Consider the following 115,343-nt stretch of genomic DNA (forward strand, 5'->3'; position numbering starts at 1 on the left):
GGATGAATAAGGCAGATCAGAAACAAGTCCAAAAGCTACAGGAAGAATATCTGCCCCGCCTTGCCAAATATGAATCGCAATTAGAGAAATTAGAGGATCGTAATTCTTTCAGTAAGACGGATGAGGATGCAACCTTCATGCGCATGAAAGAGGATCATATGAAAAACGGGCAATTGAAACCCGCCTATAACGTACAGATTGCTACAGAAAATCAGTTTATTACAAACCTGGGGATTTATAGGCATGCCGGAGATACGGGAACTCTAATTCCTTTTTTGAATGATTTTCGAGAGACTTATCATAGGCAATCTTCTATCGTAGTGGCCGATGCCGGTTATGGAAGCGAACAAAACTACGAATTTATGGAGAATGCGGGTATAGAGGCTTTTGTCAAGTACAATTATTTCCACAAAGAGCAGAAGCGTGCCTGGAAGAAGGATGCTTTTGCCATACAGAACCTTTACTATAATCAGGAACAGGATTACTACGTATGCCCGATGGGACAACATATGGAATATACAGGCCAAAGGAAAAATAAATCCGATTTGGGATATGTATCCGTACTGAAGCGTTATCAGGCACAGAACTGTGAGGGTTGCCCGCTGAAATCTCAGTGCCATAAATCAAAGACTAACCGGATCATAGAAATTAACTATAACCTTAACAGGCATAAACAAAAAGCACGGGAAAAACTCATGAGTGAGGAAGGTATTTATCATCGGGGCAGACGATGTATAGAACCGGAAGCAGTCTTTGCACAGATAAAGCATAACTCGGCATGGAACCGGTTTAGATTAAGAGGATTGGAGAAGGTAAAAACAGAGTTTACCCTAGTTGCTATTGCACATAATCTAAGGAAACTGGCTAAAAAAGTCAGTTCTCTTTTGTTTTTTACTTATTTCTGTAGGATAACTTCTCGAAAAGAGATAATTGAGAAAAACAAAGATGGTTTTAATATAAAAATGGATAATAAAAGAGCGGCATAACAAAAAAAGAAGGCATTCTTTTCAGACACCTTCTTATTTATGAGTTTATGACATTGTGATGTCTTCTGTTTTGGCGGTCCGGACGGGACTCGAACCCGCGACCCCATGCGTGACAGGCATGTATTCTAACCAGCTGAACTACCGAACCAAAACAAATAAGGAAATAATAATTAAAAGAAGCGGTCCGGACGGGACTCGAACCCGCGACCCCATGCGTGACAGGCATGTATTCTAACCAGCTGAACTACCGAACCTCTTTTTATTATCAATCTCTCTCGATTGCGGTGCAAAGGTAAGTATTATTTTTAATCTTGCAATACTTCATGGGAAGAAAATGTGAGTTTTTTTTAATCATACCTGATATGCAGGAGATTAAGAATTGAATTTTTTTTGGCTGTTTTCAGAATGACCGGAGTTCTTCATAAGGCGATTTAAAACAGGTTTGTCACATTTACACTCTGTTTGGCAACTTTTCATTAATCAAAGGGGAATATGTTATGATAATTTGTTACTTTTGCAACTCAATATAAAAACGGAATAAAAAATGGACGTCGCCATTATTAAGTATAATGCCGGAAATATTTACTCAGTGAGCTATGCACTGAAACGATTGGGCGTAAGTCCTGTGATTACAGCCGATCCGGAATTATTGCATAAAGCGGATAAAGTGATCTTCCCGGGCGTAGGAGAAGCATTCACTACAATGGATTATCTGAAAGAGCATAAACTGGATGCTATTATCAAGGATCTGAAACAACCCGTACTGGGTATTTGTCTGGGTATGCAATTAATGTGTCGTCATTCTGAGGAAGGGGATGCAGACTGCCTGGGGATTTTCGATACGGAAGTGAAACGATTCATACCTCACCGTCATGAAGACAAGGTTCCTCACATGGGATGGAACACGATCACGGAGGTTAAAGGAGGTTTATTTACCGCACAATTGGAGAACAAATTTGTTTACTTCGTACATAGTTATTATGTACCGGTTAATGAGTATACGACTGCAACCACTAATTATATTCTTCCGTTCAGCGCTTCGTTGCATAAGGATAACTTCTATGCGACGCAGTTTCATCCGGAAAAGAGTGGTTCTGTCGGTGAAGTGATTCTGAAGAATTTTCTAAAATTATAAAGATATATGATCGAGCTTATTCCAGCTATAGATTTGATTGACGGCAAATGTGTACGTCTTACGCAAGGCGATTACGACACGAAGAAAGTGTATAACGAAGATCCGCTTGAAGTAGCGAAGATGTTCGAAGCACATGGTATCCGCCGCCTGCATGTGGTTGACCTGGATGGAGCACGTCAGGGACGGATCATAAACTATCGTGTGCTGGAGAAACTGGCTACGCGTACTTCGCTGATAATTGATTTCGGAGGCGGACTGAAACAGGAAGATGACCTGGAGATTGCTTTCGAAAGCGGGGCACAGATGGTGACAGGTGGCAGTATTGCCGTAAAGAATCCGGAGGTATTCACATCGTGGATAACCAAGTTCGGAAGTGAAAAGATTATATTGGGTGCTGATGCGAAGGATAAAAAAATAGCGATCAGCGGATGGGAAGAAACAACTAAAGAGGAACTGATACCTTTTATCGGAGGGTATTGCGACAAAGGCATCACCAAAGTGATCTGTACGGATATCAGCCGGGATGGAATGTTGCAGGGACCGGCTATCGATTTGTATAAGGAAATACGGGATGCACTACCTTTTATATATATCATAGCCAGTGGCGGAGTCAGTTCTATTGAAGATATAGAAAAATTGGCTGAGGCGGGAATACCGGCGGTAATTTTCGGCAAGGCTATATACGAAGGAAAGATCGATTTGAAGGATCTGCTTCGTTTTACCTGATAATTAAGGGAGATCAAAGTATGTTGGCGAAGAGAATAGTACCCTGTCTGGATATTAAGGATGGAAAAACAGTAAAAGGAATTAATTTTGTGAACTTTCGTGATGCGGGAGATCCTGTTGAACTGGGGGCACAATACAGCCGGGAGGGAGCCGATGAGCTTGTCTACCTGGATATAACCGCTTCACACGAAGGACGTAAGACATTTACCGAATTGGTGAAGAAAGTGGCCGCAAATATCAGTATTCCGTTTACGGTAGGTGGCGGTATTAATGAATTGAAAGATGTGGACCGCCTGTTGAGTGCCGGAGCCGATAAGGTTTCGATCAACTCGGCAGCATTACGCAATCCCTCGTTGATCGAAGAGATTGCGAAGAATTTCGGAAGCCAGGTCTGTGTGGTGGCTATCGATGCCAATCAAGAGAACGGCGACTGGATTTGTTACCTGAACGGGGGGCGTATCCCGACGGAGAAGCACCTGTACGAATGGGCTACAGAAGCGGAAAATAGGGGAGCCGGAGAAATCCTGTTCACCAGTATGACACACGACGGCGTGAAAGACGGATATGCCAACGACGCATTATCGGTATTGGCCGATAAGCTGCATATTCCGGTCATAGCCTCCGGGGGAGCCGGAAAGATGAAAGACTTTCGTGATACATTTGCAGAAGGGAAAGCGGATGCCGCCTTGGCTGCCAGCGTATTTCATTTCGGTGAGATAGCTATATCCGATTTAAAACAATACCTTCATGCGGAAGGTATCAATGTAAGAATATAATCATTAGAATAAGATGAAATTAGATTTTGAAAAAATGGGCGGACTTATCCCGGCAATCGTTCAGGATAACAATACCAACAAAGTATTGATGCTGGGCTTTATGAATGAAGAAGCCTATGAGGAAACAAAGGAAACCGGTAAGGTTACTTTTTTCAGCCGTACAAAGAACCGTTTGTGGATGAAAGGTGAAACCAGCGGCAACACCCTGCAGGTGGTCAGTATGATGGTAGATTGCGATAACGATACCATCCTTATCAAAGCGAATCCGGCCGGTCCGGTTTGTCATACGGGTGCCGATACCTGTTTTGGCGAAAAGAATATAGAGGATATCATGTTCCTGAAATATCTGCAGGACTTTATCGAACAGCGCCGTCAGGAAATGCCGGAAGGCTCTTACACTACTTCCCTGTTTTTGAAAGGGGTGAACCGTATGGCTCAGAAAGTAGGCGAAGAAGCTGTAGAAACAGTGATCGAAGCAACAAACGGAACAGAAGATGGCTTTATCTATGAAGCATCCGACCTGGTCTACCACCTGATCGTATTACTTACAAGCAAAGGCCTCCGTCTGGAAGACCTGGCACGTGAATTAAAGAAAAGACATAAAGCATAAATTACTATGGAAGATACAATTCTGCTCAGACTGGAAGATGTAGAGATCTGCCGCGATGAAAATGTCATACTGCATAATGCCTCTTTTACGCTTCGTAACGGAGAGTTTGTCTATGTCATCGGAAAAGTGGGTTCCGGGAAGAGCAGTCTGTTGAAATCTTTGTATTGCGAGATCCCGATCGGCCAGGGAGAAGCCTGGCTGATGGATTACAACCTCTGTAAGATGAAGCGGAAAGATATACCTTATCTTCGGCGGAAACTGGGGATTGTTTTTCAGGATTTCCAACTGCTTACCGACCGCTCGGTGATCAAAAACCTGGAGTTCGTCCTGCGGGCTACCGGATGGAAGAAGAAGAGCGAGATAAAAGAGCGTATCGACGATGTGCTCCATCAGGTCGGCATGCATAATAAAGGATACAAAATGCCGCACGAATTGTCGGGTGGCGAACAACAGCGTATCGTCATAGCAAGAGCACTCCTGAATGATCCGAAACTGATACTGGCGGACGAACCGACCGGTAATCTCGACCCGGAAACAAGCGGCCAGATCGTACAGCTTCTGCATGACATTTGCCAGAAAGGTACGGCGGTGGTAATGACCACACATAACTATACACTGGTACATAATTATCCGGCCCGTATAGTTAAATGTGAGAATGCCCGTCTGAGTGATGTGGGAGAATGATTTTTTATGTAACTTTGCAAACTGAAGTTACGAAAAGAGTGTAATTTATTGGAAATGAGCGTAGGTTAATTGCTCTTGATAGTAATAGGTTACGATTTAGTTAGTTATCTACTGCATTATCCTTCTGCGCGTTGCGTAACCTTCAAAGAACTCTTCGTATGCAAAAGTAGCTATTTAATTCGAGATTTTGATATAAACTCCCGTTTTTTATCCCCTCATTCATAAGAATTTTCCGTAAAAGCGGTATTGTCCGTCGGCACACCATTGCCCAAAACGAGTTTGGAACAAACGTGTGCCGACTACCGCATAGCTGGAGAAAAGGGCATTGCCTCACGCCTAAACGATGTTTAGACAGATGAAGCAATGCCCCTTTCTTTTGCGCCTATGCCAAGAGGTGCTTTTACGGGTTTTCAAATGATTTTTCTTTTTTCGCTGTCTCTTTTGCCGGAAGCGGAAAGTGAATGCAGAGTGTGTCAGCCTGCCCCATGAATGAAACAGGCGCCCACACACAGCCGGACAAACCGGGAAGAATGATTGTTGCCACCCGGCTGAACAAGTTCCGTCGGATCGGAAACAATCATACTTCCTTTGTTGTGGTTTGCCCTTTTCACGCTTCCGGTGATGTCTTTTTCCTTTTGGTGATTCTTTTTTTTACGGATTTTCCCCTGAAGTTTTTTTCTACACAATCTGCCTCTGTTTTCGTTTACCTCCATTTTGCGCCTTTCAGTAAGCCGCATCAGTCAGTCATTTTCGTTCTGGGCGCAAAGGTAATTCCGGGATTGGACGGGAAAGCAAGGTCAAGCCTCCTGTTTTCGGTAAAAATCTCCAGCCCTGCGGGTAGTATTTTGACCGAAAAACCTTGCATTCCCTAATCCCTACCTTTTCAAGCACCCGAAACGAAAACGACCGATGCGACAGAAAGACGCATAAAAAAAATGTCGGATAAACGAGAGGCAGATAAGATAGTTTGAAACTCAACTCCCTCAGCTCTTGAATCCGCATTAAAAACAAAAAAATCAAAAACAGCGAAGATATGACGGCAACGGCAAATTTCAGACAAATGGCGCAACACATCGGGTTGGCGATATGCGGCTTGATGATGCGCACCGCCTTCGGGGTGTTCGGCATCCTTTGGGGCATCATCAGAGAGATTGTAAACGGAGTGTTCCGAGTGGCGATAGGTGTAATCGTGGCTATCCTTTCCACCATTGCCTTCTTTGGCTTCATCCTTTGGTTATTCACCCTTTAACCCTTACCGACATGGCAAAAAGAAACAGCAAGACGGCAGCGCAGCAGTGCAGATATTACGAGGTGGACAACATCTTCGTGTATATGGTGGAAACGTACATCAACGGCAATTTTGAAACTTTCCGAAGATTGTACCACGAACTGAACAAGGACGCACGGAGGGATTTCATGGACTTCCTTCTCAGCGAGGTAGAGCCGACCTATTGGAGAGAGATACTGAAACAGATAATCTAAAAATGACAGCGATATGAAAGGAACAGACCATTTCAAGAGAACGATATATATGTACTTGGAACAGCGTGCGGAGGAAGATGCGCTATTTGCAAAGAAGTACCGCAACCCTGCCAAGAACATGGACGAGTGCGTGACCCACATTCTGAACTATGTGCAGAAAAGCGGTTGCAACGGTTTCACGGACGGAGAGATATTCGGGCAAGCCATCCACTACTATGAGGAAAACGAGATAGAGGTGGGCAAACCGATGGACTGCCAAGTGGTTGTGAACCACGTTGTGAAACTCACGGCAGAGGAAAAGGCGGAGGCACGTCAGAACGCTGTCCGCAAATACCAAGAGGAGGAACTCCGCAAGTTGCAGAACCGCCACAGACCGTCAGCGAGAAAAGAAAACCAACCCCAACCCTCATTATTTGATTTAGGCTTATGAAACCGAAGACCAAGATACAGAAAGAGGTGGCAAGACTTTCCGCCAACCTTCGCCCCATATCAGCGACACAAATAGATTGGGCATACCGCCACTGCGTTGAGCATATCGGCTACCGCACCAAGAAAGGGAACATCACCTGTTCCGACTGCGGTCACGAGTGGCACAGCGACAGCGGACTATGCGACACCCTTGAAGGCTGCACCTGCCCCAAATGCCATGCCGAACTCAAAGTGCAGGACACACGCAGACGCATCTACAAGGAAACGCAGAATTTCAGCGTGATAACCACCTGCAAAGGGTATCAGGTAATCCGCGTGGCGCAGGTCAGATGCGAGAGCAGGAAAGGCGAACCGATGCGTTTCTACTGCCACGAGGTCGTGCAGCGTTGGATTTCACCCGACGGCAAGGTTACGGACATGGCGTTGCTCCGTGGCTTCCTTTTCTGCTATTGCGATGTGTGGGCATTAGGCAGCGATATGGAGGTAAGACCGCACAACAGCCTATACGATGATGTGGTGGCAAGAAGCTGTGCATATCCAAAGATGAGGATATTGCCCCAACTCAGACGTAACGGCTTCAAGGGCGATTTCCACGGCATCTCCCCCGTGCGTCTTTTCAAAGCCTTGCTTTCAGACCCAAGAATTGAAACCCTTATGAAAGGCGGTGAGATTGAGGTCATGAAACACTTTCTTTTCAATACCCGTACTGCCGATGAATGTTGGGCATCATATCTGATTGCCAAGCGTCACAAGTATCAGATAGACAACCTCTCAATGTGGTGCGACTATCTGCGTATGCTCAAAAAACTCGGTCAAGACCTCCGTAACCCGAAGAACATCTGTCCCGAAGATTTCATGGCGGCACACGACAACGCAACCCGAAAAATTGAAGCCATACACGAGAAGGAAAGAGCCGCAGAGCAACGCCGTTGGGAGATTGAAAGGCGTGAGCGTGAGCAACAGCGACAACTCCAACGAAAGAAAGATGCGGAGGATTTCATCGCCAACAAATCCAAATTCTTCGGCTTGGTAATCACGGACGAGGAAATAATCGTCAAGGTGCTTGAAAGCATAGACGAGTATTACAACGAGGGCAAGACGCAGGGCATCTGCGTGTTTGGCAGTGGATACTACAAGAAAGCCGACACCCTCATACTATCGGCAAGGATTGGCGATGAGATTATTGAAACCGTAGAGGTGGACTTGCGAACCCTCGAAGTGGTGCAGTGCCACGGCAAGCACAACCAGGACACCGAATATCACGAGCGCATCATAGACCTTGTGAACAAGAACGCCAACCTTATCCGTGAGCGGATGAAAGCGGCATAGCATAACCCCTAAAACAACATTGATATGGAAGTAAGAATTGAAAGTATGATTTGTGTGTGGGATGATGCAATCCCCACGATGTTCCTTGAATTTGTGAACCTCCTCACTCTCACAACGAGTGAGGGGGAATTGAGAAAGAGCGTAAAGGAGTTTGCCGAGAAGCACGAACTTGACAAGTTTTTCCTTTACGGCTTCGGCTCACACCATTTCTACCTGCACCAACGCTACACAAGCAACCCCGAAATGGTGATGAAGAACAGAGTTCTGTCAGTACATTTTTAACCATCTAAAAAGCAACATTATGACAACACGAATGACCATCAACGGAGTAAGCACCTGCGCGGAAGCAGGTACGGAGAAATACGAGCGTTTCCAATCGGGTATCGGAAGACGCAGGCGGACACTTGTGCAGTACGACTACCGCCACCCCATAGACAGAGAATTGTTCTCTTGTGTCAAACCCACGTTGGACGAGTGCCGAGCCGCACGGGACAAGTGGCTGAACGCAAAGAAGGGAAAGGAGGACAGACTATGAACACGACCTATCAAACGCTGATAGTCAAGTTCAGCGAACCTATCACGGCATTGGACGGTATCTTTGACGATACCGGAGCGTGGGGAACGGACACCCTCAAGGGGTGGATAGATGATTACGAAAGCACACGTTTCACCGCCACCGACAGCCATACGGCAGTCATCACGAGCGAGTACAATATGGAATGTGTGAAAGAGTGGCTACAACGGCAGACCCCCATTTCCGAAATGCGAGAATTTTGAACGGGATGGCGGTGTCCGCACCGCCAATACTTAAAACCCTAAAAACAAAAGATATGATAGCCAAGACGATATTACAGCAGATAGGCGGAAAACGCTTCACCGCCATGACAGGTAGCCGTGATTTCATAGATATGGGCAACGGCTTACGGATGAGCCTTGCAAGGAACAAAACAAGTGCCAACCGCCTTGACATCATCTATGACGAAGGGGCAGACCTCTACAATATGCGCTTCTACCGCAGGACGTTCAGCAAAAAGACCTTTGAGTGCAAGACAAAGGACATTGCCGTACACGAGGGTATCTATTTTGATATGCTGGAGGAAATGTTCACGATGGTGACGGGACTTTACACACGCTTTTGAGTGGCGGGGCGGCGAGAGCCGCCCTACTTTCTTTCAGTGAGCATGATGGCGGACAAAGAAAGTAGCAAAGAAACCTTTGTCCAATCTGCGATAACTAAAAAATCCGCAAGTAAAACTTGCGGAGGCTATATATTGGGTCGTTATTTTTTGGTGGAGGGGAATGATAATCTCGAACCGTTGAACTACACATTTCTGCTTCGTCTCCATTTCCCCCAACGATTTGATACGTTCAATCATTTTTGTTGTTCCTTTCTGAATTTTCCTAAATACTTTCTTCATAATTTCGCTATACTTTTTATGGTTAATAACTATGTTTTGTATTGCTCTCACAACACTTACAACTTGAAGTGTTATTTGGAAACCGATAGGCAAAAATGGCTCAACGATGTCAATTAACGAGAAAATCCTACGATAATCTATCAAGTGATAGAGCAAAAGACGTGCCAAGTTAAATATGGCACGTCTTTTGCCAGTTTTGTCAGTCCTTTTATGGGATATACAACAGCGCAAACTCCGCCTTTCTCCGTTTGAGCAGCATGGCGTGGCGTTTTCCTTTGTAGTTGCAGAAGGCTATATACTCACGGTAGATGTTCCTGTCACCAGCTTCCAGCTTCTTGATTAAGGTGCTTTTGGGGATTGTTTTGCTGCCTAACAGCTTCGCCGGTCCCACATTGTAAGCTAACGTGCCAAGCAAAATCGAATCAACCCCGAATTTACGGAACATGGCGACAAATTTGCGCAGGTCTTTCCGCAAAAGTTCATCCGCATCCCGTTTTGTCATGGTTCGTGCCGAATACTTCTCGTTTGGCAAAAGTTTGTGACCCCAACCGACGTATGGGTAGTGTTTTTCTGAGTGCCAGCCTTCAAAGTAGCGGCAGCATAAAAAAGCACGTTCCATAAGCGGCAGTCGGTAGATTGCCGCCTGCCCGTCCGTTCCCTCTTGGCGGCTGATCTGCGCGGACACAGAACAGACCGTCAGAAGTGAACAGAGCATTGTCATGAATACACGCATCATTTCAACAAGGGGCTGAAGTTGCCGATGGGAACGATGGTAAGATCGTCGTCCTTTACATTCCTGTTGTTGAAGTCAAATTCCAGTTCGTAGGAGTTGCTAAAGTTATCCTCCACCACCACGATGAAATTATGCGCCTCATCACCCGCCGCCGTGTAGTACAGGCGGAATTTTTCGTTCTCCAGCAGGTAGCGGTCGTTAGGCAGGAAGGTGATGCCGTTATCCATTTTGAGCGAGCCTTCCCCCTCGAACTGGAAATAGCGGATGGTATAGAGCGTACCCGAAAAGTCGCCCTCCTTTTTCAGTTCACAGCGGATTTCCACTGTCTGCCCCTTTACTACCTTGTTCGGCACGGGCATGACCTCCACCGTGAAGGGATAGGACTGCTGGATGTCCATGTCATCGTCACATGACACGAGGGTGAATGACATGGCGGCTATCAGGCATAACGCCACTGCCTTGAATATTGATGTTCTCTTGTTTCTGTTGTTCAGTATGTTCATTGTTCTTCGATTTTTAGATGGTTGTTTTTCTGTTTTTTCGTTGTCAGTTGCAGGTACTCGTTCAAGTCCTTGCAACCGTCATAGAGGGAGGAACGGTCGGTGACACGTTCCCCGTATCGCATGGTAAGTGCGGCAAGCGTCCGCCGTCCGGCTTCGTCACGGTCGAGGAAGCAGCCGATGCGCCCGTATCCGTCCAGCAATCCCGCCGCCTTCTCCACGTTGGCGACTGAGTTCAGCACAAGACAGTCAGCGTTACCGGTTACACCAAGCGTCACGGCAGAGAGAAAGTCCATGAAGCCCTCGAACACGAGGCACTCGTCAGCCGGGATGTCATTCGCCTTTACCAGTGATACAGACTTCGGAGGTATGCAACCCTTGAAATATCGGCTTCTGACTTCATAGCCACCTGCCATGTTCGGAAAGCCAACGGCAAAATACCGTTTCCCACGCACACCGTAGTTCAAGCGGCAGCAGTGACGGGATGCGATGGCGTAAGGGATGCCCCGTTCCTCTAAATACTCCGTCAGCAGTGAGCGGAGCAGCGGAGCGACCTCCACATCCTCAAAAACGGATTCGGTCGGCTTCGAGAGATAGACGGGCTTTTCCCATCCGGCAACCGTCATATTGGCGGCTTCCGCTATGAACTTCGCTTGCTTCATGAAGTCATCGCTTTGCAGAAACTCCCCGGCAAGCGTGAAGATGTCGCCGCCCTTGCCCAAACCGAAGTCGTACCAGAGCTGTTTCGCCACGTTCACACGGAAAGAGGATGTGCGCTCGCCCCTGTACGGGGCAAGATACCACAGCTCGTTACCGCTCCTTCTGACAGGCTCATGCCCCAGCCGTGCGAGAAAATCCGCAAGCGGCATCCTTCTGACAGCATCTATTTCCGTCCTTTCCATGCCCGTGTCAGTTGATGATGAACTTGATACCGACCCCGAACTGCGTGTGGAACTTCCGTGTGTCGCCACCCCAAAGGCAACGCTCCCGCAGGTTGGCAAGCAGGGCGATACGGTCTGCCACGTAACACTCCACATCGAGCGTCAGCGCACCGCCGTAGATGAAGGCGTCCCGGTCGTGCAGCGTGGAGCCGTCATGCAGCACCTTCTTCCCCCAATTTACCGCCTCATATCCGGCGAGAGCCGAAGCCCCGGCATAGACGAAAACAATCTTTCGGGCGTCCGACAGTATCTTGAAGTAATAGCCGCCCTCCGCCGTGAACTGCGCCACGGGTATCTTGGTGTCCTTGTAGGGATTGTTCTTCAACAGGTATTCGCCACCGAACACCCACTTGTTCCCCTTCTTCGTGTAGGTGGAGAGAGCCGCCCCGAAGCTGTACCCGCCGTCCTTGCCGCCGAGATTGAAGCCGTCCGCCATGTCCGCCCTCACCTCGATGCCCTGCATCTTCGGCAGACACCGCTGGGCGTGCGCCTGCCCTGTAAAAAGGGCAAGCGACGCGATGATTATTGCGATGTACTTTCTCATGGTCAGCGTACTTGAAGTTCGTTGATGGTACCCGCGCGTACCAAATCCTCGTTCTCAATCACGAAGGACTGGTGACGGCCGCCGTTCTTCTCGTTCAATTCCACCACGAGGCACTTGTCATCGGGGATGGTGAACTTCGCCATCGTGAAGACCGTGCGCTCGCTCTTTTTGCCCGGCACGAGGGTGGCGTAGTTCTGCGCGCGGAGCGGCAGAATAATCTGCTCCTGCACGGCAGTACGCTTCGCAACCTTCTTGTCCACGATTTTCCAAGTGATGTAGTCCACATCGAAAGGCACGTTGCTCTGGTTCTTTATCTCCGTGTGGAAATAAAGCAAGCCGTTGTGCGTGTAGATGCCTTTCAACAGGTATTGGATGCCGAAACGCTTGCAGCCGATATGCTTCACCTCGCGCTTGTTCTGTTTGTGGATGGACTTCATGATAAGGCGCACCAGCATCGGGCTTTCGCTGCCCAGCTCTTTCAGATAGATTTCCTGCGCGTTGTTCGGGCGGTTCACCGTGCTGCCGTCATGGATGAAGTCGCACATCTCCACGTTGAGCAACAGCGGTTCGGCGGCGTACTTCACGTTGAAGGTGTAGAAACTGCCGTCCTCCGTGATGACGGACATATTCGTTTCGTTGGGAAAATTCCTTACGGTAGCCTTCACACGGATGATGTTCTCCGCTCCGTCGGCTTTCCCGGCAATCAGGTCGGGCGAGCCTAAATCGACATAGCGCACCTCCGCCGGAAAAATGACGTGGACGGTCTTGTCGTAGGTCACTTCCAGACCGTGCGGCGGTATCATGCGGTCGAAGGTCAGCTTGCGTGACAGCCCGTGATATAGGTCGCCGTCCGCCTCCTTCTGCGGATAGACCTCCTTCGTCAAGGTCGGTTGTTCACTTCCGTTGGTCGTTTCAACGGTTACATTCTCCTGCGCGTTGGCAGTTATGATGCCCATAGCGAGGGCAAACATGATGATTACTTTTCTCATTACTTTTGGATTTTAGTGGTAATTTTTATTGTTTTCAATATTTTTCTTGGTAAAGCATGACCCTGTACCCGGCTTTCAGATGCACCTTGACGGTTCGCATCTTTTTGGCGATGTACTGGCTCGTGCCTTGTATCAGCCCCTTGCCCAAGTCGGAGGCGAGCTGCGCCCCGGCATTGGTGGAGATGTTGATGCTGCTTCCCAGCGAGCCGCCCATGTTGGCGGCGACCTCCCGGACGGCGTTCATCTCCATCGAGTTCGGGATGAAGATGCCGGGCTGTCCGTCCGTGTCATAGACCGCAAGCTCCACGGGGATAATCGTGCCGTCGTATTCCAGCGAGGTAATCTCGATGTCGAGCCGCTCACCCTGTATCTTGCCCGTGCCGACCACCACCGCACCCCGGGGTATTGTCCTGCCTGCCACCGCCATAGGCTCCAGCAGGCGCAGCCTTACCGTCTGCCCGTCCGTCACGCTCTGCGCCCCATGCACGCACGCCGGTATGGTGTTCCTGTCCAATACCTCCGCCGTGCCGACAGCCGTGTTGAAACCCCGGTTGCGTTCCTGCGATAAGGCGGCGACAAACTCCGCGTTACTCATAGGCTGTGAGAGTGAAGAAACTACTTGATGCTCCACCTGTCTGATAGGCATTGCCTTGTTCTTCTTCCCTTTCTGCACGGTAGTTGGCTCTGCCCTCTGTTCCGCCGATGGCTGTCCTCCGTTCTGACCGCCCATGTACTTTGCCGCCAGCTCGTAGGACTTCTCCATAAGAGCCACCTGCTCGTCCATAGAGGAAGCCTTGCCCCTCTCGCTTTCCAGTTCCGACTCCAGCGATGCGATGCGCTCCAACAATTCGTCCATCTCCGCATTGTCGTTTTTCGGCTGGTCGTAGAAGTTTCCGAGCGTGGCGTTCAGGTCACGGTAGGCGGCTGCGGAGGACTGGATGGTCTGCGGCGTGGCTGGCTTTGCCCTTTCTTCCTTGCCGCCCGGATTGGCGAGGTCGAAGTCCACTCCGTTCTCCGTTCCCGCTATCTCGCGGTCGAACATGTCGCCCAGCTGCCCGATGGCACGGTTGCGGCTCTCCTGACGCTCTTCCATCTCCCCATGCTCGTAGGCTTTCAGCTTGTCGCCGATAATCTGCCGGTTCGCCTTGTCAGCGTCGGGCATCTCGGTGTTGTATCCGTCCGTTCCCGGCGGTTGCTCCTTGCCGGAGGACGGGGCGAATATCAGCCACATCGCCCCGATGAACACCAACACCATAGCGGGCAGCACGATCATCTTCTGCCGTTTCAGCCGTTGCGCCTCTGTCAGCGGTTCGCGCTCCTTTTTCGGTTTCCCCGTTTCGGGAGCAGCTTTGTTCTCTTTCGTCGGTTCATTCTTTGTCTGTTCCATATAAATAAGGTGTTAAGTGATTGCCTGTTTCCGCCGGGGTCGGCAGTTCCACCCGTCCGGCGTGTCCCGTTTCCATATGTGAGCCGTCGTTCCTGCCGATGTCATAGACGGCTCTGCCGAAGGTGTAAAGGGCAAGCACCGCGAAGGCGGCGAACATCCCCAGCACGATGCGGCGGCGTGTTTCCGGCGGCAAGCCGTCCAGATACCCTTTGAGACTTGCCGCCAAGCGTTTCCGTTTGTCGTGGAGTTTCCAATACATGCCCCACATTGATTTTCTGATACTTTTCATGTCCTGTTACCGTTTGATAGTCTGTAAATCCTTGTTCTCAATGATGGTGAAACCCTCGATGGTAAAACCGTTCGGGTTGTCATCCGACCGCGATGCGTTCAGCAGGCGGCAGGTGGTCACGAGGCTGCGCTCGGTGACGTTGCTCTGCCGGATGATTTTCTGTGTGGCGTAGGTCACGGCACGGTAGGGATAGGCGTTGAAGTCGCACACCACGCTGTCCACCTTCAGCACTTGGTTGATGTTCCCGGCGATGATGCGGTTGTAGTACCCCTTCTCCGCGAAGTCCGAATAATAGTGGTACACGCTCTTGTCCGCCAGCAGCAAGGCACGTTTCACGTTGTGTTCAATCGCGCTTTTTTCAGGTGATAGCGTGAAGAACATCTCGTGGAAACGGCGCACATGTTCCCGTGCCTCCGCCGGGCGGTTCTGCGACAAATCCTGAGACAAGGCGAGCATCAGGCTCTTGCCGTTGTCCAGCACATAGATTTTCTCCCGTTGCTTCTCTGCGAAACGGTAGGAGTTCCACACGCTCCACACCGTCACCACGGCGCACAGCGAGAGGAAGACGATACCGAACAGGCGTATCTGCCTGAACGACGATTCGATGTTTCTAAGTGATTTGAATTCCATTTATATTTTCCAATTTATGATTGCACATTGATTATTTCAGCAATTTGCCGACACGTCCGACTGCGTTTCCTGCGGCTGCACCCGCCACGCTGCCCGCCATGCTTCCGGCTCGTCCCGCCATCTGGTTCACGTTGCGACCGTAACCGCCCATGCCTCCGGCTTGGATAATCCAGCCCGCAACGGTGGGAATGGTAAAGTAGCCGATGATGCCGATGCAGAGGAATACGATATACACCCCGTCGCTCGAATCCAGCGAGAAGTTCGGGTCTGCCTGCATCCGCTCGATGTCGTTTTGCAGCATCAGAACCTGTATCTTCGCCAGTATGGTGCTGAACATGTCCGATACCGGTAGCCACAGATAGACCTGTATATAGCGGCATATCCACTGCGTGAGCGTGTTTTGGAAACCGTCCCATACCGACAGGGCGAAGGCTATCGGACCGAGAATCGCCAGCACCACGAGAAAGAAGGTGCGGACGGTGTCTATCACGAGGGCGGCGGCTTGGAACAGCAGTTCGAGTATCTCGCGGAAGAAGTCGCGGATGCTCTTCTTCATGTTGTACATTCCCCGGTCGATATACATTCCCGCCATCGTCACCATGTCGGAGGGCGACCAGCCGAGTTCCTCCAGTTGCTTGTCAAATTCCTCGTTGGACACGAGGTAGGCGGTTTCGGGGTTGCGTACCATCGCCTCGTATTCCAGTTTGTCCTTCTGCTCCCGGTATCGGTTCATGTCCAGCGTTTCCGCCTCCAGCATCTTTGCCGTGCCCTGTACGACGGGTGAGAGGATGCTGTTTATCGTGCCCAGCACCACAGTCGGGAAGAACATGATGCACAGACCGATGGCAAAAGGACGGAGCATCGGGAATACGTCTATCGGTTCAGCTCTCGCCAGCGACTGCCATACCCGGTAGGCGACGTAGAACAGCGCACCCAGCCCGGCGATGCCTTTCGCCACACCAGCCATGTCCCCACACAGCGGCATCATCTGCTCATAAAGTGAACGTAAAATCTGATGAAGGTTGTCGAACTTCATAGGCTACCAGTATCTTTCGTTCATGTTCCCGTACAGCCCCATGATGCGGTCGAGGTCGTTCTTCTTTTTCGCACGCAGGTAACTCACGGAGATGTTCTTGTTCGTGTAGTAGCTCACGAGGTTGCGGTAACGCTTCATCTTCGAGTGGCAGCGTTCCACCACGTCCATGCGCTCCTTGTCGGTCATGGAGAGCGTGGTGATGTTCACCACGTTCCTGAGTTCCGTCAACACTTCGTTGCTTTCCTCCAGCAGTTTCGTGTAGCCGAAAGCGATTGCGGAAAGCTCTTCGGGTCTGAAATTCCCGTCACGGAGCATCCGTTGGAAACTGTTCACATAGATGTCTGTGATGTCGCCCACCATCAGGATGGTCTGCTGCACCTTGCGGGCGTCCTTGACCAGATTGTTCACCGATTTGAGGGGTAGGCTAAGCATCCAACGCCCTGCCGTATTACTACGGTGGGTTTTCGGAAGCTCGCCCCCAAACCGGACGTACACGTCTCCGCGTATCCGGCTTTCTACTAATAATATCAATCTATTCATTGTTACTGAGTTTTTTGTAACACTTACCACATATGGCAATAGTCTTTCGTTTGCGAGCCATCATTTGTTTTTCGCAGGTAGTTTTCCCTTGAAGATTTTTTAATTTTCTCACATGGTGCATCACTAACTTATCGACTGCTCCACATAATTCACATTTTTCCGCTTTCAGCCTATCTATAAGACTTGTGTTTGTAGGATGATATGTGAATTTGGGCAAGTTGTCTAAATCCTTAATGTTCATTGGATTTTTCTTTTTGAACCCACCATGATAAAAGGTCAAGTCTTTGGCAGTACCGTTCTTTAAATAGTATCTAACTGAAAAAAGTCCATTCTTGGTGTACTTTTTTCGGATTTGCGACATCGTTGTCCGATATTTCTGCGCAAATGTTTTGTACATACTATATTTCATGATATACCCAAGTTTTGACAGACTACTACAATTATTAGCCAAACAATAGTAATTGTAAATGCCCTTTATTTCCTTGTTGTACCTGTCAAGTATCTCAAAGTCATTGTTGTTTGAAAGTTTGGGACGGGATTTTGCTTTCCAATACTCCTTGCCGTTGTGTATCTTTATTTCTAAAACACGATATTCGAGCAACTTTTTCTTAAACGTATCCTTTCCAAGTGCCAATTGTATCCTCTTATTGAAGACACGTCTTAGTACTCCGTATTTGCTTCTTTTGGTGTCATTGGATTTCCTTACAAAAATCTCATATCCGAGAAATTTTGCAGCGTTTTCAGCATGGGTGATAAGTGTTTTCTCATCAGACAGTGTAAGAGCTAACTTTTCATAGAGGAAGTTCTTTATGTCCTCTTTGATGATGATAGCATCTTGTTTACTGCCAATAATTCCAATTAGAAAATCATCCGCATATCTCACATATTTGAGTTTTCTGTAGTTCATATCCATTTCGTCACCATCAGAATACTGCAAACCTTCTTTTTGATAAGCCTTATATTGTCTTATCAATTCTGACCTTTCACTTTTGTCTTTTACCACTTTCAACTTTTTCAGAATACGGTGTCGTTTGCCTTCAAGTGATACTACCTGTTTAGTTCTTTTCCGTTCTTTCCCCTTATCAAATTTTCCAGTGTATTCCTTCATGAATTTATCCAACTTATCAAGGTATATGTTTGCCAAGATAGGGCTGACAATTCCGCCTTGCGGTGTTCCGCTGTAGGAGTTATGAAAGTTCCAGTCTTCGATATATCCTGCATTCAGAAGTTTTCTAATCAAGCGAATAAATCTTTCGTCAGCGATACGTTCTTTCAGAATACCTATCAGTATCTCATGATTGATATTGTCGAAAAATCCCTTAATATCACCTTCTACGAACCATTTCACGCCCGAAAATGTCTTCTGAATATCAGACAAGGCAGTGTGGCAGCTTCTTAGAGGTCGGAAGCCATGTGACGTTTTTTCAAACTGTCTTTCATAGATGGCTTCCAATATCATTCTGACCACTTCCTGCAATAATTTATCATTAAAAGCTGGTACACCTAATGGACGCATTTTCCCATTTTTCTTTGGGATATACATCCGTTTTGAGGGTTGGGGCTGATAACTCTCATCTTTCAACGATGTTATCAGTTGTTCAATTCGGTTCAGGCTCATTTGGTCAATGGTTTTCCCATCTGCACCTGCTGTCATATTGCCCGGTTTCGCATATATGCGTTGGTAGGCAACGTAATACATTTCCTCATTGAAAAAGATACGGTACAAGCGTTCAAACTTGTAATTCAAATTTTCACTGTGTTCCGTTAGACTGTTTAATACATACTCTGGACTTCTCATAATGTCTCTCACATTTTCCGTTATTTGCATTAAAATTATTAGCTGCTTCCCTTCGCCATGTACAGGGCTTTCCCCTGCTCAGACTACTACGGAAGCTCCGTTGCCTTGTCGGATTTTCATAGGTCTGTACCTAATAGCCTTGCGGCGTTCCGATTTAGGCAATCCCCGTTTACGATATAATAACATGGCTATGATAGATTGTCGGATATGACTTCCGCCCGTTACCGCTTACTGCGGTTGTGCCGTAATTTGTTCCTGCCTCTACTACACGACGCTCGCAACAGAGGTATTACGGTATAGCGAGTTAAGTTATCTTTCACTATAAAACATACTGGGTTCACTTGGACTATCATTCAATCAGTTTGGATTTTATCCTCGTATCTATCTGTTTCATCTCACCATTCAGTTGCAATTTGATAACTAATTGACTTATGGCTTTCCAGCGTGCTATACTCCCTGCCGTCCTTTCGTGGGCAGATAAGCTGGTGATGATAGGTAAATATTGGAACACTTACCTAATAGCTTGCCAATGCTACATTTATTATATCGCCTATACGGGCGCACCATCGTAATACTTCTTGCCCTGCTGATAGATTTTCACCGTCTCCTGAAAGTTGCTCACCATGTTCGTGGCGGTCTTGGAGGTATGGATGATGTTTTTGGAGGCATTGATGATGCCCTGCGCTAGATTGCCCGGATCGCTTACGACCCACTGTGCGCTTGCCCTGCCCGCGAAAAGCAGGCACAGGCAGATAATCATTGTTATTCTTGTTCTCATGTTACTTTGGATTTTAGTGGTTGTTATTCTTCGGTCGGATGTCCCGGCTGCGGCTTCACCCGCACATAGTCCCCGTTTGGCGAGAAAGTCAGCACATCCGTGGCCTCGTTGTAGGACACGTCGATGCGGAAGCCGGTGTTCATGAACAGGTTGCCGTTCTCCTCCTGCAAGAGATAGGTTTCCGGCTTGAGCTTGCGGCGCAGACCGCTACGACGGAACACCGTCACTTTGTAGGCTTCGCCCTCCTTGTAGATAAGCACGTCAGGTTTTCCCTCCACGCTCTCCCAGTTCCCGCACAGCATGTCGCGGCGGTTGTCGGCCACGTCGCAGGATTGCAGCATCATGACCGCCAATCCGATAAGGCACTTGCTGACTTGCAGCATTTTCACTTTTGGTAAATTCATACGCGTTTTTCTTTTTTGGTTGATACATTCTGTTTTTTAGTTATTCCTTGTTTCTCCGCCTTTCGGCAAGCTGCCGGATGGCGGCTTCGATGTCGTCGCCCAGCTTCTCCGCCAGACGGTAAACCTCCACTTTTTCCGTTTCCTCGGTGGTGTACGCCAGATACTCTTCCGCGCTGACCTCCGTGGCATAGACCGCCGACTGCGTGCCGCCCAAGCCTATCCACACCTCCTTGTAGAGCCGTGAAGGGTTGTTCGCCATGTTGATGGAGAGTATCTGCGACTTCTCCTTTTCCGTCAGTCCGAGCAACGCCTGTATCTGGTCGAACTTGTTCATATATTTCCTTTGGTCAAGCAGGATTTTACAATCCGAGTTGTTGATAATGCTCTCTTTGACCACCGGAGAACTGATAATGTCGTCCACCTCCTGCGTCACCACGATTGCCTCGCCGTAATATTTTCTGACCGTCTTATACATATAGCGCAGATATTCAGCCATGTTCGCCGATGAGAGGGCCTTCCAAGCCTCTTCCACGATAAGCTGTTTCCGCACGCCTTTCAGCCGCCGCATCTTGTTGATGAAGGCTTCCATGATGATGATGGTCACGACGGGGAACAGTTCGCGGTTTTCTTTAATCGAATCTATCTCGAAGACGATGAACCGCTTGCCGAGCAGGTCGATGTTCTCCGTGGAGTTGAGCAGGAAATCGTAACGCCCGCCCCGGTAATACTGCCGCATGGTGGTGAGCATGTTGTCGATGTTGAAGTCGGACTTCTCCACCTTGATGTCACGCTGTGCCAGTTCCTTGCGGTAGTCGTCACGCATATACTCGTAGAAGGTGTTGAACGACGGCACGATGCTACGGTCGGATTGGATGCGCTCAATATAGGCACTCACGGCACTGCCCAGCTCGCCGCTCTCCGTCTTTGTCACCTTGTCGTCCTCCGACTTCCAGAGCGTCAGCAACAGGGTCTTGATGCTGTCCTTCTTCTCCACGTCGAAGATGTAATCGTCGGTGTAGAACGGGTTGAAGCTGATGGGCTTATCTTCCGTGTAGGTGAAATACACACCGTCCGCTCCGCCTGTCTTGCGTCGGATCATGCCGCACAAGCCCTGATAGGAGTTTCCCGTGTCCACCAATACCACATGTGCGCCTTGCTCATAATATTGGCGCACGAGGTGGTTCATGAAGAAAGACTTGCCGCTGCCCGAAGGACCCAGCACGAACTTGTTGCGGTTGGTCGTGATACCTCGCTTCATGGGCAGGTCGGAGATGTCAAGGTGCAGCGGTTTTCCCGTGAGCCTGTCCACCATCTTGATGCCGAAGGGCGAGAGCGAGCTGCGGTAGTTGGTTTCCTCTGTGAACAGGCACACCGCCTGTTCGATGAAGGTGTGGAAACTCTCTTCCGCCGGGAAGTCCGCCGCATTGCCGGGTATCGCCGCCCAGTAGAGTGTCGGGCAGTCGATGGTGTTGTGGCGCGGCACGCATTCCATGCTTGCCAACTGGCTGCCCACGTCGTTCTTGATATGCTTCAGTTCCTCCGCATCGTCGCTCCACGCCATGACGTTGAAGTGTGCCCGTACCGAGGTCAGTCCGTAGGAATGGGCTTCGTTCAGGTATTGGTCTATCCACTCGCGGTTGATGCTGTTGCTCCTTGAATAGCGAGATAGCGACTGCATGTTACGGGCGGACTTCTCGAACTTCTGCAAGGTTTCCTCACTGTTGTCTATCAGCACATACTGGTTGTAGATATGGTTGCAGGAGAGCAGAAGCCCCACCGGGGAGGCGAATGACAGTCGGCAGTCACTCCGGTCGGTGGAGAGCTTCTCGTAACGGGTGTCGGTAGCCACCTTGCCCGGCAGGTCTTCCGCGTCGGAGAGGGTGTGCAGACACAGGCGGTTGTCGCCGATGCGCATCTCCCTTGCCGAAAGCTCGATGTCCTGCAAGGTGGTGTCACCTTCCGGCATGAGCGAGAAGTAGCGTTCAATAAGTCCCGTCTTTCCCTCAGTACCCACAATCTCATCGGTGGAGAGGCGGCGCAGCCTGACAAGCCCGCTGTCGTTCATGATGCGCTCGAACTGTTCGCAGGCTTCCAAGAACTTGGTCGTGGTTTCCCTGTCCAGCTCCTTCGGGATGATATGTCCCCGGCACAGCGTGCTGAAATTGCTCTGCATCCGGTTACGCTCCTTTGTTGTCTTGGTCAGGTAGAGGTAGCAGGTGTGTTTCAGGTACGGACGCTCGTTGAAGTGACGCTCGAAAGAGCGGCTTAAAAAGCTCATGTCGTCCTTCTGAAGCTCCGGTTTGTAGCGTTCCTTGATGAACCAGTCCTGTTTGTGGACGACGGAGTAGTCCGGCAGCACCTTGATAGCCTTGCACCAGCAACTGTGTATCGCCTCGTACTCCGCACCCGTCACGGTGTAAAGTTCCGGTAGTTCCACCTCGAAAGCCACCGTGATGTCGGCGTCCTTTGAGATGATGCAGCCATGCTCCACCGCTAAAAGTGGGAACCTGTTTTCCAGTGTTGTCATTTTCGATGTATTCCTCATTGTCTTTCTTCCTTTCGTTGTCGTTTGAACAGACGGGTTATCCGCCGCCGGTTGATAAGGTATCGGGGATGGCTCCGTGCCGCTCCTAATTTCATCAGCCCGTGTTCACCGTACCGGGCGTTCAGCGCGAAGGTCTGCCATACAAGGAGGGAGGACGATGCCGCGCCGAAGCCGATACATATCCACTGGTCGATACCGACCATGTAGAGGATGACGAACAGGACGAAGAGAGCCAGCAGACCTCCGCAGAAGATGAAGAGGTACTGTGCCTTCAAGCCCTTGAACTCTACCGGACGGCCGATACCCTTGTTGATTGGGTATTCAGCCATACATTATTTATTAAAGGAAGAATGAGCGCAGGATGGTGGCGGCAACAATCAGGAAGATGCACGCGCCGAACCACGAGGCGGCTGTCTTGCTGGTGTCGGGGTCGCCCGATGAAAACTTGCCGTACACTTTTACGCCCCCGATAAGCCCGACGACTGCACCGATGGCGTATATCAGTTTAGTTCCGGGGTCGAAATAAGAACTCACCATAGAGGTGGCTTCGTTGATGCCCGCGATGCCGTTTCCCTGCGCGAAAGCGGAGGCGGTTGCGGCGATGACAAGTGCCGCGGAGAGGATTGCTTTTCTGTTTTTCAAGATGTTCTTGTTCATAAACTGTTCTTGTTTTTTGCCGTCAAAAGGGTGGATGGTCCTTTGTCGGGCGGTTGATACTTTGTTTCTTTACTTTGGTTTTAGTGGATGCCCGTTTGTTTCCACGGACGTGGGCGTGTCCGTTGCGGATGGGGATGCGCCTTGCGTTTCCTCGCCGCGTGGGTTGATGTCATTCTTTCATGTTCATTTCTTTTATTGTTGTCATACATAGTTGCGAATGTCGAACTCCTCGATGTTGTCCGGCACGACGAACTCCTTTTCAGATTTCTTCAGCCGAATCTCGATAAGCCCCTTGATGCGGATGCCTATCTCCGAAGAGCCTTCCATCATTTTCTCGTACAACTCCGTGCCCTCCATGTCGGTGAACACCTTAGCCGCCTTTTCACGTTCCGCCTGTGTCGCGTCCGGGTTTTTGGCGGTCTTGCAGGCGTCGTCAATCTCGTCAAAGCTGCTGCCCGAAGCCCGTGGCGTGTCCGAGGCGTCCTCTTCCGGTTCGTCGTCCCCGTATCCCAGTTCCTCCGGCGGTATGCTCGTGAAGGTCTCATCGAGTTTTTCCTCCGGGACTTGTGCCGGGCGGGATGCGTTTCCCGTTTTTCCGTCGTCAAAAGTAGCCTCTTCCTCCGACAGCTCAATGCCTTTTTCAATAGTGGCGGCTTCTTGCGTCGGTATGGCAGCGGTTGTCCGGGTGGATGCCATCCTGAAACGGCTCTTGCCGATGATGTCCGCCTTTTCCGCAGGGACTTCCTCGTGTGCCGCTATGCGTTTAGCCTCATTCCCGTCCAGTGACCGCCATAATCCGACAATGCCCTTGAAGAAGCGGACAATCCGCGTGTCCATGATGCGCTCGTAAAGGAGCAGGAACAGGAACCAGAGGTTGCAGCCGACCGATACCGCCAGCAGAATGTCTGTCATGCTGATTGTGTAATTCATATCCTTCCGTTTTTGGTTAGAATACTGAATTGTAATTTCGGGCATAAAGGCTCTTTATCGCATCTTCGCACTGGTTGAAGTGGTGCGTCAGCACATGGTCGATGTAAGCGGACAGCGTAAGCCGGTCATGCCCGATTACACGGGTGATACGCATGATACGCTCGTGGTACTCCGGGCGCACATACGCCATCTTCCCCTCACGTGCCTTTACTTCCGGGTCGCGGATGAACAGGCGTTCATAGTCCTTCTCACTGCATTTGCCGCTTACCGGGACAGGCGACAGTATTTCCACACTCGCCTGCACTTGGGTAAACATACCTCCGCAGTCTTGCTGTGGTCTTTTTTCATTCGGTGTCATTTCTTTTTCCATTTTCAAATCAGATCTTCACGTTGTTTCTTGTACAGTTCGTTGATTCTCTCCTTGTGCTGTTCCAGATGCTGGCGCAGCACGGTATCCACATATCCGCCTACTGAGATTTCCCCTCCGGCGATGTCGTTCACGATTCTGAGGATCTTGCCGTGGACGTCACGGCTGATATAGACACATTGGCGGGTCTTTATCTCGTTGCGGCGCAGGAATAGCTCGTTGTAGTCCTCGTCCTGCCTTTTCCGGCGTCCACTTTCCCTCTGCGCTTTTTCCCGTGTTACGGGTTGCACAGGAGATGGTTCCGGTGCGGCGGTGTCCTCTTCGGTCGGTGCAGCTGCGGGTACTTCCTGTGCGGGGCGCAGTGTCCCGTCCTGTGTGCGCCGCCCGATGGAGGCTAACAGCAGTTCCTCGTCGATGCCTTCCGTGTTCACTTTCCTGCTGCCCATGCTCACTGCGGTCTGATGATGTCGCTTATCTCTTCGGAAAACTCCCGGATGCCACTCCCTTTCAGCAGTGCCGTGTCCATCGGGAAGATGGTGGAGCGGAAAACGCTCTTGCGCTCTTCCGAAAGGTCACGGCGGAACTTCTTGCTGTCGGGCAAGCGGGTGGAAAGTACCGGAAAGCCCATTTCGGCTATCACTTCCTCGTAGATGCCGTACAAGTCGTTCCTCTCCCTGCCGTCCACCATCGTCCAGAACAGATGCAGCCCCTTTGTTTTCGCCTGTCCGGTAGTCATCAGCCTGTCGCGGAACATCGTGACGAATTTCAGGGTACTCTCCACGACAAAGCGGTCGGCACTCAGCGGAGTGAAAATGTAGTCCATCTGCGAGAGCGTCTTTATCACGCCGTTGCTTCGGAGTGTGCCGGGCATGTCGAAGAACACCACGTCGGGTTTCACGTCCTCAGTGGCAATCATCCTCTCGGCATCGTCGAGGGCGTTCACCGCATTGCTTTTGACGATGGTGTAGGCGTTCTTTTTGATCCGGCGGAAATGGTCGCAAGCGAGAGCCTTGAAGTAGGTGCTGCTGTCGATAAGCCCCATTTCGTGTTCGCGCAGCCCGTGGATGCTGTGCTGCGGGTCGTCGCAGTCCACGACGGCGACATTGTAGCCTTTCACGTTGTGCAGGTAGCTGGCGGCAAGTGCCGTGACAGTGGATTTGCCGATGCCACCTTTCTGTGTTGCGAATGCAACGAAGATTTCCTTACTCATAGTTCCATTTATTTTAATTGTTGATGATTTGTTTTTCTGTTTCCATACGGATTTGGCTGTCGCACCATCCGCTTCCGTGACTACACACGCAGGCGGGTCGTCGCGTATCCGGTTCTGTGGTGAAGCGGTGCGTCGGACAAATGGTGATTGACGACATTGCGTCATGAAGTCATTGAATCCATACGTCACCGAATTGTCGGAGAACCGGGTTTCCGACGGTTCGGGTATCCGTTTCGGCAAGTATCCGAAGAAGCGGATTTCCGGGTATTTGAATGTTCCGTTTATCATATCTTCAAATCGTTCGTTTCTTGAATCATGCTGCAAATAAACAAGTATATTTTGGAACCTGTATCACTTCTCCGGCAAGTGGCGGCACGTTGCGCCGGTTGGCAGTCATTGACCGGGTCAAGCATCTGTCCGATACCGCTTTAAGGGCGTAACTTTGCACCCGGACAGCAGGGTTCGCCGATGACGCGCGGCCCGGAGTCCTGAAAGGTATTTTCCCAATCCGTCCCCTGACGGATTTTTATGTTCACCTGAACATAGCAAGATGTCTTTTCAGCCGCTCAAAATATTTTGAGCAGCCACGAAAAGCACTTGCCCTTGCAGGGGGCGGGCTTTCCCTCCGAAGTCGGGAAGCCTTTCAGAACTGCGGTGCTGTAATCCGAAGCGGCGGCTTATGCCGTCAATCCGCTAAATCCAAAGTAATATGAAAGAGAAAAGGAAAAGCAAATCAGGGAGAAATCCCAAACTTGATCCGGCGGTGTACCGGTACACCGTCCGTTTCAACGAGGAGGAACACAACCGTTTCCTCGCCATGTTCGGAAAATCGGGTGTCTATGCACGGTCTGTTTTCCTCAAAGCGCACTTCTTCGGGCAACCGTTCAAGGTGCTGAAGGTGGACAAGACGTTGGTGGACTATTACACCAAACTGTCGGATTTTCATGCACAATTCCGTGCCGTGGGTACGAATTACAACCAAGTCGTGAAGGAACTGAGGCTGCATTTTTCAGAGAAAAAGGCGATGGCGTTGCTCTACAAATTAGAGCAACACACCGTCGAACTCGTGAAACTGAGCCGCCGGATTGTGGAACTTTCAAGGGAAATGGAGGCAAAATGGTCGCAAAAATCAGTGTAGGAAGTTCGTTGTACGGCGCGATTGCCTACAACGGGGAGAAGATTAACGAGGCGCAGGGGCGGCTTCTCACCACCAACCGCATCTACAATGACGGTTCGGGAACGGTGGACATAGGCAAGGCGATGGAGGGTTTTCTCACCTTCCTGCCACCGCAGATGAAGATCGAGAAGCCGGTGGTGCATATCTCTCTCAACCCGCACCCGGAGGATGTGCTGACCGATATTGAGTTGCAGAATATCGCCCGCGAGTATCTGGAAAAACTCGGTTTCGGAAACCAGCCTTATCTTGTATTCAAGCACGAGGACATCGACCGCCACCACCTGCACATCGTGACGGTCAACGTGGACGAGAACGGGAAAAGGCTCAACCGGGATTTTCTCTACCGCCGCAGCGACCGTATCCGCAGGGAACTGGAACAGAAGTACGGATTGCATCCGGCAGAACGTAAAAATCAGAGATTGGATAATCCGTTGCGCAAGGTGGCCGCATCGGCAGGTGATGTGAAGAAGCAGGTAGGCAACACCGTGAAGGCTCTGAATGGGCAGTACCGTTTCCAGACGATGGGCGAATACCGTGCGCTCCTTTCCTTATATAATATGACGGTGGAGGAAGCGAGGGGCAACGTGCGCGGACGGGAGTATCACGGGCTGGTCTATTCCGTCACGGACGACAAGGGTAACAAGGTGGGCAACCCGTTCAAATCCTCGCTTTTCGGGAAGTCCGCAGGCTATGAAGCCGTACAGAAGAAGTTTGTCCGTTCCAAATCGGAAATCAAGGATAGGAAACTGGCAGACATGACGAAACGCACCGTCCTTTCCGTGCTGCAAGGCACTTATGACAAGGACAAATTTGTATCCCAACTCAAAGAGAAGGGCATCGACACCGTACTGCGCTACACAGAGGAAGGGCGCATCTATGGGGCTACCTTCATCGACCACCGCACGGGATGCGTGCTGAACGGTTCGCGCATGGGTAAGGAGCTTTCGGCGAATGCCTTGCAGGAACACTTCACCCTGCCATACGCCGGACAACCGCCGATACCGCTATCCATCCCTGTGGATGCTGCGGACAAGGCACACGGGCAGACCGCCTACGACAGTGAAGATATATCGGGCGGTATGGGCTTGCTCACTCCCGAAGGTCCGGCGGTAGATGCCGAGGAAGAGGCTTTCATCCGGGCGATGAAGCGCAAAAAGAAGAAAAAACGCAAGGGCTTGGGTATGTAATCAGAGTATCAACAATTAAAAAATCAATGTATGTCACAACAAGAAGACGATTTGAGGGCATTGGCGAAAATCATGGATTTTCTGCGTGCCGTGAGTATCATTTTAGTGGTCATGAACGTGTACTGGTTCTGCTACGAAGCCATCCGGCTGTGGGGCGTGAACATCGGCGTGGTGGACAAAATCCTTCTGAACTTCGACCGCACGGCGGGGCTGTTCCATTCCATTCTCTACACGAAGCTGTTTTCCGTCCTTTTGCTTGCCTTGTCCTGTCTGGGTACGAAGGGTGTCAAGGGTGAGAAAATCACTTGGGGGAGAATCTGGACAGCATTTGCCGTCGGGTTCGTGCTGTTTTTCCTGAACTGGTGGTTGCTGCCCCTGCCGCTGCCGCTTGAAGCGGTGACGGGACTGTATGTCCTTACCATTGGAACGGGCTATGTCTGCCTGTTGATGGGTGGTCTGTGGATGAGCCGCCTGTTGAAACACAATTTGATGGAGGATGTTTTCAACAACGAGAACGAGAGTTTCATGCAGGAAACGAGGCTTATCGAAAGCGAGTATTCGGTCAATCTGCCGACACGTTTCTATTACAGGAAACGCTGGAACAACGGTTGGATCAATGTAGTTAATCCCTTCCGTGCGTCCATCGTGTTGGGTACGCCGGGCAGCGGCAAGTCCTATGCCGTGGTAAACAATTTTATCAAGCAACAGATTGAAAAGGGCTTTAGTCAATACATCTACGATTTCAAGTATCCCGACCTATCTACTATTGCCTACAACCATTTGCTGAACCACCCGGACGGCTACAAGGTAAAGCCGAAGTTCTATGTGATCAACTTCGACGACCCGCGACGCTCTCATCGGTGCAATCCCATTCACCCGGATTTTATGGAAGATATTACGGATGCCTATGAGAGTGCCTACACAATAATGCTCAACCTCAATAAAACGTGGGTGCAAAAGCAGGGCGACTTCTTCGTGGAGTCACCTATCATTCTGTTTGCCAGTATTATCTGGTATCTCAAAATCTATCAGAACGGGAAGTTTTGCACGTTTCCCCATGCTATCGAGTTTCTGAACCGCCGTTACGAGGATATATTTCCGATACTGACCTCTTATCCGGAGCTGGAGAACTACCTTTCGCCGTTCATGGATGCGTGGCTTGGAGGGGCTGCGGAGCAGCTCATGGGTCAGATAGCGTCGGCAAAAATCCCGCTTTCGAGGATGATTTCACCGCAGCTCTACTGGGTGATGTCAGACAGCGAGTTTACGCTGGACATCAACAATCCCGAAGAGCCGAAAATCCTCTGCGTGGGTAACAATCCCGACCGTCAGAATATCTACGGTGCGGCACTCGGTCTGTATAATTCCCGTATCGTGAAGCTCATCAACAAGAAGGGGATGCTGAAGTCATCGGTCATCATCGACGAGTTGCCCACAATATACTTCAAAGGGTTGGACAATCTTATAGCTACCGCCCGAAGCAACAAGGTTGCCGTGTGTCTGGGCTTTCAGGATTTCAGCCAGTTAGTGCGTGACTACGGGGACAAAGAGGCGAAAGTGGTGATGAACACTGTCGGCAATATTTTCTCCGGTCAGGTGGTGGGGGAAACAGCCAAGACGCTCTCCGAGCGGTTCGGTAAGGTGTTGCAGAAACGGCAGTCCATCTCCATCAACCGGCAGGATGTTTCCACCTCCATCAACACGCAGATGGACGCGCTCATTCCACCGAGTAAGATTTCCGGGCTTACGCAGGGAATGTTTGTCGGTTCTGTATCCGACAACTTCAACGAGCGTATCGAGCAGAAGATTTTTCATTGCGAGATTGTGGTGGATGCCGAAAAGGTGAAACGGGAAGAAAGTGCCTACAAGAAAATTCCCGTCATTACAAACTTCACGGACGAGGACGGCAACGACCGCATGAAGGAAACGGTGCAGGCGAACTACCGGCGCATCAAGGAAGAGGTGAAGCAGATTGTGCAGGAGGAACTGGAGCGTATCAAAAACGATCCGGTGCTGTGTAAACTGCTACCAGATAATGAGACTGTCTAACAAGTCCCCAAAATTGAAAATTATCCCTATCGAAGTTTGAAGTGACCCCCAAAAGTTGGATACAATTTTTTTGGGGGGCACTTCAGTTCTGACGGGTAAAATCGTAAAATTCGGACTTGTTAGACAAATACTTACGCGGTTTCAACCTCAGGTACTGAATCTATCGAATTGACAAATTTAACCAATTGCGGATCTGAATCTTTTTGTATGAGGTTTCGGAGACTCTTTTTCAATTCATAAGCATCATCCCCTGCTGTATTTATTAAATCCATATAAAAATCTTTGTTTTGCAGAATCAATGAACGGCATGCCCCATCGGAAATTACAGGTTTCACTATTTTATCAATAACGTCTCCAGCTTGACTTTTCAAATTACCATGCGATCTAAGCCATGTTTCGAAAAATTGAAACTTTATTGCATTGATAGTCTTTTTACCGATGCAGAAATCATTTCTTATATCGGTAACTGTCGATTTAATTTTTCGTTTATCCAATCTTTCAACTATATTCTTGAAACAATTAGGGAAAGGATTCAAACTTTGAGTTCCAGAAGCAATATCCATCAGAATCTTTTTGCCAAATTCAGTCAAGTTATCTGGCAAGGATTTGATTTTAGCCAGTAAATGTTTTATTGCGACAAACCAATAATATGATGTATGTGCTGTTCTTTGGGCGTATAATGTATCAACACTTATTTCAGACAACGCTTCGAACGCTATTTTATTGATATGATCGGTCAGGACATTGCTTATTTTAGTGGTCAAATCGTAAAAAGATGCGTCAGGAATTACATCTTTAATATTGTTCTTAGTGATATACTTATCCAAATCGGTATTCCACTCTGCTAAATGCTCGATAAATACCTCATCCGTTACACCTATTCTGTTCTTAATATCTTCAAATTGGGGCAATATGTCTGAGAACAATAATTTATAGCCAAGTTTATGATTTACCATGTATTGTAGTGTTTCATTTAATAGCGGTATATTCCATCCCACACTATTTACTAATAAGTCTCCATGATCCACATAATAGTCCATGAGTTCTGCAACATATTTTATATCTCCACCCTCTATTAAGGAAACGGAATGACCATGTGCCAATTGCATGGCGACTAAATCGTAATATCCAGACTCTTTAATGTTTCGGCCATCAGTTTCTAATTCAGAATGCAACTGATTTATGTAGGTTGAATCTAACGTTACAGGTAAAGGTCTTTCTTCGTCAGATGCCAATAAACGATAGGTTGTAAATATAGCCCCTATATTATCTTTATTTACATTCTGTTCATCAATGCAATTCGTGATCGCTTGCAAAAGCGTTGGAAACGTATAGGTAGAATTATCTTTTAACGTTTTTACAATATCTGCATGGTCGAAATTATCGGGTAGTAAGTTTGCCAAATAATTATCGAGCGCCTCCGAATTTGTTGCTACTTGATAATATTTATATGCTTTAGTTGTCGCGTTATCCCGATAGGCAGCATCTGTTGCATTTGCAGCTTGAATATAATCGATAAATGTATTTGGCTTGACTGTTTTTGCTTCAATCAATGACGTAAAATCGCACGCCAACTTATTTTGCGCAATAAACCTGTCTATTGCATCTAACGTTTTGAAATAGTCGCCGCCATTGAAGTCATTGAACCGAACTATCTTCTTATATAATTGAGCAATCACATGGTTTTGGCTTTCCGTGTCTAAATGCAACAGCAGTTCTTGGTATTCGACAGGGAACACCTGCTTCTCTATGGATTCTTTTAATTTCAATTGTGCTATTCTTTGCCATACACGCAGAATAACATCGCTCTTTCGAGTTAATTTATGCAAACAATGTATAATCTTATCGATAAGCGCATTGTCCATACATTGTATAACTTCTTCTAATACAGTGTCAAATTGTTTATTAGTCTCTGCATATTGATTTATGTCGTGGTCTTCTTCTCCGTTGATGCAGCCTTCAATATATTTTTTCAATGGAATTTGTCGAGCATCTTCAACATCGACACCATATACCAAAGCTGCAATTTCGCGTTGTGTTTGCAGATCATTGTTAATTATTGTTTGAATGCCATTCAGATAGTCGCCGGACAATATTTGTTCTACTGGATTTGCCAGAATATCCGTCTTCTTCAAACAGAACAATGCTATGTTTATCATCAAAATTTCGTTACACCACTCTTGTTTAAGAGCGACCATCTCATTGATATATGATATAATTTCCCTAACATTGGCATTAGGATTTACCAATCTGAATATCCGATTTATAGTTTCTTTCGCTTCATTTTCTGTTTCTCCAAATGCTTCAACAAACAGTTTGTTGAATATACTTCGATAGTCGGTAATAACAGGAGGAGCAACACGATAAACAATAGGGAAAGTTTTATTGATAAAATACTTGGTCAGTTGTTTCGTTTGTTCGTCGGTCTCATCTCCGAATGCACAAGCTAAATGTGTTTCATCGAAAGGAATAACAGCCCAAACATTTTCAAAACCGCTATCGGCGAAGAACGTATGGATAGAAGACCATAATTCTTTTACTTTTTCAGCGGGGAGACGATCCATGTTGTCAAAAACAAGGACTAATTTACGTTGTCCTTTTTCCTTGATAAAATCAGAAATGTCTTGCATCCATGTTTTGAACTCGTAAACCGTTGGTTCGTCTTCGCTCAAAGTCTCATAGCAAACGTCCTTTTCGACTTTATCTTGATAAATAGCTAACATATAACTCCATCCATATTTATGATCTTTGCTATATGCCCATTTCCAAACGCACAATGCAATAAGAACTGGCAGTGCAGCTATGATAATAGACAATAAAGAAAACCACCATGTTGTGGGTGTAGGTTTTACTGCATACGCAATAAATGTAAATATCGGAGTTAAAACTGCAACCAAAAATGCCGCAACCATACCATTACTGATAAGGGGATATTTTTCGGTTACGGTCTCCGTTTTACGGGCTAATAAATATTTCAGCTTTTCAGACCATGATACGGTTTTCGTACCTCCACCTTTGACTTTTATTGTTGCATTTCCAGATAGGATACCATCATCAATAAGTTTGCTTGTAAGCAATTCCAATATAGAGCGGCGTTGCAAGTCCTCTTGATGTCCCCATGCGTCATACTCAAAAAAGTAATAGTCGTCTGATAATTCACGTTCCAACATTTTAACCACGTTGGATTTTCCAGATCCCCAAATACCTTCGATGCCGATAATTCGAGGTAAAGTACATTCCTCATCCAATGAATCATTCTGACAAAAATGGCGAGCAATAGTTTTTGCCAACCTTTCTTGCGAACCTCCATCGAATTTGTCAATACCACACGGTTTATTTTGGATAAACCGCGGATATTGCTGTTTGGATTGTAGTTTTGTTTCCATATACGTAATTTATTGATTATACGAACTCCAAATAATTCTCCCGATTTACCACATGAAACTCGGCATAGGGATAGGCTTCTTGGAAGGCTTTCGGTGCGGCCGGCATTTTATTTCCCCACTTGAACTCCAAGGCGGTAAGACTGTCGGCACTCTCCTCAATCAGGTCGATTTCCTGTTTGTCGTAGGTGCGCCAGAAATAGAACTCCCTGTGCAGTCCCTCATTGAAGTTCGCTTTGCGCCGCTCTCCGATGATGTAGTTCTCCCACAGCGCACCGACATCCTGCCGAATGGCCAGCGGTGAGAAAGCCCCGATAATGGCATTGCGAATGCCGTTGTCGTAGAAGTACCACTTGCCAGCTTTTGTAACCTCCTTGCGTAGGTTACGCGAATAAGCCCCCAGACGATAGATAACGAAGACCTTTTCCAATAGGTCGAGGTATTTTTCAACGGTCGTCTTGCTCATGCCGAGTTGTTTACCTAACTCTTCGTAAGAAACTTCGCTGCCCAACTGAAAAGCTATCAATCGCAGTAGATCGCGCATCTTGCTCGAATTTTTTAAGCCGTCAATTGCTAAGATATCTTTAAGCAGGTATGCACCGACAATATCACGTAGGTAGTCTGTTTTACGTTCATAGTTCTCCATCATTACTACTTCGGGATAGGAACCGTAAATCAAGCGCGCTTCGAGGTTCTGGCGGGTTTCAAGTGCCGTTTCCGTCTGTGCGATTTCCCGTTGCGAGAATGGTGTAAGGAGAAATTGCGTACTGCGGCCGACCAACGGTTCACCAGTCTTATTCAGCAAATCGAATGACGAAGAACCACTTGCCAAGACACTTATTCCCGGTATTTCATCAACTATCAACTTCAGAATACTACCGATTTGTGGTATGTTCTGTGCCTCATCAATAGCCAGCAAATCAATACCATCCAATAAATGCCGATAATTGGCTATTGAGCGATTCTCCAATAGTGCTAATGTGTCGTAGTCTTCGCCGTTGAGCATCATCGTCCTACCTGAATAGTTGTCCACAATTTTACGCATCATTACCGTTTTACCAACACGGCGAGCACCAAAAATCAGTACTGCTTTATTGGGCGCGATTCGTGCTGTAATCTTCTCTTGAAGTATTCTATTTACTGTTTCCATACCTTATAAAATATAATGCAAAGATAATCATATTTTTTTAATTGGCGAATTTTACAAAAAAAACGGGCTATTAAATGGCGATTTTTACAACCACAATCTTATGGAAGTTGTTTCATTGTTTTTAGTAATGATATATGTTCATACTATGATGACTCAATAATTTACCAGACATACGTTTCTGAAATTTGTCCTTATAGGAATGAAAAACTCACATATATTGTGCTAATTAATATATAATTAAATGAAAATAAAAAGACAGGATACGAGTATTCCTGTCTTCTCATATGTAATGGATATTTTTTTATTTTCTCATCCGCTCCAACTCCTCATCACGCAACATTCTCTCGTTCAGTTTTTCCTGCATCCTGTCAATGAAATAGGTGCGGCTTTCGTTCTTCCGGCGTTTGATATCAGTGTAGAAGCGGTAGCAGTCTTTAGAATCAACCCCGAATATCTTATAGAGAAGTGGGGCGAGCTGTTTGAGCGGCATATTGCCGTTGTTGATGCAGCCCATCACGTCTATGCCGTAGATAAGTTCCACGAGGTCGATGGCATTGCCCGTCCATTGAAGAAGGCTGGCGGTGGTTTCTGTTGCGTTGTTGGCGGATATTAGTGGTGGCACTTGGGGCGTGGCAAGGAATTTCTGCATCTTTCTTACGAAAGACAGAGCCTTGCTGACGTAGGCGGCAATCTCTCTTTTTTCTTCTGACAGATTACGTACGGGATGGTGCTGCAACTCGATTTCGATGTAGGCAAGCGCGATGACGGTAAGGTTCATGTCCATGCCGCCGTTGCACAGTTCGATCACTTGGGTGGCGAAAGCCGTGTATGCCGTTTCCATATTGCAGTCGCCGGCTTCGTTTATCAGGCGGAAAAAGTCGGTTTCCGCCAGCAAGAAATAATTCATGGTTCTGTCAATTTTGAAAATTACACTTTGTTTTCTGCGTGCGCACATGAATATAATTGGCAAAAAACGCGGCAGAAAATAAAAAATCCAACACTCAATTTTACAAAGTGCTGGATTTCAGAGGTATAAAATTCAGTATTTTTTCACAAGGACAAATTATCTCCGACTTAAATTGTTTGTAATCGGAACATTTATTCTATTCCTGAAAATAGAAATGTATGCTTGCCGCACATTTTGGCTATCTTGCTTTTTTATCAAGGATATAGATAATGCGACATACACCGTTGGGATAGCTTTTCAAAGAGGAAAGCGTCCAGTGTTGCTCTGGCAGAGCCGACTTAAAAAAATGTCGTCCGCTTCCGGATATGAAAGGAACGGTGTATAGTATGATTTCATCCACAGCGTGCATCCGCAGCAGTCCGTTTATATAGTCTGCCGTGTCCGGTGTGGCTTCCGCGAGGTAACGGATGTTTGTGCAGTCTTTTCTCCATTCGTGCAGCATTGAAATGGAATAGTCCGGTGTCACACGGTAAAAGGCTTTCTTCCTGATTTCATCAAGACCGCAACGGTCAAGGCACAAATCCTGATGTGCTTTATCATATAACTCTGAAGAAAGACATCCGTCCATCGTCAGTACGGCGAGAATCTGAACTTTACCCATAATCGTTTCCTTTCGTTAGGCAAGGGTAAAAAAGTAGCGTGCAATTCACACTACCTTCAAGCGATGGCTCTGGTAAAGCCTTTACGGAGAGTACGTGAATGCACGCTATGCGTAAGCATAGCATAAGCATCACGCAATCGTCTCCGTAGTTCCAATTTACCAGATTTTCGCTTGAAACGCCTTGCGGTCTTATCCTATATGTTGGCGGCGAAAAGCTCCTGCCAATCGCCGTTTTTCTCAAATGTTATGCAAAGATAGCCAAATTCAGTGAATTACGGGCTATGATTGCTTGAATTTATATTTAAGTCCATACTCTTCAAGTTTGCTGTATAGTGTTGTCCTGCCTATGCCGAGCAGTTCTGCGGCGACACTCCGGTTGCCGTTTGCCTGTTTCAACGCACGCAATATCCGCTCCTTATCCTCCGCGTCATTGCGCAAGGCGAAGCTGACAGTAGAGGTCGGTTTCGTCACGGCAAGTTCCAGATGCTCTTTCATGACAACACCTTCCTGCGCCTGCAATACAGCACCCATAACTTTCTGCCGAAGTTCCCGCACGTTGCCCGGCCATGCGTGTGTCAGCAACGCTTTACGTGCTTCGGAACTGAACCCGCTCACGCTACACTCCAGCTCTCTGTTTGCCATATCACGGAAGAACTCTGCCAGCGGCATAATGTCTTCTTGACAGTCACGCAACGGAGGAACGGTTATCCCGAAGTCGTGCAGGCGGTACAGAAGATCCTGCCGAAAACGCTTTTCATTCACCGATACCTCCAAATCTTCATTGGTAGCAGCGATGATGCGGACATTGAAATTCCGGTCTGCCTTGTCTCCGACCGGGCGATACCGCCTCTCCTGTATGGCACGGAGCAACATCTGTTGGGTTTCCAACGCGAGGTTTCCTACCTCGTCCAGAAACAACGTGCCGCCTTCCGCCTCATGGAAATATCCTTTCTTGGCATTGTCCGCACCTGTAAATGCACCTTTGACGTGTCCGAAGAAAGCCGACGGTGCAAGCTCTTTGGAGAGTGAACCGCAGTCCACCGCCACAAATGGCTTGCCTGCACGTTTGCTCTTGTCATGCAACAGGTGGGCAATATGCTCCTTGCCCGTGCCGTTCTCACCAAATATCATCACGCTCATATCGGTGGCGGCTACCAGCCTTATGCGGTGCATGATTTTCTGAAAGGCGGAACCTTCACGGGCGAATATAGGCATACGGCGTTGTCCTGCCTGACGTTCTTTCAGTATGGAACGGATCAGGGGGACAAGTTTATCCTCCACAAGCTGTTTGGGAATATAGTCTATCGAGCCGAGTTTCATGCTTTCCACGGCGGTATTAACTTCGGCGTAGTCGGTCATAATGATGAAGGGCTGCATCTTTCCCTCCTTTCGCATCCAGCACAAAAGGTCTATGCCACTGCCGTCAGGCAGACGCAGGTCGGCAACCACGATATCATTATCTGTTGCCTGTTGCAGATGTTTCTTCGCGGTTGAGAGGTGGTAAGCCTTCATATTGCGGTAGCCCTCCCGTGACAGCATATTGCAGACATATTCGCAATACACGATGTTGTCTTCCACCACAATTATTTTTGTCTTATTCATCTTCGTATTTTCTCCTTTCCTCTTCTGCCAACCGTATTATTTCCACTCCCTTATCCAGCACGGCAGTCACGGCATGGCTTAACGCTTCACCATCCGGGAGAGCATCGCCACGAAGCAATCCGTAAAGTACATTCAGCGGTTGGTCGGCACGGAGCACCTCCCACGAACTGCGCAGGTGGTGGATCAGGGAATCCAGCTTTTGCAGGTCTTTTTCTTTTGCTGCATCCCGTACCGCCTGCATTTCCTTTTCTGTTTCAGTTATCAACTTTTCCAGCATGACGGCTTCATTGCCATAGGACAATAAGGCGGAAAAGTCCGGTTTCCCGTCCGGTGTCGCTTTTATGGCACACCTGTCGGAAACCTCCATCAGTTCCGATATGGAGAACGGTTTGAACAGGCATCCGGCAAAGCCTTTTGCCAATAGTTCCCCTTTGTTACAACTGCCCGAAGCGGTTGCCACAACCACCGGGATTGTTGGTGAATTGCCCACGTTGGACGAACGCAACAGTTCCAGCAATTCGAAACCGTTTATATCGGGCATATTCAAGTCTGTCAGCAACAGGCTGTATTCTTTCTGGCGTATCATTTCCATCAGTGCCGCAGCATCGGTGCAAGTGTCGCAGTGTATTCCTTCTTGGGAATACATCTCTTTCAGCATCAGAAGTAATACCTCATCATTGTCAATGGCGACAACATCATGGAATTTATTGTTATGATAAACAGGTGTATTGCTTGTATATCCAAGCTGTTCTTCAGCTTCCTGCATAGAAATTTCAACTGTGAAACGACTGCCTTTCCCTTTCTTGCTGTCTAAACGGATTGTTCCGCCAAGCATCGACACAATATTACGCATTATGGCAAGCCCAAGCCCGAAACCCTCCTTTGCGGCGGCATTTGATAGACGTTCAAACGCACCGAACGCTTGTTTCTGTTCCTCTTCTGTCATGCCTGTACCTGTATCTTCAACGACCAGTGTCAGAACTCCATTATCATATTCAGTAATCAAAGAAACACCGCCTTCTTCTGTGAACTTGACAGCGTTTGACAGCAGGTTATTCCCGATTTGTATTATTCGCTCTTTGTCGGTCAATACAATGGCATCGTGTCCAGTCTTCACGGACAAGGACAGCCCTTTGTTCACGGCAACAGGCATGAACTCCGTTTCAAGTGTGTGCGTGATTGCTGAAATCCGGCAGGGTGACAGACGGGGCTGTTCCTTGCCGTTGTCCAGGCGGAAGAAGTCAAGCAAAGTGTTAAGCATATCCCGCATACGGTCGGAGGATTGCAGTATGTTTTGGATATACTGCCCGGACTTATCCTCACACTGTTCTTTCCGTATCAGTCCGGCATAGCCTGTTATTGCTGTCAGCGGTGTGCGCAGTTCATGGGTGATAGTATGTACCGCCTTCTTCCTTGACGTTATCAGTGCCTCGTTCCGTTGTACGGATTGTTCCAGTTGCCTTATCAAATCAGTTGTCTTGTGCTTGTATTGTTTAATGCTTTTTGCATCACGATGTATGATGATGTAGGAAATTAACAACAATAGAAGAACGAATCCCATTAAACCGCCTACTTGCATAAATGACTTTTCACGCATGGCAACTATTTCGTTTTCCCGGCTTTGCAGTTCGGTTTGTACCTTTTCTTCTATTTGGCAAATCAATTCTTGCAGTTGTCTGTTAAGTTCTGCATTACGAGCTGCAAGGCTGTCGGCTTGTTCCGACAATTGGCGATCCTGCACTTTCTGTTCGCTGATTACGTTTCTATTGACCGAATGAAGGATAGTGGTTGATACTGCTGGAGTTACTTCCTTTTTTTTGCCGAATATGCCTAAGAAACCTTTTCGTTTTGGCTTTTTGGACTGTTCCTGCACACTTTTCTGTACAATAACCGGAATTTGATTGGCTATCTTCTTGTTAATAGATTGTTGTTCATCCATTAACCGGACTATCTGGAACATCTGTCGTTCCTTATCCTCTAAAAGACTGCGCACACTATCGATGCGCTCTGCTGGATAGGTGGCCTTGAAACGGCAGAGCATACTGTCCATTGCCATACGCCGTGCATGGTAATGCTCGATATCTTTATCGTTCCATTCCAGTATTGTTTCACCCAATAGAGAAAATTTTATCATTTGAATATTGATATTGTTTATTTCTTTTCGGAGCTCGTCTATTTTTTTATTGCCAAGTTCTAATGCTTCTATCTCCTGCCATTCATAGAGGCTATTATATGCCATACATCCGATAAGAATGGAGATAAGTATATATCCCAACCGTATTGCCTTATAGAAATTTCCTGACCGCTCCATTATTTTAATGACATTGATTTTTGGAACATGAATAAAAGTTTATCTTTTTCGTTCATGCGGATATTATCAGAATAACCGTCTTTTGTTATTTGATACCCACATGGCTTAACCATAAAAATGCCTAAGCCCTTAGTGTACGAACTTACTTCTGAGGCATAGTCTTTACTTGTATTTAATGGAACTTTCCCTTTAATATGACACCACTCATTATTACAACTGATGTCTTCAATCTCAGACATCAGTTTTTGCAAATCTGTAATAGCTTTGGAACTCGCTACTTGGGGTATCTGCAACTCAAAACAGAGCATCGGTTCGAGAATGTCCACACCTGACTGTTGCAAAGCCAGCCTGAAGACATAAGGGGTCAGCTGTCTGAAATCAGCAGGTGTACTTACCGGGCTATAATACTCGGCTTGAGTAAAAGTTACTTTCAGATCTGTCACTTCCCATCCATGTAAACCAGATTGGCAAGACATACGAATCCCTTCAAAAACGGCATTTTGAAAAGAATGGTTCAGATAACCATAGGAGATGTCACTTTCGATTTGCAACCCTGCCCCTAACGGTAAGGGTTCAAGAGTCAGCCCTATTGTGGCCCAGTAAGGGTTGGGTGGTACTTCGATCTGAATAATCTTATTGACCTTTTTTATAGGTCGTTCTTTGTAGATAGTCTTGATCTCATCAAAATGGACCTTTACGGAAAATCGTTCTTCCAGCAATGTCTGTATGATTTCCTTTTGGGTCAAACCATATAACGAGATTTCCAATTCATCACTATATGAGTTTATGGAAAAGGACAAAGACGGGTCTTCAATCCACAATGTATTCAGAGCGGATATCACCTTGCTTCTCTCTTCGGGCTTATTTGGCCGGACGGAGGATTTGAGAGCGGGATGCTGATGAGATAATCCTTGAATCAAACAAGGTTTAGCACCTAAATAATCTCCGATTCGAAAATCTTCTATATCTTCTACAATCGCGATATCATTGGCACCCACTTCATCAACATTTATCTCTCTGCCCTGATAAATAGTCTTTAGATTTTTAATCTTGATGAATTTTTCCGAATCGTTGATTCTTACAACGTCTCGAAGTCTCAGACTTCCGTCAATTATTTTAAGAAAACTTCTTTTATGCCCTTTGGGGTCATGCTCTATCTTATAGAGATAAGCTGAAAGTCTGTTTGAGACTGATGCCGGAGGAAGTATAAAAGAAGAAATGGCGTCCAACAACTCATTGATACCGATATTGAACATTGCTGATCCATGTAGCACCGGATAGACTTTGGCTTTTGCCACAAGAGCGATTATCGTATTCCAATAATCAGCCGGTGAAATTTCGCTATCCGCCAAATATCGTTCTAATATATCGTCGTCATGGTTGCATACAAATTCTTTGTATTCTTCCTTTATATATGTTTGGGAGCAAACCGGATAAACCGATCCATCGACAACAGTTTGCATAAACAGGACATCTTGCGACAGATTTGTTTTTATATCCATATACAAACGCTCCAAATTCACACCGGCACGGTCAATCTTATTGATAAATATAATTGTCGGGATTTGCAGCTTTTGTAAAGTACTGAACAGCAACTTTGTCTGCGCTTGTATGCCTTCCTTTGCGGATAAGATGAGGACTGCTCCATCAAGCATTTTGAATGTCCGCTCCACTTCCGCAATAAAATCCATGTGTCCCGGAGTGTCAATGATATTGCATTTCACTCCATTCCAGATAATAGATGTCGTAGAAGCCCGGACAGTAATTCCTCTACGTTTCTCTATATCCATAGAGTCCGTTATGGTGTCACCATTATCCACACGGCCGCACTTTTCCGTTGCTCCACTGGCAAACAGCAGATTCTCGGTTACGGAAGTTTTTCCTGCATCAATGTGAGCAAGAATTCCTAAATTTATAATATTCATTTGGATTAAGCAATAATATACTACAGTAGATGCATTGTCGAAACGCACCTTTTAATACCTCCTCGTAGCATATGAGAACTACAGGATTACTAACTCGTATTAATATGTATATTATTACTGCCGCATAACGATTACAAAATTACACAAAAAAATATATCTAACAAAAGTGGGAGGATTTTTTAACTTTTTACCATAGACATTTTATTAGGGAAGCGTAGGTTCAACTGGCAAGTACAAATAAGTAGAAATGTTTGAACAACACCGTTTTAGGAAGTTGAAAAATCAAGTTTCTCTCTCGGTATAGCGTTTATTTTGGCCAATATCTTCTTTAGTTTAGCATTTGTGTATTTCCCATTCGTGTTCTATTTAGCTCCTTATTATGAGTATGTAGCAAGTTACTTATCAAATTCAGCCTCTTTGAGGGTCAAATATGGTTTTGCAAATGGTGACTGACAAGACATAAACAAGGTCAGCAGGAATTTTTTACATAAATGGACATGAATGTATATAACCTAAAATAAGAATAAATTTTAATAAGGGCTGCCCAAAAAGAAAAAAATGCAGTTGCCATCCTATAGATACTTGCAGAAAGGATAAAATTTACTTTTAGACCTTTTGGGATAGCCCTTATTAATACTTCAGATAAAATTCCTTAGGTTATATTTTCAATCCTTTGGACCGGGTTTCCTCCTTGGCATACAGTCCCGGACGCCCGATTATGACATGGTTGGCAACGATACTATCCGCCGGACTGCGTATCTGCGGCGGTGCATTTTCGGGATATTGCGCCTGCCTGTTCCTCACATCTTCCGCTTCCGGCTTGAGCTGTTGCCCTTCATTCTCCTTTTCTGCGACTTCGGGCGTGGGTGGCGCAAGCTCCAGCTGAATTTTTCGGTCAAGGGCGGCAAGTTCGGACTTCAACTGCTTCAGCTCGTCCTCCTTCTTCCACACCTTACCCGCTATCTCCTGTAACTGCGGTATCTCCATCTCCAGCACCTCGTTCTTCGCCTTGTACTGGTCGATGATGGAGGGTATCCTCTCCATCGCGTTGAGGAAGTTGCGGGCGGCGGCCAACGGGTCAGCCATCGCCAGATGCCCGTTGTTGTAGGTGTACTTGTAGTTCCCCTCGACCACGAAGCGGTTGTCGGTGAACTCCAATCCCTCTTTGAGTATCCTTTCGCTCACCACCTTTATCGGAAAACCGTAAAGTTCACCGACCTGCGTGTACAACCCTCCGGTCGTGGCATTCTTGGCTATCTCCTGCAAACGCTTTCCGATGACCTTCTCATCGGCGGAATCCACTCCGTCCACCTTTATTATATTAAGGCGGTTGCCCTCCTTGTCGGTCTGCACCACCGACAGGAAGCGGTTCCAGTCCTCCGTCATGGCATCTATGAAAGCCGTGTTGTTGCGCAACTCGCCGGTCTTTGACTCCAGCTTGAACTCCGAATCACGCTTGCCCTTGTTGAACGACTTGCGTTCCCCTTCGAGCGATGCGATCCGCTTTTCCAGTTTCGCCTTGTCCAACAGGTCGGTATTGCCGGAGAGCAACGCCATGTATTCCGAGAAATTCATGCCCGATTTTTCGTCCATTGCCCCCTCGTCGATGGTACGCGCACCCATCGCACCGCTTTTGAGCTGGCTTATGAAAGTCTGCTTGCAGTGCAGGAGGTTGAACTTGTAGCTGTCCAGTGACTTCTCCACCGCGTAGATGATTACATCCACGTTGTTCCCGGCGAAATGTTTGGCAATCTCATTACCTGCCCTAACTCCGCGTCCGTCACGCTGTTGCAAGTCGGACGGTCGCCACGGCGTATCGAGATGATGGATAGCCACACACCGTTTCTGGGCGTTCACACCCGTTCCGAGCATAGAGGTAGAGCCGAACAGCACACGCACCGTCCCGGCGTTCATGGCGTCTATCACCGCCTTCCGCGCCTTGTCGGTCTTGCACTCCTGAATGAAGCGCACCTCGCTTGGCGGTATACCGTAGTCCTCCGTCAGTTTGCGCTTGATTTCCGAATAGACGTTCCACCCGTCGCCCGGCTGGTATGTCCCCAAATCAGAGAAAACGAACTGCGTGCCTTTCTGGGCGTCGTATTTTTGATAATACTCCGCGATCATCTTGGCACAGTGACTCGCTTTGTTGTCGGGATGATCTTCGTAATTCGGGTCTATCATGCGCATGTCGAGTGCCATTTTCCGGGCATAGTCCGTGGCGATGAGCATCTTCGCCTTTTCTTCCGTTTCCGAAAGCGGCAGCCTGCCCAACAAGGTGGCATCGCCCGTCTTGGCGAACTGCATCAGTTTCTGTATGAAGTCCTCCTGTTCCGGCGTGGGCGGTATATGGTGCAGTATCTCGTTCTTGGCAGGACGGTCAACGCCCACATCCTCCGCCGTGCGGTAGTCCGTGATTTCATTATAGAAGGCGGCAAGCTCCGGCACTTTGATGAAGTAGCGGAAACGCTCCTTCTGGACCACATTGTTCGTCACGTTAAATTCAAAATCCGTCGTCTTCTTGGCAAATATCGCCGCCCAAGCGTCGAAACACCTTATGTCCTGCCGTTCCAGCTCCTTCGGGCGCAGGTACTTGAACAGCAGGTACAATTCAGTCAGTGAGTTGCTGATAGTCGTGCCGGAGAGGAAGGTCGCACCCAAGTCTTTTCCTGTGCGCTCCTGTATGGTGCGTATGGCAAAGAGCATGTTAAGTGCCTTCTGGCTTCCCTCGCTGTTTCCCAATCCCGCCACACGGTCGTGGCGCGTGTTGAAAGTCAGATTCTTGAACTGGTGGCTCTCATCTATGAAGATGTGGTCGATGCCCATCTGCTTGAAATCCACCACGTCGTCCGTGCGTGACTTTATGGCGTGTTCCACCTTCTCCAGCTTCGCTTCAAGGTTGTGCTTGCGCTTCTCCAATCCTTTCAGCATCGCCCGCGACACGTTCTTTCCCTGCTGCCGTAGCACTTCGAGGTTTTCCTCCACCGTGTCAAGCTCTGCTTGCAGGATGCGCTGCTGCAATTCCGGCGACTGCGGTATCTTGCCGAACTGGTCGTGCGACATGATGACGCAATCGTAGTCGTTGTTCTTTATATTATTGAAGAAGCGCACACGGTTGGCGGTCGAAAAGTCCTTCTCCGAAGCGTACAGAATACGTGCGTTGGGATATGCCGCCTGATAGGTGGCTGCAATCTCCGCAACGTTGGCTTTCAGCCCGATAATCATCGGCTTGTGTGCCAAATTCAGACGCTTCATCTCATGCGCGGCGATGCACATTATCAGCGTCTTACCGGTTCCCACCTCGTGGTCGCAAATTCCGCCGCCGTTCTGTTTCAACATCCAGACGCAATCCATCTGTGAGGGATAGACGCTCTTGATACCCCGGCTTGCCAGCCCTTTCAGGTTGAGGTCGGGAAAGGTCTGATGGGAGCCGTCGTAGCGCGGGCGCACGAAACAGTTGAACTTGCGGTTATACATCGTCACAAGCCGCTCCTTGAACTGCGGCGACTGCTCTTCGAGCCATTCGGAGAAGCCGTTTCGTATCTCGTCAATCTTGGCGTTGGCGAGTTGTATTCCCTCGCTGTCGCGCATCTTGATGTCGTTGCCATGCTCGTCCTTGCCGATGGACTTCATCATGTCAGGGCAGGTGTTGTGCAGGGCGTGTTTTAGGAGGTGCATACCGTCATAGTTCCGGTAATACCCCTTCACCAGAAACTCGTCCGTGATTTTCATGGTGCGGTAGCCGCACACCACCGAAAACTCGTCCATGCTTGCGGAATAGGCGATTTTCACCTCCGTGTCGAACAGCCGGCTCATGTAGGCGGCATAGACACCCGTCGGAATCCAGCGTTCCCCGAAATTGAAGTCCAGATCCTCGAAGGCGATGCGCTGCGGCTCGGCATCTTTCAGAGCCTCCAACGCCTGCTTCACCTCCGGCATACGCTCATTTTCGGGATTGTCACCCATCCATGCCTCTATGCGTTCCGCTTTCTCTATGACATTTCCGGCGATGAAACGGTCTTTGATTTCGTAACCGGTCACGAGCGGATTGTAGTAGATGCGCCCTTGCAGGGCAGTGAGCAAATCCTCCGCCGTGCTGTCGGTTATCTCCCGCATATAGTCGAGATTGACCGTACCATATTTGTTGAGCGACGCAGACAGGGCTTCTTCGGGAGAGCCTACGTTGGCATGGCTCTCCACCGCGAAGGAAACAGGATGCTCGAAGATGTCCGCCTTGACGAACTTTCCGTTTTCCATCCGTTCCAGCGAAAGGATGTCGCGCCCGCCCGCATCCATCATCACTAACTTCACGTTCTGCTTGGCGTTGAGGTTGCCGTAGCGCATGACAAACTCATCGTAACAGGTATTCAGATGCTCTCGCCACGGAACATTTGCCTCGCGCCGGAGCGATTCATAACGGTACAGACGCTCGTAGGCGTCACGCAGCGACACATACAACAACGCCTTTTCCTTCTGGTATCCTTTCAGGTCGAGCGGCTGGAATGTCGCCCCGTATGGCGTGATGTCTTTCAGGTAGCCGATGTTATGACGCCCCCGGTCAGCCACCAGCGACCCTTCGCGCAGGTGCATCTCCGGCGTGCGGTGGTAGGCACGCGGAGAAAGGTCCACGACTTCCTCCTTCGGCTTTTCCGCTTCGATGTCGGGGAAAAGGAAAGTCCCCACCGCTTCCGATGGGGTATCTGTAACGGCAGGTGCGGCGACTGCCTCCGGCTGTGTTTCCTCCTGTCGTGGCTGCTCACGGGAAGTTTCCGGCACGGCTTTCACTTCCGTCTTTTCCGCCACTTGTTTCTCGTTATGCTGCCTTGCCAGTTCCCGAAGTTCTTTCCTACGCTCCGGCGTCAAACCCATCATCATTTCATAGAAACCGTTGATGGGAGGATTGGTATCCCAGTCCAGTGTGGCATAGATGTCGTCCGGGTCGGCAGGCTTGGCGGTGTTCTCCGCTTTCACCTCCTTATTCTCCATTGCGGGTTTTGCAGTTGGAGCTGTCGGTGTAACCGTGACTTTCGGTTTGGGCGGAGTGGACTTTGCCGTAACTGCCTTTTTCACCGTCTTTTTCTTTTTGGAGGTTTTCGGTTGGCTGACCTCTTCCGTCATCCCCCAGAGGTCAAGCAGGGTGAGCTGCACGCCTGCGGAATATTGCGGGCGCGGTTCTATCTCCGGCTTTTCATCTGCGGGTTGCGGCTTTTCTGTCGGAGTTTCCACCGTCTGCGCCGAGGATACTGTTTCCAATTTTATGGCAGGACGCTCTACTTTATTTTGAACGGCAACTTTTTCTTCCGTTCCTGCCTGCCGGATTGAACCCGAATACAAGCGCATGGCAAGCCTGTAATGGAAATCCTCGTCGAGCATACGGCGCAAATCCCCGGCGATGCCTGCTGCCTTGCCCTCGTGCAGATAAACCATAGCGGGCTTCCCGTAGGGGTCTGTGTCAAGTTTCGCCATCGTATGCACGATGCGTTCCGGGTGGTGGATGAAATAGGCGTTGTCGGTCAGGGCGGTTTTCGTGTCCGTCTGTATCACGGTCATCAGCCGCTCGTCCTGCGACATTTCCTTCTTGCTGAGGTTCTTTTGCAGGACAATCAGGTCACTGCCCACCTCCGTGCCCGCGTTGTCCGTGAACAGGTTGTTGGGCAGGCGTATCGCGGATACCAGATTGGCCTGACTGAACAGCTCGTTACGCACGGAGGTCTTGGTGCTATTCAATACCCCTTGCGAGGTGATGAACGCCACGATACCGCCGTCACGCACGGCATCCAGTCCTTTGAGAAAGAAATAGTTGTGGATGGTTTTCTGGGCGGAGCGTCTGCCGAAAGAGTCGCTCCGCTGAAACTCCGCGTCGAACACGGCAATGTCACCGAACGGAATGTTGGACACCGCCAAGTCGAAATAATTGTTGAACGGTCTTTCGATTTTCTCAAAACCGCAGGTGCGCATTTTCTGGTCGGGATAGAGATGCCTCAAGATTGTACCCGTGAGCAGATCCTTCTCGAAAGCCATCACATCCGCATTGGGGCTGTGCCGCAGCATGGAATCCACGAACACGCCGACACCTGCCGACGGTTCGAGCATACGGGCGGGGCGGACGCTGTAATCTGCCAGCACGTCCGCGATGGTGTCGGTTATCTCTTTGGGGGTGTAGAAAGCGGTCAGCACGGACGCTTTCAGCGAATCCACAAACCGCTTGTACTCTGTTTCGTCCTTGCTGTTCTCACGGATAAGCCTGTGCAGCTCCACCGTCGGGGCGAACAGTTCGAGGTCGGATTTCGCCCACCGGACGGCATCCGTCAGTTCCTTTGCAGGGTTGAGGATACATTTCAGACCGCCGAAACCGCAGTACCTTTGAAGTATGGCACGCTCTTCGGTTGTCGCTGTCCTATTTTCCCTGTCAAGGATGAATGCCGTCCGTATCGCCTCGATGTTGTCCCGCAGTTTCTGTTTGCGGTTAAACGCCATATTCGTCTAAGTAAAGGACGGTTGCTCCCGTCAGCTCCGTGTAGAGCAGGTCGTAATCGGAAGACAGGGCGAAATTGTCATCCGAGAGGTCATAGACGGAGAACACGTTGCCGACAAGCGGCAGCAGTTTCAGGACAAAGGCTTCACGCTTCTCTTCCGGCACTTCATCGGCAAACTCGTTTTCCACGACTTCGCGGAGGATGGCGTAACGGGAATAATGCAGCCCGCGCAGCAGCGTGTCCATCGCCAGTTCCTGCGCACCATCGGCGGGATAGCCTTCAAGCCGTGCCCTCTCATACGTTTCGGCGGCACGGTCGGCCCGTTCCCGTATGAAAGCGGTGTCGTCAGCCTGTTCAAACTTGTTCGTGCGGAGATAGTCCAGCAGGTACAGACCGTAATAGGAAAAGTCGGTCTGACCCTCGTTTTTCTTCTTGTTGTTCATTACTTTGGATTTAGCGGATTGATAATTAACGGGATAATCGGTTGGAAAAAGGAAGAAAAAGGCACTCGGTATCCCTCCGAGTGCCACCACTAAATCCAAAGTATGAGTGTAATCCGGTATCGAAGAACAATTCATTACTCTGAACAAGTGGCAAAGTTAATACTATTTCTTCCGTCCTGAAAATTTCTTGTCCTTTTTAGCCTCCGGGAACACAAAAGTCGTGTTATATTCCCCGTCAAAGGCGACAACAGCATCGAAACTCTTGCCCTGTTTGCTCTTGAACCCTTTGAGCAGCTTGGTATGCCCTTCGGTGAGCAGGTCTTTGATTTCATCGTCGGACAGGGTGCGTCCCGCTTTCAGCCGGAACACGGGCAGTCCGCACTCCGTGTTGTCGCAGCGTACCACCTTGCCGTAGAACCGCATCCTGCCCGTGCCACACTTGGGACACGCGCAGCCGGAGTCACGGCTGCCGAAGAGCTTGTCGCACGAGATCAGTTCGGAGGTTATCTCACGTGTGTACGCCTCTATCTCCTTGCGGAAGGTGTCGTCGGACAGTTCCCCGCGCTCGATACGCGCCAGCTCCTTTTCCCATTCGCCCGTCATGGCAACATCGGCGATGCGCATCGTCTTGACGACGGAATTGAGGGCAAGTCCTTTTTCGGTGGGAACAAGCGACTTCTTGCAGCGTTCCATGTAACCGCGCTTGAAAAGCGTTTCGATGATGGAGGCGCGTGTGGCGGGAGTACCGATGCCACAGTCCTTCATCGCCTGCCGCAGTGCGTCGTCCTCAATTTCCTTGCCCGCCGTTTCCATTGCCGAGAGCAGGGTGGCTTCGGTATGCAGCGGCTTGGGTTTGGTCTTTCCTTCGGTAATGGACGAGCCTTTCGGTGTCAGCGTGTCGCCTTCCTGCCAGCCGGGGATGGTAATTTCCTCTTTTTCCTCGCCATAGACGGCACGCCATCCGGTTTGCTTCACGACGCTGCCTTTTACGGTAAACTCCACTCCGGCACATTCCGCCGTGACAGTGGTCACATCCTTGACGCATTTCTCAGAGAATGCCTCGACCATGCGCCCGGCAATCATCTGATAGATGGTATTGTCCTCTTTGGAGAGGAAGAGCGGTTTCTCACCCGTGACGAGCAGGGCATGGTGGTCTGTCACCTTGCCGTCGTCCACGCTGCGGCGTGTCGGGGCGGCTTTTGCCCGCACCTTGTCTTTCCATTCGGGCTGTGTGCCGATGAAAGCGAGCAGTTTGGGAATTTCGGCAAACACGTCTTCGGGGATGTAGCGGCTTCCCGTTCTCGGATAGGTTATCAACTTCTTTTCGTAGAGTTTCTGCGCGATTTCAAGCGTCTGTTCCGCCGTGAAGCCGTGCTTGGCGTTGGCTTCTTTCTGGAGCGTGGTCAGGTCGTAGAGCAAGGGAGTTTCCTCCGTCTTCTCCTTGCGCTCGGCTTTCGTGACAGTGGCGCAACCTGCCGCCTTTACCTTATTATATAGTTCCATCGCCGGTTCTTTCTCTTTCCATTTCTCGGAGGATGAGAATTTCACGACTTCGCCGTCGCAACCGTCCGTTGCGATATGGAGCTGCCAGAATGCTTCGGACGTAAAGCGGCGGTTCTCCCAGTAGCGTTCACATACCATAGCCAACGTTGGTGTCTGCACCCGCCCCACGGAATACGTGCCGTGTCCGGCGGCGATGGATAACGCCTGTGTGCCGTTGATGCCCACGAGCCAGTCGGATTCGCTCCGCGCTTTGGCGGCGAGGTAGAGGTTGTCGTATTTGCTGCCGTCTTCGAGTTTCCGCAGTCCCTCGCGGATAGCTTTGTCGGTGAGAGAGCTGATCCACAGGCGCACGAAAGGAGTGGTGCAACCCGTATAGTGGTAGAGGTAGCGGAAGATAAGCTCTCCCTCGCGTCCGGCATCGGTCGCCACGATGATATGTTCGCTTGTGTCGAACAGTCTTTTGATGACTTTTATCTGCGACACCACGCCGCTGTCGGGCTTGTAACCTTTCTCCGTCCTGACCTGACGGGGGACGAGCGTGAATGTGTCGGGAATAATCGGGAGGTTGTCACGGACAAATCCGCGCACGCCGTAGCCGTCGGGCATGGCAAGCTGAACGAGGTGTCCGAATGCCCATGTCACGGCATAACCGCCTCCCTCGAAATATCCTTCCTCTCTCTTTGTCGCGCCCACGATGCGGGCGATTTCACGTGCCACGGAGGGCTTTTCTGCAATGATTGTCTTCATGTCTTCTTCTTTTTTGTTGATACTTTGGATTTTATTTTGGATTCAGTGGCGGACACGGGATTACATTTTCATGCCCTTGCCCGTTTTCTTCTGCGGCTTCTCCTGCTGCTGTTGCTGGCGGGCGTCCTTCGGGTTGGTCTGACCTTTCTGCAACGGCTCTCTCAGATTCTTTGTAGCCTCGTTGGTCTTGCCATCGTTGTTCACCGCCACCTGCGTGCGGCTCTCGTTGGACGGAGCAACCTGCTGTGCATTGTCAGGGTTCGTGTCGTAGCGGTACGGGCGTCCCTTCTCCGGGTTGAACTTGATATACATCGTGGCATGGAAGCCCTGCTTGTCGGTCACGTTCTCCAGCTTCACGGCTTTACCCGCCACATAGTCGGCTTTCTGCTGGTCGGTGAAGCTCACGCCGCTCCATTTGCTGATGGGGCGGATGCTGCCGTCCTCGTTCGTCCACGTGTTGCGGCGTTGCTCCTTCTTGGTCTGTGCGGCATTTTCCCCGCCCTGCGCCTGACTTTTCGATGTGTCGCCTTTGGTTTCCTGTGTCTGTGCGGTACGGGGCGACTTGCCGGTTCCCGGCACGAACTCCACGCCGCGCTGCTCCACGTTCACTTGCAGGGTGGTGACGAACTTTCTGCCGTCGTTGCGCTCGATGAGCTTGTCGCGTACGGGCAGTCCGGCGCGGAGCATGTCCCGCTCCTGCGTGGTGATTTCCGTCTTGCCGATGCGCTCCGGGATGCGCACCCTGCTTGCCGGAATGTCCGTGATTTCATTCGTCTTGCGGTCGATGCTGATGTAGGAGGGGATGATCTCGCCCGTTTCCCTGTCCACAATGTCCACGACCCTACCGAGATTGCCCGTTTCGCGGAGGTTCTTCCGGTCATTGTCGGAGAATTTGTGTTCCTTGTACTCATCCAGCTTCTGCTCCTTGCGGATGAAGTGCGGCACGAGGCTGATGTTTCCCTCACCGTCCTTCTTGAAGGAGAGGCGGGCGTCCAGCTCGAATGATTCGCCGCCGAAGGTCGGTTTGACCTTTACCAAGTCGGACTTGCCATAGTTGAGCATCTTCGTAAGGTCGCCGGACTTTTCAAGGTTGTCCCGCTTTACGCCCCATCTGTCCTCCAGCTCCTGCCAGTTGATTTTACTCTCGTCGATGGGCTGGTAGCCACGTTTGCCCTGCATCTGTTCGGATTTGTCCTGTTGCTGTTCTTTCCGTTGTTCCATGTTCTCCTGTTTTTGAGGTTCTTGTTTCTCTGTCTGTTGTGCTGCCATCTCTTCCTGCACCTTCTTCTCATAGTCGGAGGTGTCCACCTTGTGAGGGGCGAGCAGCTCCTTGTTCGCTTCGGGGTCTTTCAGCAGTTGCTTCATCACCTCTAAGAGATTTTCAGCTTGGTCTGCCGCAATGCGGTAGAAACCGAAGCGGCTGGGTTCCTTGCACTGCCGGAAGAAGTTCTTGAAGAAGTTGTCCAGCACGTCGCCATGTCGGTCGAATTGCAGGAAACTCTGCGCGTTCTCCGCTTTTGCGGGGGTGCGCTTGGGTGTGCCGTCCGCGTTCAGCCCGGCTACCACGCTGATCTCGCCTGTCTTCTCGTCACGGACTACCAGCACGTCCTTTTCGTCTTTTTTCTTTGCCATCTGAAAAATGTTTTAATGGGTTATTTATGAAAGAAATTATGGATACGAGCCTTGTAGAAGGCTATATCTTCCTTTTTGAAGTCCTTGATATGGTTGGAAAGGAATGTCAGCACGTCCTCCTCGCTGTAATAGGTCTTCTTGCCCAGCGTCTTGTAGGGCAATGCGCCTACGCTGCGGTAGCGTTGGAGGGTGCGTTTGCTTATCTGGAGCAACATGCACAAATCCTGATTGTCGAAAAGGCGGATGCTTTCCGTGATAGTGGGCTGTTTCCCCTCAGCCTTCATCGCCAGCAGCAGTTCGTCCTGACGGTCGAGCCGTTCCATCAGCTTCTGCATCCAGCCCTCGAAGTTGTTTCGTGTGAGCAGTTCCATGACCTATGTCCTCCTTCCTTTTGGTTTGCCGCCCGTGCGCAGCGTGTGGTTGTGGAACAGGGTGTCTATTGTCCCTTCCTCGTTCCTTACTGTGTTGTCCTCCAATAGCCGCAGTATCTCGGAAAGGCGGTAGCGGCAGCTTCCGCGTACCACCACATACTCGATACGGTGGTCGGTGCGCATACGCTGCATGGTGCGCTTGCTCACGTTGAGCATCTTCGCCGCCTGTGCCGTGTCAAGCAGCTTGTCTTCGGTTTCCCGCTTCCGTTTCTTCTCGTCCCTTGCCTCGCGGATGTACCCTGCGATGTTCGCAATCTGCGCCATCATCTCCTTGTAGGCGGAACTTTCCATTGTTATCACTTTCATGTTCAGTCCTTTCTTTTTGTTTCTGCGACAAAATTCGGCAATAAACAAAAGGGGCTTTAACAACTCACTACGTGACTCACGTAAGATTTTTGCGGAAGATGGCTCCGTAACCCGGTCAAACGGCGCAACAGGCAGCCTTTCAGCGGAAAACGATACGTCTTGTATGCCGTTTCGTTACCTTTGCGGCAAACTCTAAATGACATGAATATGGAAATAGTATCTATCGAGAAAAAGACTTTCGAGATGATGGTGGCGGCATTCGGCGCACTCTCGGAGAAGGTCGCCGCCCTGAGGCGCAAAAGCGACACGGGGCGCATGGAAAGATGGCTCACGGGCGAGGAGGTCTGCGGGCAGTTGAGAATAAGCCCGCGCACGTTGCAGACGCTGCGTGACAGGCGGCTTATCGGCTACTCGCAGATAAACCGCAGGTTCTATTACAAGCCAGAGGAGGTGAAGCGGCTGATACCGCTTGTCGGCACGCTCTATCCGCACGGCAGATGATTTGATTTATTCACCCACTGAATCCGAAGTTATGATGAACGAGAACAACGATGTTTTTACGATGGAAGACGAGCCGATAGCCTCTGTGGTGCAGGATATGCGCAAAGGCTCGAAATGGCTGTCCGCATTTCTGGAAAGCTACCGTCCTCCGCTGGACGGGGAACGTTACCTGACGGACGGCGAGGTGTCGGAACTGCTCCGTGTGAGCCGGCGCACCTTGCAGGAATACCGCAACAACCGCGTGTTGCCCTTCATACTTTTGGGAGGGAAGGTGCTTTACCCGGAAACGGGGCTGCGCGGGGTACTGGAAGCGAACTACCGCAAGCCGCTGGAGTGAGGCGGTTTCATGAAAAAGTAAACGGGTGACACCTTTTGTGGTGCTACCCGTTTACTTGTCTTATGGGGTATGTGCAATCAGCAATACCCGGCTTTTCCGTTCTGTATGAACATCACGTATGTCTGCCGTTTCTCTTGTGAGAGTGCCTTTCCCACCAGCCATGTGCGGAACAGGTGGGTGTTGTAGGTATTCACCCTGAAAGCGACCGGGATGATGATTTCAAGGGCGTACACGTCCGCGTGCAGCCCGTTTTCAAGCTGCATGTAGCGGCACACCTCGTAGTCGTTCAGCACGTCCGACTTGCGGACGGCTCTGATGGCGGCGTTCACTGCCGGGACGGTCGTATGGAACAATCCGGCTATTTCGGTGGCGGTCATCCACACGTCGTTACCGGTTACGCTGACTGCCTTGTCCTCGATGATGATTGTGTCACGTTTCATGGCTTTTCTTTTTAGATGGTGCAACCTGCAAATTCCTCGACGCCGTTCAATCTTGCGGCAAGGTTCTCCATGTCCTGATTGAGCTTCTCTTTGGTTATCTTTGCGTAAATCTGCGTCGTCTTTATGCTCTTGTGTCCGAGCATGGAGCTGACCGTTTCGATGGGAACACCGTTGGAGAGGAATATCGTCGTGGCTGCCGTGTGGCGGCTCTGATGCCACGTGATATGCTTGGTGATGCCGCAACGCTTGGCGACGGCACGGATACCGGCAAGGCACGTGTTATAATGCGGAACGGGAAATATCCTGCCGTCCCCGCACAGTCCCCGGTATTTGCCGATTATGCGGTTGGCGATGTCGAGCAGGCGGATGTTGGACACCACGCCCGTTTTCTGGCGGTTGATGTTTATCCACTCGTGTTCGTCGAAGTAGGTGCGGATATTCTCTTCCGTAAGGTTGCGCATATCCGCGAACGACAGCCCCGTGAAGGCGCAGAACAGGTAGAGGTCGCGGTACAATTCCTGTTTGGCGTTTTTCAGTTTCCCCTCCATCAGCAGGCGGATCTCATCTTTGGTCAGGAAACTGCGTGTTGTTTCCTCCTTCTTGATTTCATACTCGCGGAACGGGTCGCGCGTCAGCCACTCGTTGTTGATGGCGATGAATACCATCGTCCGTAACGGGCAGACGTACAGCCACACGGTATTGGTGCAGCAGTGCTTGTCCGTGCGCAGGAACATCTCGAAGTCGGAGATGAAAGCCGGGGTAAGCTCTTTTAGGGCGATGTCCTTCACATGGTAGCGGATGTCGAGGAACTCTTGCATGTGCTTGTAAACGGTGCGGTACTTCAGCAGCGTGCCTTTGGCTTTCATGCCTGCCTCCACCTGCTTCTCGTAGTCCTCGTTGTGCTGGCGGAACACCTGCATCAGCGTGTGGTAGCGGTGTTCCAGTCCGAGAAAGGCGTTCTTCACCTTCTCCGCCGTGACGAAGTTGTCACGCTCCATGATTTCCTGATAATGCCTGTTGATGCGTACCCGCATCTTGTCAAGCATACGGTTCGTTTCGAGTGCCGCCGTGCTTCTGCCCGTGACACGTCCACCTTTGGTGTCCCACAGTTTCGGATCGACAGTCAGTTTGCAGCTGAACTGTGTCTGGCTGCCGTCCACCGTGATGCGTCCCATGACGGGAACTGTCCCGTCCTTTTTCACTACCTGACGCTTGAGGTAGTAGATTACTGAAAATGTACTCTTCATTGTCCTTAATTTTTGGGTTTCAAAATTAGTTGGTGAAGAGTCCGGTGTTGGTACGCAAAACGGGGAGGAACGGCGCAATCTTTTTCCGTAACCTGATTTTTCGCATGAGTTATGGATAACTCACTATTCCTTAGAGCCTTGTTTCGCTATTCGTACCCGTTTGTCGCATTTTCGGGCATGGTTACGAACAAGTAACGTAGCGGCGTCAGGATTTGGCTTCGGCAGGGATTGTAATGGCTTCACGGATTATCGCCACTTCAACCAAAACCCTTGTAACTCAATTCTATCACTATATCTTTCCGCATTTCACTTTTTTGTAGTAACTTTGCACACGCAAAATAGCAAGGAACAAACAATTTAATTATAGGAAAAGAAAATGAAAGTTTTAAAGTTTGGCGGTACTTCTGTGGGATCTGCACAGAGAATGAAAGATGTAGCAAAATTGATTTGCTCAGGCGACCGTGACATTGTCGTATTGTCTGCCATGTCAGGTACAACCAACTCGTTGGTTGAAATATCCGACTACCTGTACAAGAAGAATCCGGATGGTGCAAACGAAATCATCAATAAGCTTGCACAGAAATATTACGGACATATTGAAGAACTGTACAGCACTGCCGAATATAAACAGAAAGCCAAAGAACTTGTAAAATCTCATTTCGATTATATACGTACCTTTACAAAAGACTTGTTCACGCTGTTTGAAGAAAAGGTGGTACTGGCACAGGGAGAGTTGATCTCGACTGGTATGATGAACCTGTATCTGAACGAAACAGGCGTTAAGTCAGTCCTGCTTCCCGCGTTGGAATATATGCGTACGGATAAGAATGCAGAACCGGACCCTGTTTACATCAAAGAACGCCTGGTTAAATTGCTGAACGAACATAAAGATGCTGAATTATATATCACCCAGGGTTATATCTGCCGTAATGCATATGGTGAGATCGATAACCTGCAACGTGGCGGTAGCGATTATAGTGCTTCTCTGATCGGTTCGGCTCTCAATGCAGACGAAATCCAGATCTGGACAGACATCGACGGAATGCATAACAACGACCCGCGTATCGTAGACAAGACATCGCCTGTCCGTAACCTGCATTTCGAAGAAGCGGCTGAGCTTGCTTACTTCGGTGCCAAGATCCTGCACCCGACCTGTATCCTTCCGGCCAAGTTGAACAATATCCCGGTTCGTTTATTGAATACCATGCAGCCGGAAGCTCCCGGTACATTGATCTCCAACGAAACGGAAAAAGGAAAGATCAAAGCTGTCGCTGCAAAAGATAATATTATCTCCATCAAGATCAAGAGCGGCCGCATGCTGCTGGCTACCGGTTTCCTGCGTAAGGTATTCGAAATCTTCGAAAACTACCAGACACCGATCGATATGGTGACTACTTCAGAAGTTGGTGTATCGGTCACGATCGACAACCGCAAGCATCTGGAAGAAATTGTAGACGACCTGAAGAAATACGGTACTGTTACTGTCGATCAGGATATGGTGATCGTATGTGTGGTAGGCGACCTGGAATGGGATAATGTCGGTTTCGAAGCCCGCATCGTCCAGGCAATGAAGGATGTGCCGGTCCGTATGATCTCCTACGGCGGAAGCAACTACAACGTTTCGCTTCTGGTGAAGGCCGCGGATAAGAAGAAAGCGCTGCAGGCGTTAAGCGATCATTTATTCAACAACTAAATAATATGAGGGCAGCCTATTCGAGACTGCCCTTTTTTTAATTTATATATAATAAAATAATATGCTCAAAGGAACATTCCCGATAGATAAACTGAAGGCGCTTCCTACGCCTTTTTATTATTATGATGTGAAGTTATTGCAAGATACGTTGGATCTGGTAAAGACTGAAGCCGGCAAGTATAATTATCATGTGCATTATGCCGTAAAAGCAAATGCCAATCCGCGCATTCTTTCTATTATAGCAGAAAACGGACTGGGAGCCGACTGCGTGAGCGGTGGTGAAGTACAGGCCGCTTTGGATGCCGGATTTCCTGCCGATAAGGTGGTTTTTGCCGGTGTGGGTAAAGCTGATTGGGAGATCAACCTGGGGTTGGATAACGATATTTTCTGTTTTAATGTGGAGTCGGCTGTCGAACTGGATATATTGAACGAACTGGCTGCCGCGAAGAATAAGATCGCTTCGGTTGCCCTCCGTATCAATCCCGAAGTAGATGCACATACACATGCCAAGATCACGACCGGTATGAAGGAGAATAAGTTCGGTATCAACCTGAGCCAGCTCGGTCAGGTACTGGATAACCTTTCTACATTAAAGAATGTGAAACTGATCGGTATTCATTGCCATATCGGTTCGCAGATCACGGATATGTCCTCCTTCCGTAATTTGGTGATCCGTGTGAATGAGATACAGGAAGAGCTGGAAGCTCGCGGTATCCATATTGAAAACCTGAACTTCGGTGGAGGCCTGGGGATCGACTATTATCATCCGAATCATTTGCCTATCCCTGCTTTCGATAACTATTTCGCAGTATTCAATAAGCTGTTGAAAGTTCGTCCCGGACAGCAAGTGCATTTCGAACCGGGTCGTTCGGTAGTGGCCCAGTGTGGTACGCTTATTTCACAGGTTTTGTATGTGAAGATCGGCGAGACAAAGAAATTTGCTATTCTCGACGCCGGTTTTACGGAACTGATCCGTCCGGCCATGTATGATGCTTACCATCGGATCGAGAATATTTCCAGTGATGAAGCGGTGGAACTTTACGATGTGGTAGGTCCTATCTGTGAATCATCCGATGTGTTCGGTAAAGATGTGGAGCTGAACAAAGCCCATCGCGGCGACCTGATTGCATTGCGTTCTGCCGGTGCTTACGGGGAGGTGATGGCTTCGCAATATAACTGCCGCCGTCTGCCGAAGGCTTACTATTCGGATACCATTTAATTGTTAATTAATAATATAGAGAATGCCGGGTTTCTTTGTTTTTGCAAAGGTTCCCGGTTTTCTTGTTTATTGTGTTTCCTTTTTTACTACCTTTGTACGATCCCTTTGTGTGGAGTCTTGTAAGGCATTAATGATTAACAGATGAAATGTGAAATGAGAAAGAAAGATTTATATTGGGTATTTGCGGTTTGTTTGATAATGTTGTCTTCCTGTCTGGGTGATTCCACTACCCGCATAACGGTAGGGCTTCAAGAGGCTGTTTACCAGGTTCGTCCTTCCAGGGGGCTTGTCCTGAGAGATGGGCGTTTGATATACTCTTCCAGCATAAACTCGTTGCGTGCCGATGCCGGAGACTGTTTCCTGGTGGAGTATTCTTTTGATTCTGCTAGCCCTGAATTACAAAATTCTGACAGCTTATCGGTCGAACTATTGGGTACGCCTGCCGAAGTCCCTTTGTGGACATCCGAAGGAACTGTTAAATCTGACACCTTGCTGACAGACGAACAATATATATCTACGATAGGGAGCCGTACGGCCTACATCAAAGGACGTCTTTTCCTTTGGCCTACCCTGACGGAACCGGAAAGCCAGGTGGATAGCTTTGTAATGCATTATGATACGGTTAACTGGTACACCACAGCCGATGGTTTCCGTACTTATAACCTTTATTTACGTGCGATCAGAAAATCGGAAATACCGGCAGATGCAGACTCTGTGAAGGTACCTCATACGGAAGCATTCGATATTGAACGCTTTTTCAATAAAGCTTTAGAGATGGAAACAGCCAACAACGCGGAAAAGCTTACTATTGCAATTAATTATGTTGCAAAACCAAATAAAGATACAACAGCAGTCGAATGGTCTGTATTGGAATTGGATTATCAGTTGGAAAATAAGACGGGAGAGTAATATATATACGGATAAAAATAAAGGTTTGCGGTAGGGGGAGGTTACCGTTATTGATGATAAAAGGTCTCGTATAACAATTTATATCCCTTATTTTTATACTTTTGTCATTCTAATAGAAAACGGAGAGATGTATAAAGAGATATTAAAATGGGTAATAGCTATCATTTCCCAGCCGGGAAAGGCGTGGGAAATGCTGACAAAGAAGGAAGATAAGGGTGACGAATTCTTGTCTAAGTTTGTGTATCCGTTGATCGGACTGGTTACAGCCGCTGCTTTTCTGGGGGTATTATTTACGCGGAAGGAGTTTGATATAGAATTGGCTCTGAAATCCTCGATCAAGACATTGGTCGCTTCGTTCGGTGGTTTTTATCTGGGGGCTTACCTGTTGAATGAGCTTTGGCAGGGATTCTTTAAAAGAACGAAAGATATGAAACTTTGCCAACGCTTTGTCGGTTATTCCTCTTCATTGATGTTTGCACTGAACATCGTCCTGATGCTGTTGCCGGAGTTTTTCTTTCTGCGTATTTTTATACTTTATACCTTTTATATCGTATGGGAAGGAGCAGGGCCTTATATGCAGGTGGCAGAGAATGAACGCCTGAAGTTTGCCGGTATAGCAACCGTAGTTATTTTACTGACGCCAGCCGTGATCGAATTTGTACTATTCATGTTGATGCCGGGCTTGCGTTATTGACAGATAGAAAAAGATGAAAGAAAAGATTAGTAATAATATACAGATAAAGAATAAGCGGGCCACATTCGATTTCGAACTGCTCGAAACATTCACCGCCGGGATCGTATTGACCGGGACGGAGATCAAATCGATCCGCCTGGGAAAAGCCAGTCTGGTGGATACTTTTTGTATTATGGAAAGAGGCGAGTTATGGGTAAAGAACATGTATATCGCCGAATATTTCTATGGTACGTATAATAATCATGTGGCACGCCGCGACCGTAAGCTGTTGCTGACGAAGAAGGAGTTGCGCAAGATTGACGGTGCAGCCCGCAACAGCGGTTTCACTATTGTTCCTACCCGCATGTTTATCAATGAGAAGGGACTAGCCAAAGTCGTTGTTGCTATCGCCAAAGGTAAGAAAGAATACGATAAGCGCGATTCGATCAAGGCCCGTGACGATAAGCGGGAGATGGACAGAGCATTTAAACGGTAAGATATATTGACTTGCCGTTTTTCTTATCACCAAGAAAAAACATATCTATGAATAAAGAAACTTTTATACGGTCCCTGCAGGAGCGTATCCTGATTCTGGATGGTGGTATGGGTACCATGATCCAGGGCTTCAAACTGAATGAACAGGATTACCGCGGCGATCGTTTTGCCGATTTCCCCGGACAGTTGAAAGGGAACAACGACCTGTTGTGTATTACCCGTCCGGATGTCATCAAATCCATTCACCGTCAATACCTGGATGCCGGAGCGGATATCTTTGCAACGAACACCTTCAATGCCAATGCGATCTCTATGGAAGATTATGCTATGCAGGAGTTTGTACGCGAGATCAACCTGGCAGCCGGAAAGTTGGGACGTGAAGTGGCTGACGAGTTTATGGCGGAACATCCGGACCGGACTATCTTTGTGGCCGGTTCAATCGGTCCGACCAATAAAACCGCTTCCATGAGTCCCGATGTCAGTAACCCTGCTTATCGTGCGGTTACCTATAAAGATGTCTATAAGGCATATAAGGAACAGGTGGAAGCACTGGTCGACGGAGGGGTAGATATTATCCTTTTTGAAACGACTTTCGATACTTTGAACGTGAAAGCCGGATTGGAAGCGGCAGAAACTGTTTTAAAAGAAAAGGGAAAAGAACTGCCGATCATGTTGTCGCTGACGCTTTCTGCCCAGGGTGGACGGACGCTTTCCGGTCAGACATTAGGAGCCTGCCTGGCTTCGGTCCAACATATCAACCTGGTTAGTATAGGTCTGAACTGTTCTTTCGGAGCAGCCGATATGAAGCCCTTCCTGGCAGATTTGGCAAAACATGCCCCCTATTATATAAGCGCGTATCCGAATGCGGGATTACCCAATACCTTCGGTACTTATGACGAGACACCGGAAAAGATGGCCGGACATGTAAAGCCGTTTATCGAAGAAGGATTAGTAAATATATTGGGAGGATGTTGTGGAACGACCCCCGCCCATATCGCACAGTATCCAGCCTTGATAAAAGGAGCGAAACCGCATGTACCTGTTGCAAAACCGGATTGCTTGTGGTTGTCCGGTCTTGAATTGCTCGAAGTAAAGAAAGAAAATAACTTTATCAATATAGGTGAACGTTGTAACGTAGCCGGTTCGCGTAAATTCCTGCGCCTGATCAAAGAAGGAAGTTATGAAGAGGCGCTGACCATCGCCCGTAAGCAGGTGGAAGACGGGGCTCAGGTGATCGATATCAATATGGATGACGGAATGCTCGATGCAGTGAAGGAAATGACAACCTTCCTGAATCTCGTGGCATCCGAACCGGATATTGCCCGTGTACCAGTCATGATCGACTCTTCCAAATGGGAAGTGATCGAAGAAGGCCTGATGTGCGTACAGGGTAAAAGTATCGTCAACTCGATCTCGTTGAAAGAAGGAGAAGAGGTATTCCTGGCCCATGCCGCCCGTATCAAACAGTTGGGAGCAGCTGTTGTCGTGATGGCTTTCGATGAGAAAGGACAGGCGGATACCTTCGAACGGAAAGCGGAAGTCTGCGGACGTGCTTACCGTTTGCTTCGGGAGAAAATAGACTTCGATCCGTATGGAATTATATTCGACCCGAATGTATTGGCTATCGCTACCGGTATGGAAGAACATAACGGATACGGTTTGGACTTTATCCGTGCGGTCGAGTGGATCAAACAGAATCTGCCGGGTGCGAAGGTTAGTGGCGGTATCAGCAACCTTTCGTTCTCGTTCCGTGGAAATAATTATGTACGTGAAGCGATGCATTCCGTATTCCTCTACCATGCGATCAGTAAAGGGTTGGATATGGGTATTGTCAATCCCTCTTCGGCCGTACTTTATGAAGATATAGAACCGGAATTCCGTGATTTACTGGAAGATGTGATCCTGTACCGTCGTCCGGAAGCTGCCGAAGAATTGATCACCTATGCCCAGAACCTGCATGTGGAAAAGCAGGGCGGTGCGGAAGAAAAGCATGAAGCCTGGCGCGAACAACCGCTGAAAGAGCGTTTGGAACACGCCTTGATCAAAGGTATAGGCGATCATCTGGAAGAAGACCTGGCGGAAGCACTTACTCTTTATCCGCGTGCAGTGGATATTATCGACGGTCCGCTGATGAGCGGGATGAATAAGGTCGGCGAATTGTTCGGTGCCGGTAAAATGTTCCTGCCGCAAGTGGTGAAGACAGCTCGTACGATGAAAAAGGCTGTTGCTATCCTGCAACCTGCTATTGAAGCGGAAAAATCGGCATCCGGTTCGGCTAAAGCCGGAAAGGTAGTCTTTGCTACTGTAAAAGGGGATGTACACGATATCGGAAAGAATATTGTATCGATCGTTCTGGCATGTAATAATTATGAAGTGATCGACCTGGGAGTAATGGTTCCGGCCGAAGTGATCATACAGACAGCCATAAAAGAAAAGCCCGACCTGGTTTGCCTGTCCGGCCTGATTACTCCTTCACTAGAAGAAATGGTGCATGTTACTGACGAAATGCAGAAGGCCGGACTTACGATACCTGTTATGGTAGGCGGAGCGACGACCTCGAAGCTGCATACGGCCATTAAAATAGCACCTCATTACGATTATCCTGTCATTCACGTGCTCGATGCTTCGCAGAATCCATTGATTGCGGCAAAATTGCTGAATCCCGATACCCGTGAAGCATATATCGAAGGACTGAATAAAGAATATGAGGCCCTCCGTGCCTCCATGGAGAAGAAAAAAGAAATATTGGTTCCGTTGTCGGAAGCCCGTCTAAACCCGCAGAAGATCGACTGGTCTGCGTGGACACCGGTTGTTCCGAATCACCCGGGTGTTCATGTGATACCTTATATTCCGTTGGAGGAGATCATTCCTTATATACACTGGACCTTCTTCTTTAGTGCCTGGAAACTGAACGGACGTTTTGCTGCCATCACACAGATCCATGGTTGTGATGCTTGTCGTGCAGCCTGGTTGGCAGACTTTCCGGAAGCTGAACGTCCGAAAGCGGCAGAGGCCATGCAGTTGTATAAAGATGCTGTTAAACTGCTGGATCAGTTGGTAGATATGAAGGCTGAATATTGTAAAGCTATTTACGGTTTCTTCCCCGCTAACAGTGACGGTGATAACATTAAAATGGGAGATATTGTACTTCCGGTATTACGTCAACAGTCGAAGAAGGAGGAAGGTATCTACAAATCGCTGGCCGACTATGTCATGCCGGCTTCCGAAGGTCGTACGGATTATGCCGGTGCATTTGTCGTGACGGCCGGTGCCGGAGCCGAAGAACTGAAGAATAAACTGGAAAAAGAAGGCGACACGTATAGCTCCATGTTGCTCCAGACGCTGACAGACCGTTTGGCTGAAGCAGTTGCAGAGTATCTTCATGAAAAGGTACGAAAGGAATATTGGGGATATGCCCCGGATGAATCGTTGTCGATTTCCGATCTGTATAAAGTGAAATATCAGGGTATCCGTCCAGCGGTAGGTTATCCCTCGTTGCCCGACCAGTTGCTTAATTATACATTGGATAATCTGTTGGATATGTCCCGAATCGGTGTTAAGCTGACGGAGAATGGAGCGATGTATCCTACGGCAACAGTCAGCGGTATTTATTTCGCCCATCCTGATTCGCAATATTTCATGATCGGTTCGATCGATGAAGAACAGATGAAGGATTATTCTGCTCGTCGTAACCTGTCGGAAGCGGATGTCAGGAAGTTGTTGAATAAAAATATCATCTAAGTGACTGTGATGGTGAAAGATTGGATCAAAAAGATACGTATTCGCTGGATTGTTCTGGCCGTATCCCTGATTTTGATATGGGTTATAATGGCTTTGCCTGCATGGGGAGAAGGTTATGCCCGTACGATTTATCCATTCTTTTCGGCTGTCTTGTCACGTATATCTTCTGTATTTCCTTTTTCCATAGGCGATTGTTTTATTTACGGAAGTATTGCCGGGTTGGTTATCTATTGGGTATATGCTATTGTGAAACGTCGCTCATGGAAAACGGTAATCGGGCGTACTGTCGAATATCTGTTATGGGTTTATATCTGGTTTTACATGGCTTGGGGGTTAAACTATTTCCGGGAGAACTTTTTTGACCGGACAGAGATCCCTTACCTTGCTTATTCCGAAGATGACTTCCGTTCTTTCCTGTCGGCTTATACCGACTCGTTGAATGTCTCTTTTACTCCTGTGGAAAAGATCGACCGGGCTGTTGTGGCAGAGGAAGTAGAAAGCGGCTATCGCGAAATAGCCGGACAATTCGGCCTGGTTTCTCCTGCCTCTTATCTTCATCCGAAGCCGATGCTGATTCCATCCCTGATGAGCGGTGTCGGGGTATTGGGATATATAGGCCCTTTCTTCATCGAATATAATCTGAATCCGGACCTCCTTCCGGTGCAGTATCCTTTTACCTATGCGCATGAAATGGCGCATGTCTTGGGGATTTCGAGTGAAGCGGAAGCCAACTTGTATGGATTTCTGGTGTGTTCCCGTTCCGGCAACCCTGAAATACGCTTCTCCGCTTATTTTGCCCTCTTGCCTTATGTGCTGGGCAACGCTTATCAGCTATTGCCGGAAGAAGAATTCGAGCAATGGAAGGAGACGATATCCCCGGAAGTAAAAAAGGCTTACAACGATAAGGTAGCTTATTGGCAGGCACTGTATAATCCGACGATCGGTGAGATCCAGGATACCGTTTACAACTGGTTCCTGAAAGGAAATAATATCCCCTCAGGACGGAAGAATTATTCGGAAGTCGTGGCCCTCCTGATGGCAGTTAATGCATCACAGCCGGAAAAATAATTGGCCGGTCAAACCTCGAATGAAATATTTTCCTACATTTGTAACGGCTTCTTTTACAATAGATTTTATATAATACTTTAAAACTAATAGAATGAAAAATCAAGTACTAGCATATATGCTGGCCGGTATTGCCGTTTTAGGACTGGCTAGTTGTACTCCGCAATCGACGACAATTGAAGGAAAAGTCTCGAATATTTCCGGTAATACCATCATCTATTGGCCGACGGCGGATGGTGTATATAACTCTACCCGGCGGGATACACTGTTTGTACAGGCGGATAGTACGTATCATATAACGCTTCCTGGTAGCGGGAATGAAAAAATATCTTTTTATGTCTATGGACAGAGATATCTGGGGACGATATATGTAGGACCCGGAACGAATAAGCTCGATATCGATGCCTCCCTTGAACACTCCCTGAACATAGAGAATAAACTGGTGAAAGAGAATGAAATTGTGAAGGAGCTTTCCCAGGTGCAGGAGGATGTTTTCAATTTAAGAGCTCGTAAAGGCGACGTTTTCGACGTGGAAAAAGATACGGTGGCCTCTTCTGTTTATCAAAAGTTGACCGATTATGGGGCGTCGATTGAACAGAAAATAGTCGGTGTAGACGAGCTCTTCAAGAAAAGAGCCGTTCAGGATATACGTATGCAGATGCTATTGGCTTTTATGAACCAGTATTTCGGGATCAATTACCGGGGATCGGAAGAAGCGAAGAAGGAATGGGAGACTGTTTATCCGAAAATGCTGGCGTATACAGATATAAACCAGCCGGAGAATGTCTTTTCCGAAGCGTTCGCCGATGTCATAGGGAGTGCTGCCGGAATCGAACTATATATGAAGACCGGACAACAACCGACCAGCCGGAATGAAAGTAATCAGAAATTGTTCGATTGGTATAAGGTTAACCTGAAAGGACGTGTACAGGAAGTTGCGATGAGTAATATTATCCTGGAAGATGCCTCGAACGAAACCTTTTCTACCGATATCCCTTCCTTGTATGGACAGTTTAAAGAATTGTATCCGTCCAGTAAGCTGATCCCTGCCCTGGATGAGGCTGTACAGAAAAATATATCGTTCAACAAGCTTGATCTCCCGGAAGGTATCCATATTTTGAATACGGACAGTGTACGTTCCTTTAAAGAAATAACCGACCGGTATTTGGGTAAAGTTATTTTTATAGATATCTGGGCTACCTGGTGTGGTCCCTGCCGTGCTTCGTTTGCCCATGTGAAACCTTTACAGCAGTATGCAAAAGAAAATGATATCGTATTGTTGTATGTTTCTATCGACCGTCCGATGAATGCGGATCTATGGAAAAAGATGGCCGGCTATTACGACCTTAAAGGCGATCATGTTATTATTAATGAGTATTTTAAGATGGATATTTATAATACCTATGGCAATAACGGAATGTTAAGTATCCCTCATTGTGCCATTATCAACAAAAAAGGAGAACTGCAATTTAAAGGAGCCGCAAGCCCTGAAAATATGGATAAGCTGGCTGAACAGTTGCAGGAAGCGGCCCAATAAGTTTTAAAAAGCATATAGAATTTCAATAAGCCTTTACGAAAGCAGGTTTTTGGGAAACAACAATAAGATTAACGGCAGGTAATCTTTTAAAGTAACCCGTAGCTGTTTCAAGGCTTGTTGGATTCTGTAATTCACTGTTTGGGGCGATACTTGTAAGATATCGGCGATCTCCTTGTAACTTTTATTTTCGAAGCGATGCATGACAAAAGCCTCCCGGTAGCTGGCGGGTAAGGCTTGTATGGCCTGGCTGATATGTTTCTTCAAATCTTCCGTCTGTGAGAAATCGCTGTCTTGCAGCATTTCCAGCATATACTCATAATAGCGCGTTTCCGCCCGCAGTTGCGACTGTTGGCGGGTAAGCTGGTTGATGCTTCTGTGGTAGACTGTTTTGTACAGATACTGGCTGAAAGAGGTATTGAATATTTGTGCCTCCCTGTTTTCCCATAACCATAACATGATATCCTGCACGATCTCTTCGGCATCTTCCAGACTGACAAACCGGTTCGCATACGTACACAACATCGGGTAGTATCTTCTGAATAAGGTACCATAGGCTTTTTTATCTCCACGTTGCATGGCCGATAACAGGAATGAATCGTCTGTTGCTTGTGAGGTTTTTTTCATACTACTGTCTCCTTGTCGGCAAAGTTAGCTTTTTTGTTGAATAAAAAAAATATCAAAAAAAAGTGGACTTCCGTTTAGTAATCCGTCGGAGTTCCCTTGTCTAATATATAAACAGGCATAAAAATGCAAATGGAAACATTCAATATAGATCAGATAGAAGAACTTCTTCCCCGGTATTGTTCCGGCGAAGCGACGGTAGAGGAATGCCGGATGGTGGAGGAATGGATCGGGCAATCGGAAGATAATTACCGGATTGTCAAACAAATCTATGCCATCGATCAGGTAATGGGTACGGCACAGATGGAATCGAAACTGGATACCGAAAAGGCTTTAGCATCTGTTTGTGGCAGAATGACAAAGAAGTCCCAAGTAAACATGTTTACTTGGCTGCAACGCGTTGCAGCCATCCTCTTTATTCCTCTTCTTATTATTTGGGGGATCGAACATTTTACTCCTCGAATCGAACTGGCTCAAATGATTGAGATAAAAACAAATCCGGGAATGACGACCACCGTCGATCTTCCGGACGGATCTAAAGTATACCTCAATTCGGAATCATCTTTGACCTATCCTTCTTTTTTCAGTGGAGACAAGAGATGCGTGCAGTTGAAAGGGGAGGCTTTCTTCGAAGTACAAAAAGACCCCGAACATCGTTTCATTGTTTCAGCCCCCAACCATACGCAGATCGAGGTGTTGGGTACATCCTTTAATGTGGAAGCTTTTGAGAGAGACTCATTTGTATCCACTACGCTGGTTGAAGGTAAGGTTTGCTTCGCTTATCAGAAGAACCTGCAGCCTGCCACGGTAGTAATGAAACCCGGACAAAAATTAATCTACAATACAACTTCTTCGCAGGTCAAGCTGATCCAGACAAGCGGTGAAACCGAAACGGCCTGGAAAGACGGAAAGATCGTTTTCCTGGCAACTCCGCTGCCGGAAGCGTTACGGATGTTGGAGAAGCGGTTTAATGTCGACTTCGTGTTATCCAATAACCGTCTTCGTACAGAGGCATTCAATGGCTCTTTCACCAATCAGCGACTGGAACGTATATTGGAAATATTTAAAATATCATCGAATATAAAATGGCGTTATCTGGATACCCGGAATACGACTAATGAGAGAACGAGAATAGAAATTTATTAACCTAATTGAAAAAATCATGAAAAGCAGATCACCTTAAAGAAAAACATCCGGAGAAATATTGGAGTATTTCACCGGATGGAAAGAATTCATTTAAAAACGCTTGTTTGGAGACAAGCATAGTAAACCATTTTTTATTAATTAGATCAGTACAAAGTTATGCAAAAACATTTTAATACCCAACAGTTTTGGGTAGCAGAGTTTCTGCGGTTTATCTTAAATAAAATACCAAGAGTTATGAAGTTATCAGTCTTCTTACTAATATGTTCTATTGGTTTGGCGCAAGCAACAGGTAGCTATGCTCAGAAAGCTACTGTAAGTCTGGAGATGCGGAACCAAACGGTAAAGGAGGTATTGGATGAGATCGAGGAACAGTCTGATTTCTCTTTCTTCTTCAATATCAAACATGTCGACCTGGATCGGAGGGTCTCTGTCGTGGCTAAGAAAAGCGATATATTTAAAGTATTGGAAACCGTATTTGCCGGTACGAATGTTCGTTATTCGGTGGTGGATAGAAAGATTATTCTGTCGACAGAGAAGCCGGATGTTCAACAGGCTAAAGAAGAGAGAAAAATTAAGGGTGTTGTCAAAGATCAAAATGGAGAGCCGGTTATCGGAGCAAATGTGTCTGTGAAAGGTACAACTTTAGGAACAATCACCGGTCTCGATGGTGATTTTGTGCTGGAAGTTCCGGAAAATGCTCTAATCCAGGTTTCTTATATCGGTTATGTCTCTCAGGAGCTTCGTTTGGGAGGCCGGAACCACTTGGATGTTGTGTTGAAGGAAGACTCTCAAGCGTTGGAAGAAGTCGTTGTCGTGGGATATGGCGTACAGAAAAAAGTAAATCTGACAGGTTCGGTATCTTCTATTAAAAGTGAGGAATTAGAACGTCAACCGATCGTTACGATGAAAGATGCTTTGTCTGGTTTGGCTCCGGGTTTGACTGTCGTGAAGTCGTCGGGACAACCGGGGTCAAGTAATCCTACTATCACGGTACGTGGAGTGGGTACATGGAAAAATTCAGGTCCTCTGGTATTGGTAGACGGTATGTCGATGAGTATTGCGGATGTTTTACCTAATGATATTGAGAGCATATCGGTATTAAAAGATGCAGCTTCGGCTGCCATTTACGGTTCACGTGCTGCCAATGGAGTCATATTGATTACTACTAAAAAAGGTAAGGTCGGTAAGATACAAGTAAATTATAATGGCAATGTCGGTTGGCAACAGGCTACGCGCCAACCTAAATCAGCTACAGGCTGGCAATATGCAGAGTTGTATAATCGTGCTATGTTAGCCGATGGAAAGGCATTACCTGACGGAACTACTTTAACATTCCCACAGGATATGATTGATCGTATGAAAGACGGTACGGGGAATATTGACCATAATGAAGCTAACACTGACTGGTATGATGAATTGTTGCAAACAGCTTTACAACATACTCATGATCTGTCTGTTTCGGGAGGAAACGACCGTTTACAATATGTTGGTACAGTTGGTTATGCAAAACAGGATGGTATTATCAAATCTTCTTATGAACGGTATAATACGCGCTTGAATACGACGGCTAATTTAGCTGATTGGCTGACTCTTCAGTCTAATATTGCTTATATTAATGATGTCAGCAAAGAAAGCCCTGGTCTTGGTTATGCTTATTATTATGCACCTCGTGCTTATCCGAATATGCCGGTTCAATATTCAGACGGAACCTGGTCGTTTCATTCTACACCTAAAAATCCGGTACGAATGACGACTGACGATTATGGTTATCAACGATATGAAACGGATAAATTATCATTGTTATTTTCTCCGGAAATCAAATTGTTCGATAATTCATTCTTCTTGAAAGGCGTATTGGGATATGAAAGTAAAACATCTTATGTTGATAAGTTTGAAAAGAAAGTTATTTATGATGCTTTTGAGCCGGCCGGACAAGGAGAGAATATTTTTGTGGCACGTAATACCAAAACTGATACCTGGTATCGGAACAGGAATCTGACATTGAGTGCAACGGCTAATTATGTAAAAAGTTTTGGAGATCATGATATTAATTTGTTATTGGGAGCATCACGCGAACAGTTCAGGTATAATACAACTGTGGCTTCACGAAAAGATTTCCCAACCGATGATTTCGAAGTGATCGATCCGGGTGATGCTTCTACGGCTACAGCGAGCGGGAATAAAACGTATGATGCGTTAGTCTCTGTATTCGGTAGGGTAAACTATTCTTACAAAGACCGCTATCTGTTTGAAGCCAATATCCGTCGTGACGGTTCTTCTAAGTTTGCACGCGGCCACCGTTGGGGTACGTTCCCTTCTTTTTCTGCAGCCTGGAGAATCTCGGAGGAATCATTTTTCAATCCGCTTAAAAATGCTGTGCAGAACCTTAAGTTACGTGCATCGTGGGGTAAGTTGGGTAACCAGAGTATTGACAGGTATCTGAGTATGTCTACTTACAATGTGGTTCCGGGAAGTACCCGTTTTTATATGTTTGACGGAACGGTTCAAACATTGATGTCTGAAAGTGTCATGGGGAATAATATTATCACATGGGAGACCAGTACAAACCTTAATTTCGGTCTCGATGTCAATGTGCTTGATAACCGGTTAGGCTTTACTTTCGATTGGTATAACCGGGATACGGATGATATTTTGTTGAGTCTCGAAGCGCCCAGCCTGTTGGGAATTACGCCGCCAATTTCGAATGCAGGAAAAGTAAGAAATAGGGGATGGGAGTTAACTATCAACTGGCAGGATCAAATAAACGAAGACTTCAGTTATAATGTCAATTTCATGTTGTCTGATGTCAGGAATAAAATTCTGGATATGAATGGTTACAAGTCGCCGACATCCAGCCTGACCACCCGTATTGAAGGTGAACCGATCGATGCTCTGTTCGGTTGGAAAACACTGGGACTTGCCGATACACAGGAAAAGTATGAGCAATATAAAGAGGTTATGTCGACATATAATTCTGATTTCTCGATGGGAGATATCATTATTGAGGATTTGGATAAAGACGGAAAAATAACGGAAGCCGACAAGACGATTATCGGTAACCAGATACCTCGTTATACTTTCAGTTTAAACCTGGGATTCAATTATAAGGCTTTTGACTTCTCTGCCATGTTTCAAGGAGTAGGCAAAGTCGATGGTTTCCTGGGACGCGACATCATCGAGCCATTAGGTTCTCAGACGGCTATGGAAGAACATTATTATGATTCTTTCGATCCGTCTAATCCCACTACCGGTAAATATTATCCACGTATGACAATGGCTAACCGCCTCAATTATGCTAATATGTCGCATTGGGTACAAGATGCTTCTTATCTGCGTTTGAAAAACTTGCAGGTAGGTTATACATTTAAGTTCGGCGAGAAGATTCCGGTGGAGAGAGTTAGAGTATATTTCTCGGGATCTAATTTGTTTACGTTGACGAAATATAGAGTCTTTGATCCAGAGAACGGATTGAATACTACTTCTTTCCCGAATGTGAGAGTATATAGTGTCGGTGCTAGTGTTACATTTTAAAAACAGCAATTATCATGAAAAATAAATTTTTATCAATAGCCATTTTATTAGGATGCACGTTATGTTCTTGCGACGATATGTTGGATGCATTACCAGAAGATAAATTACCGCAGGAAACTTTTTGGCAAACGCCTGGTAATCTCCGTGCATTTGTGGCAGACGTATATTCCCGTTCTTTTCCACTGGAATACGAAATGCACCCCTGTTTTGATGAAGCGATGTCTGATAATACTTATATGGTATGGGAAGGATGGTATACTGATCTCAAACTGATAGGTAACGGATCATATCTTACAACGACCTCTGTTATAAATAATAATTGGGCATATGCCTATACAAATATTCGTATGGCTTGGCAGTTCCTGGAAAATGTAGAGAAGTGTACAGAGTTGGATGCCACTGAAAGAGAGGCTCTCACCGGACAAATCCGCTTTTTCCTGGCTTATAGCTATATCCGTTTAGTAGCCCTATACGGGGATGTACCATTAGTAGAGAAAGTCTTGAATGAAGAAGAGGCTAAGAATCAGGTCAGAACACCTAAGGCCGAAGTGTTGGCCTTTGCTCACAATCAGCTCGATCAGGCCATAAAGGAACTGGATGGTAAAACGTTTGAAAAAGGACGTGTTACGGCAGGTGCATGTAAGGCTTTGAAAGCACGTGCTTATTTATGGGATAATGATTTCAGTAACTTGTTGACGGTTACATCGGAATTGATAGGTAAATATTCACTCAACACTGCTGGCGAGACACCTTATGCCGACCTGTTCAATGGAAATGCCGAAGATTCGAATGAGATAATCCTGGCACGTGAACATGCTCATACAACTGGAAGTATCTCGACAGGTAATAGCTTGAATCAAGCATTCTTTTTAAAAGAAATGTCAGGAGGAGATGCATTTCGTGCGCTTACACCCACTGGAAGTCTGGTCGATGCTTATCCTATGGCCGATGGGCGGTTGATACATGAAAATGGTTCCACTTATAATCCAAAAGACCCTTATAAAGACAGAGATCCTCGTTTGGCACAATCTATTATCTATCCGACTTCTACTATCCGTGAATCAAAAACGATGACATGGGTGCTCTATGATCCGGAATCTGAAGAAAGTATTCCGGGACAACGTTACGACGCAAAAGAGCCTTCGCCAACCGGATATATGTGGAAGAAATATTGCGATTGGAGTGATCATGCCATGGTACAAATATTGGATGGTGGTGTAGATGTTATTTACTTCCGCTATGCTGATGTTCTGTTGATGCATGCCGAAGCATTACTCGAAACGAAAGGTGTTGCTGCTTCATCTGAGATTTTTGCCCTTATCAATCAATTACGCGATCGTTGTGGCGGAGGACGTGTGCTGGAAGCCAATTATACATCGGAAGATGCGCTGCGGACATTGGTGCGTAACGAACGTCGCGTTGAATTGGCCAATGAAGGTTTACGTTTCTTCGATATACGGCGCTGGAAGGTAGCTGAAAAAACAACGGCTGTCTCTGGTGAAGGAATGAATGGTGAACTTTACGGTGCATTCATGCGTCTGGACGGTGTAGGTGCTACCGATAGAACAGTAACCGTCGATGGTGCGCCGCGTCGTTATGTGGAAAAGCGTAACTTTGATCCTGCTAAGCATTACCTCTTCCCGGTACCGTCTAAAGATATTGATCTATCTAATGGAACGTTAACTCAAAATCCGGGATGGAACTAATTATAAACTTATAAGTTTCAATTTTTATATGAACTATTATTCTTTGGCCGTAACCCTGCTCATGTCAGGGCTACTGGCCGGATGTCAAGCCCGTGAAAAGAAGGTATTGGACGGGAATGGTGAAAATGCCGTTCCTGTATCGACCCATAGGATGCTTAATCCGATAGCACCTCCGGGAGTATATATTGCTGATCCGGAAGTGAGGCAGATGCCTGACGGGCGTATCTATGTCTATGGGTCGCGTGATGAACCTGGTAATGACTGGTGCTCGCACTCTTATCATGTACTTTCTTCTTCTGACCTTGTGAATTGGCATGTGGAACAATTTTCTTTTGCCACTGAAGGTTTAGGGAAGCAAGTCGATTATACAGACAGGCTTTTATATGCTCCGGATTGTATCTATAAGGATGGAAAATACTATCTCTACTATTGCCTGGCCGGAGGTGGAGATGATGAAGGCGTTGCAGTCTCTTCTTCTCCTTACGGTCCGTTCAGAGATGGGAAAAAAATAGAAGGGATAAGTGGTATCGACCCGTCTGTATTCATCGACGATGACGGGCAGGGCTATCTGTTCTGGGGACAATGGCATGCCAGGGGAGCAAAATTGAGTAAAGATATGCTCTCTATAGAAGGGGCTGTCCATGACAGTCTGCTGACATACAATACGCATTTTTTCAATGAAGGCAGTTCTGTCCGGAAAAGGAACGGCATCTATTATTTGGTATATGGAAGCCATTCCCGGCATGGCAAATCCAACTGTGCGACTTTGGATTATGCGACAGCGACATCTCCGTTAGGTCCTTATACGTATAGAGGGGTTATTGTCGATAATTGGGGAAGCGACAGGAATCTGGTGAATAACCATGGTTGTATAACCGAAATAAACGGACAATGGTATATTGCTTATCACCGCCCTACCCATGCGACTGCAACCGGAACCATGCGGAAAGCCTGCCTGGAGCCTATCACTTTTAATCCGGACGGCACGATTCCGGAAGTGGAAATGACCACGCAGGGAATCGGCGGTCCTATCTCTCCTTTTTATCGGATGGATGCGGCGAGAGCTTGTCTGATGTCGGGAAATGTGATGGTTTCGGTACGTAGACCGGAGAATGATATCCCTGTGGAGTATTTGTCTGCCATTCGTGACGGCGATCATGCTTATTGGAAATATTATGATTTTACCGATACGGATGTCAGCCATTTTGTTTGTAAGACATGGAATGAAAACAGGGCTGCAAAAATAGAGATTCGTCTGGATAGTCCGCACGGCGAGTTACTCGGAGTATGCGATATTGCCCCGATGAATGGCCAGGTGGCTTATGCTATACATGAAACAAAAATTAAACCGGTTACAGGAAAACATGCCTTGGTACTGGTCTTTAAATCGGTTGAACCGGAAATGAAGGAGGTTGATTTAATGAATCTGGAATGGTTTGTTTTTGAGAAAAGAGAATAGGGTGAAATTACAGTTTCAGGCAAACAGGACTATTGTGTTATCGAAGATAGCATTATAGTCCTGCTTGTTTGTATATTATTGTATATGGTAAAAGTTATAACAAAAGTTTTATAATAATAATCCTTCATTCCTTCATCTGTGTGTATTATCGTCTTTGTAATCATTTGTTTACAGCTGAAGGAAATGAATAAACCCTTGTGCTCTTATACCCGCCTTTCTCCAATTTTCCTTCATCTATCAGTTTTTTCAGATCTTCCAATGCACGGTATTTGGAGCAACCTGTCAGCTCCCGGTAGTCGCTGCAAGTGATATAATGATGTGTGTTCAAGTATTCTGTCAGCCTGCGCACACGTTCTTCGAAAGAAGGCAGAACGCCTTTTCCTTCCGGTATACGTTCCAGGTGCATTGACTTTAGCTTGCTTTTCAGGTATTTTCCGCACCGGAAATTCACATTGCGGAAATGGATCGACTCGCTGCGGATTTCTTTTTTATCCATTACCGGACGCGAAGCTAGTGAAACGCTGAAAAAGCCGATACCGTCCAATTCTACATTATATCCTTCATCCAATCGGAAAGCCATCATATCGGCAATGACTTGCAAAGCCCTTTTGATATCGGCTCCCGAAATTCCGGAACGGCCTTCCGCTTCCTTTATCAGATCATTGGTATGGATTGTCCCGTAAGGTACTACACGCGGATGTAACGCCTGTTTTTTCTTGTCTCCCGTGGGGTTCGGATTGCGAACCATTCGATATCTTGCACACATATCAGTATTTGTTTAAGGTAAAACTATGCATCCCGTAATTCCGAAGTGCCTTACTCTGTTTTGTTTGTCAATTGTCGTATGCTTGTCCGGCAGCTGCCAAACTTCCTCGGATCGTTTTCGGTGCAGAATTGAAAAAGAAAAATGAGACTTTGGAGATTAAAGCTTACAACGGTCTTGTTCTATTGGAAGTCGATAACCTGTCGGGCGATACGACGGCGGATGCTTTGCTGGTACGATTAGCAGAGAATTGCCTTCGTGCAGGCATGCCGGAAGAAGATGTGGTGAAATGGGCGAATGGCTTCCTGCTACCGAGATTATGCAACGTATCTGCAAGCGTAGCCACCTGACTTTTAGCAACACAACCATAAATGCTTTCGGACGCCTATTGCGTCGTAACAATGTCCCGAGCCGGCATACAGAACGAGGAAACTTGTATCACGTGAAGGAAATAAAGTGATTTGTCTGATTGAATAGGTTTCTTGTTGGCAAAGATATAAAATATGCCTAATAAAATCAGCACTTTTATAAGAAAACTGCTGGCTGGGATCAGCAATTTTAGGTATGCCAATGCCTGATTGGTGCGGCAACGATGAAGTTGTTTTGTTAGATGCAACTGCTGCATTTTTTACAACAGATCAAAAAAGCCATCCCACTCTCACGAGCCGGGTGGCTTATAACTGCTATACAGTTTCAGAAAAAATTATTAGGTTTTACTTCTTAGTTATCTCTTTATATAGTTCACAATGACCGTTCGGGGCAAAGATCCCTTTTCTTATTAATTCACTTTCCAGCCTGCTTAATGATATACACCCGAAGTATCGATGTTCCTTTAGAGCAGCAAGCCCATTGGTTGAAGCGAACTTCAATAAATCTTCCAAGGTGTATATATCGAATACTTTACAAGTATTTATAGTCCTCTTCTCCAAATTAAGACATTTGGTTAATGGCTTGTTTAATAACGCTTTTTGTCTGGTATAAGGGATTTTGGAAGGCGCTTTCTTTGGGGCAGGTTGTTTGATTTCCTTCTCATCCAATAACGCCTGTAATGTTTGTATCCTTGATTTTAGTTGATTGATTTCTCTCTCTTTTTGAATGCGGCTATTGATATGGTCTCTGACAAATCCTGACTGGAGACTTATATCCGTGATTGCATTTTGAAATATCTGTTTTACTTCCTGGGGAGTGATTCCTAAATGTTCCGCAACTTCTTCGACGCTTAACTTGGTAGCCAATGCATGGAATACTATCTTTTTAAGATCGGAATTAAGTAAGTTCCTCATTTCCGATACGATCAATAAATACTCGGGTGACAAGCTTTTAAACGCTTCAATAATGAAATCACTTTCTTTATCCTTATTCTCTTCCGGAGGTTGCTCATTAGCCGTCGGAATATTTACAGATGAAGATACGACACTGGCATCTTCCCATGTCGTCGCTTTGTGATCTGTGAGTGCATTGCTCAAAAAGGTTGGCTTCTGGTCGTCGGGGAGGAGAAGTTTTACATAATCACGTATTTTAGTCAACAAGTTTATCATAATACAAGTGTTTTATCTGAATATATATTAACGCTATACAATAGATACTACCCTATTCTCCCGAACCGGACAGTTGCAGAGTCCCCTCTTCACTATCCCTTTTTACTGAATTGTATGATTGTTTAACATATTAATGCGTTATTGTAAAAAGTATAGCTTGAAAAAAGGCATAAAAAAAAACGTGAAACTGTTGCCGTTCTCAGACCTAAAGGGTTATCCCTTCCCCCTCACACTGATAGTAGACAACAGCCCACGTCATATCATATATAATAAATATATACAAACAACATGGGCATTTTGTTGCTACTATCTCAGTCGTGATTAAAAATGGGATAATTTTTAGGTACTGAGATAATATTTTAAAATGCCTTATTCTAAATATTTCTACAGAACAGAGGTTAACGCTATAACATCTGCACTTTCTGTAATACTGCAAAGATAGTAGATACGATTAAATAAACAATAGTTTATAACGAAAAAATGCCTATTGGGCTTAAAAATCATGTGTTCTGTTTTACTTCCGCTCTTTCATTTCGCTTTGAAGTAGTTCCGGATTACGTCTACAATCCCAAAGCATATGAATATATAGATATTTATCGTGGATGGTATAAATTATTTTAATATGACCGGAAACTAATGAGCGGTAGGTGAGTTGGTCGATATTATCAAGGCTGGTTTCACAAAATCCCTTCAGGCCTTACTTATTTCTTTATTGCCTAATTAGAATTAAATCACTAACTTTGCGGCATTTTTAGAAGATTGATAAAAATAACGCGATATGAGTAAGAAATTTGCCGAATACTCTAAGTTCGACTTGTCGAACGTCAATAAAGAGGTGTTGAAGAAATGGCAGGATGGCGACATCTTCCATAAGAGTCTTGAAATCCGTGAAGGATACCCCTCGTTTGTATTTTATGAAGGTCCGCCTTCTGCAAACGGAATGCCGGGTATTCACCATGTTATTGCTCGTTCGATTAAAGATATTTTCTGCCGTTACAAGACCATGAAAGGATATCTGGTGAACCGTAAGGCAGGATGGGATACTCATGGCCTGCCGGTTGAGCTGGGCGTAGAGAAATCTATGGGTATAACCAAGGAAGATATCGGTAAAAAGATTTCTGTCGCTGACTATAACGCAGCTTGCCGCCGCGATGTGATGAAGTTTACCAAAGAATGGGAAGACCTCACCGACAAGATGGGCTACTGGGTGGATATGGAAAATCCGTATATCACCTACGATAACCGTTACATCGAAACATTGTGGTATCTGCTGAAAGAATTATATAAGAAAGGTTTACTGTACAAGGGATATACCATCCAGCCGTATTCACCGGCTGCCGGGACAGGTCTTAGCTCGCACGAGTTAAACCAGCCGGGTTGCTACCGCGACGTGAAGGATACGACTTGTACGGCACAATTCCATATCCTCGATCCGAAACCGGAAATGGCGCAGTTCGGCGATCCGTTCTTCCTGGCATGGACGACTACTCCGTGGACATTGCCTTCCAATACGGCTCTCTGTATGGGACCGAACATCACTTATGTGGCTGTTCAGACTTATAACCCCTATACCGGTATGCCGATGACGGTAGTGCTGGCGAAGGATTTGATGGGTGCGCATTTCAATCCGAAAGCTGCCGATTTGGAATTGTCGGATTACAAGATCGGTGACAAGCTGATCCCGTTTAAGGTGGTTGGCGAATGGAAAGGTTCGGAACTGGCCGGTATGCATTACGAACAGTTAATCCCGTGGGTAAACCCGGGTGAAGGTGCTTTCCGTGTGATCAACGGTGATTTTGTGACTATCGAAGACGGTACTGGTATCGTTCATATCGCTCCTACATTCGGTGCGGACGATGACCGTGTGGCGAAAGCCAGCGGTGTGCCACCTTTGATGATGGTCGATAAGGATGGTAATAACCGTCCGATGGTGGATATGACCGGTAAGTTCTATCTATTGGAAGATCTTGATCCTGAATTTGTACAAACGCGTATGAATGCAGCCGATTACGATCCGTTCCAGGGCAAGTTCGTAAAGAATGCTTACGATCCGGAAAAAACGGATAAAGACGAAACATTGGATATCGAGATATGTATGATGTTGAAGGTGCAGAACCGTGTGTTCCGTATCGAAAAGCATGTACACAACTACCCGCATTGCTGGCGTACCGACAAACCTGTATTATACTATCCGCTGGATAGCTGGTTTATCCGTACCACTGCCTGTCGCGACCGTATGATCGAACTGAACAATACGATCAACTGGAAACCGCAGAGTACAGGTACAGGTCGTTTCGGTAAATGGTTGGAAAACCTGCAGGACTGGAACCTGAGCCGTAGCCGCTACTGGGGTACTCCGCTGCCTATCTGGCGTACGGAAGACGGTACGGAAGAAAAATGTATCGGTTCGGTAGAAGAACTGTACAATGAAATAGAAAAAGCCGTTAAGAAAGGATATATGGAATCGAATCCGTATAAGGACAGAGGTTTCAATCCGGGCGAATACAATAAGGACAATTACGAAAAGATCGACCTGCACCGTCCGTATGTGGATGAGGTGATCCTTGTTTCTGAAAGCGGCAAGCCGATGAAACGTGAGACCGACCTGATCGACGTTTGGTTCGACTCGGGTGCGATGCCTTATGCCCAGATCCATTATCCGTTCGAGAATAAGGAGTTACTGGATAGTCGTGAGGTATATCCGGCAGACTTTATCGCCGAAGGTGTAGACCAGACGCGTGGCTGGTTCTTTACCCTGCATGCACTGGCAACGATGGTGTTCGACAGTGTGGCTTATAAAGCGGTTGTGTCTAATGGTCTTGTATTGGATAAGAACGGTAACAAGATGTCCAAACGTCTGGGTAATGCAGTCGATCCGTTCTCTACGATCGAACAGTATGGTTCCGACCCGTTGCGCTGGTATATGATTACTAATGCTTCTCCGTGGGATAATATCAAGTTCGATATCGATGGTATGGATGAAGTGCGCCGTAAATTTTTCGGTACATTATATAATACGTATTCGTTCTTTGCTCTGTATGCAAACGTGGACGGATTCGATTATTCGGAACCGGATGTTCCTCTGAAAGAACGCCCGGAAATCGACCGTTGGATCCTTTCATTGCTGAATACGTTGGTGAAGGATGTGGACGGGTTCTATGATACTTACGAACCGACACGTGCCGGACGTGCTATCTCTGAATTCGTGAACGATAACCTGAGTAACTGGTACGTACGCCTGAACCGCCGCCGTTTCTGGGGGGGAGGCATGACAACGGATAAGTTGTCTGCTTACCAGACATTATATACTTGTCTGGAAACAATCGCCAAGTTGATGTCACCGATCGCTCCGTTCTATGGAGATCAGTTGTTCTGTGACCTGATCGCCGTTACCGGACGTGAGACGGTAGAGTCTGTTCACTTGTCAGACTTCCCAAAATATGATGAAGCATTGATTGACAAGGATCTGGAAGAACGTATGAAGATGGCACAGGATGTCTCTTCTATGGTATTGGCTTTGCGTCGTAAGGTGAATATTAAAGTTCGCCAGCCGTTGCAGACCATCATGGTGCCTGTAGCCGATGCCCACCAGCAGGAAAGTATCGAGGCGGTAAAGAACCTGATCCTGAACGAGGTGAATGTAAAGGAACTGAAGTTTGTCGATAATGCTGCCGGTATTTTGGTGAAACGTATCAAGCCGGACTTTAAGAAGTTAGGCCCGCGTTACGGTAAGATCATGAAGAGTCTGGCTGCTGCCATCCAGAGCATGAGCCAGGAAAATATCCTTGCTTTCGAAGCTGCCGGAACATTCACATTGAATGTGGAAGGACAGGATGCAACAGTCGAACTGGCTGATGTGGAAATCATTTCGGAAGATATCCCCGGATGGCTGGTTGCCAACGAAGGACGCCTGACGGTGGCACTGGATATCACAGTGACGGAAGACTTGCGTAAGGAAGGATTGGCCCGCGAACTGGTGAACCGTATCCAGAACCTGCGTAAGAGCAATGGGTATGATATCACGGATAAAATTACTGTTACGGTTCTTTCTTCCGATGAAATGGATGAAGCGATTAAAGAGTATAATGAATATATAGCAAACCAGGTTCTGGCTGTGTCGGTTGAAATTACAGATCATGCAATAAGCGATGCAACCGTGCTTGATTTTGAAGACTTCAACCTGTCGGTTCGTATCGAAAAGGAATAATATTGAATGAATAATGAATAATGAATAATGAATAATTCAGGAATTGTTTATATTTGTAGGCAATAGAGAGAGAAATTCTCGGAGTTTTCATTATTCATTCTTAATTGTTAATTATTAATTTAAAAAGCCATGGCAGAAAAGACAAGATATTCGGATGCTGAACTCGAGGAGTTCCGCGCCATTATTTTAGAGAAGTTGGAGGTAGCAAAAAAGGATTACGAGTTGTTGAGATCGGGTGTAACCAATTCTGACGGTAACGACGTGGCTGATACATCACCTACATTCAAGGTGTTGGAAGAAGGTGCCGCAACCTTATCGAAAGAAGAGGCCGGACGTTTGGCACAGCGTCAGATGAAGTTCATACAGAACTTACAGGCGGCTTTGATCCGTATCGAAAATAAGACTTACGGTATTTGTCGTGAAACGGGTAAACTGATCCCGAAAGAAAGACTGCGTGCTGTACCTCATGCTACTTTAAGTATTGAGGCAAAACAAGGAGGTAAAAGATAAATGAAATTTTCAAAAGGTTGGGGAGCAGTGTTTATTGTAATGCTGCTCCTTCTTCTTGATCAGGCTCTCAAAATTTGGATCAAGACACATATGCAGCTGCATGAAAGTATAGAGATTACCCCGTGGTTTTATCTGTACTTTACCGAAAACCCGGGAATGGCTTTCGGGATTGAAGTGATTGGTAAATTGTTCTTATCTCTATTTCGTATCGTTGCGGTCGGCTTTATCGGTTATTACCTGTATAAGCTGGTGAAGGAGAAGTACAGTTTCGGTTTTATTGCTTGTGTCTCGTTGATATTTGCAGGGGCTATCGGTAATATAATAGATTCTATTTTTTATGGAGTCATATTCGACCATAGTTTTGGTCAGGTCGCTTCACTTATGCCCGCTGAGGGTGGGTATGCTACCTGGCTACACGGGAAAGTGGTGGATATGTTTTACTTCCCGTTGATTCAGACAGAGTTTCCGGACTGGTTCCCGATCTGGGGAGGAGAAGAGTTCGTCTTCTTCCGTCCGATCTTCAACCTGGCAGATTCGGCTATCTGTGTAGGTGTTTTTCTGTTGTTGATATTTTATAGGCATACTTTGTCGGACAGTCTCTCGAAAGAAAAAGAAAAGAAATAAATGCGGAACAATTTGCGCAGATATGGCGTCGCTTTGTTAGTGGTTACTTTATTGGTTTCATGCAGTAAGGTTCCCGACGGAATTCTCTCTGAAAAGGAGATGAAGGCCGTCTTGCTCGATATGCAGCTGGCAGAGGCTATGATCAATACCGATTATAAGACTTATAGTGATGATGCAAAAAAGGAGGCGCTTTATCAGGGGGTGTTCCGCAAACATAAAATAGAACAGGCCGTCTACGACAGTTCGCTGGTATGGTATGGCCGTAACCTGGATATATATATGCAGGTGTACGATCTGGTACTGGCGGAATTGAATGAACGTCAGAAAGCGCTGGGAGACGTACAGGCCAGTGCTGCTCCGGTATCGAAACAGGATTCTGTGGATATCTGGCCGCGACTGACTTATCTTACCTTTGAACCGAATGCCTTGTTTAACGGAGTGACGATCGATATCAAACCGGAGACAAACTATCCTTCCGGCAGTACTTTCGTCCTGGGAATGCGTGTCTGGGGATTGAATGCTAATATGAAGAATCATCCGGAAATTCGCTTGAGCGCTAATCAAGGGGATACGATCATTACCGTGAATGATGAGGTGTTGAAAGACGGTTATCATGAGACGACTTTGCGTACGCTGCCGACCAAGCAGGTGAAGAGCGTATATGGCTTTATCCGTCTGGATGGGAAAGATGACTCAACCTCTTATTTCAAAGTCTATGTGGATAGCCTGAACCTGATGCGGTACAATTACGGGCGGTTGTCTGCTCCTAAAGACTCTGTAAACATAGCCAATAAAGATTCTGTAAAATAATCCTTGTATGCGCAGGGTTGCTTCGCATTATATATACTGGAAGAAATGGTTCCGTATGCATTACCTCGAGTTGGATGCGGAAGGATGTTTCGTCGGTGTATATCCTCTGGAACAGGAAATAGCAAATACCGAATTTTATGATGGTACATTAATCCCTGTACCGGCAGGTATAACTGTTCCGGTAGGTGGAAATTTTGTGCCTGACCAATGGGTGTCGGCGGCCGATAACGTAACGGAGGGCAGTCCGGTTTTCGTCTTCCGGTTAACTCATTTTACTCCCGCGACGTCTGAACTCGGCACAGACGACTGCGGTCGCGATTGCCACATTCAACGACTCTGAGGTTTCCCGCTCCTGCGGATAGTTGGGGATATATAACTTTTCGTTTACAAGTGCTTCGATGTTCGGGCGGATGCCGTTTCCTTCGTTTCCCATAATGAGGATGCCTGTGCCGGATAATTCTTTCGTATACATATTCTCTCCATCGAGGAAGGTGCCGTACAGGGGGATTTTCTTTTCATGTTGCGCCTGCAGGTATGTTTGTAGGTCGGTGTAATGCACTTTTACATGGACCAGGGCACCCATGGTCGCCTGTACGGTCTTGGGGCTGAATACGTCTGCCGTATCCTGACTGCATACGATATGTTCGATCCCGAACCAATCGGCCAGCCGTATAATCGTACCCAAATTGCCAGGGTCTTGTATCCCGTCGAGAGCGATGATCAGTTGGTTTGCCGGGTCTGCTTCTTCCAGCGACCAGACGGGACGTTTAAAGACGGCAAGTACATCCTGCGGGTTTTTCAGGAAGCTGGCTTTGCGGATATCTTCATCGTCGGCCTCCAGTAACTCTTTAGCTGGGATATCTCCCTGTGTCGCCATCCAGGAAGGTTTGGCTATCAGGAGGTCGCATTCGAATGCGACCAACATATCGGCCACGAGCTTATTCCCTTCGGCAACAAATGCATTTAACTCGTTACGAAACTTCTTTAATTCAAGCGAACGGATCTGTTTTACTTTAGATTTACTCAGCATCTTTACTCTTTTTACAAAGCAAAAGTAAGGGAATTTATTTAATTTCAGCTACATTTGCGTGCGTAAAAGTTGAATGATGAAGGGAATCCTCCATATACTATATTTCCTATGCTTTGCTTGGATACTGGCCGCTTGCAGTACGACAAAATATGTCGGTGACGGAGAATATCTGCTGGATAAAGTAGAAATCGTTTCCGATAATAAATCCTATAAAGCCAATGAGTTGAAGCCTTATCTGAGGCAGCAGCCTAACTTTAAGGTGTTCGGACTAATGAAGTGGCAGCTTTTTGTATACGATTGGTCGGGGCGGAATGAGAAACGGTGGCTGAGTAAACAGCTTCGCCGTATTGGTGAACCGCCTGTTATTCTCGATACAGCTCTGGTGGATCAGTCGGCGGATGAGTTGAGGCGTTTCTTTATTAACAAAGGATATGTGAATGCTGAGGTCGCAGTTACGATAGATACGTCCAGGCAAAAAAAGGCGGTAGTCACTTATCGGATTAACTCGAATGAACCTTACCGGATACATAATTATACGATGAATTTGGATGATCCGAAGATCGACAGTGTCGCTCATCTGAAAGCACCCCGGCGCTCAGCCGTGTCATCGGCTTTTCGTATTTCTCCGGAAGATTATAATTCCCTGATAAAGGATAGTGCACTCTTTGACCGGGATGTCCTGGATAAGGAACGTCAGCGGATCACAACCTTGCTTCGCAGGAGGGGGTATTATGCTTTCAATCGCGACTATCTGGCTTATCTGGCCGATAGCTCTTATAATCGGAATATTGTGGATCTGGATATGGTCCTGAAGCCGTACCGCCAGCTTAAACCGGATGGTTCGGTTATCGATACGCTGCATCGCCAGTATTATATAAAGGATGTCACGATCGTTACGGATTATGACCCGTTGAATCAGGTGCAGAGTGATTTAAAACTGACTTCGTCCGATACGGTGAAAGTCGGTGATCTACAGATATTATATGGTAAGAGCGGAAGAAGTATTCGTCCGAGTGTTTTGCGTAAGAGTACTTATATTACTCCGGGTCGCCTGTTCAACGAGCGGGGGGTGGAACAGACTTATTCTTCTTTTGCCGCTCTTCGGGCACTGAGAAATGTAAACATACGTTTTTCGGAAGTGGAGGAAGGGGATACGATGAAGCTGAATTGTACGATTCTGACTTCGCCGGCCAAACTGCAAGGCTTTGGTGTCGACCTGGAAGGTACGAACTCGGCCGGAGATTTTGGTTTTGCTTCGAGTGTGAATTATCAGCACAGGAATTTATTTAAAGGGTCGGAAGTATTTTCTGCTAAGGTGCGCGGTGCTTATGAAGCGTTGTCTTCCCAGTCGGATGGAAGTAGTTATTGGGAATTGGGGGCTGAGTCTTCCATTTTGTTCCCTCGCTTTTTGTTTCCTTTCATAAGTGATAATTTTAAGCGGAAGATTCGTGCATCCACCGAATTTAAGGTTAGTTACGGTATTCAGACACGTCCGGAATATCGCCGTGCTATCCTGTCCGGAGGGTGGAGTTATATCTGGCAGGATCGTTCAAATATGCAGGCGCGTCATACATTTAAGTTATTGGACATAGATTATGTGCATATCCCGAAGATCGATTCTACTTTTCAGGCGACTTTGCCTGAGTCGATGAAACGTTATAATTTCACCGACCAGTTTGTAGTAGGCTCCGGATATACTTATTCATTCAGCAATTATAATCCTCAGAACCGATTAAGAAATACGCATTCGTTGCGTGTATCGTTTGAAATGGCGGGAAATATGCTTTATGCGATTTCTAAACTGACAAATGCGAAGAAGGATGAGGATGGCCTGTATCGTTTATTCGGTATCAATTACTCCCAGTTTATAAAAGGAGATGTCGATTTCAGTAGAAGTATTGTGTTGGACAGTCGTAATAAACTGGCTTTTCATGCGGGAGTAGGAGTCGGCTATCCTTATGGAAATGCGAGGATGTTACCGTTCGAACGCAGTTACTTTTCAGGAGGTGCAAATAGTGTACGTGGATGGTCTGTCCGCTCACTGGGGCCGGGAAGTATGAAGATCAGTCCGGATGGTACTTTTGCCGACCAGGTAGGTGATATACGGTTGGACCTGAATATGGAGTATCGTACAAAGATGTTCTGGAAATTTGAAATGGCTGCTTATGTGGATGCCGGAAATATCTGGACTATGCACAAGGACAAGGATCGTGAAAATGCTAATTTCGATTTTTCCCGTTTTTATAAAGAGATAGCTGTCTCTTATGGTTTAGGTTTGCGTCTTGATTTCGACTTCTTCCTGATTCGTTTTGATACGGGTATGAAGGCGTATAATCCTCAGGAAAGGGGTAAAGATCGCTGGGCTATTTTGAATCCTAATCTTAAGGGCAATTTTGCCTGGCATTTTGCCGTAGGTTATCCCTTCTAATGAAAAAAAAGGCTTTCCGGTTTGCATATTAAAAAAATAGTACTACCTTTGCACCGCAAATAAGGATGGTTCCGTAGCTCAGCTGGATAGAGCAACGCCCTTCTAAGGCGTGGGTCGAGCGTTCGAATCGCTCCGGAATCACAATTTGAGAAACACCTTGCAATTTAATGTTGCAGGGTGTTTTTTTTATATATAATTCGATAGGCCGTTTAAGCAAAATAAAGAATTAAATTTAGTGTTTAATGCGTGAATATTAAATAAAAGATTGCTTTATTAAGGAAATATTGAATCTTTATGTATCTTTGATCTCTGTAAAAACAATCAATGAATTTAGGGATGAGCAGTAACAACGACGATATTTTATTGCTGAAACTGATAAAGCAGGGTGATCAAATCGCTTTTAAGCATTTGTTTTATCAGTATACCGATTCGTTGGAGCGTTTCATTACCTATTATATTCATGACCGGGAAAAGTCGCAGGAGTTGGTATTGGATATTTTTACTTATATATGGGAGAATCGCGAACGTTTTGAGATAAAGTTAACATTAAAAGCCTATCTTTTTCAGGCTGCCCGTAATAAGGCTTTTACTTATATCCGTGATAAAAAAATCCCGGTTTATTTAGAGGATCTCTCTGTCAGTGAAGTGGCGCAAGATTATAATTCGGATCTCGAATTTCAGGAATTGTACCGTTTGGTAGAGGAGGCCGTATGCCTTTTACCGGAAAAGTGTAGGGAGGTATTCAGGAAAAGTCGGGAAGAGAATTTAACCAATAAAGAGATTGCCGAACAACTTCATATTTCAGAGAAGACGGTGGAGGGACAAATAACAATAGCACTTAAGAAGATCAGAGTTTATTTGGGAGATTCTTATTCATATTTGTGGTGAAAAAAACTTTATTTTTTAGGGGATACAGCGTTCTTTTGAGTCTATATTTGTAAAAGAAAACGTTTTATAAATAATTCTCAATTCCATGAATAAATTATTGTTACTATTTGGGGTATTTTGGGGGATAGGAGTTGCTTCTATCCACGGGCTAAATATTAATTTGGCTGATCCTACGATCTTTTATGAAAACGGAACTATGCGTTATGTATTCCACATCCACCATTCGAATCCGGGAGTGGCTCCCAGACAAACGTTTTTCTTCCCGCAATTGATAAATCAATAAACCTTCCGGCACACTGTCTATCCGGAAATAAAATAATTATATTATGAAGAAAAGTATATTGTTCCTTTCTCTGATTTGTGGTGCTTGTACGGCACCACAAGACACTTTAGTGGAGCAGGTTGATAGATTATCAACTTCAACACAGAATGATTATTATGTGAGTAACAGGGCTCCTTTACAACCGCAACAATTTATTAAACTCCCTGCCGGTACCATTCAGCCGGAAGGATGGTTGAAGCAACAACTGGAGTTGCAGAAAAATGGTTTGAACGGACATTTGGGAGAGATCAGTGCCTGGCTACAAAAGAAGGATAATGCCTGGTTGAAAACCGGTGGACAGTGGGGCTGGGAGGAAGTTCCTTATTGGCTCCGCGGATATGCAAACCTTGCTTATATCGTTCAGGATAACCAGATGTTGAATGAAGCTAAATTCTGGATTGAAAGTATCTTGAAAAGTCAGCGGGAAGATGGAAACTTCGGTCCAATGCATCTGAATGACGGTAAACAGGATTTTTGGCCGAATATGATCGTCCTGTGGATTATGCAGTCTTATTATGAATATTCGAACGATGAACGGATTATCGATTTTATGACAAAGTATTGTAATTATCTGCTTACTGTACCGGATGAAGATTTCTTATATAGTTATTGGGAGAATAGCCGTGGCGGAGACAATCTTTGGAGTGTCGTATGGCTATATAATCACACCGGATATAAGAATTTACTTACGCTAGGTGAAAAAATACATAAAAATACGGCTGACTGGACGAAATCGACTCAATTACCTAACTGGCATAATGTAAATGTAGCACAGTGTTTCCGTGAACCGGCTACTTATTATCTGTTTTCAGGAGATTCTTCTATGTTATCAGCCAGTTATAATGTGCAAAGCCTGGTACGCAGGGCATTCGGGCAAGTTCCAGGAGGAATGTTCGGGGCAGATGAAAATGCGCGTATCGGCTTTTTTGATCCCCGACAAGGTACTGAAACCTGCGGCTTCGTGGAACAGATGGCTTCTGATGAAATTATGCTTCAGATCAGTGGTGATCCTTACTGGGCTGAAAACTGTGAGGATGTAGCATTTAATAGCTATCCGGCGGCGTTAATGCCTGATTACAAAGCCCTTCGTTATATAACCAGCCCGAATCATATTGTAAGTGACTCTAAAAATCATCATCCGGGTATTGATAATAGCGGACCATTTCTTTCTATGAATCCGTTCAGTAGCCGTTGTTGCCAGCATAATCATGGCTTCGGTTGGCCTTATTATACCGAAAATCTTATTTATGCGACACCGGATAACGGAATGGCTGCTGTCTTATATAATGCTTGTCAGGCGAAAGTCAAAGTCGGAGGCGGAACTGAAGTGACAATAAAAGAACAAACAAATTATCCTTTTGAGGAAACGGTTCGTTTTACTTTGACGACTCCGGAAAATGTGACATTCCCACTCTATTTACGTATTCCGTCATGGTGCAAAGATGCATCGGTTGCTGTGAATGGTCAGAAGCTGGGTGTTGATTTGATAGCTGGTAAATATGTAAAAATTACGCGTGAATGGTCGGATGCGGATGAAATCGTTCTCACGGTTCCCATGACATTTAATTATCGCCAGTGGCAGGTTAATAAAAATAGTGTCAGTGTCGATTATGGTCCTCTGACTTTGTCTTTAAAGATAGATGAAGATTATCAACAGAAAGACAGTCGTGAAACTGCTATCGGCGATTCAAAATGGCAGGAGGGGGCCGATGCCTCTGCATGGCCAACTTATGAGATTTATCCGGCAAGCCCGTGGAACTATGCTCTGCAGATCAATGCTCCAATCTCTGTTCTACGCAAAGAGTGGCCTTTTGATAATAATCCATTTACATTGACAAATGTTCCTTTGATATTTAAGACACAGGGACGTCTTATTCCGGAATGGAAGATCGATGAATGCGGTTTATGCGGTGTGCTGCCATATGAAGATGCCAAGAAATCAGATACATTAGATGAAATAACATTGGTTCCGATGGGAGCTGCCCGTCTACGTATTGCATCATTTCCGACAACGGAATAGGAATTGTAATCGATTTCTTTAGCTATGAAACTTATTTTGTACGGATTATTTATGTATAGAAAGTATATGTAAATATTGGAATCTTCTGTTTATCTTTGCTTCGTACAGCAAAAGGAAAGCGTAACCGGCTGTACAATGTACGAGTAAAGCATAAGCGTTTAAGATACTATCCGATTCTGAAATCTGGACAATTTCACTATGACCGGATAAGGTACAACAAACGTTCATGCTCTTTTCTTGTTATATACCTAAGTTATTGCGTATACCAAGATAAAGAGCGTGGGCTGTTGTATATATTGGTCATAGGGGCAGTCCAGAGCCTCAGAATCGATATGTCAACAGTTTCCACGCTTCTTTTTTTTATTATCCAATTCGGAAACTGGTGGATCTGGTAACCGTTTTGAATATGAGCAATTTATCTTTCCACGATCTTCCCGGATCAAATTTTTTCAAAGAAAAACACAATCCTTTTAGGGGGTAGCTATTCTTTTTGAGTCTCACGATGTATAAGATGCAAAAAATGGATAGAAACATACCTTGGGATATTATAATAAAGGGATTTAAACATGAAATCTCGTTAGAAGAGCAAATCGATTTGGAGCGATGGCTTGCTGACGAGAAAAATCTATCTGTATATAAAGATTTACAATCTCTTTGGTTGACTATAATAGAAGAAGGTACGACTTTTGAATCGAATGTGGATGCTTTATGGGCAAAGATGGAGCTTCGCATGAAGAAAAATGAACCTAAAATAATAAAATTCTCGCAAGCTTCTTTCCGTTGGTTCTCCGGGGCTGCGTGTGTTTTAATCCTCGCTTTATTGTCTTTAACCGGATATATCTCTCTTGAAACATATAAAGGAGGACCAGTTTATACTTATTCTTCTCTGACAGGCAAATCGAAAGTAATACTTCCTGATGGTTCGCGGGTTTGGTTAAATACTGAATCTACGTTGGAATATTCTGCTTCAATCTGGAATAAAACAAGAAATGTAAAATTGAAGGGTGAGGCCTATTTTGATGTTAAGAAGGATCCGGATCGTCCTTTTATAGTCAAGAGTAATAATTTTGATGTTAGAGTACATGGTACTACTTTTAATGTGGCAGCACGTGATAATGAGCCGAATATAAATGTAAGCCTGTTGTCTGGATCTGTAGTTGTAGCCAATGGTTCAGTATCAAAAAAGATAGTACCGGGTGAAACGGCTGTCTGTTCCAAAAGTCAAGGCAGTATCCTGACAAAGAAAAATGATGTCCTTTTTGCTGCCATGTGGGCGAATGAGTCTATTCATTTTGAGCGTAAATCAATTAAGGAATTATCCAAATATTTATCTAAATGGTATGGTGTAAAGATTATACTGGACCCTCTTATTCCTGAAGATCAGGCTTATACTTTTTCGATCAGGCATGAACCTCTTGAAGAGATCCTTCGTTTAATGGCCCGGACAAATCCTATCCAATATAGTTTTGATGAAAAGAATATTGTGAAAATTATGAATAAGTAAAACCTTTAAAATCAAATGCCTATGAAGTAACAGGAAAGAAAAAGTAATAATGTTTTAACCTTTTTATTAATTAATTTATTTCGATAATAATCTTAAAATAAGAGCTTATGAAGAAGCAAATGTTTTATGAGGCCAGTGGGAAAATCTGGAGAATCCCCTTGTTTATCGGTCTCTTTTTCCTTGCCTCTAGTTTGTATGGATACTCAAACGGGCAAGCGAAATCTTTCTCAATTCAATTAGAAAATGTATTGTTAAGTGAAGCGATCGACCAGATCGAAAAAGCGAGTGGTTACTCTTTTTTTTATGATGAGAATAAAATAGATTTTTCTCATCGGGTCAGTGTAAATGCAAAGAACCAGACTGTAGCAAGTATTTTGGATAGTATTCTGAAATCAACGGGATTAGATTATGAGATTTCGAATAATCAGATCGTTTTATTGCCGGCAGAGAAGAAAGCAACAAGCAGGAATGGATCAGGACCAATTGCAACAAAGGCACAACAGCAAAAAACTACGATAAAAGGAACTGTTGTCGATAATTTGGGAGAGCCTGTAATTGGGGCGAATGTTGTTGAAAAAGGAACAACAAATGGTACCATTACAGATATGAATGGAAACTTTTCTTTGAGTACATCTCCAAATGCAACTTTGGAAGTTTCATTTATCGGGTATATAACTCAGCGTACACCAGTTAAGGGCTCAACTGTAAATATAACATTGAGAGAAGATGCGCAGGCTTTGGATGAAGTTGTTATTACCGGTTTCGGTATGTCACAAAAGAAAGAATCTCTGACTAGTGCAATTTCTTTGATTGACTCCAAGGATATAGCCCGTTCTTCTGCATCTACATCTTCTGGTGCATTGGTTGGTAAGATTGCTGGTGTGAACTCTCGTCAGACGGATGGCCGTCCGGGGGCAAGTACCGGTCTTCAGATTCGTAATATGGGTACTCCGTTGTATGTTATAGATGGTATTCAGACAGACGAAGGTCAGTTTAATAATATTGACTTTAATGATATTGAAGCGATCTCTATATTAAAGGATGCTTCTGCTTCTATCTATGGTGTACGTGCTGCCAATGGTGTAGTAGTTGTAACTACGAAGAAAGGTCGCAGAAATACAAAGAATACGGTAACTATTAACGCACGTTATGGCTGGCAATCTGCATCTGCATTCCCTAAACCGGCGGATGCTGCGACTTATGTTTCCAATTGGATACAATCAGAAACATTACAAGGGGTCGAAGAGCAGAACCGTAAGTACACAATGGAAGATTTGGGCAAATGGCAACAAGGAACGGAGAAGGGTTATCAATCATTTGACTGGTATGATTTTATCTGGGAAACATCTCCTCAGTCTTATGTTTCAGCCAATGTATCCGGTGGATCTGATAAGGTAAATTATTATTTCTCTTTAGGATATATCGATCAAGATGCTATGATTCGTAATTATGGCGGTTTCAAACGATATAATACGCAGATGAATATTGATGCTCAGATTACTGAACGTTTTAAAATGAGTGCATCTATGAACGGACGTATCGAATCGCGTGTCAATCCAGGTGTTCCGGGTGCTGACGACTATTGGTTGCCGGTATTTGGTACTTATCGAAATCTTCCGACAGTTCGTCCTTTTGCAAACGATAATCCTAAATATCCTGCATTAACATCTGGTAATAAGGAGGTAAATTTCGGCCTGTTGAATTATGAGACCTCCGGTAAATTTCAGAATGACTGGCGCGTAATGCAACTTACGTTCAATGGTGAATATAAAATTATTGATGGATTGACAGCAAAAGCTCAGTTTGGTTTCTATTATGCTCAGCAGGAACAAAACAATCAGGAAAATGAATGGGATTTGTATCGTTATGATGAGGATAAGGATGAATATATTGTAGTGGATGGTATGCACAATCCTTACCGGGACAGAACGATCAAGAGAGTTCAGGATATTACGACAAATATTCAGTTGAATTACAAGAAAAGTTTTGATGATCATCATCTTGATGTAATGGCTGGTATGGAGTCTATAAAACGTGATCAGCCAGAACATTTTGTTCATTCCACTCCCACATCCAATACGTTACATTTAATTGATTTAGATGAAATTGTTGAATTTAAAGATTATGGAAATAGAACGGAAGCTCGTTTGGGTTATACTTTCAGAGCCAATTATGATTTTGCATCTAAATATCTGTTAGAATTTTCCGGACGTTATGACGGTTCATGGAAATTCCCGCCTAATCACCGTTGGGGATTCTTCCCTTCGGGATCTGCCGGATGGCGTATCTCAGAAGAAAGTTTCTGGAAAGACAGTAAGTTATCGAATATCGTAAATGACTTTAAAATCCGTGGATCTTATGGTTTATTAGGAGACGATAATTTAGGTAAAGATGGCGATAAAGAATACTATAGTCCATTTGATTATTTGGGAGGATATAACTACAAAGATGGTGGCTCGACTATTGATGGCGCTTATGTTGTAGGCTCTGTACCTCGTGGTCTTCCTGTTACGACTATTTCATGGATAAAAGCAAAGATTCTGGACATTGGTTTTGATGTATCGTTCCTTAACAATCGTTTGTCCGGTCAGTTTGACTTTTTCCGTCGTACACGTGATGGTTTGCCTGATCGCCGTTATGATGTATTGATCCCGGCTGAAGCAGGTTTTGATTTACCTTATGAAAATCTGAAATCAGACGTACATACAGGTTATGACTTGTCTATCCGTTGGAATGATAATGTAGAAGATTTTTATTACTCAATCGGAGCGAATATGACTTATTCACGCTTCCTGGATTGGAATCAGTATAAACCTCGTTTCGGTAACTCATGGCATTATTATCGTAATTCTATTGATGAACGTTATGGTAACCTGAACTGGATGCTGGAATCTGACGGACAATTCCAGAGTTGGGAGGAAATTGCTGCCTGGCCGATTGATAACGACCGCCAGGGTAACAAAACGATTCGCCCGGGAGATATTAAATATGTCGATCAGAATGGTGATGGTGTAATTAACGGTATGGATGAACGTCCTTTAGGATATAGAGAAGGTGGTACTCCTATTGTAAACTTCGGTCTTAACTTCAGCTTTCAGTGGAAAGGTTTTGACCTGGCATTCGATTTGACAGGTGGTGGTTTGAATAGTAGATATCAGGATTTTGAGCAACGTAATCCGTTCCATGACGGAGGTAATAATGCACAGTATTATATGGAAGATACCTGGCATTTAGCTGATATCACAGATCCGAACAGTGCTTTGATCCCCGGTAAATATCCGACTTTATTGATCGGTAACTCTGGGCATAGTAACTATTGGAAGAGTGATTTCTGGATGCATAATGTGCGTTATATGAAGCTGAGAAATCTTGAATTCGGTTATTCATTGCCGAAATCGATACTGGCTAAAGCTTTTATTACTGATCTACGTTTGTATGTTTCAGGACAGAACTTACTGACTTTGACCAATACTCATGGTATAGACCCGGAAATTGAGAATTCGGCAGGTCTGGCTTATCCTACAACACGTATTGTTAATTTAGGTCTTACTCTTAAATTCTAATTAGTATGAAAAAGAAATATATTTATTCTGCCTGTTTAGCTTTTACATTGGCATTTTGCGGATGTTCCGATTTCCTGGATCGGGATCCGGACCGTATATTGTCTGATGAACAGGTGTTTAGTGATGAAAAAATGATTACTTCCGTTCTGGCGAACTTCTATGGTCGTATGGAATGGGGACAACGTATAACAGATGTAGGTTCTTATGTTTGTTTGGACGAAGCACTGCGTTCGAGTGGTGGTCCTGATTTATTCCGCACTTTCGGTGACGATCATTGGCGTGTTTATGATTATGGGTTGATACGTAATATCAACCAGTTTTTGGCTAGTTTGAATAATACAAATGTAATTTCTGAAGACAGGAAGAACCAGTTACGCGGTGAAGTCCGTTTTCTGCGTGCCTACACTTATTTCTGCATGTGTAGATGTATGGGAGGAATGCCAATTGTTGGTGATGAAGTGTTTACGTATGAAACCGGAATGGATATCACAACTTTACAATATGCCCGTTCGACAGAAGCAGAGATGTATGATTACATTATTAAAGAATGTACCGAAATAGCAGCAGATGGAATGTTACCATCAGAAGCTTCCAAGAATTCAGCGCGTGCAACCAAATGGGCCGCTTTGGCATTAAAAGCTCGTGCAGCTATTTATGCCGGTTCTATTGCCAATTATAATAACAAAATGGAGAATCCGGTTTCTACTCCGGGTAGCGAAGTCGGCATTCCGGCATCTAAAGCTTCTGAATATTATAAGATAGCATATGATGCTGCGAAAGCAGTGATTGATGGAGGTGTGTATGTGTTACAGAATAACATATCAGATAAAGCAGATAATTTCTATGCAGCAACTACATTGAAGGATGGTAATACAGAGGTGATCTGGGCACGCGATTATAAAGGCCCGTCTAATTATCAGGGCTGGACTCGTGATAATGTACCTTCGTCACATGCTGAAGATATCGACCAGGCAAATTTAGGTCCGGTATTAAATCTTGTTGAAGATTTTGAATATATCAGTAATCGTGATGGAAAGCTAAAAATCAAGAATTCTGACGGCAGTTATATCGCTTATGATAAGGCGATAGACCTGTTCAAGGATAAAGATCCCCGTTTGTTTGCTACAGTAATGGTTCCGGGGTCTTCTTTCAGAGGTTCGGAAGTCGTATTGCGTGCAGGCGTTAAACGTAATGAGGGCGGCGAGTGGAAAAGCTATCATGGTAAACGTGGGCAGGATGTAACTTCAAGAGGTTGGGTTATCACTCCGGTAAATGGTCCGATGACAACCGGTGACGACCAATATGTAAACAAATCAGGCTTCTTTGTCAGAAAGTTTATGGATGAAACAGTCGGTGCAACGACCCGTGGCCGTGGTTCCGAAGTATGGTTCCCCCGTTTCCGTGTATCGGAAATGTATTTGATTGCTGCTGAAGCTGCCATGGAAATGAACGATCAGGATAATGCACGTCGTTATTTGAATGCAGTTCGTGAACGTGCAGGTATCCAACCGTTGAGCGGGACTATCACATTGAATGATATTGTTCGTGAAAATCGTGTGGAATTTGCTTTTGAGAACCATCGTTTCTATGATCTGAAGCGTTGGAGACTGGCAGATAAGCTTTGGGATAACAATGATAACACTTCGACAGCTGTTCATCGTGTATTGTTCCCTTATCAGATTGATCAGGTGGGCGATCCGAATGATTTGAAATGGGTTTTTGATGCTACAACTACTTATATGTCTCCGTATCCTCGTTATTTCCAACTGAAGAATTATTATAACTTTATTAACCAGGATTGGATTAACAGGAATCCTAAGATGGTGAAGAATCCGTATCAATCTTAATTAAAAGTAATGAGAATGAAAAAGATAATATATAATATAGCCTTATTATTGTTGTTGGCTGTTTTCGCCACTAGTTGTGGTTTGGATAATTACGATGCACCTGAATCTAAGTTGTATGGTCAGATCCTGTACAAAGATGCCGGTGGCGTAGAACATCCTTTACAGGTTAAAGGTACCGGAGAAGCCATAAAACTTTCGTTATATCAGTATGGCTGGCAGTTATCAGATGGTATTACGTTGTATGCCGATCAGGATGCAAAGTTTGAAGCCATTCTTTTTGACGGCGATTATCACATGATTACAAACAATAATAATGGTCCCTGGAAAACTGTACAGATATCTGAAGTAAAAAGAGATACAGTCGATTTTACATTGAAGGGAAGTACTGAAGTCAAGATCTATGTGACTCCTTATTTTATGATAGAAAATGCATCTATCAGTCTGAATGGAGCTAATGTATCGGCTACCTGTGCTGTAAAACAGATTATTCCTGATGCAGCGGTAAATACGCAAAGTGTGTTTATCAGTTCTACCCGGTTTGTGGATGAGCAGACGAATTTCGCTCGTATGGACTTTTCGGAGGAGAAGTCTGCCGGAAATAAAAACTTCTCATTCACGATAACGGATGCATCACAGCTGAAATCATTGGAGAATGCAAAGAATCGTACAGGTAAAGTGTATGCTCGTATAGGTGTTAAGGCAGAAGGAGCAGATCAATTTATTTATTCCGAGGTCTTCGAACTTTCGGTAAAGTAAATAGTCTTGCAGGGGTGTGTCATTAGAGAAAACGATGACACCCCCTTTTTTATTGTAATCTTAAAAGTGTCTGATGATGAATGCACATCTCTTTTGTGTTTGTATTAATATCGAAATTTTCAGACAATGAATTCTAAATAGTGGTAACGGTTGATTTTACTTTGAGTGGAGTTTGAAATAAGTAAGTGGATATTTCTGAAGAAAGAGCTATCCATTTTACTGAGTAGCTCTTTCCACCTTTTAAGTTATCTTAAAAGGTCGTTTAATGACAATGATTCAGAATTATCGTTCTATAGTGAAACAATAGGTTTGAACATTGGGACCACTTTCTCCAGGAACACTGATCCTGAATCTGTCTCCCAGAATAGAAACCTGTGTTGTTCCTTGGGAGTAATACTTCGCACCACCACCTTGATCCCATTGCCAATCAATGCGAAAACTTGTGTTTGCCCCCATTGTGAAAATAAGGTTTAATTGACTTTGATCGATGTAAATGACATCACTTGAAAGACGATTTCCACAAGTTTGTACAAGTGTTGGTGTTGAGGCGGTAACTTCAATTTCTGTACTTTCTGTTTTGTCTTCTTTTTCTGTAAAAGAACTCAGTCCAAGTGATAATAAACTTAGACATGCAATCATTGTAATTTGTTTCATAATTGAATAAAATTATAGGTGAATAATATGTTATCATATATTTAGACTCTAAAAAGAAGGGGATCCCCTAAATGATTATGCATAAAAATCAAATATTAATTAGTTTTATCATGAAAAAAGTAGTGTTTATTACTCTGGCTTTCTGTTTCTTAATGGGAGGAGTGTTTACTATGAAGGCTCAAAGTGCAGGGCTATTCACCTTGCCGACCCCCTGGACGGATAAAGCTTTGCAAGCATCTGTTCCTCTGCCGGAATATCCGCGGCCACAGATGGTGAGGGCAGATTGGTTGAATCTGAATGGTATGTGGGATTATATGGGAGGGAAGGAGTTGCAGGATCCGGTATCGGCGACTACCGTTCCGACGTTTCCTGCTAAGCCGGAACAGATCCGGATTCCTTTTCCGCCTGAGGCAGAATTGTCGGGTATTGCTCGTAAAGGAGATACTTGTTTATGGTATCGTCGGAGTTTTACGATCCCAGCGGAGTGGAAAGGTAAAAATATCTTGTTGAATTTTGGTGCGGTAGATCGTATTTCGACTGTTTTTGTGAATGGTAAGAAGGTCGGAACACATACGGGAGGTTATGATGCCTTTACTTTTGATATCACTGATTTCCTGAAGTCGGGAGAGAACTCGCTTGTTGTCGGCGCCTACGACCCCAACGATGGAAGGGCAGCCTCCGGTAAAAACGGACCCCGTGGCGATTATACCTTTACCTCCGGTATCTGGCAGACTGTCTGGTTGGAACCGGTGGAGAAACAATATGTTTCTCAGGTCAAACTGATCCCGGATCTAAAGAATAACCGTTTGGAAGTGATTGTTTGTGCAGATAACGACGGATTAAAAGTTTCGGCAGTAGCTAAAGACGGTGTGACGGAAGTAGCGAAAGCGGAAGGAACCGTTAATAATAAGTTTTATATCCCTATACAGAACCCTCGTCTCTGGTCTCCTGAAGATCCTTTCTTATATGATTTGAAGTTACAGTTGAAGAATACGAAAGGTAAGATTGTAGATGAAGTTGCATCTTATTTTGGGATGCGTTCCGTGTCTTTGGGAAAGATGGAAGGAGTAAACCGTCCTTTGTTGAATGGTCAGTTTGTATTTCAGATAGGACTGCTGGATCAGGGATACTGGCCGGATGGCATTTTCACGGCTCCTACGGATGAAGCTTTATTGTATGATATCGAATTGGCCAAACGAGCCGGCTTTAATGTGATCCGTAAGCATATAAAGGTAGAGCCGCAGCGCTGGTATTATCATTGCGACCGTCTGGGATTGATGGTATGGCAGGATATGCCTAATCTGTGGGAACCGGATGATACGGATTCTGTTGCTGTCCGTAAGCAGTTTCGTGAAGAATTGAAGGTGATGATCGATCAGCATATCAGTTCACCCTCTATTGTGATGTGGGTTCCTTTTAATGAAAACTGGGGAGCGTTTGAAGCTACCGATATAACGGATTGGGTGAAGAAATATGATCCGAGCCGTCTGGTTAATGGTCTGTCCGGTTACAATTATGCTCCGGGTTATCGTCCGGCCTATGGCGATCCGGGTAATGGCGATTTCGTCGATCTGCATCATTATGGTAAGATAGAATCGAAGGCGATGCCTCGTCCGGATGAGAAGAGGGCGGCATCTCTCGGTGAGTTTGGTGGAAAAGGATTGTTTGTCAGAGGGCATTTGTGGCCTGTGCGGAATGATGCCTATGAAATGATGTTGAATAAAGAGGTTTTGACTGACACCTATATTCTCATGCTTAACGAATTAGAGCAGATGATTAAATATTTCGGCTTGAGCACGGCTATCTACACACAGACAACGGATGTGGAGCATGAGATAAACGGACTGGTCACTTACGATCGTTGGGTTGAGAAGATGAATCTGGAAAAGGTCAAACAAATCAATCAGGAGGTAATAGAAGGTACGCGACAAAAATAAGTAGCATGCCAGTGTAAAGAAGGTAGCACTATAGTGCTGACGAACCTGAGTCTATAGTGCTACCTTATCCTTTAGCTGTTGTTTGAATAACTGTTTTAATGAAGCGAACCGGTATTTTCATCCAGGCTGAATACGGAAGACATGGTTTGTATCCCTTCCTGATCCTTTAATGTACAGAGGATGTTTTTATCCCTGTCTACCAGAAACAGATGATCCCGTTTGTCCGGATTCACATGGCCGACCCAGTTTGTGAAGAGCAAACGCCCGTCGGGGAAATATTGCATACCTCCCAGAAACTTTAAAGGCTCTCCGGGAATATCCTTGTTCGATATTTCCCATACGGTGTTGCCTTTTTTGTCTAATTCGACGATACGGGGATTCTGTGTCTTATCGGCAACGGCGACCAGTGTGTGGCCGTTCGGTAATCGGATCACAGAATGAGGACCGCCGGGAACCTGTGCCTGCCAGACTACTTCCCCTTTTGAATCGTATTCTTTGACATATTCCCCTCCGTAATGCGCTACAAGATAATTACCGTTATCCAGTTTGCGGGCATTACGCATAAAGGCAAATGTTCCGTCCGAAACACCTTCCGGCAGGATGCATACCTCACTTACGATTTTTCCCCCGGGAGAAACTTCCAGTAAACGTCCGGCATTGCATTCACCGATAAAAGTATTCCCGTTTTTCAGACGCTGGCAGGCGAAGACGGGACTTTCTGATGCGTAATAAAAGACGGTATCGTTTTGCCGGGTCACTTCCAGTACTCCTTTACCAACCGAAAACAATAAGTTCCCATTCGGAAGTACCCAGAGATCATTCGATTCCGGAGCCTCATGTTGCCAGACGATCTTGTTGTTTTCCATAATGAAAACGATCCCCTGGGAATAATCGGCTCCGGCAAAGTTCCCGCATTGTGCCAGTACACTAAAGCAGTGAATGCAGGAAAGTACAAATATATAAGCGAAATGTTTCATAATTCTTTTTTTATAGTGATAAGACATATTCTGCCAGATCGCCCTGTTCTTTATCTGATAAAGTTTCGGCAGGGCCGTGGACTTTCAACATTTCCAGCATGGTATAACTGCGCCCGTCATACAGATAGGGGGCTGTTCTCCATACTTCGTTCAAGGCGGGAACATCCATTTTCACATTCTTATCCGGCCCGTTCGTCCAGTTTACCTTGTACTGTTTCATATCCGTATAATAAGTTCCGGAATGACAGGACGCACAGTTCTTCTCGAAATGTTCTTTCCCTCTTTGGGCGGCTTCGGATAAATTACCGTTTACCAGATAAGGGCTTGGAACCGGTGACAATGACTTCAGGTACACATCGATGGCCGGAGCTATTTCTTCTGTCGAAGCAGCAAATAAGATATACTTGATACCTGAGATAACAGCCGTTTCTGCATCTTTACGAATACCGGAAACCATGCAGGGAGGAGTCTGGTGGGATAAAACCAATGTCTTGGTATTCTTAGGATTCCCCATGCCGTCGTTCAGCAAATCCCAGTTCAAGCCGTCCATGCGGGCATCGTTGGGGTGGCAACTGGCACAGCTCTGCCATTCCTGGAAGCCGATGGAAGCATCGTGGAAATACATATCGCCTTTCCCTTTTTGAGTGGATGCGAGTGCCGTACCCAATGAGGAAGAAACCATATTTTTGCCGTTTCCGTTGAAGGCAACCAACTCTCCGGTATAATAATTCGCCGTATAGACTTTATCCGGTGTGACGTACAGGGCACGGGGACCTTTCCCCTGCGTTTTGTAGAAATCGCGTATACCGTATAAGAAACCCGCATCATCCGGGATATGCGCGTAATCTTTGGTTGAAGGAGTTACTTTTTCGCCCTCTTTTGCCCGTGCCAGGCGGTCGTGCAATGCGATTCTGTCTACACATACCAGTTCGTGAGATCCGGAGACAGATATCCATATTTTACTATCATCCGGAGAGACGATAACGTTCCACGGATTGGAGGCGCCTTTCTGCGGAGTGTCCAACAGAACTGTATTCTCCACTTCCTGTGTATGCAGGTTAATGACGGACAGGACATTCGTACTCATCCATCCCCGGTCTACCTGGTTGGTAGGGAGCTGGTAGCGTGCCAATAAATGGACGGCATATGCGTAATTGCCTTTGCTGTCTGTAGCTAATGCTTTTACATCTGTGGAACCGTTTGGAAGCTGTAAGCGTTTCACTACCTTTTTACTGTTTACATCGACAATATCCAGTTGGCAGGCAATCGGATAAGTGAGCGATGACATTTCCGGCAGGTTGTTGGCAACCAGTAATAAGCTGTCGCCAGCGAATGAAACGATGTCTACCGGTTCGCGGCCTACGCTGATCCGGTTCAACACTTCTTTTGTCTCCGGAGATATTTCCCACAGTTCATTATTGAAGCGTTGGGTTGTCCATAAAGAACCTGTCTGCCGGTTGAATAAGAGGGCAGAAGGAGTATGTCCCAAGGCTGTTTGAGAGATAACGGACAGGTCTTTCCCATCCAACTCGCATAAAGAGCCTCCGACGCCGTCGCATACCACCCAGATATGCCGGTCGGGCGTTTCCGTCAGGTCGTTGGCGGCAGTTGGCAATGTTGTTTTGATACCTGTATTCTTTAGATGGGTATCGATGAGGCATATTTCTTTTTTATCCCGGTTTGTCACCAGAAGTCCGTCTTCTTGTCCGGCACTCCATATATGATCGGGGGCAAAAACATCATTTCCGTTGCATCCTGTCAGGGCAATGAGGCACAGGCAGGCTATATAAGTCCAGTTTATTTTCATAATCTTTACTTCTTTGCTTTTAATGATTGAAGATACTGACGGATGTTTTCTTTCTCGGCAGCCCGGGATGTTTCCCGCTTCTTCTCATAATATGTATAGTAATCCTTCTCCTCCTGTGTCCAGTTGTTTGCTTCCCGGTAGTCACCGATGAAGGGCACGCAGAGGTCGATCCATAAAGCGATCGTTTCCATTTCTTCTTTATTCAGGTTACATCCGCCGTGTCCGTTCTCTAGCCGTTTGATCAGGTTGCTAGTGTTGGAGCCGGCAAAATAAGGGGCAAGCAATGTCGGTTCGGACAGGTTGCTTATCCAGTTTACTTCCGGGTGATGAGCGTCTCCCTGCCAGGAGTCGTTGCCTTCGGTCATTTTACGCGCGTGAGTCAAATTCAGATAGGAGTCTGAGAACTTGCGCTTTGTTTGCTGGTCGACTACTTTCAACTCGCCTTTCAGGCTCAGCTTGCTTTTCACTCCGTCATGACAGGATATACAATGGGCATCCCAGATAGGTTGCACTTCTTTGATATAGCTGAATGAACGGTCTCCAATCCCTTCCGGCTCGATCTTTTGGATACCGGTGTTCATAGCCATAGATACCGGATGTGAAGACAGCGGCACTGTATTCTTGTGTTCATGGCATCCTACGCAACTCTGTGTTTCTCCCGGCTGCAAGGTCGACCAGCTACGCATGGTCTGTACAACCCGGTTGTTTTCATCCAATGCCTGGAAGTATAAAGGTGTGCGGCAAGGCACTGTGAAGAAGGCCGAACCGTCCGGCTGCACATCTACCGTACCGAGTATCCGTTTAACATCCCAGCTGGCATTACCGACTCCCACCGGAGAGAAGGCATGTCCGCCGCCCCCTGCGTCAAAGCCGAAAGCGGCACCGATACTGGCTACACGGTAGATGGGTTCGACGATACGCAGTTTCTTGATTGTTCCCGGCCGGATACCTTTCAAACCGTTCCCTTCGTAAATATTCTGCATATAGTAGACACCTTCCTCTTTCGTGTAATCCACATTGTTTACACGCTCGAAAGGACGTTCATGTTCGGCCAGCAGGACAGGCTGATTGCAGGACAGGCTGGCATCCGAAACCAATAGTTCGCGTTCTCCGGCCGGTGTCATCCAGTAGATGCCGAATTCCATCGGGTGACCTACATGATAGCCCAGCGGCGTATAGGAAATCAGGAACTCTTCTTCATTCAAGGGGTAAGGGTGCTGGAACTGATCGCCGAACTGTCCGTAGGCATCTACTTTTACAGCTTCCGGCCTGTGAAGCGGAGCAACCAGCATAACACCCTCGTTTTCATCACGTCCGGCTTCGGGATCGATGATGCATAATTTACCGTGTTGAGGGGTATGATGACCGAGGATGGTTGCCATCACCTTTCGTGTCCCGGGGATTTGACGGGTATGCGTGACGGTGGTAGGGAAGAAGCTGTTTCCTCCATAATACTCGGCCTGTCCGGTACCGTCCGGGTTCATCTGGCAGAGCGGTTGCATAAATACCTGGCCACGGTCGTTGTATTCCCAACGGGTATAGACCACGCGACCGTCGTCGAGCAGTGTCGGATTGGAGGTATGTACCTGGTCGAATCCGACTTGCCGCATATAACGTCCTTCGCGGTCACAGAGATAGAGGTTGCTGACTTCTACGGTCCAGCAATCTACGGAGCTACCGTTGCGGGTCGAGTTGAACATGATATTTTCATCCGGCAGGTAGATAGGCTCTATGTCTGCAAATCCGAGACCGGAGGTGATCTGTTTTAGTTTCCGCGAGGGCATTTCCATTTCATACAGGTGGAAGTCATCTTCTTTCTGCGACTTCTTCCATGCAAATACTACATGCTTTCCATCGAAATGTACGTCCGGATCACGGAAAACGCCGGCTGTATCTTTCAATAAAGTTTGTTCTTTTGCCCAGATGCCATCCATTTTAAAGTATCCCAACTCGCCTCCGGCAAAGAAATTACATTCTGCACGGGCATCGGACAAACCTTCCGTATAGGCAAAGAAAGACGGACGCAGTGTACGGAATTTGGTAAACACAACTTCGGGAGTACTTTTTATAAATGAGGCCAGTCGCTGTTCCCTTCTTTTCGTACAGGCATCGAGGTAGGAAGACAAAGCCTGTGTGATGCTTTCCGGGGTGTCGGTTACTTTTGTTTCCAGTTGCAGTTTGTGCAGGCGTTCGTTGATCTGACTGGAAAAAGTCCCGTCAAACCATTTCACATTGCTTCCATCTTGTAGCCACCAGTCGTAATAGACCGGATAATGATGATATAAATGCAGATGCGCCTCCCGGATCAGGGTTGCGGTACTGTCTTTTGAGACAATCCCTTCGGTTGCCTTTATTTTATTGAATTGGTTTTGTATTTCGGCTATAAATTCCTGCTTATCGACAGGATGGTGATCCTTATACGTCGTTTCCTTGTTCTGGCAGGCTGCCATTACAACGAGTATAAGTCCTATTCCTATTTTGTGTAAGTTATTCATGATACTCCCTTCTTTGTTAATAATCCGGTTACCGGAATAGACTGAAACGATGCTTTGTTTCAGTTTGTTTCTTCCGGGTGAAACTATTGTTTCATCCGGAAGAAACTTTAGTTTCACTTGCGGGAAACTTTGTAGGCCTCTACGATTGAGACTCCGCTAGACGTACCGATGCGGGTAGCGCCTGCTTTAATCATGGCTAATGCTGTATCCAGGTCGCGGATACCGCCTGCAGCTTTCACTCCGATTTCAGGGCCGACCACGCGACGCATCAGGGCAACGTCTTCCACGGTGGCTCCGGCTGTTCCGAAACCGGTAGAGGTCTTCACGAAATCGACACCTGCTTCTTTGGCGATTTGGCAGACTGTTTCCTTTTCTGCATCAGACAGATAGCAGGTTTCCAGAATTACTTTACAGATCACACCTGCCGGACGGCAGATGGTTACCATATCTTCGATTTCTTTCTTTACGATATCGAGCCGACCTTTCTGTAGGGCGCGGACATTGATCACTGTATCGATTTCCGTTGCTCCTTTTTCGATGGCATCGCGTGTTTCGAACGCTTTGCATTCGGTAGTCGTCTGGCCTAACGGAAAGCCGATGGCTGCACCGACACGAACGGGCGAACCTTCCAGTAACTTAACGCAGGTTTCTACTTCTGCCGGATTGATGGCTACCATTGCGAATTCATATTTCCGTGCTTCGGCACAAAGCTTTTCGATGTTCTCTGCCGTGCCGAAAGGTTTCAGGAAGGTATGGTCGATCATTCCTGCTAATTGTTCTACTGTTAGGTTTGCGATTATTTCGTTCATGATAAATGATGTTTAGAATGTTAATACTGTTTTTATTACTTCGTTACGTTTTACGGCTTCCAGAGCCTCGTTTATTTGTTCAATCTTAAAGCGATGGGAGATAAAGTCGGAGGCAGACAACCGACCTTCGCGTATCCACTCGGTCAGTGCAATCATGGCCCGTTTCTCTTCCGAACGGGTCGGCCAGCGGTGGATGTAGAGGTTGAAGTTGTACGGAGCCTGATCTAAATCGATCGTCGGATTTTTGGTCATCACACCATAGACACAGATGTCGCCGGCCATTTTGATAAGCGGCAGAGCCGAGTTAACGATGGATGGCAAACCGACTGCGTCGATGATCGTGTCGTACGAACGGTTGGCGGCCGCTATAAATTCAGGGTTGGCGATTTCTGCCGGAGTATACCCGTTGTCGGCTCCCATCTTTTTGGCCAGTTCCAGTTTGGCGGGAAGCATGTCGACGATATCTACCTGTCCCAGACCGAACAGTTTGCCTAGTTTGACGAAACTCAGTCCGACGGGACCGGCACCGAATACCATAACTTTCTTGCCCGGAGCCAGGCGGAAGTCTTTAAATGCACCGACTATCTCACGCCAGGTACAAGCGATTACTGCTTCTTCCGGCTGTATATCGGCAGGTACGGCATTCTGAATTTCAAAGCTGTCCCAGCAACCCTGTTCCGGTGTGGCGAGGCCTTCTTCCTTCAATACTTCGAAATCGTTCACGACGACATATTCACTGAAACCACCCCAGGCACTATTCAATCCCGGAGTTGTAAAAGTGGCATTCAATCCGCCGATGGCCCTGTCGCCCACACGGAAGTTGCGGACTTTCGCCCCGACTTCCACTACAATACCTACATTCTCATGTCCCAAAGCCATCGGGAACTGGTCTGCTCCGGGAAAATGCCCGGATATCAGTTTACTGTCAGTTGCATTACACAAGGCTACCATCTCAGTTTTCACTAAAGCCTGATAGGGTGTGATAGCCGGTATATCTATCTCCCGGATCTCTACTACGCCGGGAGCTGTTGCGATTACGCTTTTCATTTGTCCTTTCATATTCTTTCTTATAGATTTAAATTCGATAAGTCGGCATAGACTTCTTTCAAATGGTCGTACGTCTTATCGAATACTCCGATTAATTCCTGATATTTCTTTACATTGGCAGGGATAGGGCTGATCTTCTTATCGATATGGATAAAGCGGTCGGTTACGCTGAAGTCCTTGAACAGTCCGGCTCCGATACCGGCCAGGATAGCGGCACCCATCGAGGTGGCTTCTTCCAGGTAGTTCGGTATCTTTATTTCTGTCTGATAGATGTCGGCCATCATCTGTTGCCAGATGGGATTTTTGGCACAGCCGCCTATCACGGTCATATTCTCAACCGGCACGTGGTTGCGGAATATATTTACGATCAGTCCCAGGTTGAGGGTGATACCTTCCATGACGGAACGAAGCATATCGGCATGCGTATGTCCCACAGTCAGACCGATAAAGGCACCTTTGGCATTTACATTCCAACGCGGAGAACGTTCACCCATCAGATAGGGCAGGAACAATAGTTTGTTGGAGCCTATCGGTGATTTCCGGATCTGTTCGTCGATCAGTTCATATACATTTCCTTTCCGGAGACGGGCCTCTTCCAGTTCCTGCCTGCACAGTTGCTGAACCATCCAGTTGTAGCTGGCTCCTGCCGTTTGCATGGTGCCGGACGGATGAAGCATACCGGGTACGACATGCGCCCAGTTCATCGTGCGCCGTTGTTCGTCGACAACGGGTTTTTCTACGGTCAGAGCCACCCATGAGGAAGATCCCAGGTAGTTGTAAGATGTTCCCGGAGCTACGCATCCAACGCCTACTCCGGCACAACTGCCATCGCCGCCTCCGCAAATGACCGGTGTCCCTTTTCGGAGTCCGGTAGCTTTGGCTGCCTCTTCTGTAACTTCGCCTATTACGTCGATGGAGGAACGTACTTCCGGAAACAATGAAATGTCCAGTCCGGCGGCCTCGATGATCTCTTCACTCCAGGCCCAGCGATTCAGATCGTAGGCATTCGTGCCGGAAGCATCCGACGGATCGGTGGCTATCGTGCCGCAAAGGCGGAAATTGATATAATCCTTTGCATTGAGCATCTTATAAGTATTCGCAAATACTTCCGGCTGATGTTTCCGTATCCACATGAGCTTTTCTATCGAATAAGAGGCACTGATGCGATGGCCTGTTATCTCGTAGAAATGAAGCGGGTCGATTTTTCCTGCCAGGAACGCTTCCTCCTCCTGCGAACGCTGGTCGCAATATAATAGGTGGGGATACAACGGATTTCCTTTTTTATCGACGCATAAACAGCCCATCATTTGTCCGCTCAGGGCAACCCCGGCAATATCTTCCGGTGAAACGATTTGCAGTAAAGCGTTGGTTGTTTCAACGATCGCCTTCCACCAGTCGGCAGGATTTTGTTCTGCCCGGTTGCCAGCAGCATAATCGGTACGATAAGAGGCAACATGGGAGGCAACCAACATACCTTCTTCGTTGAATAAAGTCGCCTTGTTACCACTCGTTCCTAAGTCGTGTGCAATAACGTATTTTGACATGGTCTATAGAATATTATTTATAATGCAGCATTCGTATATCCGGTCAGTCCGACCAGAATACCTCCAACGATTCCTCCGGCTATGATAACCACCCAGCGCGGGAATGCTTCTTTCAATAAGCCCGGGCGCTGACCTTTCGGTGCACAGAGCGTATCGCAAACCACAAATCCCATCGCAATGGCCCAACCCATATCTACCCACGGAGCACTACCGCGTGCACCTTGATGAATCAGGCTGAACTGCATCGGCAGCCCGTTTGCATCCAGGGCCAGGCCGGTGGAGAAACCGAAGCCGGGCAGTTTATGGTTTACCAGCCAGAATGTTCCTATAATTAATGCGGCGGCGATAAAGCCCCCTTTTGCTCCGAAGTCTCTGACCAGTTTAGGCCAGCAGAATATAACCGTGAATGTGACGGCGAAAGAACCGAATATACTCGTGATGATACCGGCATTGTACATACCGAATAGTTCATTGTAAGTCTGTAACCACTCGCTCATACAGCCTCCTCCTCTTTTGACAGGCGGTTACCGCATGATCGCATCGCCCAGATGGTCAGACCGGCTAACGCTCCCCCGATCAGACAACAAAGCAGTGTAGGAGCGGCCAGAAAGAATTGTGTGATGTCGCCCTGGAAACGGACGATCCCCCAGGCTATACCGGCAGAACCGATACACCATCCCTGGTCGAGCCATATCTTTCCTTCCGGATTCAATATGGCTCCGTTGTAATGGTTCATGTACCACATGATCCCGATGATAAGTGTAGCCGCCAGCCATCCTCCCATGAGACCGTAGGTTTTCCAAAGCTCCGGCCAGATGCCGAAAGCAAAACCTCCGCATATGGCCGATCCGGCAAATGTAGATAAGTAATGTTTCATGATATTAGGGTTAATTTGTTAGTTGAGTTGCAATTTTGCTAGTGTAAAAGGCTTGTCGTGTCCGGTATTTACTTTGTCGGGGCCTGTTACGATATCGAAGCAGGAAACGATTACCTGGCCGTTCCATACGATCGGTTCTCCCGGTTGGTCGAGCCCGCCGTCGCTTCCGTCGCCATCCGGACTCTGGGCGATACGCTGAATGCGACCGTTCTTATCGATACGGGCAACTGCATTTTCCGAGAAATCGGCTACCCAGATATTTCCGTCATCGTCGATACACATTCCATCGGTGGTACGTAGCTGTGAGGGATCCTGCGCCCAGATCTCATTGCCGGTAACGCTGCCGTTGGCATCCATTGTTATTCGGTGGATCGTACCGTCACCGAAGTTGCCGACATATAAATTTCCTTCCTTATCGAAAACAATACCGTCCAGTCCGTACTGTACATCCTTGTTCTTGGTGATGACGGTGGTGATCAGGTTTTTATCAGCTCTCGTATTGGTTACTTTTATGTTCTTGTCATTCTTGTCAAAACAATATACGCCGCTGACCAGTAATCCCGACGGGTCCTGAATGGAAGAGAGGGAACTTTGTGTGACATATAGCTTTCCATCGCGAAAACGAACCCCATTGGGATGCTCCATTCCTGAAGCAACCACAATGGTTTCGTCTAACCTGCCATCTTTCAGCTTTAAACACAACAATCTTCCTTTGTTTTGGGCTTTGGGGGCACCACTCCATCCCTGGTTATCACAGATAAATAAATTACCCTCGTCGTCGAATGTGATTCCCATCGGAGCGGCCCAGCCCGTTTCCGGTAATACCGGTACATCTAACCATTTATCAATCTTCCCATCTTTCGTGATACGCATCAGGCAAGCCGGCTTAGACAAATCGGCGAAGTTCGGACAAGACAGGATCAGATCACCGTTCGGAGCAATCGCCATACCGTCGGGGGTCGGGCAATTGTCCGGTAATTCCATAAATAGTTCACTTTTCTGCATGGCAGGTGCATCGGTCAAAGAAGGAGCCGCCACCGGGGCTCCCTTATACATTTGTTTTTCAAGCATCTTCATAAACAAACCGCCTACAACCGAACGGGCACGGAAACCGACTGAATTTGCGTTGGTCGTCTCATACCAGTCGCTTAACGGCATGCGGGTATTTGTTTCGTTTGCATATTTGTAAACCGGTGATACCAGTTGGGTGAAATCGTTCATATTGTCTGTCAGGCAAGCTGTCCAGAGGATCCAGTCTGCTTTCGTATAGGTCTTACGGCTGTCGAGTGGCAGACCGTAGGTATTCTGTTGGGTCAGGTAGTAAGCCATTTCTTTTCCGGCAATTTCCTGTGGGAAGATACCCATTCCGAATAATTTATCCCATACCAGGTTATATTTCTGGCTCCAGGTGGCCGGTTGGTCGAAGGTCAGGCGATAGTGATCACCGGCATTTGCCATGGCAGCCCATTTCATTGCCATCTCTTTAGCGGCGGAAATATATTTTTCGGCAGTAACCTTATCGCCCAGCATATCGGCCAGTTTACCGTATCCGGCTATTCCCATGATCGCTTTGATGGAAAGGTTTGCATTGTGTGCGAAATGGCCGGCGAAGTCGTCCGTACAAAGCTGGTTCTCAGGATCGAGGCCTTCTTTAAGCAGATAGTTCGCCCAGGTTGTCAATGTCTCCCAGTGTTTCCTGGCAAATTCGGCATTTCCTTCACGAAGGGCGATAGCGGTTGTCAGGATCAGCATGTTGCCGCTTTCTTCCACCGGCATGTCGCCACCGTAAGTCTGGCCGTTAGCCAACGGATAAGTACCTACATCGTGGGCTGCAAACGGTTTATTCCACCTGCCGCTTTCACTGTAATAGAAAATAGGTGTCATCATTCCTTTCAGTAATTCAGGATTGTATATCAGGTACAAAGGTGACGAAGGATAGGTAATATCGACCGTACCGATAGAGCCGTTGCTGAAGTTCTCTTTGGAAAGGAACAACAGATTGCCGTCTTTGTCTTCCACCAGTTTATGTGCAGCAATGGATTGACGGTAGGATATTGCACAAAGTTCGGCGTATTCCTTACCGCCGGCTTTCTCTGCGTCGTTCATCATCTGTGTATCGAACTGACGGCAACGTTTCATGATCGAAGCATAATCGTTGTTTGCTTCTTCAAATGCCTGCTCGATATTTTTCTGGCCGTTGTGTTTCCAATAGGCCATGCGGTTGTCGTTGAAATATTGGATAGCATACAGGTCGTCATACCCGATCATCAGGTAATTGCTGACGGGAGCGGATACGGCTCCCAGGTCGTGGCAGTAGGCCAATACGCTCATATCATTTTGCATGTCGGATGAAAGTCCTTCTGCTGTTGTGTTGACAGGCAGTTTTCCGTTAGCGGCAAAGTCTTGTTTGGTTGTATGGTACTGTCCCATTGTCATGGTTGTATTGGCATCTGTACCGGCTGCCAGGTAGAAATATCCCCAGTCGATACGTACATCATCTCCTTTACGGCCCAGTACAGGCTGTTCGATTGTTCCTGTTTTCAGATAGGTGATATTATTTTTCTCATCCCGGTCGAAAGATACTGACTGGTTATCGGTGTTGACCGCCAATTGGGGAGTGGCCTCCATATAAATCTGTACGTCATGCTGCTGGCCATCCAACGATTTAGCCTGGTAAGAGATATAATTGACCGGACGTGTCATCAAGTCCAGATCATCCATTAATAGAGGGGAAGTGAAAATAACGTCCAGTTCGACCGGTCCGCATTCGAAGGTATAGAAAGTCTGGGTAGGCAGTACGTTGACCGACTTCTGGATGGCAGCTTCATTGAAGAATGTTTTGTTTTCTTCTTTGGTGAACAGACCGAAGTCTACGTATCCTCCTCCGGTTTTGTTATGGCAATGAGCGGCAATTACATTTTTGCCGGGTTTCAATGTTGCCTTTACTTCAGCGGGAAGTTCGGATAATACATTGTTTTTCCATACATAGCCGGTAGAGATTACTTGTATGCCGTTAATATATAATTCAAAGATATCGTCGTGAGAATATTCGAGATATACGGATTGTGCAGTGTAATCATCCGAGAGATCGAATGTTCTTCTTACCCAGATGTCCTTGCTGTTCCAGGGGGTGGACAGGTCGGGCATATCAGGAGTACCGAAAGCGGCTTGTCCTTTGGTCCATGCAGCATCGTTGAAGTCCGGTTTTACCCAGTTGGCTGCCGGTTCCTTTTCCGTATAGGCGGCTTCCCATTTCTCTTTGGCCGCTGTGGGAATAATTACTTTCAGAGGAAGGTCTTCTACTCCCATAAAACGGAAAGATTGACCGTCTACGCGGACAACACCGAATAACGGAGCTTTTTTACCTGTCCAATGACGGGTTGCATCCTCATTCAGTTTATCGGTAAACGACCAGATGCTGGTATATGGATCGATCGTTACCAGAGGAAAGGAAGGTGCACGAAGTGCATTTTGTTTTTCGGGTTCAAAATAGTTTGAAGGTCCGCTGCAAGCTGAGAGCAGCCACGAAAACAAGATACATAATAAAGATACATTTCTCATGATATATAGCATTTTTCATTTATTGTCCTTACCGTTGACAGGAGCGATCTTAATAATGTGATTCAGAAAAGGGCTGTATCCCTTAAATGAGTGCATCATTTTAACTATTTTTTTGTAGGCAAAGGAACATAAATTCATATTGACCGGGTTACAGTTATCGGTCAAAAGCTTTCAAATTTCAATCAGAGAAGCTGTAAATCTGTTATTTATTTGTTTTTATAACCTCTGGTCGCAGGATGTGTTTCAACATCCCTCTTACTACCAGATGATGGAAAGGAGCTATCGCATAGAAGTAGGCATATCCCAGCCAGTAATGAAAACGTACGACGGTGATACATCTGATCTTTTTTCGGTTTCCTTCAAATTCTTCGAGGTGAATGGATAGATAAGCACAGAGGTGTTTGTCGTCCAACTGCATAATGGTTTCGTTTGGAGATTTGTCGGTGACGTTGGCTAAAGGGGTTTTTTCTCCTGTCCGGATACATCTTTCAATGTCCGGCTTTTCCTTTTCTCCGGCTTGGAGGCCGAATGGTTTTACCAATAAATTACGCAGTTTGAATAGTTTGTTAATCCAAGCCGGCATATCTGTCCAGAGTGAGATCAGAATATCATCCGCAGTGATCTTTTTCTTCGTGGTTATTTCACATTCAAATGCATCCGAGTAGCTTGCCGGGAGATATTTGTTTATCAGGCTGTCGGTAGGAATAGTGGAATTTCTTACTTTCATGGTGTCTCATTTTTGTTGAAACCGGAACAAATATAGTT

99 protein-coding genes, 3 tRNA genes and 3 pseudogenes (1 of these 105 running past the window's edge) are annotated in these 115,343 nt (G+C 46.5%); 50 read left to right on the top strand and 55 right to left on the bottom strand.

Going from position 1 to position 115,343, the window contains the following annotated elements:
• On the top strand, nucleotides 1-986 hold a 986-nt coding region (locus tag M1P97_RS07555; protein WP_249388752.1), incomplete at its 5' end, for a transposase.
• Between the two features lie 71 nt (nucleotides 987-1,057).
• Here M1P97_RS07555 and M1P97_RS07560 read toward each other — a convergent pair.
• Together M1P97_RS07560 and M1P97_RS07565 are read right to left on the bottom strand one after the other, a co-directional pair.
• A tRNA-Asp gene (locus tag M1P97_RS07560) sits at nucleotides 1,058-1,134 on the bottom strand.
• 32 nt (nucleotides 1,135-1,166) lie between these two features.
• Nucleotides 1,167-1,240, bottom strand: a tRNA-Asp gene (locus M1P97_RS07565).
• A 290-nt stretch (nucleotides 1,241-1,530) separates the two neighbouring features.
• Here M1P97_RS07565 and hisH point away from each other — a divergent pair.
• From hisH to M1P97_RS07635, 14 genes are all read left to right on the top strand, one after another.
• On the top strand, nucleotides 1,531-2,121 hold the full coding sequence (gene hisH, locus M1P97_RS07570; RefSeq protein WP_195371889.1) for an imidazole glycerol phosphate synthase subunit HisH: 591 nt from the start codon (nucleotides 1,531-1,533) through the stop codon (nucleotides 2,119-2,121).
• Between the two features lie 6 nt (nucleotides 2,122-2,127).
• A complete protein-coding gene (hisA, locus tag M1P97_RS07575; RefSeq protein WP_195371890.1) occupies nucleotides 2,128-2,847 on the top strand; it encodes a 1-(5-phosphoribosyl)-5-[(5-phosphoribosylamino)methylideneamino]imidazole-4-carboxamide isomerase in 720 nt (239 codons plus the stop codon).
• A gap of 20 nt (nucleotides 2,848-2,867) precedes the next feature.
• On the top strand, nucleotides 2,868-3,623 hold the full coding sequence (gene hisF, locus M1P97_RS07580; protein WP_249388753.1) for an imidazole glycerol phosphate synthase subunit HisF: 756 nt from the start codon (nucleotides 2,868-2,870) through the stop codon (nucleotides 3,621-3,623).
• 13 nt (nucleotides 3,624-3,636) lie between these two features.
• Nucleotides 3,637-4,233 (top strand): bifunctional phosphoribosyl-AMP cyclohydrolase/phosphoribosyl-ATP diphosphatase HisIE, encoded by a 597-nt coding sequence (hisIE, locus tag M1P97_RS07585; protein WP_075556377.1) that lies wholly within the window; start codon nucleotides 3,637-3,639, stop codon nucleotides 4,231-4,233.
• Between the two features lie 6 nt (nucleotides 4,234-4,239).
• Nucleotides 4,240-4,917, top strand: coding sequence for a cell division ATP-binding protein FtsE (locus tag M1P97_RS07590; RefSeq protein WP_195371892.1), 678 nt, complete (start codon nucleotides 4,240-4,242; stop codon nucleotides 4,915-4,917).
• Between the two features lie 485 nt (nucleotides 4,918-5,402).
• Nucleotides 5,403-5,789: a hypothetical protein gene (locus M1P97_RS07595; protein WP_009126113.1), complete on the top strand. Its 387-nt coding sequence runs from the start codon at nucleotides 5,403-5,405 to the stop codon at nucleotides 5,787-5,789.
• 161 nt (nucleotides 5,790-5,950) lie between these two features.
• Nucleotides 5,951-6,166 carry a hypothetical protein gene (locus M1P97_RS07600; RefSeq protein WP_004291535.1) on the top strand — a complete coding sequence of 72 codons (216 nt, stop codon included), beginning with the start codon at nucleotides 5,951-5,953 and terminating at the stop codon, nucleotides 6,164-6,166.
• An 11-nt stretch (nucleotides 6,167-6,177) separates the two neighbouring features.
• Nucleotides 6,178-6,399: a hypothetical protein gene (locus tag M1P97_RS07605; protein WP_004291534.1), complete on the top strand. Its 222-nt coding sequence runs from the start codon at nucleotides 6,178-6,180 to the stop codon at nucleotides 6,397-6,399.
• A 13-nt stretch (nucleotides 6,400-6,412) separates the two neighbouring features.
• Complete coding sequence (locus M1P97_RS07610; protein ID WP_004291533.1) at nucleotides 6,413-6,829, top strand: PcfK-like family protein; 417 nt, start codon at nucleotides 6,413-6,415, stop codon at nucleotides 6,827-6,829.
• Nucleotides 6,826-8,157, top strand: coding sequence for a PcfJ domain-containing protein (locus tag M1P97_RS07615; RefSeq protein ID WP_004291532.1), 1,332 nt, complete (start codon nucleotides 6,826-6,828; stop codon nucleotides 8,155-8,157). Before M1P97_RS07610 ends, M1P97_RS07615 begins: the two co-directional genes overlap by 4 nt.
• A gap of 24 nt (nucleotides 8,158-8,181) precedes the next feature.
• The gene (locus M1P97_RS07620) at nucleotides 8,182-8,439 is read left to right on the top strand and encodes a hypothetical protein (protein ID WP_004291531.1); all 258 of its coding nucleotides are present in this window, start codon (nucleotides 8,182-8,184) and stop codon (nucleotides 8,437-8,439) included.
• A 19-nt stretch (nucleotides 8,440-8,458) separates the two neighbouring features.
• Nucleotides 8,459-8,692 carry a DUF3873 domain-containing protein gene (locus M1P97_RS07625; protein WP_004304291.1) on the top strand — a complete coding sequence of 78 codons (234 nt, stop codon included), beginning with the start codon at nucleotides 8,459-8,461 and terminating at the stop codon, nucleotides 8,690-8,692.
• Nucleotides 8,689-8,934 (top strand): DUF6956 domain-containing protein, encoded by a 246-nt coding sequence (locus M1P97_RS07630; protein ID WP_004291529.1) that lies wholly within the window; start codon nucleotides 8,689-8,691, stop codon nucleotides 8,932-8,934. The genes M1P97_RS07625 and M1P97_RS07630 overlap by 4 nt, the downstream gene beginning before the upstream one ends.
• Before the next feature lie 53 nt (nucleotides 8,935-8,987).
• Entirely contained in the window at nucleotides 8,988-9,296 is a 309-nt protein-coding gene (locus M1P97_RS07635; protein WP_004304290.1) for a hypothetical protein, read from the top strand.
• A 33-nt stretch (nucleotides 9,297-9,329) separates the two neighbouring features.
• On the opposite strand, the gene M1P97_RS26360 is transcribed toward M1P97_RS07635, so the two are convergent.
• From M1P97_RS26360 to M1P97_RS07740, 21 genes and pseudogenes are all read right to left on the bottom strand, one after another.
• Complete coding sequence (locus M1P97_RS26360; RefSeq protein ID WP_004291527.1) at nucleotides 9,330-9,719, bottom strand: hypothetical protein; 390 nt, start codon at nucleotides 9,717-9,719, stop codon at nucleotides 9,330-9,332.
• A gap of 64 nt (nucleotides 9,720-9,783) precedes the next feature.
• The gene (locus M1P97_RS07645) at nucleotides 9,784-10,311 is read right to left on the bottom strand and encodes a glycoside hydrolase family protein (protein ID WP_004291526.1); all 528 of its coding nucleotides are present in this window, start codon (nucleotides 10,309-10,311) and stop codon (nucleotides 9,784-9,786) included.
• On the bottom strand, nucleotides 10,308-10,811 hold the full coding sequence (locus tag M1P97_RS07650; protein WP_004291525.1) for a DUF3872 domain-containing protein: 504 nt from the start codon (nucleotides 10,809-10,811) through the stop codon (nucleotides 10,308-10,310). Before M1P97_RS07650 ends, M1P97_RS07645 begins: the two co-directional genes overlap by 4 nt.
• A complete protein-coding gene (locus tag M1P97_RS07655; RefSeq protein ID WP_004291524.1) occupies nucleotides 10,808-11,710 on the bottom strand; it encodes a toprim domain-containing protein in 903 nt (300 codons plus the stop codon). The genes M1P97_RS07650 and M1P97_RS07655 overlap by 4 nt, the downstream gene beginning before the upstream one ends.
• Nucleotides 11,711-11,717: 7 nt before the next feature.
• Nucleotides 11,718-12,293 carry a conjugal transfer protein TraO gene (locus M1P97_RS07660; RefSeq protein ID WP_004291523.1) on the bottom strand — a complete coding sequence of 192 codons (576 nt, stop codon included), beginning with the start codon at nucleotides 12,291-12,293 and terminating at the stop codon, nucleotides 11,718-11,720.
• A gap of 2 nt (nucleotides 12,294-12,295) precedes the next feature.
• Nucleotides 12,296-13,282 carry a conjugative transposon protein TraN gene (traN, locus tag M1P97_RS07665; RefSeq protein ID WP_004291522.1) on the bottom strand — a complete coding sequence of 329 codons (987 nt, stop codon included), beginning with the start codon at nucleotides 13,280-13,282 and terminating at the stop codon, nucleotides 12,296-12,298.
• 34 nt (nucleotides 13,283-13,316) lie between these two features.
• Complete coding sequence (gene traM / locus M1P97_RS07670; RefSeq protein ID WP_004291521.1) at nucleotides 13,317-14,669, bottom strand: conjugative transposon protein TraM; 1,353 nt, start codon at nucleotides 14,667-14,669, stop codon at nucleotides 13,317-13,319.
• Nucleotides 14,650-14,937 carry a TraL conjugative transposon family protein gene (locus tag M1P97_RS07675; protein ID WP_018697145.1) on the bottom strand — a complete coding sequence of 96 codons (288 nt, stop codon included), beginning with the start codon at nucleotides 14,935-14,937 and terminating at the stop codon, nucleotides 14,650-14,652. The genes traM and M1P97_RS07675 overlap by 20 nt, the downstream gene beginning before the upstream one ends.
• A gap of 27 nt (nucleotides 14,938-14,964) precedes the next feature.
• Nucleotides 14,965-15,588: a conjugative transposon protein TraK gene (gene traK, locus M1P97_RS07680; RefSeq protein WP_004291519.1), complete on the bottom strand. Its 624-nt coding sequence runs from the start codon at nucleotides 15,586-15,588 to the stop codon at nucleotides 14,965-14,967.
• Between the two features lie 31 nt (nucleotides 15,589-15,619).
• Nucleotides 15,620-16,624, bottom strand: a complete 1,005-nt coding sequence (gene traJ, locus M1P97_RS07685; RefSeq protein WP_004291518.1) for a conjugative transposon protein TraJ — start codon at nucleotides 16,622-16,624, stop codon at nucleotides 15,620-15,622.
• A 3-nt stretch (nucleotides 16,625-16,627) separates the two neighbouring features.
• A pseudogene (locus M1P97_RS07690) lies at nucleotides 16,628-17,041 on the bottom strand (DUF4141 domain-containing protein); the annotation flags it as partial.
• 115 nt (nucleotides 17,042-17,156) lie between these two features.
• Nucleotides 17,157-18,962, bottom strand: a complete 1,806-nt coding sequence (locus M1P97_RS07695) for a reverse transcriptase/maturase family protein (protein ID WP_249388754.1) — start codon at nucleotides 18,960-18,962, stop codon at nucleotides 17,157-17,159.
• A 565-nt stretch (nucleotides 18,963-19,527) separates the two neighbouring features.
• Nucleotides 19,528-19,740 (bottom strand): annotated as a pseudogene (locus M1P97_RS07700) (DUF4141 domain-containing protein); the annotation flags it as partial.
• A 23-nt stretch (nucleotides 19,741-19,763) separates the two neighbouring features.
• Nucleotides 19,764-20,144: a DUF3876 domain-containing protein gene (locus M1P97_RS07705; RefSeq protein ID WP_004291516.1), complete on the bottom strand. Its 381-nt coding sequence runs from the start codon at nucleotides 20,142-20,144 to the stop codon at nucleotides 19,764-19,766.
• A 40-nt stretch (nucleotides 20,145-20,184) separates the two neighbouring features.
• Entirely contained in the window at nucleotides 20,185-22,689 is a 2,505-nt protein-coding gene (locus tag M1P97_RS07710) for a TraG family conjugative transposon ATPase (RefSeq protein WP_004291515.1), read from the bottom strand.
• Nucleotides 22,686-23,018: a DUF4133 domain-containing protein gene (locus M1P97_RS07715; protein WP_004291514.1), complete on the bottom strand. Its 333-nt coding sequence runs from the start codon at nucleotides 23,016-23,018 to the stop codon at nucleotides 22,686-22,688. Before M1P97_RS07715 ends, M1P97_RS07710 begins: the two co-directional genes overlap by 4 nt.
• A gap of 10 nt (nucleotides 23,019-23,028) precedes the next feature.
• Nucleotides 23,029-23,346, bottom strand: a complete 318-nt coding sequence (locus tag M1P97_RS07720) for a DUF4134 domain-containing protein (protein ID WP_002560983.1) — start codon at nucleotides 23,344-23,346, stop codon at nucleotides 23,029-23,031.
• A gap of 201 nt (nucleotides 23,347-23,547) precedes the next feature.
• A complete protein-coding gene (locus M1P97_RS07725) occupies nucleotides 23,548-24,276 on the bottom strand; it encodes a hypothetical protein (RefSeq protein WP_004304280.1) in 729 nt (242 codons plus the stop codon).
• A 16-nt stretch (nucleotides 24,277-24,292) separates the two neighbouring features.
• Nucleotides 24,293-24,646: a DUF3408 domain-containing protein gene (locus M1P97_RS07730; protein WP_004291505.1), complete on the bottom strand. Its 354-nt coding sequence runs from the start codon at nucleotides 24,644-24,646 to the stop codon at nucleotides 24,293-24,295.
• 2 nt (nucleotides 24,647-24,648) lie between these two features.
• A complete protein-coding gene (locus M1P97_RS07735; protein ID WP_004291503.1) occupies nucleotides 24,649-25,089 on the bottom strand; it encodes a DUF3408 domain-containing protein in 441 nt (146 codons plus the stop codon).
• 2 nt (nucleotides 25,090-25,091) lie between these two features.
• Nucleotides 25,092-26,018: a ParA family protein gene (locus M1P97_RS07740; protein ID WP_005783105.1), complete on the bottom strand. Its 927-nt coding sequence runs from the start codon at nucleotides 26,016-26,018 to the stop codon at nucleotides 25,092-25,094.
• On the opposite strand from M1P97_RS07740, the gene M1P97_RS07745 reads away from it, so the two are divergent.
• From M1P97_RS07745 to mobC, 4 genes are all read left to right on the top strand, one after another.
• Nucleotides 26,017-26,181 (top strand): hypothetical protein, encoded by a 165-nt coding sequence (locus tag M1P97_RS07745; protein WP_196029218.1) that lies wholly within the window; start codon nucleotides 26,017-26,019, stop codon nucleotides 26,179-26,181. The genes M1P97_RS07740 and M1P97_RS07745 overlap by 2 nt on opposite strands.
• A 381-nt stretch (nucleotides 26,182-26,562) precedes the next feature.
• Nucleotides 26,563-26,991: a conjugal transfer protein MobA gene (gene mobA / locus M1P97_RS07750; protein WP_004291488.1), complete on the top strand. Its 429-nt coding sequence runs from the start codon at nucleotides 26,563-26,565 to the stop codon at nucleotides 26,989-26,991.
• Nucleotides 26,970-28,217, top strand: coding sequence for a conjugal transfer protein MobB (gene mobB, locus M1P97_RS07755; RefSeq protein ID WP_004291483.1), 1,248 nt, complete (start codon nucleotides 26,970-26,972; stop codon nucleotides 28,215-28,217). The genes mobA and mobB overlap by 22 nt, the downstream gene beginning before the upstream one ends.
• 30 nt (nucleotides 28,218-28,247) lie before the next feature.
• Nucleotides 28,248-30,266, top strand: coding sequence for a conjugal transfer protein MobC (mobC, locus tag M1P97_RS07760; RefSeq protein ID WP_004291482.1), 2,019 nt, complete (start codon nucleotides 28,248-28,250; stop codon nucleotides 30,264-30,266).
• A 131-nt stretch (nucleotides 30,267-30,397) separates the two neighbouring features.
• Here the strand turns inward: mobC and M1P97_RS07765 are convergent, their stop codons facing one another.
• The 13 genes from M1P97_RS07765 to M1P97_RS07825 all read right to left on the bottom strand — a co-directional run bounded on the left by M1P97_RS07765 (nucleotide 30,398) and on the right by M1P97_RS07825 (nucleotide 53,803).
• Nucleotides 30,398-33,652, bottom strand: coding sequence for a P-loop NTPase fold protein (locus M1P97_RS07765; RefSeq protein WP_249388755.1), 3,255 nt, complete (start codon nucleotides 33,650-33,652; stop codon nucleotides 30,398-30,400).
• A 16-nt stretch (nucleotides 33,653-33,668) separates the two neighbouring features.
• On the bottom strand, nucleotides 33,669-34,799 hold the full coding sequence (locus M1P97_RS07770) for an ATP-binding protein (RefSeq protein ID WP_004291480.1): 1,131 nt from the start codon (nucleotides 34,797-34,799) through the stop codon (nucleotides 33,669-33,671).
• A 301-nt stretch (nucleotides 34,800-35,100) separates the two neighbouring features.
• Nucleotides 35,101-35,706 (bottom strand): RteC domain-containing protein, encoded by a 606-nt coding sequence (locus M1P97_RS07775; protein WP_004304269.1) that lies wholly within the window; start codon nucleotides 35,704-35,706, stop codon nucleotides 35,101-35,103.
• A gap of 238 nt (nucleotides 35,707-35,944) precedes the next feature.
• Nucleotides 35,945-36,367, bottom strand: a complete 423-nt coding sequence (locus M1P97_RS07780) for a dihydrofolate reductase family protein (protein ID WP_004291474.1) — start codon at nucleotides 36,365-36,367, stop codon at nucleotides 35,945-35,947.
• Nucleotides 36,368-36,646: 279 nt separating this feature from the next.
• Nucleotides 36,647-37,969, bottom strand: a complete 1,323-nt coding sequence (locus M1P97_RS07785) for a sigma-54-dependent transcriptional regulator (protein ID WP_004291471.1) — start codon at nucleotides 37,967-37,969, stop codon at nucleotides 36,647-36,649.
• A complete protein-coding gene (locus M1P97_RS07790) occupies nucleotides 37,962-40,280 on the bottom strand; it encodes a hybrid sensor histidine kinase/response regulator (RefSeq protein ID WP_004291467.1) in 2,319 nt (772 codons plus the stop codon). The genes M1P97_RS07785 and M1P97_RS07790 overlap by 8 nt, the downstream gene beginning before the upstream one ends.
• Nucleotides 40,280-42,205, bottom strand: a complete 1,926-nt coding sequence (tet(Q), locus tag M1P97_RS07795; RefSeq protein WP_004291466.1) for a tetracycline resistance ribosomal protection protein Tet(Q) — start codon at nucleotides 42,203-42,205, stop codon at nucleotides 40,280-40,282. Before tet(Q) ends, M1P97_RS07790 begins: the two co-directional genes overlap by 1 nt.
• Nucleotides 42,206-42,862: 657 nt before the next feature.
• Entirely contained in the window at nucleotides 42,863-48,679 is a 5,817-nt protein-coding gene (locus M1P97_RS07800) for an N-6 DNA methylase (protein ID WP_004291462.1), read from the bottom strand.
• A complete protein-coding gene (locus tag M1P97_RS07805; RefSeq protein ID WP_004291461.1) occupies nucleotides 48,669-49,256 on the bottom strand; it encodes a DUF1896 domain-containing protein in 588 nt (195 codons plus the stop codon). Before M1P97_RS07805 ends, M1P97_RS07800 begins: the two co-directional genes overlap by 11 nt.
• Before the next feature lie 27 nt (nucleotides 49,257-49,283).
• Nucleotides 49,284-51,371 (bottom strand): type IA DNA topoisomerase, encoded by a 2,088-nt coding sequence (topB, locus tag M1P97_RS07810; RefSeq protein WP_004291456.1) that lies wholly within the window; start codon nucleotides 51,369-51,371, stop codon nucleotides 49,284-49,286.
• Between the two features lie 60 nt (nucleotides 51,372-51,431).
• Nucleotides 51,432-53,003 (bottom strand): DUF3945 domain-containing protein, encoded by a 1,572-nt coding sequence (locus tag M1P97_RS07815; RefSeq protein ID WP_004291455.1) that lies wholly within the window; start codon nucleotides 53,001-53,003, stop codon nucleotides 51,432-51,434.
• Nucleotides 53,004-53,023: 20 nt separating this feature from the next.
• Nucleotides 53,024-53,374 carry a helix-turn-helix domain-containing protein gene (locus M1P97_RS07820; protein WP_004291454.1) on the bottom strand — a complete coding sequence of 117 codons (351 nt, stop codon included), beginning with the start codon at nucleotides 53,372-53,374 and terminating at the stop codon, nucleotides 53,024-53,026.
• Nucleotides 53,375-53,377: 3 nt separating this feature from the next.
• Nucleotides 53,378-53,803, bottom strand: a complete 426-nt coding sequence (locus M1P97_RS07825; RefSeq protein ID WP_004291432.1) for a helix-turn-helix domain-containing protein — start codon at nucleotides 53,801-53,803, stop codon at nucleotides 53,378-53,380.
• A 138-nt stretch (nucleotides 53,804-53,941) separates the two neighbouring features.
• On the opposite strand from M1P97_RS07825, the gene M1P97_RS07830 reads away from it, so the two are divergent.
• A complete protein-coding gene (locus M1P97_RS07830; RefSeq protein WP_004291426.1) occupies nucleotides 53,942-54,241 on the top strand; it encodes a helix-turn-helix domain-containing protein in 300 nt (99 codons plus the stop codon).
• Between the two features lie 31 nt (nucleotides 54,242-54,272).
• Nucleotides 54,273-54,578 carry a helix-turn-helix domain-containing protein gene (locus tag M1P97_RS07835; RefSeq protein WP_004291424.1) on the top strand — a complete coding sequence of 102 codons (306 nt, stop codon included), beginning with the start codon at nucleotides 54,273-54,275 and terminating at the stop codon, nucleotides 54,576-54,578.
• 77 nt (nucleotides 54,579-54,655) lie between these two features.
• Here M1P97_RS07835 and M1P97_RS07840 read toward each other — a convergent pair whose 3' ends face one another.
• Entirely contained in the window at nucleotides 54,656-55,018 is a 363-nt protein-coding gene (locus M1P97_RS07840) for a hypothetical protein (RefSeq protein ID WP_004291423.1), read from the bottom strand.
• A gap of 11 nt (nucleotides 55,019-55,029) precedes the next feature.
• Complete coding sequence (locus M1P97_RS07845; RefSeq protein WP_004291422.1) at nucleotides 55,030-56,265, bottom strand: site-specific integrase; 1,236 nt, start codon at nucleotides 56,263-56,265, stop codon at nucleotides 55,030-55,032.
• Between the two features lie 376 nt (nucleotides 56,266-56,641).
• Between M1P97_RS07845 and M1P97_RS07850 the strand changes: the two genes are divergently transcribed.
• From M1P97_RS07850 to M1P97_RS07885, 8 genes are all read left to right on the top strand, one after another.
• Nucleotides 56,642-57,958 carry an aspartate kinase gene (locus M1P97_RS07850; RefSeq protein ID WP_195371893.1) on the top strand — a complete coding sequence of 439 codons (1,317 nt, stop codon included), beginning with the start codon at nucleotides 56,642-56,644 and terminating at the stop codon, nucleotides 57,956-57,958.
• A 61-nt stretch (nucleotides 57,959-58,019) separates the two neighbouring features.
• Nucleotides 58,020-59,177 carry a diaminopimelate decarboxylase gene (lysA, locus tag M1P97_RS07855; protein WP_249388756.1) on the top strand — a complete coding sequence of 386 codons (1,158 nt, stop codon included), beginning with the start codon at nucleotides 58,020-58,022 and terminating at the stop codon, nucleotides 59,175-59,177.
• 153 nt (nucleotides 59,178-59,330) lie between these two features.
• On the top strand, nucleotides 59,331-60,086 hold the full coding sequence (locus tag M1P97_RS07860; RefSeq protein ID WP_195371895.1) for a hypothetical protein: 756 nt from the start codon (nucleotides 59,331-59,333) through the stop codon (nucleotides 60,084-60,086).
• A gap of 127 nt (nucleotides 60,087-60,213) precedes the next feature.
• On the top strand, nucleotides 60,214-60,780 hold the full coding sequence (locus tag M1P97_RS07865) for a YIP1 family protein (protein WP_195371896.1): 567 nt from the start codon (nucleotides 60,214-60,216) through the stop codon (nucleotides 60,778-60,780).
• A 13-nt stretch (nucleotides 60,781-60,793) separates the two neighbouring features.
• A complete protein-coding gene (gene smpB / locus M1P97_RS07870; RefSeq protein WP_129735087.1) occupies nucleotides 60,794-61,255 on the top strand; it encodes an SsrA-binding protein SmpB in 462 nt (153 codons plus the stop codon).
• Between the two features lie 47 nt (nucleotides 61,256-61,302).
• Entirely contained in the window at nucleotides 61,303-64,995 is a 3,693-nt protein-coding gene (gene metH, locus M1P97_RS07875; RefSeq protein ID WP_195371897.1) for a methionine synthase, read from the top strand.
• A 9-nt stretch (nucleotides 64,996-65,004) separates the two neighbouring features.
• A complete protein-coding gene (locus tag M1P97_RS07880; protein ID WP_249388757.1) occupies nucleotides 65,005-66,063 on the top strand; it encodes a DUF3810 domain-containing protein in 1,059 nt (352 codons plus the stop codon).
• Between the two features lie 91 nt (nucleotides 66,064-66,154).
• Nucleotides 66,155-67,597 (top strand): TlpA family protein disulfide reductase, encoded by a 1,443-nt coding sequence (locus M1P97_RS07885; protein ID WP_249388758.1) that lies wholly within the window; start codon nucleotides 66,155-66,157, stop codon nucleotides 67,595-67,597.
• Between the two features lie 33 nt (nucleotides 67,598-67,630).
• Here the strand turns inward: M1P97_RS07885 and M1P97_RS07890 are convergent, their stop codons facing one another.
• Entirely contained in the window at nucleotides 67,631-68,221 is a 591-nt protein-coding gene (locus tag M1P97_RS07890) for an RNA polymerase sigma-70 factor (protein ID WP_249388759.1), read from the bottom strand.
• Between the two features lie 129 nt (nucleotides 68,222-68,350).
• Between M1P97_RS07890 and M1P97_RS07895 the strand changes: the two genes are divergently transcribed.
• The 4 genes from M1P97_RS07895 (at nucleotide 68,351) to M1P97_RS07910 (ending at nucleotide 76,060) form a co-directional block, all read left to right on the top strand.
• Nucleotides 68,351-69,364 (top strand): FecR family protein, encoded by a 1,014-nt coding sequence (locus M1P97_RS07895; protein WP_249388760.1) that lies wholly within the window; start codon nucleotides 68,351-68,353, stop codon nucleotides 69,362-69,364.
• A 234-nt stretch (nucleotides 69,365-69,598) separates the two neighbouring features.
• Nucleotides 69,599-72,895, top strand: coding sequence for a TonB-dependent receptor (locus M1P97_RS07900; RefSeq protein ID WP_195371902.1), 3,297 nt, complete (start codon nucleotides 69,599-69,601; stop codon nucleotides 72,893-72,895).
• A 14-nt stretch (nucleotides 72,896-72,909) separates the two neighbouring features.
• Nucleotides 72,910-74,601, top strand: a complete 1,692-nt coding sequence (locus M1P97_RS07905) for a RagB/SusD family nutrient uptake outer membrane protein (RefSeq protein ID WP_249388761.1) — start codon at nucleotides 72,910-72,912, stop codon at nucleotides 74,599-74,601.
• Nucleotides 74,602-74,629: 28 nt separating this feature from the next.
• On the top strand, nucleotides 74,630-76,060 hold the full coding sequence (locus tag M1P97_RS07910) for a family 43 glycosylhydrolase (RefSeq protein WP_249388762.1): 1,431 nt from the start codon (nucleotides 74,630-74,632) through the stop codon (nucleotides 76,058-76,060).
• A 160-nt stretch (nucleotides 76,061-76,220) separates the two neighbouring features.
• Here the strand turns inward: M1P97_RS07910 and M1P97_RS07915 are convergent, their stop codons facing one another.
• Entirely contained in the window at nucleotides 76,221-76,826 is a 606-nt protein-coding gene (locus M1P97_RS07915) for an HU family DNA-binding protein (RefSeq protein WP_195371905.1), read from the bottom strand.
• 71 nt (nucleotides 76,827-76,897) lie between these two features.
• On the opposite strand from M1P97_RS07915, the gene M1P97_RS07920 reads away from it, so the two are divergent.
• On the top strand, nucleotides 76,898-77,173 hold the full coding sequence (locus tag M1P97_RS07920) for a BT4734/BF3469 family protein (protein WP_262923229.1): 276 nt from the start codon (nucleotides 76,898-76,900) through the stop codon (nucleotides 77,171-77,173).
• The gene (locus tag M1P97_RS26440) at nucleotides 77,143-77,283 is read left to right on the top strand and encodes a DUF3874 domain-containing protein (protein ID WP_394803883.1); all 141 of its coding nucleotides are present in this window, start codon (nucleotides 77,143-77,145) and stop codon (nucleotides 77,281-77,283) included. The genes M1P97_RS07920 and M1P97_RS26440 overlap by 31 nt, the downstream gene beginning before the upstream one ends.
• 253 nt (nucleotides 77,284-77,536) lie before the next feature.
• Here M1P97_RS26440 and M1P97_RS07925 read toward each other — a convergent pair whose 3' ends face one another.
• The gene (locus M1P97_RS07925) at nucleotides 77,537-78,361 is read right to left on the bottom strand and encodes a hypothetical protein (protein ID WP_249388764.1); all 825 of its coding nucleotides are present in this window, start codon (nucleotides 78,359-78,361) and stop codon (nucleotides 77,537-77,539) included.
• A 778-nt stretch (nucleotides 78,362-79,139) separates the two neighbouring features.
• Between M1P97_RS07925 and ileS the strand changes: the two genes are divergently transcribed.
• The 5 genes from ileS to M1P97_RS07950 all read left to right on the top strand — a co-directional run bounded on the left by ileS (nucleotide 79,140) and on the right by M1P97_RS07950 (nucleotide 84,852).
• Nucleotides 79,140-82,568, top strand: a complete 3,429-nt coding sequence (ileS, locus tag M1P97_RS07930) for an isoleucine--tRNA ligase (protein ID WP_249388765.1) — start codon at nucleotides 79,140-79,142, stop codon at nucleotides 82,566-82,568.
• Nucleotides 82,569-82,697: 129 nt separating this feature from the next.
• Nucleotides 82,698-83,078, top strand: a complete 381-nt coding sequence (locus M1P97_RS07935; protein WP_007657507.1) for a TraR/DksA family transcriptional regulator — start codon at nucleotides 82,698-82,700, stop codon at nucleotides 83,076-83,078.
• Entirely contained in the window at nucleotides 83,079-83,702 is a 624-nt protein-coding gene (locus M1P97_RS07940; RefSeq protein WP_195371916.1) for a lipoprotein signal peptidase, read from the top strand.
• Nucleotides 83,703-84,512 carry a DUF4296 domain-containing protein gene (locus tag M1P97_RS07945; protein ID WP_195371917.1) on the top strand — a complete coding sequence of 270 codons (810 nt, stop codon included), beginning with the start codon at nucleotides 83,703-83,705 and terminating at the stop codon, nucleotides 84,510-84,512.
• 7 nt (nucleotides 84,513-84,519) lie between these two features.
• A complete protein-coding gene (locus M1P97_RS07950) occupies nucleotides 84,520-84,852 on the top strand; it encodes a hypothetical protein (RefSeq protein WP_249388766.1) in 333 nt (110 codons plus the stop codon).
• Here the strand turns inward: M1P97_RS07950 and M1P97_RS07955 are convergent.
• Nucleotides 84,775-85,542: a TrmH family RNA methyltransferase gene (locus M1P97_RS07955; RefSeq protein WP_195371919.1), complete on the bottom strand. Its 768-nt coding sequence runs from the start codon at nucleotides 85,540-85,542 to the stop codon at nucleotides 84,775-84,777. The two genes, M1P97_RS07950 and M1P97_RS07955, sit on opposite strands and share 78 nt — an antisense overlap.
• A gap of 73 nt (nucleotides 85,543-85,615) precedes the next feature.
• On the opposite strand from M1P97_RS07955, the gene tamL reads away from it, so the two are divergent.
• From tamL to M1P97_RS08000, 9 genes are all read left to right on the top strand, one after another.
• Nucleotides 85,616-87,970 carry a translocation and assembly module lipoprotein TamL gene (gene tamL, locus M1P97_RS07960; protein WP_249388767.1) on the top strand — a complete coding sequence of 785 codons (2,355 nt, stop codon included), beginning with the start codon at nucleotides 85,616-85,618 and terminating at the stop codon, nucleotides 87,968-87,970.
• Between the two features lie 67 nt (nucleotides 87,971-88,037).
• Nucleotides 88,038-88,111: transfer RNA gene (locus tag M1P97_RS07965), tRNA-Arg, on the top strand.
• 195 nt (nucleotides 88,112-88,306) lie between these two features.
• Nucleotides 88,307-88,858 (top strand): RNA polymerase sigma-70 factor, encoded by a 552-nt coding sequence (locus M1P97_RS07970; protein ID WP_195371952.1) that lies wholly within the window; start codon nucleotides 88,307-88,309, stop codon nucleotides 88,856-88,858.
• Nucleotides 88,859-88,943: 85 nt separating this feature from the next.
• Entirely contained in the window at nucleotides 88,944-89,141 is a 198-nt protein-coding gene (locus tag M1P97_RS07975; protein ID WP_195371921.1) for a hypothetical protein, read from the top strand.
• A 43-nt stretch (nucleotides 89,142-89,184) separates the two neighbouring features.
• Nucleotides 89,185-91,200, top strand: a complete 2,016-nt coding sequence (locus tag M1P97_RS07980) for a beta-L-arabinofuranosidase domain-containing protein (RefSeq protein ID WP_249388768.1) — start codon at nucleotides 89,185-89,187, stop codon at nucleotides 91,198-91,200.
• Between the two features lie 520 nt (nucleotides 91,201-91,720).
• Nucleotides 91,721-92,704: a FecR family protein gene (locus M1P97_RS07985; RefSeq protein WP_249388769.1), complete on the top strand. Its 984-nt coding sequence runs from the start codon at nucleotides 91,721-91,723 to the stop codon at nucleotides 92,702-92,704.
• Nucleotides 92,705-92,811: 107 nt separating this feature from the next.
• Nucleotides 92,812-96,267, top strand: a complete 3,456-nt coding sequence (locus M1P97_RS07990) for a TonB-dependent receptor (protein WP_249388770.1) — start codon at nucleotides 92,812-92,814, stop codon at nucleotides 96,265-96,267.
• A 5-nt stretch (nucleotides 96,268-96,272) separates the two neighbouring features.
• Nucleotides 96,273-98,114, top strand: coding sequence for a RagB/SusD family nutrient uptake outer membrane protein (locus tag M1P97_RS07995; protein ID WP_249388771.1), 1,842 nt, complete (start codon nucleotides 96,273-96,275; stop codon nucleotides 98,112-98,114).
• A 15-nt stretch (nucleotides 98,115-98,129) separates the two neighbouring features.
• Nucleotides 98,130-98,870: a DUF3823 domain-containing protein gene (locus tag M1P97_RS08000; RefSeq protein WP_249388772.1), complete on the top strand. Its 741-nt coding sequence runs from the start codon at nucleotides 98,130-98,132 to the stop codon at nucleotides 98,868-98,870.
• A 282-nt stretch (nucleotides 98,871-99,152) separates the two neighbouring features.
• Here M1P97_RS08000 and M1P97_RS08005 read toward each other — a convergent pair whose 3' ends face one another.
• Nucleotides 99,153-99,524: a hypothetical protein gene (locus M1P97_RS08005; protein WP_249388773.1), complete on the bottom strand. Its 372-nt coding sequence runs from the start codon at nucleotides 99,522-99,524 to the stop codon at nucleotides 99,153-99,155.
• Nucleotides 99,525-99,634: 110 nt separating this feature from the next.
• Between M1P97_RS08005 and M1P97_RS08010 the strand changes: the two genes are divergently transcribed.
• Nucleotides 99,635-101,461: a glycoside hydrolase family 2 protein gene (locus tag M1P97_RS08010; RefSeq protein WP_249388774.1), complete on the top strand. Its 1,827-nt coding sequence runs from the start codon at nucleotides 99,635-99,637 to the stop codon at nucleotides 101,459-101,461.
• Nucleotides 101,462-101,556: 95 nt separating this feature from the next.
• On the opposite strand, the gene M1P97_RS08015 is transcribed toward M1P97_RS08010, so the two are convergent.
• The 12 genes and pseudogenes from M1P97_RS08015 to M1P97_RS08070 all read right to left on the bottom strand — a co-directional run.
• The gene (locus tag M1P97_RS08015) at nucleotides 101,557-102,438 is read right to left on the bottom strand and encodes a beta-propeller domain-containing protein (RefSeq protein ID WP_195371928.1); all 882 of its coding nucleotides are present in this window, start codon (nucleotides 102,436-102,438) and stop codon (nucleotides 101,557-101,559) included.
• 10 nt (nucleotides 102,439-102,448) lie between these two features.
• Entirely contained in the window at nucleotides 102,449-104,245 is a 1,797-nt protein-coding gene (locus tag M1P97_RS08020) for a c-type cytochrome (RefSeq protein WP_249388775.1), read from the bottom strand.
• A 5-nt stretch (nucleotides 104,246-104,250) separates the two neighbouring features.
• A complete protein-coding gene (locus M1P97_RS08025; RefSeq protein WP_249388888.1) occupies nucleotides 104,251-106,740 on the bottom strand; it encodes an HzsA-related protein in 2,490 nt (829 codons plus the stop codon).
• Between the two features lie 113 nt (nucleotides 106,741-106,853).
• Nucleotides 106,854-107,549: a deoxyribose-phosphate aldolase gene (gene deoC, locus M1P97_RS08030; protein WP_195371931.1), complete on the bottom strand. Its 696-nt coding sequence runs from the start codon at nucleotides 107,547-107,549 to the stop codon at nucleotides 106,854-106,856.
• A gap of 12 nt (nucleotides 107,550-107,561) precedes the next feature.
• The gene (locus tag M1P97_RS08035; RefSeq protein ID WP_195371953.1) at nucleotides 107,562-108,596 is read right to left on the bottom strand and encodes a zinc-dependent alcohol dehydrogenase; all 1,035 of its coding nucleotides are present in this window, start codon (nucleotides 108,594-108,596) and stop codon (nucleotides 107,562-107,564) included.
• 20 nt (nucleotides 108,597-108,616) lie between these two features.
• Nucleotides 108,617-110,140 (bottom strand): xylulokinase, encoded by a 1,524-nt coding sequence (xylB, locus tag M1P97_RS08040; RefSeq protein ID WP_195371932.1) that lies wholly within the window; start codon nucleotides 110,138-110,140, stop codon nucleotides 108,617-108,619.
• A 17-nt stretch (nucleotides 110,141-110,157) separates the two neighbouring features.
• Complete coding sequence (locus M1P97_RS08045; RefSeq protein WP_195371933.1) at nucleotides 110,158-110,637, bottom strand: Lin0368 family putative glycerol transporter subunit; 480 nt, start codon at nucleotides 110,635-110,637, stop codon at nucleotides 110,158-110,160.
• Nucleotides 110,634-111,017 (bottom strand): Lin0368 family putative glycerol transporter subunit, encoded by a 384-nt coding sequence (locus M1P97_RS08050; RefSeq protein WP_075556422.1) that lies wholly within the window; start codon nucleotides 111,015-111,017, stop codon nucleotides 110,634-110,636. The genes M1P97_RS08045 and M1P97_RS08050 overlap by 4 nt, the downstream gene beginning before the upstream one ends.
• A gap of 18 nt (nucleotides 111,018-111,035) precedes the next feature.
• Nucleotides 111,036-112,073: an SMP-30/gluconolactonase/LRE family protein gene (locus tag M1P97_RS26445; protein WP_394803887.1), complete on the bottom strand. Its 1,038-nt coding sequence runs from the start codon at nucleotides 112,071-112,073 to the stop codon at nucleotides 111,036-111,038.
• Nucleotides 112,065-114,578, bottom strand: a pseudogene (locus M1P97_RS08060) (glutaminase domain-containing protein); the annotation flags it as partial. The gene M1P97_RS26445 and the pseudogene M1P97_RS08060, both read right to left, overlap by 9 nt.
• 202 nt (nucleotides 114,579-114,780) lie before the next feature.
• Nucleotides 114,781-115,305 carry a DUF2867 domain-containing protein gene (locus tag M1P97_RS08065; RefSeq protein ID WP_195371935.1) on the bottom strand — a complete coding sequence of 175 codons (525 nt, stop codon included), beginning with the start codon at nucleotides 115,303-115,305 and terminating at the stop codon, nucleotides 114,781-114,783.
• A gap of 37 nt (nucleotides 115,306-115,342) precedes the next feature.
• Nucleotide 115,343: a 1-nt sliver of an alpha-L-rhamnosidase-related protein gene (locus M1P97_RS08070; RefSeq protein WP_249388776.1), read on the bottom strand. The gene runs 1,646 nt beyond the window's last position; only 1 of the gene's 1,647 nt is visible here; its start codon lies beyond the right edge, outside the window — the gene reads right to left on this strand; the stop codon is cut by the window's right edge — 1 of its three bases falls inside, at nucleotide 115,343.

Origin of the sequence: Parabacteroides leei (assembly GCF_023369805.1) — a bacterium.
Classification (GTDB): domain Bacteria; phylum Bacteroidota; class Bacteroidia; order Bacteroidales; family Tannerellaceae; genus Parabacteroides; species Parabacteroides leei.

Excerpts from the sequence above, each read along its gene's own strand:
- M1P97_RS08050 (WP_075556422.1), bottom strand. The coding sequence starts at position 111,017 with ATGAAACATTACTTATCTACATTTGCCGGATCGGCCATATGCGGAGGT.
- M1P97_RS07880 (WP_249388757.1), top strand. The coding sequence starts at position 65,005 with ATGGTGAAAGATTGGATCAAAAAGATACGTATTCGCTGGATTGTTCTG.
- smpB (WP_129735087.1), top strand. The coding sequence starts at position 60,794 with ATGAAAGAAAAGATTAGTAATAATATACAGATAAAGAATAAGCGGGCC.
- M1P97_RS07705 (WP_004291516.1), bottom strand. The coding sequence starts at position 20,144 with ATGAATTTACCAAAAGTGAAAATGCTGCAAGTCAGCAAGTGCCTTATC.
- M1P97_RS07675 (WP_018697145.1), bottom strand. The coding sequence starts at position 14,937 with ATGTGGGGCATGTATTGGAAACTCCACGACAAACGGAAACGCTTGGCG.
- mobA (WP_004291488.1), top strand. The coding sequence starts at position 26,563 with ATGAAAGAGAAAAGGAAAAGCAAATCAGGGAGAAATCCCAAACTTGAT.
- M1P97_RS07955 (WP_195371919.1), bottom strand. The coding sequence starts at position 85,542 with ATGCTGAGTAAATCTAAAGTAAAACAGATCCGTTCGCTTGAATTAAAG.
- M1P97_RS07615 (WP_004291532.1), top strand. The coding sequence starts at position 6,826 with ATGAAACCGAAGACCAAGATACAGAAAGAGGTGGCAAGACTTTCCGCC.
- M1P97_RS07745 (WP_196029218.1), top strand. The coding sequence starts at position 26,017 with ATGAAGTCATTGAATCCATACGTCACCGAATTGTCGGAGAACCGGGTT.
- M1P97_RS07865 (WP_195371896.1), top strand. The coding sequence starts at position 60,214 with ATGTATAAAGAGATATTAAAATGGGTAATAGCTATCATTTCCCAGCCG.
- M1P97_RS07890 (WP_249388759.1), bottom strand. The coding sequence starts at position 68,221 with ATGAAAAAAACCTCACAAGCAACAGACGATTCATTCCTGTTATCGGCC.
- mobC (WP_004291482.1), top strand. The coding sequence starts at position 28,248 with ATGTCACAACAAGAAGACGATTTGAGGGCATTGGCGAAAATCATGGAT.
- M1P97_RS07830 (WP_004291426.1), top strand. The coding sequence starts at position 53,942 with ATGAATATGGAAATAGTATCTATCGAGAAAAAGACTTTCGAGATGATG.
- M1P97_RS07900 (WP_195371902.1), top strand. The coding sequence starts at position 69,599 with ATGAAGTTATCAGTCTTCTTACTAATATGTTCTATTGGTTTGGCGCAA.
- M1P97_RS26440 (WP_394803883.1), top strand. The coding sequence starts at position 77,143 with ATGCAACGTATCTGCAAGCGTAGCCACCTGACTTTTAGCAACACAACC.
- M1P97_RS07780 (WP_004291474.1), bottom strand. The coding sequence starts at position 36,367 with ATGGGTAAAGTTCAGATTCTCGCCGTACTGACGATGGACGGATGTCTT.
- M1P97_RS07975 (WP_195371921.1), top strand. The coding sequence starts at position 88,944 with ATGAATAAATTATTGTTACTATTTGGGGTATTTTGGGGGATAGGAGTT.
- M1P97_RS07600 (WP_004291535.1), top strand. The coding sequence starts at position 5,951 with ATGACGGCAACGGCAAATTTCAGACAAATGGCGCAACACATCGGGTTG.
- M1P97_RS07860 (WP_195371895.1), top strand. The coding sequence starts at position 59,331 with ATGAGAAAGAAAGATTTATATTGGGTATTTGCGGTTTGTTTGATAATG.
- M1P97_RS07985 (WP_249388769.1), top strand. The coding sequence starts at position 91,721 with ATGGATAGAAACATACCTTGGGATATTATAATAAAGGGATTTAAACAT.
- M1P97_RS07785 (WP_004291471.1), bottom strand. The coding sequence starts at position 37,969 with ATGAATAAGACAAAAATAATTGTGGTGGAAGACAACATCGTGTATTGC.
- hisH (WP_195371889.1), top strand. The coding sequence starts at position 1,531 with ATGGACGTCGCCATTATTAAGTATAATGCCGGAAATATTTACTCAGTG.
- traM (WP_004291521.1), bottom strand. The coding sequence starts at position 14,669 with ATGGAACAGACAAAGAATGAACCGACGAAAGAGAACAAAGCTGCTCCC.
- M1P97_RS07850 (WP_195371893.1), top strand. The coding sequence starts at position 56,642 with ATGAAAGTTTTAAAGTTTGGCGGTACTTCTGTGGGATCTGCACAGAGA.
- M1P97_RS07790 (WP_004291467.1), bottom strand. The coding sequence starts at position 40,280 with ATGGAGCGGTCAGGAAATTTCTATAAGGCAATACGGTTGGGATATATA.
- M1P97_RS07950 (WP_249388766.1), top strand. The coding sequence starts at position 84,520 with ATGCGCAGGGTTGCTTCGCATTATATATACTGGAAGAAATGGTTCCGT.
- M1P97_RS07695 (WP_249388754.1), bottom strand. The coding sequence starts at position 18,962 with ATGAGAAGTCCAGAGTATGTATTAAACAGTCTAACGGAACACAGTGAA.
- M1P97_RS07735 (WP_004291503.1), bottom strand. The coding sequence starts at position 25,089 with ATGGGCAGCAGGAAAGTGAACACGGAAGGCATCGACGAGGAACTGCTG.
- xylB (WP_195371932.1), bottom strand. The coding sequence starts at position 110,140 with ATGTCAAAATACGTTATTGCACACGACTTAGGAACGAGTGGTAACAAG.
- M1P97_RS07840 (WP_004291423.1), bottom strand. The coding sequence starts at position 55,018 with ATGAAACGTGACACAATCATCATCGAGGACAAGGCAGTCAGCGTAACC.
- M1P97_RS07710 (WP_004291515.1), bottom strand. The coding sequence starts at position 22,689 with ATGAGGAATACATCGAAAATGACAACACTGGAAAACAGGTTCCCACTT.
- M1P97_RS07990 (WP_249388770.1), top strand. The coding sequence starts at position 92,812 with ATGAAGAAGCAAATGTTTTATGAGGCCAGTGGGAAAATCTGGAGAATC.
- M1P97_RS07910 (WP_249388762.1), top strand. The coding sequence starts at position 74,630 with ATGAACTATTATTCTTTGGCCGTAACCCTGCTCATGTCAGGGCTACTG.
- M1P97_RS07595 (WP_009126113.1), top strand. The coding sequence starts at position 5,403 with ATGAATGAAACAGGCGCCCACACACAGCCGGACAAACCGGGAAGAATG.
- topB (WP_004291456.1), bottom strand. The coding sequence starts at position 51,371 with ATGAAGACAATCATTGCAGAAAAGCCCTCCGTGGCACGTGAAATCGCC.
- M1P97_RS07835 (WP_004291424.1), top strand. The coding sequence starts at position 54,273 with ATGATGAACGAGAACAACGATGTTTTTACGATGGAAGACGAGCCGATA.
- M1P97_RS07885 (WP_249388758.1), top strand. The coding sequence starts at position 66,155 with ATGAAAAATCAAGTACTAGCATATATGCTGGCCGGTATTGCCGTTTTA.
- M1P97_RS07720 (WP_002560983.1), bottom strand. The coding sequence starts at position 23,346 with ATGAACAAGAACATCTTGAAAAACAGAAAAGCAATCCTCTCCGCGGCA.
- M1P97_RS08005 (WP_249388773.1), bottom strand. The coding sequence starts at position 99,524 with ATGAAACAAATTACAATGATTGCATGTCTAAGTTTATTATCACTTGGA.
- deoC (WP_195371931.1), bottom strand. The coding sequence starts at position 107,549 with ATGAACGAAATAATCGCAAACCTAACAGTAGAACAATTAGCAGGAATG.
- M1P97_RS07820 (WP_004291454.1), bottom strand. The coding sequence starts at position 53,374 with ATGGAACTGCTCACACGAAACAACTTCGAGGGCTGGATGCAGAAGCTG.
- M1P97_RS07895 (WP_249388760.1), top strand. The coding sequence starts at position 68,351 with ATGGAAACATTCAATATAGATCAGATAGAAGAACTTCTTCCCCGGTAT.
- M1P97_RS26445 (WP_394803887.1), bottom strand. The coding sequence starts at position 112,073 with ATGTATAAGGGAGCCCCGGTGGCGGCTCCTTCTTTGACCGATGCACCT.
- M1P97_RS08010 (WP_249388774.1), top strand. The coding sequence starts at position 99,635 with ATGAAAAAAGTAGTGTTTATTACTCTGGCTTTCTGTTTCTTAATGGGA.
- M1P97_RS07775 (WP_004304269.1), bottom strand. The coding sequence starts at position 35,706 with ATGAATTATTTCTTGCTGGCGGAAACCGACTTTTTCCGCCTGATAAAC.
- M1P97_RS07610 (WP_004291533.1), top strand. The coding sequence starts at position 6,413 with ATGAAAGGAACAGACCATTTCAAGAGAACGATATATATGTACTTGGAA.
- M1P97_RS07805 (WP_004291461.1), bottom strand. The coding sequence starts at position 49,256 with ATGAATTGTTCTTCGATACCGGATTACACTCATACTTTGGATTTAGTG.
- lysA (WP_249388756.1), top strand. The coding sequence starts at position 58,020 with ATGCTCAAAGGAACATTCCCGATAGATAAACTGAAGGCGCTTCCTACG.
- hisF (WP_249388753.1), top strand. The coding sequence starts at position 2,868 with ATGTTGGCGAAGAGAATAGTACCCTGTCTGGATATTAAGGATGGAAAA.
- traN (WP_004291522.1), bottom strand. The coding sequence starts at position 13,282 with ATGAGAAAAGTAATCATCATGTTTGCCCTCGCTATGGGCATCATAACT.
- M1P97_RS08045 (WP_195371933.1), bottom strand. The coding sequence starts at position 110,637 with ATGAGCGAGTGGTTACAGACTTACAATGAACTATTCGGTATGTACAAT.
- traJ (WP_004291518.1), bottom strand. The coding sequence starts at position 16,624 with ATGAAGTTCGACAACCTTCATCAGATTTTACGTTCACTTTATGAGCAG.
- ileS (WP_249388765.1), top strand. The coding sequence starts at position 79,140 with ATGAGTAAGAAATTTGCCGAATACTCTAAGTTCGACTTGTCGAACGTC.
- metH (WP_195371897.1), top strand. The coding sequence starts at position 61,303 with ATGAATAAAGAAACTTTTATACGGTCCCTGCAGGAGCGTATCCTGATT.
- M1P97_RS07725 (WP_004304280.1), bottom strand. The coding sequence starts at position 24,276 with ATGAATTACACAATCAGCATGACAGACATTCTGCTGGCGGTATCGGTC.
- M1P97_RS07845 (WP_004291422.1), bottom strand. The coding sequence starts at position 56,265 with ATGAAGAGTACATTTTCAGTAATCTACTACCTCAAGCGTCAGGTAGTG.
- M1P97_RS07770 (WP_004291480.1), bottom strand. The coding sequence starts at position 34,799 with ATGGAAACAGTAAATAGAATACTTCAAGAGAAGATTACAGCACGAATC.
- M1P97_RS07625 (WP_004304291.1), top strand. The coding sequence starts at position 8,459 with ATGACAACACGAATGACCATCAACGGAGTAAGCACCTGCGCGGAAGCA.
- M1P97_RS08020 (WP_249388775.1), bottom strand. The coding sequence starts at position 104,245 with ATGAAAATAAACTGGACTTATATAGCCTGCCTGTGCCTCATTGCCCTG.
- M1P97_RS08015 (WP_195371928.1), bottom strand. The coding sequence starts at position 102,438 with ATGAAACATTTCGCTTATATATTTGTACTTTCCTGCATTCACTGCTTT.
- M1P97_RS07645 (WP_004291526.1), bottom strand. The coding sequence starts at position 10,311 with ATGATGCGTGTATTCATGACAATGCTCTGTTCACTTCTGACGGTCTGT.
- M1P97_RS07945 (WP_195371917.1), top strand. The coding sequence starts at position 83,703 with ATGCGGAACAATTTGCGCAGATATGGCGTCGCTTTGTTAGTGGTTACT.
- M1P97_RS07630 (WP_004291529.1), top strand. The coding sequence starts at position 8,689 with ATGAACACGACCTATCAAACGCTGATAGTCAAGTTCAGCGAACCTATC.
- M1P97_RS07590 (WP_195371892.1), top strand. The coding sequence starts at position 4,240 with ATGGAAGATACAATTCTGCTCAGACTGGAAGATGTAGAGATCTGCCGC.
- M1P97_RS07605 (WP_004291534.1), top strand. The coding sequence starts at position 6,178 with ATGGCAAAAAGAAACAGCAAGACGGCAGCGCAGCAGTGCAGATATTAC.
- tamL (WP_249388767.1), top strand. The coding sequence starts at position 85,616 with ATGATGAAGGGAATCCTCCATATACTATATTTCCTATGCTTTGCTTGG.
- M1P97_RS07915 (WP_195371905.1), bottom strand. The coding sequence starts at position 76,826 with ATGTGTGCAAGATATCGAATGGTTCGCAATCCGAACCCCACGGGAGAC.
- M1P97_RS07765 (WP_249388755.1), bottom strand. The coding sequence starts at position 33,652 with ATGGAAACAAAACTACAATCCAAACAGCAATATCCGCGGTTTATCCAA.
- M1P97_RS07635 (WP_004304290.1), top strand. The coding sequence starts at position 8,988 with ATGATAGCCAAGACGATATTACAGCAGATAGGCGGAAAACGCTTCACC.
- traK (WP_004291519.1), bottom strand. The coding sequence starts at position 15,588 with ATGGAATTCAAATCACTTAGAAACATCGAATCGTCGTTCAGGCAGATA.
- M1P97_RS07980 (WP_249388768.1), top strand. The coding sequence starts at position 89,185 with ATGAAGAAAAGTATATTGTTCCTTTCTCTGATTTGTGGTGCTTGTACG.
- M1P97_RS07940 (WP_195371916.1), top strand. The coding sequence starts at position 83,079 with ATGAAATTTTCAAAAGGTTGGGGAGCAGTGTTTATTGTAATGCTGCTC.
- M1P97_RS07740 (WP_005783105.1), bottom strand. The coding sequence starts at position 26,018 with ATGACGCAATGTCGTCAATCACCATTTGTCCGACGCACCGCTTCACCA.
- M1P97_RS08000 (WP_249388772.1), top strand. The coding sequence starts at position 98,130 with ATGAAAAAGATAATATATAATATAGCCTTATTATTGTTGTTGGCTGTT.
- M1P97_RS07800 (WP_004291462.1), bottom strand. The coding sequence starts at position 48,679 with ATGGCGTTTAACCGCAAACAGAAACTGCGGGACAACATCGAGGCGATA.
- M1P97_RS07650 (WP_004291525.1), bottom strand. The coding sequence starts at position 10,811 with ATGAACATACTGAACAACAGAAACAAGAGAACATCAATATTCAAGGCA.
- hisIE (WP_075556377.1), top strand. The coding sequence starts at position 3,637 with ATGAAATTAGATTTTGAAAAAATGGGCGGACTTATCCCGGCAATCGTT.
- M1P97_RS07730 (WP_004291505.1), bottom strand. The coding sequence starts at position 24,646 with ATGGAAAAAGAAATGACACCGAATGAAAAAAGACCACAGCAAGACTGC.
- hisA (WP_195371890.1), top strand. The coding sequence starts at position 2,128 with ATGATCGAGCTTATTCCAGCTATAGATTTGATTGACGGCAAATGTGTA.
- M1P97_RS07905 (WP_249388761.1), top strand. The coding sequence starts at position 72,910 with ATGAAAAATAAATTTTTATCAATAGCCATTTTATTAGGATGCACGTTA.
- M1P97_RS07815 (WP_004291455.1), bottom strand. The coding sequence starts at position 53,003 with ATGGCAAAGAAAAAAGACGAAAAGGACGTGCTGGTAGTCCGTGACGAG.
- M1P97_RS07970 (WP_195371952.1), top strand. The coding sequence starts at position 88,307 with ATGAGCAGTAACAACGACGATATTTTATTGCTGAAACTGATAAAGCAG.
- M1P97_RS07935 (WP_007657507.1), top strand. The coding sequence starts at position 82,698 with ATGGCAGAAAAGACAAGATATTCGGATGCTGAACTCGAGGAGTTCCGC.
- M1P97_RS07655 (WP_004291524.1), bottom strand. The coding sequence starts at position 11,710 with ATGGAAAGGACGGAAATAGATGCTGTCAGAAGGATGCCGCTTGCGGAT.
- M1P97_RS07660 (WP_004291523.1), bottom strand. The coding sequence starts at position 12,293 with ATGAGAAAGTACATCGCAATAATCATCGCGTCGCTTGCCCTTTTTACA.
- M1P97_RS08025 (WP_249388888.1), bottom strand. The coding sequence starts at position 106,740 with ATGAATAACTTACACAAAATAGGAATAGGACTTATACTCGTTGTAATG.
- M1P97_RS08035 (WP_195371953.1), bottom strand. The coding sequence starts at position 108,596 with ATGAAAAGCGTAATCGCAACAGCTCCCGGCGTAGTAGAGATCCGGGAG.
- M1P97_RS07925 (WP_249388764.1), bottom strand. The coding sequence starts at position 78,361 with ATGATAAACTTGTTGACTAAAATACGTGATTATGTAAAACTTCTCCTC.
- M1P97_RS08065 (WP_195371935.1), bottom strand. The coding sequence starts at position 115,305 with ATGAAAGTAAGAAATTCCACTATTCCTACCGACAGCCTGATAAACAAA.
- M1P97_RS07995 (WP_249388771.1), top strand. The coding sequence starts at position 96,273 with ATGAAAAAGAAATATATTTATTCTGCCTGTTTAGCTTTTACATTGGCA.
- mobB (WP_004291483.1), top strand. The coding sequence starts at position 26,970 with ATGGTCGCAAAAATCAGTGTAGGAAGTTCGTTGTACGGCGCGATTGCC.
- M1P97_RS07620 (WP_004291531.1), top strand. The coding sequence starts at position 8,182 with ATGGAAGTAAGAATTGAAAGTATGATTTGTGTGTGGGATGATGCAATC.
- M1P97_RS07715 (WP_004291514.1), bottom strand. The coding sequence starts at position 23,018 with ATGGCTGAATACCCAATCAACAAGGGTATCGGCCGTCCGGTAGAGTTC.